106 protein-coding genes and 1 tRNA gene (2 of these 107 cut by a window edge) are annotated in these 114,684 nt (G+C 69.5%); 70 read left to right on the top strand and 37 right to left on the bottom strand.

Annotation, left to right across the window (positions count from 1 at the left end):
* Nucleotides 1–508, bottom strand: partial view of an MBL fold metallo-hydrolase gene (locus ACWGSK_RS15565; RefSeq protein WP_452456084.1) — the 5' portion only. It extends 419 nt beyond the left edge of the window; 508 of the gene's 927 nt are visible here — the first part of the coding sequence; it begins with the start codon at nt 506–508; its stop codon lies off the left edge, out of view.
* Nucleotides 509–779: 271 nt separating this feature from the next.
* Here ACWGSK_RS15565 and ACWGSK_RS15560 point away from each other — a divergent pair, with 271 nt between their 5' ends.
* Nucleotides 780–1,184 carry a single-stranded DNA-binding protein gene (locus tag ACWGSK_RS15560; RefSeq protein ID WP_358510495.1) on the top strand — a complete coding sequence of 135 codons (405 nt, stop codon included), beginning with the start codon at nt 780–782 and terminating at the stop codon, nt 1,182–1,184.
* Between the two features lie 9 nt (nt 1,185–1,193).
* Here ACWGSK_RS15560 and ACWGSK_RS15555 read toward each other — a convergent pair whose 3' ends face one another.
* The 4 genes from ACWGSK_RS15555 to ACWGSK_RS15540 all read right to left on the bottom strand — a co-directional run bounded on the left by ACWGSK_RS15555 (nt 1,194) and on the right by ACWGSK_RS15540 (nt 4,871).
* Complete coding sequence (locus tag ACWGSK_RS15555) at nt 1,194–2,201, bottom strand: HAD-IIA family hydrolase (RefSeq protein ID WP_358510498.1); 1,008 nt, start codon at nt 2,199–2,201, stop codon at nt 1,194–1,196.
* Nucleotides 2,202–2,247: 46 nt separating this feature from the next.
* Entirely contained in the window at nt 2,248–3,090 is an 843-nt protein-coding gene (locus ACWGSK_RS15550) for an aminoglycoside N(3)-acetyltransferase (RefSeq protein WP_358510501.1), read from the bottom strand.
* A gap of 117 nt (nt 3,091–3,207) precedes the next feature.
* Complete coding sequence (locus tag ACWGSK_RS15545) at nt 3,208–4,473, bottom strand: DUF1015 domain-containing protein (protein WP_358510504.1); 1,266 nt, start codon at nt 4,471–4,473, stop codon at nt 3,208–3,210.
* Nucleotides 4,474–4,520: 47 nt separating this feature from the next.
* A complete protein-coding gene (locus ACWGSK_RS15540) occupies nt 4,521–4,871 on the bottom strand; it encodes an SCP2 sterol-binding domain-containing protein (RefSeq protein ID WP_358510507.1) in 351 nt (116 codons plus the stop codon).
* A gap of 161 nt (nt 4,872–5,032) precedes the next feature.
* On the opposite strand from ACWGSK_RS15540, the gene ACWGSK_RS15535 reads away from it, so the two are divergent.
* The 13 genes from ACWGSK_RS15535 to ACWGSK_RS15475 all read left to right on the top strand — a co-directional run bounded on the left by ACWGSK_RS15535 (nt 5,033) and on the right by ACWGSK_RS15475 (nt 20,145).
* Nucleotides 5,033–5,671 carry a coiled-coil domain-containing protein gene (locus tag ACWGSK_RS15535; RefSeq protein WP_358510510.1) on the top strand — a complete coding sequence of 213 codons (639 nt, stop codon included), beginning with the start codon at nt 5,033–5,035 and terminating at the stop codon, nt 5,669–5,671.
* A gap of 42 nt (nt 5,672–5,713) precedes the next feature.
* The gene (locus ACWGSK_RS15530; protein ID WP_358510513.1) at nt 5,714–5,893 is read left to right on the top strand and encodes a hypothetical protein; all 180 of its coding nucleotides are present in this window, start codon (nt 5,714–5,716) and stop codon (nt 5,891–5,893) included.
* A 21-nt stretch (nt 5,894–5,914) separates the two neighbouring features.
* Nucleotides 5,915–6,715, top strand: a complete 801-nt coding sequence (locus ACWGSK_RS15525; protein WP_358510516.1) for a TlyA family RNA methyltransferase — start codon at nt 5,915–5,917, stop codon at nt 6,713–6,715.
* A 111-nt stretch (nt 6,716–6,826) separates the two neighbouring features.
* Complete coding sequence (locus ACWGSK_RS15520; protein WP_358510519.1) at nt 6,827–7,753, top strand: NAD kinase; 927 nt, start codon at nt 6,827–6,829, stop codon at nt 7,751–7,753.
* Between the two features lie 24 nt (nt 7,754–7,777).
* A complete protein-coding gene (recN, locus tag ACWGSK_RS15515) occupies nt 7,778–9,490 on the top strand; it encodes a DNA repair protein RecN (protein WP_358510522.1) in 1,713 nt (570 codons plus the stop codon).
* A 129-nt stretch (nt 9,491–9,619) separates the two neighbouring features.
* On the top strand, nt 9,620–10,792 hold the full coding sequence (gene steA / locus ACWGSK_RS15510; RefSeq protein WP_358510654.1) for a putative cytokinetic ring protein SteA: 1,173 nt from the start codon (nt 9,620–9,622) through the stop codon (nt 10,790–10,792).
* Nucleotides 10,789–11,766 carry a copper transporter gene (locus ACWGSK_RS15505; RefSeq protein WP_452456069.1) on the top strand — a complete coding sequence of 326 codons (978 nt, stop codon included), beginning with the start codon at nt 10,789–10,791 and terminating at the stop codon, nt 11,764–11,766. The genes steA and ACWGSK_RS15505 overlap by 4 nt, the downstream gene beginning before the upstream one ends.
* 38 nt (nt 11,767–11,804) lie before the next feature.
* Complete coding sequence (locus ACWGSK_RS15500) at nt 11,805–12,566, top strand: hypothetical protein (RefSeq protein ID WP_452456083.1); 762 nt, start codon at nt 11,805–11,807, stop codon at nt 12,564–12,566.
* On the top strand, nt 12,563–14,164 hold the full coding sequence (gene murJ, locus ACWGSK_RS15495; RefSeq protein WP_452456068.1) for a murein biosynthesis integral membrane protein MurJ: 1,602 nt from the start codon (nt 12,563–12,565) through the stop codon (nt 14,162–14,164). The genes ACWGSK_RS15500 and murJ overlap by 4 nt, the downstream gene beginning before the upstream one ends.
* A complete protein-coding gene (locus ACWGSK_RS15490; RefSeq protein ID WP_358510534.1) occupies nt 14,161–15,243 on the top strand; it encodes a glycosyltransferase family 4 protein in 1,083 nt (360 codons plus the stop codon). Before murJ ends, ACWGSK_RS15490 begins: the two co-directional genes overlap by 4 nt.
* A 310-nt stretch (nt 15,244–15,553) precedes the next feature.
* Complete coding sequence (locus tag ACWGSK_RS15485; RefSeq protein WP_358510536.1) at nt 15,554–16,573, top strand: TerC family protein; 1,020 nt, start codon at nt 15,554–15,556, stop codon at nt 16,571–16,573.
* A 227-nt stretch (nt 16,574–16,800) separates the two neighbouring features.
* Nucleotides 16,801–19,635, top strand: a complete 2,835-nt coding sequence (gene uvrA, locus ACWGSK_RS15480) for an excinuclease ABC subunit UvrA (RefSeq protein WP_358510539.1) — start codon at nt 16,801–16,803, stop codon at nt 19,633–19,635.
* A 123-nt stretch (nt 19,636–19,758) separates the two neighbouring features.
* Nucleotides 19,759–20,145 (top strand): Rieske (2Fe-2S) protein, encoded by a 387-nt coding sequence (locus tag ACWGSK_RS15475; protein ID WP_358510542.1) that lies wholly within the window; start codon nt 19,759–19,761, stop codon nt 20,143–20,145.
* A gap of 81 nt (nt 20,146–20,226) precedes the next feature.
* On the opposite strand, the gene ACWGSK_RS15470 is transcribed toward ACWGSK_RS15475, so the two are convergent.
* Complete coding sequence (locus tag ACWGSK_RS15470; protein WP_358510545.1) at nt 20,227–21,384, bottom strand: mechanosensitive ion channel family protein; 1,158 nt, start codon at nt 21,382–21,384, stop codon at nt 20,227–20,229.
* 178 nt (nt 21,385–21,562) lie between these two features.
* Between ACWGSK_RS15470 and uvrC the strand changes: the two genes are divergently transcribed.
* The 10 genes from uvrC (at nt 21,563) to ACWGSK_RS15420 (ending at nt 31,758) form a co-directional block, all read left to right on the top strand.
* Nucleotides 21,563–23,596, top strand: coding sequence for an excinuclease ABC subunit UvrC (uvrC, locus tag ACWGSK_RS15465; RefSeq protein ID WP_358510549.1), 2,034 nt, complete (start codon nt 21,563–21,565; stop codon nt 23,594–23,596).
* Nucleotides 23,593–24,477, top strand: a complete 885-nt coding sequence (gene rapZ, locus ACWGSK_RS15460; RefSeq protein ID WP_358510552.1) for an RNase adapter RapZ — start codon at nt 23,593–23,595, stop codon at nt 24,475–24,477. Before uvrC ends, rapZ begins: the two co-directional genes overlap by 4 nt.
* A gap of 177 nt (nt 24,478–24,654) precedes the next feature.
* Nucleotides 24,655–25,668 carry a gluconeogenesis factor YvcK family protein gene (locus ACWGSK_RS15455; RefSeq protein WP_358510555.1) on the top strand — a complete coding sequence of 338 codons (1,014 nt, stop codon included), beginning with the start codon at nt 24,655–24,657 and terminating at the stop codon, nt 25,666–25,668.
* Nucleotides 25,669–25,711: 43 nt separating this feature from the next.
* Nucleotides 25,712–26,131: a DUF488 domain-containing protein gene (locus tag ACWGSK_RS15450; protein ID WP_358510558.1), complete on the top strand. Its 420-nt coding sequence runs from the start codon at nt 25,712–25,714 to the stop codon at nt 26,129–26,131.
* Between the two features lie 199 nt (nt 26,132–26,330).
* Nucleotides 26,331–27,311 carry a DNA-binding protein WhiA gene (gene whiA / locus ACWGSK_RS15445; protein ID WP_067605321.1) on the top strand — a complete coding sequence of 327 codons (981 nt, stop codon included), beginning with the start codon at nt 26,331–26,333 and terminating at the stop codon, nt 27,309–27,311.
* Between the two features lie 338 nt (nt 27,312–27,649).
* Nucleotides 27,650–28,654 (top strand): type I glyceraldehyde-3-phosphate dehydrogenase, encoded by a 1,005-nt coding sequence (gene gap, locus ACWGSK_RS15440; protein ID WP_358510561.1) that lies wholly within the window; start codon nt 27,650–27,652, stop codon nt 28,652–28,654.
* Between the two features lie 122 nt (nt 28,655–28,776).
* Complete coding sequence (locus ACWGSK_RS15435; RefSeq protein WP_358510564.1) at nt 28,777–29,964, top strand: phosphoglycerate kinase; 1,188 nt, start codon at nt 28,777–28,779, stop codon at nt 29,962–29,964.
* Nucleotides 29,965–30,005: 41 nt separating this feature from the next.
* Nucleotides 30,006–30,785, top strand: a complete 780-nt coding sequence (tpiA, locus tag ACWGSK_RS15430; protein WP_358510567.1) for a triose-phosphate isomerase — start codon at nt 30,006–30,008, stop codon at nt 30,783–30,785.
* Nucleotides 30,786–31,073: 288 nt separating this feature from the next.
* Nucleotides 31,074–31,310, top strand: a complete 237-nt coding sequence (gene secG / locus ACWGSK_RS15425) for a preprotein translocase subunit SecG (protein ID WP_067605382.1) — start codon at nt 31,074–31,076, stop codon at nt 31,308–31,310.
* Nucleotides 31,311–31,386: 76 nt separating this feature from the next.
* On the top strand, nt 31,387–31,758 hold the full coding sequence (locus ACWGSK_RS15420) for an RNA polymerase-binding protein RbpA (protein ID WP_087097472.1): 372 nt from the start codon (nt 31,387–31,389) through the stop codon (nt 31,756–31,758).
* Nucleotides 31,759–32,056: 298 nt separating this feature from the next.
* Here ACWGSK_RS15420 and ACWGSK_RS15415 read toward each other — a convergent pair whose 3' ends face one another.
* Complete coding sequence (locus ACWGSK_RS15415; RefSeq protein WP_067605311.1) at nt 32,057–32,317, bottom strand: hypothetical protein; 261 nt, start codon at nt 32,315–32,317, stop codon at nt 32,057–32,059.
* Between the two features lie 143 nt (nt 32,318–32,460).
* Here ACWGSK_RS15415 and ACWGSK_RS15410 point away from each other — a divergent pair, with 143 nt between their 5' ends.
* Entirely contained in the window at nt 32,461–33,144 is a 684-nt protein-coding gene (locus tag ACWGSK_RS15410; protein ID WP_452456067.1) for a hypothetical protein, read from the top strand.
* On the opposite strand, the gene ACWGSK_RS15405 is transcribed toward ACWGSK_RS15410, so the two are convergent.
* Nucleotides 33,136–33,894 carry an IclR family transcriptional regulator gene (locus ACWGSK_RS15405; protein WP_358510573.1) on the bottom strand — a complete coding sequence of 253 codons (759 nt, stop codon included), beginning with the start codon at nt 33,892–33,894 and terminating at the stop codon, nt 33,136–33,138. The two genes, ACWGSK_RS15410 and ACWGSK_RS15405, sit on opposite strands and share 9 nt — an antisense overlap.
* Before the next feature lie 97 nt (nt 33,895–33,991).
* On the opposite strand from ACWGSK_RS15405, the gene ACWGSK_RS15400 reads away from it, so the two are divergent.
* The 7 genes from ACWGSK_RS15400 to hutI all read left to right on the top strand — a co-directional run bounded on the left by ACWGSK_RS15400 (nt 33,992) and on the right by hutI (nt 41,766).
* Nucleotides 33,992–34,246 (top strand): FitA-like ribbon-helix-helix domain-containing protein, encoded by a 255-nt coding sequence (locus ACWGSK_RS15400; protein ID WP_358510576.1) that lies wholly within the window; start codon nt 33,992–33,994, stop codon nt 34,244–34,246.
* A complete protein-coding gene (locus ACWGSK_RS15395) occupies nt 34,243–34,644 on the top strand; it encodes a type II toxin-antitoxin system VapC family toxin (protein ID WP_358510579.1) in 402 nt (133 codons plus the stop codon). Before ACWGSK_RS15400 ends, ACWGSK_RS15395 begins: the two co-directional genes overlap by 4 nt.
* 84 nt (nt 34,645–34,728) lie before the next feature.
* Nucleotides 34,729–36,276, top strand: coding sequence for a histidine ammonia-lyase (hutH, locus tag ACWGSK_RS15390; protein WP_358510582.1), 1,548 nt, complete (start codon nt 34,729–34,731; stop codon nt 36,274–36,276).
* 21 nt (nt 36,277–36,297) lie between these two features.
* Entirely contained in the window at nt 36,298–37,971 is a 1,674-nt protein-coding gene (gene hutU, locus ACWGSK_RS15385) for a urocanate hydratase (RefSeq protein ID WP_358510584.1), read from the top strand.
* Nucleotides 37,968–39,206, top strand: coding sequence for an allantoate amidohydrolase (locus ACWGSK_RS15380; protein WP_358510587.1), 1,239 nt, complete (start codon nt 37,968–37,970; stop codon nt 39,204–39,206). Before hutU ends, ACWGSK_RS15380 begins: the two co-directional genes overlap by 4 nt.
* A complete protein-coding gene (locus ACWGSK_RS15375) occupies nt 39,203–40,561 on the top strand; it encodes a formimidoylglutamate deiminase (protein ID WP_358510590.1) in 1,359 nt (452 codons plus the stop codon). The genes ACWGSK_RS15380 and ACWGSK_RS15375 overlap by 4 nt, the downstream gene beginning before the upstream one ends.
* Before the next feature lie 35 nt (nt 40,562–40,596).
* Nucleotides 40,597–41,766: an imidazolonepropionase gene (gene hutI, locus ACWGSK_RS15370; RefSeq protein WP_358510658.1), complete on the top strand. Its 1,170-nt coding sequence runs from the start codon at nt 40,597–40,599 to the stop codon at nt 41,764–41,766.
* Nucleotides 41,767–41,836: 70 nt separating this feature from the next.
* On the opposite strand, the gene ACWGSK_RS15365 is transcribed toward hutI, so the two are convergent.
* A complete protein-coding gene (locus ACWGSK_RS15365; protein WP_358510661.1) occupies nt 41,837–42,103 on the bottom strand; it encodes a hypothetical protein in 267 nt (88 codons plus the stop codon).
* Nucleotides 42,104–42,514: 411 nt separating this feature from the next.
* Here ACWGSK_RS15365 and ACWGSK_RS15360 point away from each other — a divergent pair, with 411 nt between their 5' ends.
* On the top strand, nt 42,515–42,955 hold the full coding sequence (locus ACWGSK_RS15360) for a DUF485 domain-containing protein (RefSeq protein ID WP_452456066.1): 441 nt from the start codon (nt 42,515–42,517) through the stop codon (nt 42,953–42,955).
* On the top strand, nt 42,955–44,631 hold the full coding sequence (locus tag ACWGSK_RS15355; RefSeq protein WP_358510596.1) for a solute symporter family protein: 1,677 nt from the start codon (nt 42,955–42,957) through the stop codon (nt 44,629–44,631). The genes ACWGSK_RS15360 and ACWGSK_RS15355 overlap by 1 nt, the downstream gene beginning before the upstream one ends.
* Here ACWGSK_RS15355 and ACWGSK_RS15350 read toward each other — a convergent pair.
* Entirely contained in the window at nt 44,603–45,544 is a 942-nt protein-coding gene (locus ACWGSK_RS15350; RefSeq protein WP_452456065.1) for a hypothetical protein, read from the bottom strand. The genes ACWGSK_RS15355 and ACWGSK_RS15350 overlap by 29 nt on opposite strands.
* A 137-nt stretch (nt 45,545–45,681) precedes the next feature.
* Between ACWGSK_RS15350 and cas6 the strand changes: the two genes are divergently transcribed.
* The gene (gene cas6 / locus ACWGSK_RS15345; RefSeq protein ID WP_358510602.1) at nt 45,682–46,632 is read left to right on the top strand and encodes a CRISPR system precrRNA processing endoribonuclease RAMP protein Cas6; all 951 of its coding nucleotides are present in this window, start codon (nt 45,682–45,684) and stop codon (nt 46,630–46,632) included.
* A 104-nt stretch (nt 46,633–46,736) separates the two neighbouring features.
* Here the strand turns inward: cas6 and ACWGSK_RS15340 are convergent, their stop codons facing one another.
* Nucleotides 46,737–46,919: a hypothetical protein gene (locus ACWGSK_RS15340; RefSeq protein ID WP_452456064.1), complete on the bottom strand. Its 183-nt coding sequence runs from the start codon at nt 46,917–46,919 to the stop codon at nt 46,737–46,739.
* Nucleotides 46,920–47,160: 241 nt separating this feature from the next.
* Here ACWGSK_RS15340 and ACWGSK_RS15335 point away from each other — a divergent pair, with 241 nt between their 5' ends.
* From ACWGSK_RS15335 to ACWGSK_RS15310, 6 genes are read left to right on the top strand one after another with little or no spacing between them, the layout of a single operon-like run.
* Nucleotides 47,161–48,885, top strand: a complete 1,725-nt coding sequence (locus tag ACWGSK_RS15335; protein WP_452456082.1) for a hypothetical protein — start codon at nt 47,161–47,163, stop codon at nt 48,883–48,885.
* Nucleotides 48,882–49,556: a hypothetical protein gene (locus ACWGSK_RS15330; RefSeq protein ID WP_452456063.1), complete on the top strand. Its 675-nt coding sequence runs from the start codon at nt 48,882–48,884 to the stop codon at nt 49,554–49,556. Before ACWGSK_RS15335 ends, ACWGSK_RS15330 begins: the two co-directional genes overlap by 4 nt.
* Nucleotides 49,553–51,340: a type III-B CRISPR module-associated Cmr3 family protein gene (locus ACWGSK_RS15325; RefSeq protein ID WP_358510610.1), complete on the top strand. Its 1,788-nt coding sequence runs from the start codon at nt 49,553–49,555 to the stop codon at nt 51,338–51,340. The genes ACWGSK_RS15330 and ACWGSK_RS15325 overlap by 4 nt, the downstream gene beginning before the upstream one ends.
* Nucleotides 51,337–52,914 (top strand): RAMP superfamily CRISPR-associated protein, encoded by a 1,578-nt coding sequence (locus ACWGSK_RS15320; protein ID WP_452456062.1) that lies wholly within the window; start codon nt 51,337–51,339, stop codon nt 52,912–52,914. Before ACWGSK_RS15325 ends, ACWGSK_RS15320 begins: the two co-directional genes overlap by 4 nt.
* Complete coding sequence (locus ACWGSK_RS15315) at nt 52,911–53,624, top strand: hypothetical protein (protein ID WP_358510616.1); 714 nt, start codon at nt 52,911–52,913, stop codon at nt 53,622–53,624. Before ACWGSK_RS15320 ends, ACWGSK_RS15315 begins: the two co-directional genes overlap by 4 nt.
* Nucleotides 53,624–55,810 (top strand): TIGR03986 family type III CRISPR-associated RAMP protein, encoded by a 2,187-nt coding sequence (locus ACWGSK_RS15310; protein ID WP_452456061.1) that lies wholly within the window; start codon nt 53,624–53,626, stop codon nt 55,808–55,810. Before ACWGSK_RS15315 ends, ACWGSK_RS15310 begins: the two co-directional genes overlap by 1 nt.
* 9 nt (nt 55,811–55,819) lie before the next feature.
* On the opposite strand, the gene ACWGSK_RS15305 is transcribed toward ACWGSK_RS15310, so the two are convergent.
* Nucleotides 55,820–56,977, bottom strand: a complete 1,158-nt coding sequence (locus ACWGSK_RS15305) for a hypothetical protein (RefSeq protein WP_358510622.1) — start codon at nt 56,975–56,977, stop codon at nt 55,820–55,822.
* Between the two features lie 328 nt (nt 56,978–57,305).
* Between ACWGSK_RS15305 and ACWGSK_RS15300 the strand changes: the two genes are divergently transcribed.
* The 4 genes from ACWGSK_RS15300 (at nt 57,306) to ACWGSK_RS15285 (ending at nt 63,004) form a co-directional block, all read left to right on the top strand.
* Nucleotides 57,306–57,671, top strand: coding sequence for a hypothetical protein (locus ACWGSK_RS15300; protein ID WP_358510625.1), 366 nt, complete (start codon nt 57,306–57,308; stop codon nt 57,669–57,671).
* Between the two features lie 18 nt (nt 57,672–57,689).
* Nucleotides 57,690–59,777, top strand: coding sequence for a CRISPR-associated protein (locus tag ACWGSK_RS15295; protein ID WP_358510628.1), 2,088 nt, complete (start codon nt 57,690–57,692; stop codon nt 59,775–59,777).
* A gap of 39 nt (nt 59,778–59,816) precedes the next feature.
* Nucleotides 59,817–61,334, top strand: a complete 1,518-nt coding sequence (locus ACWGSK_RS15290; RefSeq protein WP_358510631.1) for an alpha/beta hydrolase — start codon at nt 59,817–59,819, stop codon at nt 61,332–61,334.
* A gap of 152 nt (nt 61,335–61,486) precedes the next feature.
* Entirely contained in the window at nt 61,487–63,004 is a 1,518-nt protein-coding gene (locus ACWGSK_RS15285) for an alpha/beta hydrolase (RefSeq protein ID WP_452456060.1), read from the top strand.
* 123 nt (nt 63,005–63,127) lie between these two features.
* On the opposite strand, the gene ACWGSK_RS15280 is transcribed toward ACWGSK_RS15285, so the two are convergent.
* Complete coding sequence (locus ACWGSK_RS15280; protein ID WP_452456059.1) at nt 63,128–64,180, bottom strand: AraC family transcriptional regulator; 1,053 nt, start codon at nt 64,178–64,180, stop codon at nt 63,128–63,130.
* Between the two features lie 128 nt (nt 64,181–64,308).
* Here ACWGSK_RS15280 and ACWGSK_RS15275 point away from each other — a divergent pair, with 128 nt between their 5' ends.
* The 3 genes from ACWGSK_RS15275 to ACWGSK_RS15265 all read left to right on the top strand — a co-directional run bounded on the left by ACWGSK_RS15275 (nt 64,309) and on the right by ACWGSK_RS15265 (nt 66,345).
* Nucleotides 64,309–64,725 carry a DUF6069 family protein gene (locus tag ACWGSK_RS15275; RefSeq protein WP_358510640.1) on the top strand — a complete coding sequence of 139 codons (417 nt, stop codon included), beginning with the start codon at nt 64,309–64,311 and terminating at the stop codon, nt 64,723–64,725.
* Between the two features lie 172 nt (nt 64,726–64,897).
* Nucleotides 64,898–65,533 (top strand): Mur ligase family protein, encoded by a 636-nt coding sequence (locus tag ACWGSK_RS15270; RefSeq protein WP_452456058.1) that lies wholly within the window; start codon nt 64,898–64,900, stop codon nt 65,531–65,533.
* Nucleotides 65,509–66,345: a glutamate ligase domain-containing protein gene (locus tag ACWGSK_RS15265; protein WP_452456057.1), complete on the top strand. Its 837-nt coding sequence runs from the start codon at nt 65,509–65,511 to the stop codon at nt 66,343–66,345. The genes ACWGSK_RS15270 and ACWGSK_RS15265 overlap by 25 nt, the downstream gene beginning before the upstream one ends.
* 553 nt (nt 66,346–66,898) lie before the next feature.
* On the opposite strand, the gene ACWGSK_RS15260 is transcribed toward ACWGSK_RS15265, so the two are convergent.
* From ACWGSK_RS15260 to tkt, 6 genes are all read right to left on the bottom strand, one after another.
* On the bottom strand, nt 66,899–67,381 hold the full coding sequence (locus ACWGSK_RS15260; RefSeq protein ID WP_358513202.1) for an HNH endonuclease signature motif containing protein: 483 nt from the start codon (nt 67,379–67,381) through the stop codon (nt 66,899–66,901).
* A 562-nt stretch (nt 67,382–67,943) separates the two neighbouring features.
* Nucleotides 67,944–68,690: a 6-phosphogluconolactonase gene (gene pgl, locus ACWGSK_RS15255; RefSeq protein WP_358513121.1), complete on the bottom strand. Its 747-nt coding sequence runs from the start codon at nt 68,688–68,690 to the stop codon at nt 67,944–67,946.
* 1 nt (nt 68,691) lies between these two features.
* Nucleotides 68,692–69,612: a glucose-6-phosphate dehydrogenase assembly protein OpcA gene (locus ACWGSK_RS15250; protein ID WP_358513123.1), complete on the bottom strand. Its 921-nt coding sequence runs from the start codon at nt 69,610–69,612 to the stop codon at nt 68,692–68,694.
* A gap of 16 nt (nt 69,613–69,628) precedes the next feature.
* Nucleotides 69,629–71,179: a glucose-6-phosphate dehydrogenase gene (gene zwf, locus ACWGSK_RS15245; protein ID WP_358513204.1), complete on the bottom strand. Its 1,551-nt coding sequence runs from the start codon at nt 71,177–71,179 to the stop codon at nt 69,629–69,631.
* A 106-nt stretch (nt 71,180–71,285) separates the two neighbouring features.
* Nucleotides 71,286–72,392 carry a transaldolase gene (gene tal, locus ACWGSK_RS15240; RefSeq protein WP_358513125.1) on the bottom strand — a complete coding sequence of 369 codons (1,107 nt, stop codon included), beginning with the start codon at nt 72,390–72,392 and terminating at the stop codon, nt 71,286–71,288.
* A 62-nt stretch (nt 72,393–72,454) separates the two neighbouring features.
* Nucleotides 72,455–74,548, bottom strand: coding sequence for a transketolase (gene tkt / locus ACWGSK_RS15235; RefSeq protein ID WP_358513127.1), 2,094 nt, complete (start codon nt 74,546–74,548; stop codon nt 72,455–72,457).
* Nucleotides 74,549–75,087: 539 nt separating this feature from the next.
* Between tkt and ACWGSK_RS15230 the strand changes: the two genes are divergently transcribed.
* Nucleotides 75,088–76,047 carry a heme o synthase gene (locus ACWGSK_RS15230; RefSeq protein WP_452456056.1) on the top strand — a complete coding sequence of 320 codons (960 nt, stop codon included), beginning with the start codon at nt 75,088–75,090 and terminating at the stop codon, nt 76,045–76,047.
* A gap of 87 nt (nt 76,048–76,134) precedes the next feature.
* Here the strand turns inward: ACWGSK_RS15230 and ACWGSK_RS15225 are convergent, their stop codons facing one another.
* Nucleotides 76,135–76,545, bottom strand: a complete 411-nt coding sequence (locus tag ACWGSK_RS15225; protein ID WP_358513131.1) for a hypothetical protein — start codon at nt 76,543–76,545, stop codon at nt 76,135–76,137.
* 129 nt (nt 76,546–76,674) lie between these two features.
* Here ACWGSK_RS15225 and ACWGSK_RS15220 point away from each other — a divergent pair, with 129 nt between their 5' ends.
* The gene (locus tag ACWGSK_RS15220; protein WP_358513133.1) at nt 76,675–77,982 is read left to right on the top strand and encodes a PrsW family intramembrane metalloprotease; all 1,308 of its coding nucleotides are present in this window, start codon (nt 76,675–76,677) and stop codon (nt 77,980–77,982) included.
* On the opposite strand, the gene ACWGSK_RS15215 is transcribed toward ACWGSK_RS15220, so the two are convergent.
* From ACWGSK_RS15215 to ACWGSK_RS15200, 4 genes are all read right to left on the bottom strand, one after another.
* Entirely contained in the window at nt 77,897–79,039 is a 1,143-nt protein-coding gene (locus ACWGSK_RS15215) for a COX15/CtaA family protein (protein WP_358513135.1), read from the bottom strand. The genes ACWGSK_RS15220 and ACWGSK_RS15215 overlap by 86 nt on opposite strands.
* A gap of 134 nt (nt 79,040–79,173) precedes the next feature.
* A complete protein-coding gene (locus tag ACWGSK_RS15210; RefSeq protein WP_358513137.1) occupies nt 79,174–79,371 on the bottom strand; it encodes a hypothetical protein in 198 nt (65 codons plus the stop codon).
* Between the two features lie 144 nt (nt 79,372–79,515).
* Nucleotides 79,516–80,394 carry an EamA family transporter gene (locus ACWGSK_RS15205; protein WP_358513139.1) on the bottom strand — a complete coding sequence of 293 codons (879 nt, stop codon included), beginning with the start codon at nt 80,392–80,394 and terminating at the stop codon, nt 79,516–79,518.
* Between the two features lie 6 nt (nt 80,395–80,400).
* Nucleotides 80,401–80,778, bottom strand: a complete 378-nt coding sequence (locus ACWGSK_RS15200; protein WP_358513141.1) for a hypothetical protein — start codon at nt 80,776–80,778, stop codon at nt 80,401–80,403.
* A 99-nt stretch (nt 80,779–80,877) separates the two neighbouring features.
* Here ACWGSK_RS15200 and ACWGSK_RS15195 point away from each other — a divergent pair, with 99 nt between their 5' ends.
* Nucleotides 80,878–81,573 (top strand): RICIN domain-containing protein, encoded by a 696-nt coding sequence (locus ACWGSK_RS15195; protein ID WP_358513143.1) that lies wholly within the window; start codon nt 80,878–80,880, stop codon nt 81,571–81,573.
* Between the two features lie 24 nt (nt 81,574–81,597).
* On the opposite strand, the gene ACWGSK_RS15190 is transcribed toward ACWGSK_RS15195, so the two are convergent.
* The 3 genes from ACWGSK_RS15190 to ACWGSK_RS15180 are packed head-to-tail and all read right to left on the bottom strand — an operon-like array spanning nt 81,598 to nt 84,224.
* A complete protein-coding gene (locus ACWGSK_RS15190; RefSeq protein WP_358513145.1) occupies nt 81,598–82,398 on the bottom strand; it encodes an inositol monophosphatase family protein in 801 nt (266 codons plus the stop codon).
* Nucleotides 82,399–82,449: 51 nt separating this feature from the next.
* Nucleotides 82,450–83,283 carry an ABC transporter permease gene (locus tag ACWGSK_RS15185; protein ID WP_358513206.1) on the bottom strand — a complete coding sequence of 278 codons (834 nt, stop codon included), beginning with the start codon at nt 83,281–83,283 and terminating at the stop codon, nt 82,450–82,452.
* A 2-nt stretch (nt 83,284–83,285) separates the two neighbouring features.
* Entirely contained in the window at nt 83,286–84,224 is a 939-nt protein-coding gene (locus tag ACWGSK_RS15180; RefSeq protein ID WP_452456055.1) for an ABC transporter ATP-binding protein, read from the bottom strand.
* A gap of 625 nt (nt 84,225–84,849) precedes the next feature.
* On the opposite strand from ACWGSK_RS15180, the gene ACWGSK_RS15175 reads away from it, so the two are divergent.
* Genes ACWGSK_RS15175 through ACWGSK_RS15140 form a run of 8 tightly spaced genes read left to right on the top strand, consistent with a single transcriptional unit; the run spans nt 84,850 to nt 91,471 of the window.
* Complete coding sequence (locus ACWGSK_RS15175) at nt 84,850–85,614, top strand: helix-turn-helix transcriptional regulator (protein WP_358513149.1); 765 nt, start codon at nt 84,850–84,852, stop codon at nt 85,612–85,614.
* Between the two features lie 21 nt (nt 85,615–85,635).
* Entirely contained in the window at nt 85,636–87,048 is a 1,413-nt protein-coding gene (gene sufB, locus ACWGSK_RS15170) for a Fe-S cluster assembly protein SufB (protein WP_067605434.1), read from the top strand.
* 1 nt (nt 87,049) lies between these two features.
* The gene (gene sufD / locus ACWGSK_RS15165; RefSeq protein WP_358513152.1) at nt 87,050–88,210 is read left to right on the top strand and encodes a Fe-S cluster assembly protein SufD; all 1,161 of its coding nucleotides are present in this window, start codon (nt 87,050–87,052) and stop codon (nt 88,208–88,210) included.
* On the top strand, nt 88,203–88,538 hold the full coding sequence (locus ACWGSK_RS15160) for a non-heme iron oxygenase ferredoxin subunit (RefSeq protein ID WP_358513154.1): 336 nt from the start codon (nt 88,203–88,205) through the stop codon (nt 88,536–88,538). The genes sufD and ACWGSK_RS15160 overlap by 8 nt, the downstream gene beginning before the upstream one ends.
* Nucleotides 88,539–88,546: 8 nt before the next feature.
* On the top strand, nt 88,547–89,308 hold the full coding sequence (sufC, locus tag ACWGSK_RS15155; RefSeq protein ID WP_358513156.1) for a Fe-S cluster assembly ATPase SufC: 762 nt from the start codon (nt 88,547–88,549) through the stop codon (nt 89,306–89,308).
* A gap of 3 nt (nt 89,309–89,311) precedes the next feature.
* Entirely contained in the window at nt 89,312–90,595 is a 1,284-nt protein-coding gene (locus ACWGSK_RS15150; RefSeq protein ID WP_358513158.1) for a cysteine desulfurase, read from the top strand.
* A gap of 21 nt (nt 90,596–90,616) precedes the next feature.
* Nucleotides 90,617–91,093 carry a Fe-S cluster assembly sulfur transfer protein SufU gene (sufU, locus tag ACWGSK_RS15145; RefSeq protein WP_358513160.1) on the top strand — a complete coding sequence of 159 codons (477 nt, stop codon included), beginning with the start codon at nt 90,617–90,619 and terminating at the stop codon, nt 91,091–91,093.
* Nucleotides 91,094–91,471 (top strand): metal-sulfur cluster assembly factor, encoded by a 378-nt coding sequence (locus ACWGSK_RS15140; protein WP_358513162.1) that lies wholly within the window; start codon nt 91,094–91,096, stop codon nt 91,469–91,471. It begins immediately after the preceding gene.
* Nucleotides 91,472–91,544: 73 nt separating this feature from the next.
* On the opposite strand, the gene ACWGSK_RS15135 is transcribed toward ACWGSK_RS15140, so the two are convergent.
* Both ACWGSK_RS15135 and ACWGSK_RS15130 read right to left on the bottom strand, forming a co-directional pair.
* Nucleotides 91,545–92,297 (bottom strand): DUF2470 domain-containing protein, encoded by a 753-nt coding sequence (locus ACWGSK_RS15135; RefSeq protein WP_452456054.1) that lies wholly within the window; start codon nt 92,295–92,297, stop codon nt 91,545–91,547.
* Nucleotides 92,298–92,450: 153 nt separating this feature from the next.
* A complete protein-coding gene (locus tag ACWGSK_RS15130; RefSeq protein WP_452456053.1) occupies nt 92,451–94,775 on the bottom strand; it encodes a hypothetical protein in 2,325 nt (774 codons plus the stop codon).
* Between the two features lie 692 nt (nt 94,776–95,467).
* Here ACWGSK_RS15130 and ACWGSK_RS15125 point away from each other — a divergent pair.
* Nucleotides 95,468–96,409, top strand: coding sequence for an SGNH/GDSL hydrolase family protein (locus ACWGSK_RS15125; RefSeq protein ID WP_358513168.1), 942 nt, complete (start codon nt 95,468–95,470; stop codon nt 96,407–96,409).
* A gap of 67 nt (nt 96,410–96,476) precedes the next feature.
* Here ACWGSK_RS15125 and ACWGSK_RS15120 read toward each other — a convergent pair whose 3' ends face one another.
* The 5 genes from ACWGSK_RS15120 to ACWGSK_RS15100 form a co-directional block, all read right to left on the bottom strand.
* The gene (locus ACWGSK_RS15120) at nt 96,477–97,697 is read right to left on the bottom strand and encodes an EAL domain-containing protein (protein ID WP_452456081.1); all 1,221 of its coding nucleotides are present in this window, start codon (nt 97,695–97,697) and stop codon (nt 96,477–96,479) included.
* A 112-nt stretch (nt 97,698–97,809) separates the two neighbouring features.
* Nucleotides 97,810–99,048 (bottom strand): beta-ketoacyl-ACP synthase II, encoded by a 1,239-nt coding sequence (fabF, locus tag ACWGSK_RS15115; RefSeq protein WP_358513172.1) that lies wholly within the window; start codon nt 99,046–99,048, stop codon nt 97,810–97,812.
* A 126-nt stretch (nt 99,049–99,174) separates the two neighbouring features.
* Nucleotides 99,175–99,414, bottom strand: a complete 240-nt coding sequence (locus tag ACWGSK_RS15110; protein ID WP_067605459.1) for an acyl carrier protein — start codon at nt 99,412–99,414, stop codon at nt 99,175–99,177.
* A 71-nt stretch (nt 99,415–99,485) separates the two neighbouring features.
* On the bottom strand, nt 99,486–100,442 hold the full coding sequence (locus tag ACWGSK_RS15105; RefSeq protein WP_358513176.1) for a beta-ketoacyl-ACP synthase III: 957 nt from the start codon (nt 100,440–100,442) through the stop codon (nt 99,486–99,488).
* A gap of 2 nt (nt 100,443–100,444) precedes the next feature.
* Complete coding sequence (locus ACWGSK_RS15100; RefSeq protein WP_452456080.1) at nt 100,445–101,347, bottom strand: ACP S-malonyltransferase; 903 nt, start codon at nt 101,345–101,347, stop codon at nt 100,445–100,447.
* Between the two features lie 331 nt (nt 101,348–101,678).
* Here ACWGSK_RS15100 and ACWGSK_RS15095 point away from each other — a divergent pair, with 331 nt between their 5' ends.
* Together ACWGSK_RS15095 and ACWGSK_RS15090 are read left to right on the top strand one after the other, a co-directional pair.
* Nucleotides 101,679–102,923, top strand: coding sequence for a PucR family transcriptional regulator (locus ACWGSK_RS15095; RefSeq protein WP_358513180.1), 1,245 nt, complete (start codon nt 101,679–101,681; stop codon nt 102,921–102,923).
* A gap of 304 nt (nt 102,924–103,227) precedes the next feature.
* Nucleotides 103,228–104,238 (top strand): hypothetical protein, encoded by a 1,011-nt coding sequence (locus ACWGSK_RS15090; RefSeq protein WP_358513182.1) that lies wholly within the window; start codon nt 103,228–103,230, stop codon nt 104,236–104,238.
* A gap of 58 nt (nt 104,239–104,296) precedes the next feature.
* Here the strand turns inward: ACWGSK_RS15090 and ACWGSK_RS15085 are convergent, their stop codons facing one another.
* Nucleotides 104,297–105,958: an alkaline phosphatase D family protein gene (locus ACWGSK_RS15085; RefSeq protein ID WP_358513184.1), complete on the bottom strand. Its 1,662-nt coding sequence runs from the start codon at nt 105,956–105,958 to the stop codon at nt 104,297–104,299.
* A 129-nt stretch (nt 105,959–106,087) separates the two neighbouring features.
* Between ACWGSK_RS15085 and ACWGSK_RS15080 the strand changes: the two genes are divergently transcribed.
* From ACWGSK_RS15080 to ACWGSK_RS15055, 6 genes are all read left to right on the top strand, one after another.
* Nucleotides 106,088–106,498, top strand: coding sequence for a secondary thiamine-phosphate synthase enzyme YjbQ (locus ACWGSK_RS15080; protein ID WP_358513186.1), 411 nt, complete (start codon nt 106,088–106,090; stop codon nt 106,496–106,498).
* 187 nt (nt 106,499–106,685) lie between these two features.
* On the top strand, nt 106,686–107,111 hold the full coding sequence (locus ACWGSK_RS15075; protein ID WP_304070790.1) for a DUF3052 domain-containing protein: 426 nt from the start codon (nt 106,686–106,688) through the stop codon (nt 107,109–107,111).
* Between the two features lie 79 nt (nt 107,112–107,190).
* Nucleotides 107,191–107,649, top strand: a complete 459-nt coding sequence (locus tag ACWGSK_RS15070) for a peroxiredoxin (RefSeq protein WP_358513188.1) — start codon at nt 107,191–107,193, stop codon at nt 107,647–107,649.
* A 49-nt stretch (nt 107,650–107,698) separates the two neighbouring features.
* Nucleotides 107,699–107,772: transfer RNA gene (locus tag ACWGSK_RS15065), tRNA-Val, on the top strand.
* Between the two features lie 358 nt (nt 107,773–108,130).
* Nucleotides 108,131–108,895 carry a hypothetical protein gene (locus tag ACWGSK_RS15060; protein ID WP_452456052.1) on the top strand — a complete coding sequence of 255 codons (765 nt, stop codon included), beginning with the start codon at nt 108,131–108,133 and terminating at the stop codon, nt 108,893–108,895.
* A 248-nt stretch (nt 108,896–109,143) separates the two neighbouring features.
* A complete protein-coding gene (locus ACWGSK_RS15055; protein WP_452456051.1) occupies nt 109,144–112,368 on the top strand; it encodes a hypothetical protein in 3,225 nt (1,074 codons plus the stop codon).
* 13 nt (nt 112,369–112,381) lie between these two features.
* Here ACWGSK_RS15055 and ACWGSK_RS15050 read toward each other — a convergent pair whose 3' ends face one another.
* Nucleotides 112,382–112,711, bottom strand: coding sequence for a helix-turn-helix domain-containing protein (locus ACWGSK_RS15050; protein WP_452456050.1), 330 nt, complete (start codon nt 112,709–112,711; stop codon nt 112,382–112,384).
* A gap of 82 nt (nt 112,712–112,793) precedes the next feature.
* On the opposite strand from ACWGSK_RS15050, the gene ACWGSK_RS15045 reads away from it, so the two are divergent.
* A protein-coding gene (locus tag ACWGSK_RS15045; RefSeq protein ID WP_452456049.1) for an IS3 family transposase occupies nt 112,794–113,992 on the top strand; the annotation gives its coding sequence in 2 pieces (ribosomal slippage) (nt 112,794–113,049 and nt 113,049–113,992; 1,200 coding nt in all).
* A gap of 38 nt (nt 113,993–114,030) precedes the next feature.
* Here ACWGSK_RS15045 and ACWGSK_RS15040 read toward each other — a convergent pair.
* Nucleotides 114,031–114,258 carry a hypothetical protein gene (locus ACWGSK_RS15040; RefSeq protein ID WP_452456048.1) on the bottom strand — a complete coding sequence of 76 codons (228 nt, stop codon included), beginning with the start codon at nt 114,256–114,258 and terminating at the stop codon, nt 114,031–114,033.
* 357 nt (nt 114,259–114,615) lie between these two features.
* Between ACWGSK_RS15040 and ACWGSK_RS15035 the strand changes: the two genes are divergently transcribed.
* Nucleotides 114,616–114,684: the beginning of a pectate lyase family protein gene (locus ACWGSK_RS15035; protein WP_452456047.1), read on the top strand. 1,452 nt of this gene lie beyond the right edge of the window; the window shows 69 of its 1,521 coding nt (coding positions 1–69); the start codon lies at nt 114,616–114,618; the stop codon falls past the right edge of the window.

Genomic DNA, 114,684 nt, shown 5'->3' with positions numbered 1-114,684 from the left:
GCGGGTTGTACACGCCGAGGGCGTCGCCGACGTAGAGGTCGCCGGTGGCGGTGTCGACCAGACCCATGTGGTGCTTGGCGTGGCCGGGCGCGTAGTGCGATACGAGTTTGCGTCCCGCGCCGAGGTCGATCTCGCCGGTCTCGGCGACCGAACGGATTCGGGTCGCCTCGGTGGGACGCATGTGCCCGAAGAGGGTCTCCAACCGGTCGCCCCACACCATCTTGGCGCTGGCCATGAGCCGGCTGGGGTCGGCCAGGTGCCGGGCGCCGCGTTCGTGCACCACGATCTCGGCGTTGGGGAACAGTGCCGCCATGTCGCCGGTGCCGCCGGCGTGGTCCAGGTGGATGTGCGTGACCACGATGGTGGCCAGGTCGTCGGGGGACAGACCGAGTCGGATGACGGCGTCGCGCAGGACCGGGGCGGATCCGGCGGTGCCGACCTCCACGATGCAGGGCCGTTCGGTGCGGATGAGGTAGGCGGACACCACCCCCGGGTACCCGGCCAGCATCGTGTCGATGGCGTAGATCTCGTCGCCCAAGGGGATGATCCCCTCGGGCAGGTCGTCGGTGTTCACGTCTTTGTGCACGTCCGAGCACCCTTCTTCTACCGTTGCGGACCGAACCCGACTCTAGGGCACGGGGCCTGGACGGTCCTGTGTCGGGGGTCACCTGGGGCTCGGGTTATCCACAGATTCTCGAACGGTCTTTTCTCGCATCCTGCCGGCGGGGATCCTGGAATCAGTGCGCGCACCAGGTCACCCTCTACCGGGAAGGTTCCTCGTGCTCATCCGGAAACCCTCAGAAACCAAGGACACGACCAAGACCACGATCACGACCGAGGCCACGACAAAGGATCAGGGCCATCTCAACCAGGTGTTGGTGGTCGGGCGGATCACCGCCGCGCCGACCGTACGCGAACTGCCCAGCGGGGATCGGTTGGTCTCCTGGCGGATCGGGGTGGTCCGCCCCGAGGATCCGCGGCGTCCTGGGCATCGGCTGGACTCGCTGACCCTGGTCTCCTTCGAGGATTCGATGGTGGACCGGGTCCGGGAGTACCGGACGGGGGAGGTGGTCCGGGCGTCAGGGGCTCTGCGTCGTCGGATCTGGCGCGGCCCACAGGGGGTGCGCAGCATCCTGGAGGTCGAGGTGAGCACCGTCGCCATCGAACGGAGGCCCGTGGGGTGAGGCTCCTACCTACCAGCCCAGGACCCGAAGGGCGGCGGCCACCGACTCTCCGGTGGGGTCGATGGAGTCGTCGGCCCACACCGCGTCGCACAGGGCCCGCAGTCCGTCCAGCCGGTCACCGTTTCCGGACAGCTCGACCGCACCCGTGCCGGTGGTGGCGGTCCAACCACCGCACACCGACCGGTCGCCTTCTCGCCGTGGGCCGGGGTGGGTCTCGTTCATCCCCGACACGTCCCAGGACAGGTAACGGGGACGCTGATGGGGCGGGGCGGCCACCAGGTCGCGGGGTGTGACGACCCCGGACAGCACCAGCAGTCCGGCCGCGCCGTGGGTGGTGGCGCCCTCGATGTCGGTGTCCAACCGGTCGCCGACGATCAACGGGTCGGTGGCCCCGGTGCGGAGCATCCCCTCTTCGTGCAGGGGGCGCATGGGCTTGCCGGCGATCACCGGTTCCACTCCGGTGGCGTGCGCGATGACGCGTACGAAGGATCCGTTGGCGGGGGTGATGCCCCACTCGCCGGGGGCGGTGGCGTCGGCGTTGCTCGCCACGTAGTAGGCGCCGCGCGCCACCGCCAGCGCGCCCTGGTCGAGGAGTTCGCGGTTCATGGTGCGGGAGAAGCCCTGGACCACGGCCACCGTCGAGGTGTCGGCGATGGTGACGGGCCGCAGCCCCATACGACGTACCGCCTGCCGCAGCCCGGTGTCGCCGACCACGAGGACGTCCGAACCGGAGGGGAAACGCTCGGCGATCAGTCGGGCGGCGGCCTCCGCGGAGGTGACGACGTCCTCGGGGGCGGCCGGCACGCCCAGGTGGGTGAGGTGTTCGGCGATCCGAGCGGGGGTGCGTCCGGCGTTGTTGGTGACGAAGGCGACCTTGACTCCGGCGGCGCGTGCCTTGCCGATCGCCTCGGGTGCGGCGGGGACGGCTTCGGCACCGATGTAGACCACGCCGTCCAGGTCCAGGAGCATCGCGTCGTGGAGCTCGTTGAGCGGGCGGTCTGCTGCCTGGAGGGACATGGAGGTCGGCCCGTCTTTCCGTGTGGTGATGGTGGTCGCTTCCAGGCTAGGCGGCTCCGCCCCGCGGGGCCTCCCCACGGGGTGTGTGGTCCGTCGCAGCCGGGGCGCGGTGTTCGGTCAACCAGTCGGTGGCGAAGCGCACCGCCTCGGCGAGGGGGAAAAGGCGTGCGGTGGCGGCGCCCACGGTGTCGACCGTGACCGTGCCCGTTCGTTCCAGGTCCGTGCCCAGGGCGGCGAAGTCGTCGGCGTCGAAGGCGATGTCCTGGACGCTCAGCCAGGTCCGATCGCCATCGGGGGTTCGGACGGCGCAGGAGGTGTCGGCCCGGGCCGGGTTCGGTACCCGGTATTCGGCCAGATGGAAGGTGGTGCAGGTGTCGTAGCCGACACCTAATAGCAGGACGTGGGCGCCGAAGTCCGCCAACCTGGCCAGGGGCGATTCCTCGCCCAGGGCCGAGCCGAGCGGGTGGGGACGCATGAGGTGGTGGGCGTGGGGGCCCAACGCCGCGAAGGAGGTCTGCGGATGGGGGCTGCGTACCGCTCCCGGCCAGGTGCGCACCATCTCCGAGATCCGACCCATGTGGGCGCCGGGGGTGGCGAGGGGGTCGAACGCGGGTGTGTGTTCGCGGATGGTCGGCCACCAAGACTCGGGCACCGGCGGGTTCCGCCAGCCGGAGGGGTCGGTGTTGTCCGAGGTCTGGGTGGGCACCACCAGGGTCCCTCGGGGGCCGACCGCGTCCATCAGGGCCTGCACCACGGCCTGCTCGGCGCCGCACACCCACCCCAGGGAGCCGAGGGAGGAGTGCACGAGGAGGGAGTCGCCTCGGCGTACACCCAACCGGGCCAGGTCTCGGGCCAGGAGTACACGGGTCTGGGGGTGGTCGACGGGCATGTCCGTGTTCTCCTCTGCCGGGGTGGGAACACCCAGCGTGGCAGGGGGTGCGCGCCGGCGACAGAGGTTTTCTCGATGCCTTCGGCGACCGGGGCGCACCCTGGTCGCCCGTGCGGGTCAGTCCAGAACCCGCATGACCAGGCCGGTGCGGGGTTTGGGTCCGAAGGAGGTGGATTTTCGGGGGGTGAGCTCGCCGCGGTCGGCGACGGCGTAGACCTGCTCCACCCGCAGTGGGGGCACGATGATCGCGGTGCCCCGTTCGGTGCGGGCGACGGCGATCGCTTCGGCCGGGTCGTCGTGCACCATGCGCACCTGTTCCTCGGGGACGCCCCACAGGGGTAGCAGGACCCGGTGCAGGGCGGCGGTGCTCAGGTGTCGCCACTGCGCCGAGCGTTCGGGCATGGCCCGTGACAGTGCTCGGTCGGTGAAGTCGTGCACCAGGTGGGCGGTGCCGTCGGGGGCGGCCACGATCAGGGCGGGGGAGTCCACGCCGTCCAGGTGGGTGGGGCCCGCGTCGGGAAGGGGGGAGACGGTGGCGACGGCGCGGGCCTGGTCCAGTGCCCGCGCGGTGTCCAGTCCGGGCAGGACGCGGTGGATGGCACCGAGCCGGGGCGGGTGGGTGTCACTGTCCACCAGCAGCGCCAGGCCGTGCCGCCAGGCGGGATCGGTGTGTTCGTCGCGCAGGCGTCGGTAGGCGGAGTAGCGGTGGTGTCCGTCGGCGATCAGGGCCGTGCGGGGAGCCAGGTCCTGGGCGACGCGGTGGTGGACGGCCGGGTCGGTGATCGCCCACAGGCGGTGTCGGGCTCCGTCGCCGGTGCGGGTGGAGATCAGTGGTGTGCCCTGGGCGGCGGCCTCGGTGGCGGTGGAGGCGGCTCCGCCCTCGCCCCGGTAGACCAGGAAGATCGGTTCGAGGTTGGCGCGGGCGGCGCCCATCAGCAGGAAGCGGTCGAGTACGGGGGGTTCGGCCACGTCCTCGTGCGGGCGGACCGCCGGTGTCGCCTCTTGGTCCTCGGGGAGTCCGAGGGCTCCGATGAGTCCGCGTTGGAGACGGCCGTCGGGGGTGATCTGCTCGTACACGTACAGGGCCGGTTCGGGGTCCTGGGCGAGATAACCGTCGTCGATCCAGCTGCGCAGCAGGGTGGCGGCGCCGCGGTAGCGGTGGGCGGCGGCGTCCTGGCGGGACAATTCGAAGGGGAGTGTGACCCTGGCCGCGTTGTGCGGGTCGGAGCGTTGGAGTTCCCGCGCCTCTCGGGCGTCGGGGATGTCGTAGGGCGGGGCCAGGAGTCGGGAGACGTCGAAACCATCGTCGATGAAGCGGTCGACGTCGGGCGCGGCGTAGCGGAGGCCGCGGAAGGGGGCCAGGTCAAGGGATTGGCGTGGCATCTCAGAAAGGTATCGTCCCGGCGGGCGGGCCGGGGCACCGCCCGGGATCAGAGCAGACGGCGCAGGCGCAGCAGGTCGCCGAAGCTCGCGTCGATCTTCAGACGGCGACCGAACAGGGCCTTGGCGGGGTCCAGGCGTTCCTCGGACAGGGCGACGAAGTCCTCGCTCGAAACGGTCACCGTGACCTGGGGTCCGGGGCCCGGCGTGGAGCGCGGGCGGTGGGTGACGTCGGTGAGGCCGTCGACGGTCAGGCACATGTCGAAGGCGGTGTCCAGGTCGGGGACGATCACGCTCACGGTGCGTTCGCGGATGTGCCTGCGGCGCCGTTCGAGGGGTTCTCGCAGGAGGCGCTCGTTTGCCCGGGCGATGCTTTCGAGGCACGCGTCGATGCTGCTCATCGGATCATGATGCCGTATCGGCGCGGAGATCGTCCGTTCGCGTGTCACCGGGACCGTGGGAACGGTAGCGTTGGCGTCGTCCCCCGGAACGAGGCCCCTCCCTCACCCGCGCCCTCTTTTCGTTCGTTTCCTCCCGCGGTCCCATCAAGGAGCACGTCATCATGGTCGTCGACGCGGTACGCACCTACCTCGATGCCGCCAATGGCCTCACCGAACTCTCTCGTAAGGAGGCGGTGGCGGCCGCCAAGGCGTTGTTGCGGGCCGGTGGCGCCAACGGCGCACCGGTCCCTTCGGTGGACGCCGCTCAGGGTCCGCCGCCGCGAGTGGGGCAGAACATCCAGGCGTTGGCGGGTGAGCTGATCGAGACCAGTCAGGCGAACCGGGCGGCCATCGCCGATCTGGTGCGCGCCGAGGTGGGGCGTGCCCTGGAGGAGTTGGACGTGGTGCCGCGCGCCGAGCACGACCGGTTGGTGCGCAGGGTCGCGGAGTTGGAGCGTCGCCTGGGTGCCAGGTACGCCGTGGAGCGGGTGCCCGGCCGGCTGGAGCCGGTGGCCGAGGAGGAGACCTCGAAGGCGGAGCCCGCCGAGCCCGACCCCGCCCCCGAGCCCGTGGAGGGCCCCGCCGACGAGGCCGAGCCCGTGAGCGAGCCCGAGCCCGAGTCCGCTCCCACCGAGCAGCCGGCCTCTCCCAGCGCCAAGACCGGTACCGGGACCAAGACCGCCACCAAGCCCACGGCCAAGAACACCCGTGCGCGCTCCACCGCCAAACGCACCACCAAGGGCAAGAGCGCCAAGAAGTGAACGAACGATAGTGTCGGGACGTGAGCGAGGGACGGGGGTCGTATGGGCGCCGACGAGCAGGCCGAGGCTTTGGCCGAACAGACCCTTCGGGCTACCAGGGAACGGTTGGCCGGGCTGGACGAGGTGCCCACGCACGAACACGTGGCGGTCTTCGACACCCTGCAACAGGAGTTGTCCGGTGTGCTCGGTGCGCTCGGGCAGGGGTCCCAGAGCGGGCGATAATGCCCGGTACCCTAGGTGACCATGGCAAAACGTAGTCGGCTCGACGCGGAACTGGTCCGCCGCGGTCACGCACGCTCCCGCGGTCACGCGGCCGAGATGATCGAGGGCGGATTCGTTCTCGTGTCCGGGATGGCCGCCTCCAAGGCCGCCACCCAGATCGGGACCGACCAGCCCATCGTGGTGCGCACACCCTCCGAGGAACCGACCTACGTCTCCCGTGGGGCGCACAAGCTCGTCGGCGCGCTGGACGCGTTCGAGCTCTCGGTGAAGGGGCGCCGCGCCCTGGACGCCGGCGCCTCCACCGGCGGGTTCACCGACGTGCTGTTGCGAAGAGGCGTCGAACGTGTCACCGCGGTCGACGTCGGTTACGGGCAACTGGCCTGGTCGTTGCGCAGCGACGATCGGGTCGAGGTGATGGAGCGCGTCAACGTCCGCGAACTCACCCCCGAGCAGATCTCCGAGCCTCGCCCCGACCTGGTGGTGGGCGATCTGTCGTTCATCTCCCTGAAGCTGGTGTTGGGTCCGCTGCGCGGGTGCGTCGACCCGGCCGCTGATTTCGTGATGATGGTCAAACCCCAGTTCGAGGTAGGCAAGGACCGGGTGGGCGCCGGCGGTGTGGTGCGTGAGCCGGCGCTGCGGGCCGAGGCCGTGTCCGACGTGGCCGCGCACGCCCTCACCTTGGGTCTTGGGGTGGTCGACGTGGCCGCGAGCCCCCTCCCCGGCCCCTCGGGCAACGTCGAGTACTTCCTGTGGATGCGGGCCGGTGCCGACCCGTTGGACCCCGCCCGACTCGAACGGGCGATCGAGGAGGGACCGGCCTGAGGGCGTGGCCCATGGTCGTAAGTGTCCGGTAGCGTGACCCGGCCGGGTCCGGGCGAGGCATCCGGTCGGTACCAGTGCTCCCGACCGGGGAGTGAATGTAAGGGGACGGCGATGACCGGCGGACGCAGTGTTCTGCTGCTGGCCCATACCGGTAGACCCGCGGCTGTGCGCAGCGCACGGTTGGTCCACGAAAGGCTCAGCGGGGCCGGGCTGACCGTTCGCATGCTCAAGAGCGAGCTGGAGAACCTGGCGGCCGAGGGTTGTGAGTTGTCCCCGGTGGAACCGGTGGAGGGCCCCCACGCCGCCGAGGGGGTGGAACTGGTCATGGTCCTGGGCGGTGACGGCACCCTTTTGCGGGCGGCCGAGATCGCCCGCCCCGCCGGGGCGCCGCTGCTCGGGGTCAACCTCGGGCACGTCGGGTTCCTTGCCGAGGCCGAACGCGAGGACCTGGGCGCCACGGTGCGCAGTGTGGTCCGACGCGAGTACGTCGTCGAGGAGCGCATGACCCTGGACGTGGCGGTCTTCAACGGAGGCCGTGGTGACGGGGCGCCCCCGGTGCGTTCCTGGGCGCTCAACGAGGCGACCTTGGAGAAGGCCGACACCCGCCGGATGTTGGAGATGGTCCTGGAGGTGGACGGGCGCCCCCTGTCCAGCTGGGGTTGTGACGGTGTGGTGTGCGCGACCCCCACCGGTTCCACCGCGCACGCCTTCTCCGCGGGTGGTCCCGTGGTGTGGCCGGACGTGGAGGCGTTGCTGGTCGTGCCGATCAGCGCGCACGCTTTGTTCGCCCGCCCCCTGGTGGTGGGCCCGGACGCGACCGTGGCGCTGGAGGTGTTGCCGGACACCACGCCGGGCGTGCTCTGGTGTGATGGACGGCGTATGGTCGAATTGCCCGCGGGGGCACGAATCGAGATCACCCGTGCCGATACGCCTGTTCGTCTGGCCCGGCTGCATCGCGCGCCGTTCACCGACCGGTTGGTGGCCAAGTTCGGTCTGCCGGTCACCGGGTGGCGGGGACGCGCCGGTCGCGAACGTTGAACGACTATTGCAGGAGAGGGTTCGGTGCTCGAAGAAGTCCGCATCCAAGGCCTCGGTGTCATCGACGACGCCGTGTTGGAGCTGTCACCGGGTTTGACCGTGGTCACCGGTGAGACCGGCGCGGGTAAGACCATGGTCGTCACGGGGCTGGGACTGCTCTTCGGTGGGCGTGCCGATCCCCAGCGGGTCCGGCCGGGTGCCGACCGGGCGGTGGTCGAGGGTCGGTTGACGGTGCCCGAGGGCGGTCGGGTGGCCACCCGGGTGTTCGAGGCCGGTGGCGACATCGACGACGACGTACTGATCCTGAACCGGACGGTGTCGGCGGAGGGGCGTTCGCGCGCGACCATGGGCGGTCGTTCCGCGCCGGTGAGCCTGTTGGCCTACCTCGCCGATGACCTGGTGGCGGTGCACGGTCAGTCCGACCAGCAGCGTCTGCTGCGCTCGGACCGTCAGCGTTCGTCGTTGGACCGGTTCGCCGGTGACGAGTTGGCCAAGGCGATGAAGCGTTACTCGGTGGCCTATCGGCGCCACCGCGAGATCTCGGCCGAGCTGGAGGAGTTGGTGGAGCGGGCGCGTGAGCGCGCCCAGGAGGCCGACCTGCTCCGGTTCGGGGTGGAGGAGATCGCCGCCGCCGAGCCGTTGCCGGGTGAGGACGCCGAGTTGCTCGCCGAGGAGACGCGGTTGGCGCACGCCGACGGGTTGCGGGTGGCGTCCACCACCGCGCACGAGGCGCTCACCGGGGACCCTGCCGCCGCGGAGGTGCAGGCCGACGTGGTGGGGTTGTTGTCGGCGGCGCGTCAGGCGGTGGCCTCGGTCAGCGAGCACGACCCGGACCTGGCCGCGATCGGTGGCCGGTTGGACGAGGCGTCCTACATCATCACCGACGCCGCCACCGAGCTGGCGTCCTATTCGGAGTCGGTGGACGCCGATCCGGGCAGGCTGGCGGAGGTGCAGGAGCGTCGTTCCCTGCTCACCCAGCTTTCGCGCAAGTACGGCGCGACCACCGATGAGGTGTTGACCTGGGCGGAGAACGCGGCCAAGCGGCTGGCGGACCTGGACGGTGACGACGAGCGCATCGACGCGTTGCGCGCCGAGACCGAGGACCTGGCCGCCCGTATGGACGAGGCGGCCGGTGAGCTCACCGGGATCCGTGAGGTGGCGGCCGAGCGGTTCGGTACGGCGGTCACCGAGGAGCTGATCGCGCTGGCGATGCCGCACGCGCGGGTGAGCGTGCGCATCACCACCGGTGAGGAGTTCGGTTCGCACGGGCGCGATGAGGTGGAACTGCTGCTGGCCCCGCATCCGAGTTCGCCTCCGTTGCCGCTGAACAAAGGCGCTTCCGGTGGTGAGCTCTCGCGGGTGATGCTGGCCATCGAGGTGGTCTTCGCGGGCTCCGACCCGGTCCCCACGTTCGTGTTCGACGAGGTGGACGCGGGCGTGGGTGGTAAGGCGGCCGTGGAGATCGGGCGGCGCCTGGCCCGCTTGGCCCAGCGTGCCCAGGTGATCGTGGTCACGCACCTGCCTCAGGTGGCGGCGTTCGCCGACGCCCATCTGGTGGTGGAGAAGTCCACGGAGGGTCTGGTCATCGAGAGCGGTGTGGTGCTGCTGGATCGGGCCGGCCGTGTGCGTGAGCTCTCGCGGATGCTCGCGGGTCTGGAGGACTCGGAGTTGGGGCGGGCGCACGCCGAGGAGTTGCTGGGTAACGCCGACCCCGAGCGGGCCTACCCGGCGGCCTGAACGATCGGCTCGACCTTCGCCGGTGCCCGGAATCCGGGCATCGGCGGTGTTTTGTCCTGAAAACGCCGTTCGGTCGACCGTCGTGACTCCGGGTGAGCGAAGTCTGACAGTATGCCAGCGATGAAGGTACTGCGATTCCGCCGCCCACGCGTGGAAGCCCCCGCCGGGCTGGTCGCTCCCGTTCGTTCGGACCGTCGAACCAAGAACCTGACCAGGCGCCTGCGTCCCGGTGACATCGCCGTGATCGACCACGTCGACCTGGACCGGGTCAGCGCGGAAGCGCTCGTGGGTTGCGGTGTGGCCGCCGTGGTCAACGTGGCCCCCGGCATCAGTGGTCGCTACCCCAACCAAGGGCCCGAACTCCTCGTGGGCGCGGGCATCCCCCTGATCGACGACGTCGACCCCGAGGTGTTCACCCGCGTGCGCGAGGGCGAACGGCTGCGCCTGGAGGACGACACCCTGTACCGGGGCGAAGAGGTGGTGGCGCGCGGGACCCGCCAGGATCGGGCCTCGGTCGACGCCGCCATGGAACTCGCCCGCGCCGGGCTGGCCACTCAGCTGGAGGCCTTCGCCGCCAACACCATGGCCTACCTCCAACGCGAACGCGACCTGCTGTTGGACGGTATCGGCATCCCCGTGATCGGCACCGCCATGGAGGGCCGCCACGTGCTCATCGTGGTGCGCGGGTACCACTACCGGGAGGACCTCGCGGCGCTGCGCCCCTACATCCGCGAGTTCCGTCCGGTCATCGTCGGTGTGGACGGCGGCGCCGACGCGGTCATGGAGGCCGGGTACCGACCCGACATCATCGTCGGGGACTTCGACTCCGTCTCCGACCGGGCCCTGGACAGCGGCGCCGAACTCGTGGTGCACGCCTACCGTGACGGGCGCGCGCCCGGACTGCAACGCCTGCGCGACCTGGACCACAAGGCCGTGGTCTTCCCCGCCACCGGCACCAGCGAGGACGTGGCGATGATGCTCGCCGACGGCGCCGGGGCCGCCCTCATCGTGGCGGTGGGCGCCCACGCCACCCTGGAGGAGTTCCTGGACAAGGGACGAGCGGGCATGGCCAGTACCTTCCTGACCCGATTGCGGGTGGGCGGCAAGCTCGTCGACGCCAAGGGCGTGAGCCGGCTGTACCGCTCGCGCATCTCCCCGTGGGCGCTGCTGGCGATGGTGGCCGCCTGCCTGCTCACCATCGTGGTCGCCGCGTACTGCTCACCGGCCGGCCAGGTCTACCTCACCTTCCTGGCGGCGCGTTGGGACGCGTTCGCCTATTCGTCGATGGGGCTGTTCACGTGATCGACTTCCGTTACCACCTGGTGTCCATCGTCGCGGTGTTCCTGGCCCTGACGGTCGGACTCGTGCTGGGCACCACCATGCTCCAGGATCCTCTGCTGGAGTCGATGCAGTCCGAGACCGCGGACCTGCGCGGCCAGAGCGAGGACCTGCGCGTCGAACGCGACGAGGCCGAACTGCTCAACGCCGGCGCGGACCAGTTGGCGCGGGCCACCGCCGGTGAGGTGCTCACCGACCGGCTCAAGGGTGTGGAGCTGGTAGTGGTCACCGCGCCCGGGGTCGACGAGGACGTGGTGCACGGGTTGGGGGAGCGGGCCGAGGAGGCCGGCGCCGAGGTCACCGGGCGTGTGCTGATACGGGACGCGCTCCTGGCCGAGGACGGGGCCACCTTCGTCGACGAACTCGCCCTACAGGTCTCCGACGCTCCCACGGAGCTGACCGGTGGGGCCCACGACAAGGCGGGCGCGGAACTGGGGCGGGCCCTGGTGGTTCGACAGGACGATGACGAGGGCGGACACGCCGCCGCGACCCTGGCCGCCTTCGAGGAGGGCGGCCTGATCACCGTGCAGGGTTCGCCCGCGACCGCCGCACGGGCCCTGATCGTGGTGGCCCCCACCGGGCCGGCCGAGGAGGAGGCCGAGTCCGCGACCACGGCGTTGCTCGCGCTCACCGGGGCGATGAACCGCCAAGTGGGGGCGACGGTCCTGGCCGGAGGTACCGAGGCCGCGCACGAGGGCGGGGTCATCGCCCGAGCCCTGGCCGAGGACGCCTCCTACAGCACCGTGGACGTGGCGGGCCGCCCCGCCGGTGACGTGGTCGTCGCCCTGGCCCTGGCCGAGGCCCTGGACGGTGGCCGTGGTGCCTACGGCGTGGGTGAGGGAGCCTCCGGGTTCCTTCCCGAACCCCTGCCCGAAGCCAGGAGTGGGGACGCGCCCTCGGAGATCGAGGCCGACGCGGCGGCCAGGACCACGGAGTGAACGCCGTGCGCGGACTGACCGGCGCCGCCCTGGGAGGCCTGTCCGCCCACTGCGCCTACCGGTGGCTGACACGGCGCCGCGACCATCTTTGGGAGCGGGTGAACTTCCGCGGTCGTACCGTCACCCTGCAAGCGGGGACCGCGTTGGCGTCGGGGATGTGCGCGGCCATGGCCCTGACCCCCGGAACCGACCCGAGGGTGCGGGCCGCCTCGACGCTGGCCGCCGCCGGTGCCGCCGCCTTCGGCGCGTACGACGACCTGTCCGGCTCGGCCGAGACCAAGGGCCTGCGCGGCCACCTGGGTGCGCTGGCCCGAGGCCGCGTCACCACCGGAGCGGTCAAGATGGCGGGCATCGGCGCCACCGGTGTGGCCGCCGCGTCGCTGCTGCGGCGGGGCCCGGCCGACACCCTGGTCGACGGGGCCTTGATCGCGGCCGGCGCCAACCTGGTCAACCTGTTCGACCTGCGCCCCGGGCGCGCGGTGAAGTTCGCCCTGCTGGCCGCCGCCCCGGCGCTGACCACCCCGGCCGCACCGCTGGTCGGCCCGTTGGTGGGGGCCTCCATCGCCCTGCTCCCCGACGAACTGGCCGAACGTTCCATGCTCGGCGACACGGGCGCCAACGCCTTGGGCGCCGCGCTGGGGGTGGCCGCCGTGGTGCGGGCCCCGCGACCGGTCCGGCTGGCCCTGCTCGGTGGCGTGAGCGCCCTGACCCTGGCCGGTGAGGTCACCGGCTTCTCCCGGGTGATCGACCGTGTGCCGCTGTTGCGCCGCCTGGACCACTGGGGTCGGTCGCCGACATGACCCGTGGTGTGGCCACGGCGGCCGCGCTCATCGCCGTGGTCACCGTGGGGGCGAGGTCGGCGGGTTTCGGTCGTACCGTCGTCTTCTCCCAGACGGTCGGTGACACCTGTCTGGGCACCGCCTACGTCACGGCGAACCAGCTGCCGGCGGTTCTGTTCGAGATCGTCATCGGTGGGGCCCTGACCGCCATGGTGGTCCCCGTCCTGGCGGTGGCGGTCCGGCGGGACGAACATGAACAGGTGCGGCACACCGTTTCCGCGCTGGTCACCTGGGTCCTGCTGCTCTCCCTGCCGCTGGCCGCCCTGTTGGCCCTGGCCTCGGTGCCGGCGATGACGCTGATGTTGGGGACGGGCCTGGGGTGTGATGGCGCCGCGTTGATCTCCCTGGCCGCGCGCATGCTCGTGGTGTTCGCCCCGCAGGTCGTCTTCTACGGGCTGGCCGCCGTGCTCTTCGGGGTGGCGCAGGCCCATCGGCGCTTCCTCGGTCCGGCCCTGGCCCCGTTGGTCTCCAGTCTGGTGGTGGTCGCCGCCTACCTGGCCTTCGTTCCCTTGGGGGCCGGACACCGTCAGGAACCGCAAACCCTGCCCCTCGGCGCCGAACTCACGCTCTCGTTGGGGACCACGGCGGGGGTGGTGGCCCTGTTCGTCACGGCGCTGGTGTCCGCCCGGGGCCTGGGGATCCGTCTCAGGGCACGCCTGACCTTCCCGCCCGGGGTGGGGGAGCGGGTGCGGTCCCTGGCCACCGCCTCCCTGCTGCCGTTGGTGGTGATGCAGGCGTCGCTCCTGTTGGCGGTGGTGTTGGCCAACCGGGGTGGGGGAGCGGGTGCGGCGGTGCACCACAGCTACGCGTGGGCGCTGTTCACCCTGCCCTACGGGGTGATCGCGGTGCCCGTGGCCACCAGTGCCTTCACCGAACTGGCGGTGGCGCACGCCGAACACGACCGGTCCCGGTTCGCCCGCTTGCTGGCGGGTGGGGTCAGGGCCGTGGTGGTGATCACCGCCGCGGCGGGCACCGCGCTGGCCGCGGCGGCCGGTCCGCTCGCGACGGTCCTGGCCCGGGTCGATCCCCTGCCCTTGGAACGAGGGCTGCTCGCCTACGCGCCCGGGGTGGTGGGTTTCGCGCTGGTGGCGCTGCTGAGCCGGGCCCTGTACGCCTCCCACGACGGCAGGCGGGCCGCCATCGCGCAGGTCACGGGGTGGCTGGTGGTCATGGTGTGCTCTTGTGCCCTGGTGTGGGCGTTGCCGGCCGGGTGGGCGATCACGGGGTTGGGCTCCGCCACCACCGTCGGTACGGGGCTGGCCGCGGTGCTGCTGTGCGCCGCGGTGATGAGTGTGCACGGACGTGACAGTCTGGCCGGACTGTCACGTTCGTTGGCGGCGGCGGTGCCGGCCGGGGTGGTCGGCGCGGTCGCGGGTAGGGCGGTGGCCGCGGTGTCGGCGCCGACCGGGGTCTGGGCGGCCGTGGGGACGGCGCTGGTGTCGGGCGGGGCGGCGCTGGTGGTGTTCGGCGCGGTCGTGGCCCTGTTGGACCGGTCGGCGGTGCGCGTGGTGAGCGGTCGGGCCCGGAAGGTACTCGAACGCAGGAGGGGGACACGGTGAACGGCAGGATCGCGCTGGTGGTCGGGACCAGTACCGGAGGTGTGGGCCGCCATGTGCGCTCGTTGGGGGCGGGGTTGCTCAGACGCGGATACCGGGTGGCGGTGGTCGGCCCGCCCGAGGTCGAGCGGGAGTTCGGTTTCACCGAGGCCGGGATGCGGTTCTCGCCGGTGCGGATCGGCACGGGGCCCTCATGGTCCGACCCCGGGGCGGTACTGCGGTTGCGGGCCGTGCTCGGTGGTGCGGACGTGGTGCACGCGCACGGTCTGCGCGCCGGTGCCCTGTGCGCCCTGGCCGGGGCGCGTCCGCTGGTGGTGACAGCGCACAACGGGCCGCCCCGGACGGAAGGGCCGCCGGCCGCGGTCTATCCGGTGCTGGAGCGGATCGTGGCGTTGCGCGCCGACGCCGTGCTGGGGGTCTCCGGTGACCTGGTGGAGCGGTTGCGGGCGGCGGGGGCCGAGGGCGCGCGCATGGCGGTGGTGGCGGCGCCGGGGACGGGGCGGGAGCTCAAGGGCCGTGAGGAGACCCGCCGCGACCTGGCGGTTTCACCGGAGAGACCATTGCTGCTCACGGTGGCGCGTCTGGCCGAGCAGAAGGGGATCGACATGCTGCTGGACGCGGCGTCGACGCTCGCCGGCCGGACGCCCGAACCGGTGGTGGTGATCGCCGGGGACGGACCGTTGTGGGGAGAGTTGCACGACGTGGCCGCGGAGATGGACGCGGACGTGCGCATGTTGGGTCGTCGTGACGACGTGGCGGACCTGTTGGCCGCCGCCGACGTGTTCTGTCTCACCAGCCGCTGGGAGGGTCCTTCCCTGGTGATCATGGAGGCTTTGCGGGCCGGTCTGCCGGTGGTGGCCACCCGGGTGGGCGGCATTCCCGATCTGTACGCGGGCACGGTGCTGATGGTGCCGCCCGGGGACCCTAGGGCGTTCGCCGCCGCGGTCGGGCGGGTGCTCGACGATCCCGGGCTCGCCGACGACCTGCGCGCGCGTTCACGCGAGGCGGCGCGGTCGTTGCCCACGGAGGAGGACGTGTTGGAGTCGGTGTGTTCGATCTACAAGACGGTGGCCCGATGGTGAGGGCGTTCGGCAAGGGGGATATGGCTCTCCGGAATGGTCGTTACCACCGTCGGGGCGACTTCCCCCCGGGTGTGGTTCATGGCATCCTGAGGACCGGCTCGGATGGCGTACCCTTTGTTGGTGCGCTTCTTGCGCCTGCTTCACCACGTGAGGGGAGTATCCCTGTCGCGGCGGCGCCGTCATCACGGACCACAACGTTGTGTTCCCGGTTCCGTCGGTCCACACCTTTGAGGTGCGGGCGGGAGAGACCTCCGGTTAGTTTTCGTGCGCGCACAACGCTCGCGCGCACCGACCGGAGGAGAATCCGTCAGTGAACGTTCCCCTGTGGGTCTGGGCTGCCACCATCGCGGCCATGATCCTGATCCTTGCCGTGGATCTGATCATCGTCGACCGTCCCTGGAGTAAGACCAAGGGCCCGATGGAATTCGGGATGAAGCAGGCCGGCTGGTGGGCGGTCTTCTACATCGGCCTCGCCGTGGTCTTCGGTTTCGGTGTCATGTACTTCGGCGGTGGCACCGCGGGTGCCGAGTACTTCGCCGGCTTCGTCACCGAGAAAAGCCTGAGCATCGACAACCTGTTCGTCTTCTATCTGTTGTTGACGGGCTTCGCGGTGCCCAAGAAGTACCAGCACGAGGTGTTGCTGGTCGGCATCGTCATCGCGATCGTGATGCGCGGCATCTTCATCGTCCTGGGCGCCCAGGTCATCAACGCCTGGAGCGAGGTCTTCTACCTCTTCGGCGTCTTCCTCATCTACACCGGTTACAAGATCATCCGGGACCACCTCAAGGGTGACGAGGACGACAAGGACTTCACGCAGACCCCGGTGGTCCGCCTGGTCAAGCGTTTCTGGCCGGTGACGAACGACTACCACGACGCCAAGATGACCGTGAAGCTCGACGGCCGTCGTCACGTGACCCCGATGCTGCTGGTGATCGTCGCGATCGGTGTCATCGACCTGGTCTTCGCCGTCGACTCCATCCCGGCGATCTTCGGTCTGACCCAGGACGCCTACATCGTCTTCACCGCCAACGCCTTCGCCCTGATGGGTCTGCGTCAGCTGTACTTCCTCCTGGCCGGTCTCATGGACCGCCTGGCCTACATCAGCTGGGGCCTGTCGGCGATCATGGTCTTCATCGGCGTGAAGATGATCCTGCACGCGCTGCACGAGAACGGCGTGCACGTCATCGAGGTCGGTATCGGCACCTCGCTGACCGTCATCCTGGGCATCATGACCATCACCATCATCGGCAGCCTGATCAAGTCGCGCTCGGACGAGGGCAAGGACAAGCGGGCCGAGGTGGAGACGGACAGCTCCGCCGACCGGTCCTGAGGGCCCTGGAGAACTTCAAAGAACCCCAGATATTCGAACGGTTGTTCGTCTATAGTGGTGGTGGTCTGACGCCGACGCGTCATGGCCACCACCACTTCTGCTTGGTGGAAGAAACCGTCACGGGCGATCGTTAGTCTTGGCGGACGGGGGAGGTGACCCCCTCCCCACATCCCCGCCATGGCCCGGACGGGCCTGCGACCGCCGTACCGCGAAGGATGTCTCACTCGATGGTCGAACAACTGGTGGTCCGTGGAGCACGGGAGCACAACCTCAAGGACGTCTCCCTGGATCTGCCCCGCGACTCCATGATCGTGTTCACGGGCCTCTCCGGCTCGGGCAAGTCCTCACTCGCCTTCGACACGATCTTCGCCGAGGGCCAGCGCCGCTATGTCGAGTCACTGTCGGCGTACGCCCGTCAGTTCCTCGGACAGATGGACAAACCCGACGTCGATTTCATCGAGGGCCTCTCGCCCGCGGTCTCCATCGACCAGAAGTCCACCAGCCGCAACCCGCGTTCCACGGTGGGGACCATCACCGAGGTCTACGACTACCTGCGCCTGTTGTGGGCGCGCGTGGGCGTGCCGCACTGCCCAGAGTGCCACCGCGAGATCGCCCGGCAGAGCCCTCAGCAGATCGTCGATCGGGTCATGGAGATGACCGAGGGCACCCGTTTCCAGGTGCTCGCCCCGGTCGTGCGCGGCCGTAAGGGCGAGTACGTCGAACTCTTCAAGGACCTGCAGTCCAAGGGCTTCACCCGCGCCATGGTCGACGGCCGGGCGGTGCGCCTGGACGAGACGCCCAAGCTGGGACGCTACGACAAGCACGAGATCTCCGTGGTCGTGGACCGTCTCAGCGTCAAGCCCGGATCCCTGGGTCGACTCACCGACTCGGTCGAAACGGCGCTGAAGCTGGCCGGGGGCACCATCGTCCTGGACTTCGTCGACCTGGAGAACGACGACCCCGAGCGGGAGAAGGTCTTCTCCGAGCACCTGTACTGCCCCTACGACGACCTGTCCTTCGAGCAGCTCGAACCGCGTTCCTTCTCCTTCAACGCCCCCTACGGCGCCTGCCCCGACTGCTCCGGTCTGGGCACCCGCATGGAGGTCGACGGCGACCTGCTCGTGCCCGACCCGGAGAAGACGCTCGCCGACGGCGCCATCGCCCCCTGGTCGGGCGGCCCGAACGGCGGTTACTGGGAACGCATCCTCAAGGCCCTGGGCGAGGCCATCGGCTTCGACACCGACACCGCCTGGGAGCGACTGCCCCGGCAGGCCCGCAAGGCCATCCTGGAGGGGCACGACACCCAGGTCCACGTGAGCTACCGCAACCGGTACGGGCGCAGCCGCTCCTACTACACCGAGTTCGAGGGCGTGGTGCCCTGGGTGAAGCGTCGTCACTCCGAGGTGGAGAGCGACCACACCCGTGAGCGCCTCGAAGGCTACATGCGCAGCGTGCCCTGCCCCACCTGCGAGGGCACCCGGCTCAAGCCGGTGGTGCGCGCGGTGACGATCGGCGGCAGGTCCATCGCCGACGTCGCCTCGATGTCGCTGAGCGAGAGCGCCGCCTTCCTGGCCGACCTGAGGCTTTCGGACCGCGACATGGTCATCGCCGCGCAGGTGCTCAAGGAGATCAACGCCCGCCTGGGCTTCCTGCTGGACGTGGGGCTGGACTACCTCAGCCTGGCCCGCTCCTCGGGTTCGCTGTCGGGTGGTGAGGCCCAGCGCATCCGTCTGGCGACCCAGATCGGCTCCGGCCTGGTGGGTGTCCTCTACGTCCTGGACGAGCCCTCCATCGGGCTGCACCAGCGCGACAACGCCCGCCTGTTGGAGACCCTGCAGCGGCTGCGCGACATCGGCAACACCCTCATCGTGGTCGAGCACGACGAGGACACCATCCGAGCCGCCGACTGGATCGTCGACATCGGCCCCGGCGCCGGCGAGCACGGCGGGCACGTGGTGGTCTCCGGCATCGTCGACGAGCTCTACACCGCCACCGACTCGCTGACCGGCGACTACCTGTCGGGACGGCGCGTCATCGAGTTGCCCGAGAAGCGTCGTCCCCTGACCAAGGGGCACGAGTTGGTGGTGCGCGGGGCCCGGGAGAACAACCTGGAGGGCATCGACGTCACCTTTCCGCTGGGCGTGTTCACCGCCGTCACCGGGGTGTCCGGTTCGGGCAAGTCCACGCTGGTCAACGAGATCCTGTACAAGGCGTTGGCCAAGGAGCTCAACGGCGCCCGCGACGTGCCCGGGCGGCACCTGCGGGTCAACGGGATGGGCAAGGTCGACAAGGTGGTGCACGTCGACCAGAGCCCCATCGGTCGTACCCCGCGCTCCAACCCGGCCACCTATTCCGGGGTCTTCGACCACGTGCGCAAGCTGTTCGCGCAGACCACCGACGCCAAGACACGCGGCTACCAGCCGGGCCGGTTCTCCTTCAACGTCAAGGGCGGACGCTGCGAGTCCTGCTCCGGTGACGGCACGCTCAAGATCGAGATGCAGTTCCTGCCCGACGTGTACGTGCCCTGCGAGGTGTGCCACGGCGCCCGGTACAACCGGGAGACCCTGCAGGTGAAGTACAAGGGCAAGAACATCTCCGAGGTGTTGGAGATGCCGATCGCCGAGGCCCTGGAGTTCTTCGAGCCGATCAACGCGATCCGGCGCCACCTGCAGACGCTCGTGGACGTCGGCCTGGGGTACGTGCGGTTGGGGCAGCCCGCCACCACGCTCTCCGGCGGTGAGGCCCAGCGGGTCAAGCTCGCCTCCGAGCTGCAGCGCCGATCCACCGGCAAGACCGTGTACGTGCTGGACGAGCCCACCACGGGTCTGCACTTCGAGGACATCCGCAAGCTGCTGGGCGTGCTCGACAGGCTCACCGAGAGCGGCAACACCGTGATCGTCATCGAGCACAACCTCGACGTGATCAAGACCGCCGACCACGTCATCGACATGGGCCCCGAGGGCGGCTCCGGCGGTGGCCTGGTGGTCGCGCAGGGCACCCCGGAGGAGGTCGGCGCGGTCGCGGAGTCCTACACCGGACGCTTCCTCGCCAAGATGCTCTGAGGCCGTCGCCGAGCGGGGGCCGGGACGGGGCACCCCACCTGAGCTACTACAGTTCGTAGTGGACTTTCAGGCGCAGGTGAGGAGCGTTCGGTCGTGGCCGGAATGAGGACATGCGGGTGCGGGATGAGCAGGCGACGTCTGCTCGGTGCGGCGGGCGCGGCCACGGCCGTCGGTGCCGTGAGCGCCTGCGGGGAACCTCCCGAACCGCAGGAGGTGCGCCGCGGCCAGGTGATCGGCCAGACCACCGAGGTTCCCGAGGGCGGCGGAACGGTGTTCAGCCACAGCAAACTGGTGGTGACCCAGCCGGAGAAGGGTGAGTTCAAGGCCTTCGACGCCGCCTGCACCCACGGTGGTTGCACGGTCCAGGAGGTGGACGAGGAGCTGATCCGGTGCCTGTGCCACGGCAGCGAGTTCGACTACACCTCAGGCGAACCGGTGGCCGGGCCCGCCCGGGACCCCCTGGAGCCGTTCACCGTCACCATCGACGGCACCGACATCATCCTGGATTAGCGGATCTCGGATCCGACATGAGGGAGCCCCGACCGGATGTGACCGGGCGGGGCTCCCTCATGTTCGAGAGGACGCGGGGGCTCAGGCCTCTTCCGGGTCCCCCGAGCGTGCGTCGCCGTTGCTCTGGTGCACGGCGCCTGAGGCGGCGGTGGCACGGCGGAAGGCCGAGGTGGGGAACCGCGCGGCGTAGTCGGACTCTTCCTCTTCGCCGCTGGAGACGAACTCGGTGCGCTTGCGCGGCAGCGACTGCGGGTAGTGCGTGGCCAACCAGGTGACGAGGTGCTCGCGGATCTCGCAGGCGACGTTCCACTGACCGCCGGTGTCGGCGGCGGTGGCGACCACGCGGACCACGACCTCACCGGACTCGCTGATGTTCACGACCTGGCAGGACCAGCTGCGGCCGTCCCAGTTCTTGCTGGAGGTGATGAGCTTGCCGGCCTCCTCGCGGAGTTCGGCGATGGGCACCTCCCAGTCCAGGGGGAACTCGACCTTGGCGGTGATGTTGGTGCCGGACTTGGTCCAGTTCTCGAAGCTGGTCGTGGTGAAGTTGAGGACCGGGACCACCAGTCGGCGCTCGTCCCAGATCTTGATGGTGACGTTGACCAGGCTCAGTTCCTCGACCCGGCCCCATTCGCCCTCGACCACGACGACGTCGCCGATGCGCAGGGCGTCGCTGAAGGCCAGCTGGAGTCCGGCGAACAGGTTGCCCAGGGTCGACTGCGCGGCGACACCGGCGACGATACCGATGACACCGGCCGAGGCCAGGAGTCCGGCCCCCAGAGCGCGCACGGAGTCGAAGGTGAAGAGGATGGCGGCGATCGCCAGGACCACGATGATGGACGTGACGACGCGGCGCAGCAGGCGGACCTGGGTCTGGAGCCTGCGGGCGCGGCGGTCGGCGTCGCCGTTGCTGACGGACAGGCGCTGCAACACCATGTCGGTGGCGGCGTAGGCCAGGCTGAGGCCCAACGCGGTCAGCGAGCCGATCATCAGGATCCGCATCGCGTGTTCGATGGTGGAGTAGGTGCTCCAACCCACGTCGCCCACGCTGGGCAGGGCCAGGTTCGCGCCGACCACCGCGGCCGCGGTGTAGGCGGTCACGGCCGAACGCGAGACCACGTAGCGGGCCATCGGCCAGATCTTGCCCAACTTGTGGTTGAGCACCCAGTGCAGCACGAAGACGAGGGCCATGGAGACCGCGACGGCGATGCCGATCGCGATCCAGTGCGCAACGGTCACGGCGTGGACCTCCTTGTCGTCAATGTCGGGAAGTTGCTGAGTTACTCGCCCAACTTAGGGCATGTGGATACTCAATCGTGACGTTTGAGTGAACGATCATTGTGATTCGCGGAGGTAGGTGGGCCCTCGGACGTCGGGCAGGTGGCCGTCTGTCCTCGCGACCCACCAGAATGGGGGCATGGCTGCGACTCCTCACCTGCGACCGGCACCAGGATCGATCCCGACCGAACCGGGCGTCTACCGATTCAAGGACACCGCCGGCCACGTCATCTACGTGGGCAAGGCCAAGAACCTGCGGTCACGCCTGTCCTCCTACTTCCGTGACTTCGCGGGGCTGCACCCGCGCACCCAGCAGATGGTCTCCACCGCCGCCGACGTGGACTGGACCATCGTCGGTACCGAGGTCGAGGCGCTTCAGCTGGAGTACTCCTGGATCAAGCAGTACAACCCGCGCTTCAACGTCAAGTACCGCGACGACAAGAGCTACCCCTACCTGGCGGTGACCCTCAACGAGGAGTTCCCACGAGTACAGGTGATGCGCGGAGCCAAACGCAAGGGGGTGCGGTACTTCGGCCCGTACTCGCACGCCTGGGCCATCCGCGAGACCGTCGACCTGATGCTGCGGGTCTTTCCGGTGCGCACCTGCTCCGCCGGGGTGTTCCGGGGGGCGCGCAACAGCGGCCGGCCCTGCCTGCTCGGGTACATCGGCAAGTGCGTCGCCCCATGCGTGGGAAAGGCCACACCCGAGGAACACCGTGACCTGGCCGAGGACTTCTGTTCGTTCATGGCCGGGGACACCGGACGCTTCATCCGCGACCTGGAGGGCCGGATGAAGGAGGCGGCCAAGGAACAGGAGTACGAGCGGGCCGCGCGGATCCGCGACGACATCGAGGCCCTGCGCGCCGCCCTGGAGAAGCAGGCCGTGGTCCTGCCCGACTCCACCGACTGCGATGTCATCTCCATGGCCGAGGACCCGTTGGAGGCCGCGGTCCAGATCTTCCACGTGCGCGGCGGCCGGATCCGTGGTCGACGCGGGTACGTGGTCGACCGGGTCACCGACGCCGACTCCGGCGATCTCATGCAGACCTTCCTGCGTCAGATCTACGGCGGCCTGGACGGTGGGGAGGAGACCGAGGGCACGGGTACCTCGGTGCCGCGCGAGGTCCTGGTCTCCCACGAACCCGTCGACCAAGACGCCGTCGCCCGATGGCTGTCCGGACACCGCGGTTCCACGGTGGACCTTCGGGTGCCGCGACGGGGCGACAAGAAGTCCCTCATGGAGACGGTCGACAAGAACGCCAAGGAGGCACTGGCCCGGCACAAGACGCACCGTGCCGGCGACCTGAGCACGCGTTCTCGGGCCCTCAACGAGATCCAGGAGGCCCTGGACCTGACCGAGGCCCCGCTGCGCATCGAGTGCTTCGACATCTCCAACCTGCAGGGTGAACACGTGGTCGCCTCCATGGTGGTGTTCGAGGACGGGCTGGCGCGCAAGTCCGAGTACCGGCGCTTCTCGGTGCGCGGCAGCGGCGAGGGCGGGAGGGAACTGCACGACGTGGCGGCCATGTACGAGGTGGTCAAGCGTCGGTTCCGCCGTTACCTGGAGGAGAGCTCCAAGGCCGGTGAACTCGCCCGCATGGGTGAGACCGGCGACCATGGCGCCCCGCCGGACCAGGCCGAGGGCGAGCCGGTGCCCGGCAAGTTCGCCTATCCGCCCAACCTGGTGGTGGTGGACGGTGCCCGGCCCCAGGCCGAGGCGGCCCGGCGGGCCCTGGACGAACTGGGCATCGAGGACGTGGCCGTGTGCGGTCTGGCCAAGCGGCTGGAGGAGGTGTGGCTTCCCGACGACGAGGATCCGGTGATCCTTCCGCGCAACGGGGAGGGGCTCTACCTGCTCCAACGGGTGCGCGACGAGGCCCACCGGTTCGCCATCCGCTACCACCGGCAAAAGCGTGCCAAGGCGCTCACCGGCAGCAGCCTGGACGAGCTGCCCGGGCTGGGCCCGGCCCGGCGGAGCGCGCTCATCAAGGAGTTCGGCTCGGTGAAAAGATTGGCCGAGGCCGATGCCGAGGAGATCGCGGCCGTTCCCGGAATCGGTGCCAAGCTGGCAGAGGCGGTACACGCGCACCTGTCCGGTGGCCCCGCCGGACAGGGTGGGAAGGGCCCGGGGGCGACGGCAGAGCAGAGTACCGACGGGGGAGGAGACAAATGACGGTCGAACTGGGTGGGGTACTTCCACCCGAGGTGGTCGTCGTCACCGGCATGTCCGGTGCGGGACGCAGTACGGCGGCCAGGGCGCTGGAGGACCTGGACTGGTTCGTGGTGGACAACCTGCCGCCGGGGCTGTTGCCGACGATGATCGAGCTGGCGGGCCGCACCCACGGTGCGGTACCGCGGGTGGCGGTGGTGGTGGACGTGCGTTCGCTGGCCTTCACCGAGGACCTGCTGTCCACGGTCGAGGAGTTGCGCAAGCGCGACATGACCGCGCGCGTGCTGTTCCTGGAGGCCTCCGACGAGGCCCTGGTCCGTCGATTCGAGGGGGTGCGCCGGCCCCACCCCCTGCAGGCCGAGGGACGTCTGACCGACGGGATCGTCCGTGAGCGCGAGACCCTGCTCGCGATCCGGGGCGAGGCCGACCTGGTCATCGACACCTCCCAGCTCAACGTGCACCAGCTCAAGGCGAGGGTGATCGGGTTCTTCGGGGAGAGCGACGAGGCGCGCACCCGCGCCAACGTGGTCTCCTTCGGGTTCAAGCACGGTCTGCCGGTCGACGCCGACCTGGTGTTGGACTGTCGTTTCCTGCCCAACCCCCACTGGGTGCCCGAGCTCAGGCCCATGAACGGGCGTGACGAGCCGGTGCGCGACTACGTCCTCTCCCAGGACGGCGCCAAGGAGATGTTGGAGGCCTATGTCGAGGTCCTCAAGCTGACCATCGCCGGCTACCAGCGCGAGGGCAAGCACTACATGACCCTGGCCGTGGGCTGTACCGGGGGTAAGCATCGCAGCGTGGCCATGGCGGAGCAGTTCGCCGAGAGACTGCGCGGACAAGGGGTGGACGTCAACGTCGTTCACCGCGACGTCGGCCGCGAGTGACCAGGAGGATCCCGGCCCGAAACCGCGCCGACACCGTCCGGTGAACCGAATCGCCAAGAGGGGCGTCTTCACTTACATTGGCCCGATCACGGTCGGTTCCTCGGCCCCGTGCAGGGACTCGGGCACGGTGGGCCGGGGTGTCCGTTGGACCAGGGGACGAGGGGACAGGCCGAAGGCATGCCGAAGAGCACCGAGCCGGACGAACCAGATGAACCGGACGGGGAGGACGTTTCGCGTCCACCCCGGGTGGTGGCGCTGGGAGGCGGACACGGCCTGTACGCCTCGCTGTCGGCGTTGCGCAGGGTGACCACCGACGTCACCGCGATCGTGACCGTGGCCGACGACGGCGGCTCCAGCGGTCGTCTACGCGAGGAGTTGGGGGTGCTTCCGCCGGGGGACCTGCGGATGGCGCTGGCGGCCCTGTGCGGGGACGACGAGTGGGGCCACACGTGGACCCAGGTCCTGCAGCACCGCTTCCGATCCGAGGGCGACCTGCACGGTCACGCCGTCGGCAACCTGCTGATCGTGGCGTTGTGGGAGCTGCTGGGCGACTCCGTGGCGGGCCTGGACTGGGTGGGGCAACTGCTCGGTGCCCACGGCCGGGTCCTGCCGATGTCATCGGTGCCGTTGGAGATCTCCGCCGAGGTGGCGGGGCTGGACCCCGATCGACCCGACGAACTCACCACGGTGCGCGGCCAGGTGGCCTGTGCGAGCACCAACGGGCGGGTGCGTTCGGTGTCGCTGCTGCCCGAGGAACCCCCTGCCAGCACACAGGCGGTCAAGGCGGTCAGGGAGGCCGACTGGGTGGTGTTCGGCCCCGGGTCCTGGTTCACCAGCGTCCTGCCGCACCTGCTGGTCCCCGAACTGGCGAACGCCCTGGTCACCACGCGGGCCAAGCGGATGGTGGCGTTGAACCTGTCGCCGCAGAAGGGCGAGACCGACGGCTTCCGCCCGGAGACCTACCTGGAGGTGCTGCGCGAACACGCGCCCAAACTCGGGGTGGACGTGGTGCTCGCCGACATCGGGATGGTCGAGGACCCGTTCCCGCTCATGTCGGTGGTCGGTGAGCTGGGCGGCCGGCTGGAGTTGGCCGACCTGAGCCGCGGCGATGGAACGCCTCGGCACGACTCCGACAAGCTCGCCGCGGCGTTCGAACGCGTACTGACCTCCCCCGAGGAGGACGAACCTTGACGGTCCGGGTTCGTGTCGACCCTCATCGGGGAAGGGCGATCGCATGACCGACGAGCACCGTATCCACCTGGAACGTGTCTATGACGAGGTCCGCGCTCGAAAGCATTCCGAGGAGGAGCCGCCGCCCGGTGAGCGTTTCCTCGTGGATCGCGTGTGGCCGCGCGGGGTGAGCAAGGACGCCATGGCGGACGTCACCTGGCTCAAGGACGTGGCGCCCGGTTCGGACCTGCGCACCTGGTTCGGGCACGACCCGGATCGCTTCGAGGAGTTCGCCGAGCGGTACCGCACCGAACTGGAGGAGAACTCCGGGGCGCTCGAACCCCTACTGAAGGCGGCCGAGCGGGGACGGGTGACCCTGCTGTACGCGGCCAAGGACACCGAGCACAACCACGCGATCGTGCTGCGCGACCATCTGGAGACCCTCAGGGGCTCGAAGGGATCCAAGGGTTCGAGGGGCAATTGACCCCACATCGCCACGAAGGCCGACACGCCGCCTGTGACCTGGGGCGGCGGATCGACGACACGCCGTACAGGGGTCGGTACGAGGGCCCGGGTCACGTAGTCTGCGACGAGTAGGTCGCCCGGTTCCCACACCGGGCGGCGGTGGCCGGTGTGGGGTGTGAACACCGGTTTCCTGACAGCTCAAGGGGAGGATCGCGGCGATGGCGATGACCGGCGTGGTGAAGGACGAGTTGAGCCGTCTGGCGATTCTCAAGCCATGCTGCCGTAAGGCGGAAGTGTCCACCATCCTGCGCTTCACCGGAGGCCTGCATCTCGTGGGCGGCCGGATCGTGATCGAGGCGGAGTTGGACACGGGGGCGGCCGCGCGCCGGTTGCGCAAGGACATCTCGGAGGTCTTCGGGCACGAGTCCGAGGTGGTCGTGCTGTCCCCGAGCGGGTTGCGCAAGGGCAACCGGTACGTGGTGCGGGTGATCAAGGACGGCGAGTCCCTGGCCCGGCAGACCGGCTTGGTGGACAACAACGGTCGTCCGGTGCGGGGGTTGCCGCGGCACGTGGTCGCCGGTGGCGCCTGTGACTCGGAGTCGGCCTGGCGTGGAGCCTTCATCGCGCACGGCTCCCTCACCGAACCGGGCCGGTCGATGTCGCTGGAGGTCACCTGCCCCGGACCGGAGGCGGCGCTGGCCCTGGTGGGCGCGGCCCGTCGACTCAAGGTGCACGCCAAGGCCCGCGAGGTGCGCGGGGTGGACCGGGTGGTGGTCCGCGATGGCGACTCCATCGGGGCGTTGCTGACCCTGCTGGGCGCCCACCAGAGTGTGCTGGCCTGGGAGGAGCGGCGGATGCGCCGTGAGGTGCGCGCCACCGCCAACCGTCTGGCCAACTTCGACGACGCCAACCTGCGGCGCAGCGCCCGCGCGGCGGTCGCGGCGGGTGCTCGTGTGGAGCGGGCCCTGGAGATCCTGGGGGAGGACGCCCCCAAGCACCTGGTGGCCGCCGGTCAGTTGCGGTTGGCGCACAAGCAGGCCTCGCTGGAGGAACTGGGACAGCTCTCGGTGCCGCCACTGACCAAGGACGCCATCGCCGGGCGTATCCGGCGGCTGCTGGCCATGGCGGACAAGCGGGCGGGCGACCTGGGCATCGAGGGGACAGAGGCGAACCTCACCCCGGACATGATGGTGCCCTGAGGACGTAGGACCCCTCGGTTGGGTTCGTACGCCCCCGGTTTCGGAGCGCCGGAGATGTTCACCTTTGTTAACTGCGGAAACTCCCGGATAACTTCCGAAAATGGTATAGACCTCTTTGGTTCGTGGTGCCAGGATGGGTAGTGAATCCGCGAGGGTGGAAGGGTCGTCGAGCGTGGGGTCCGAGCGGTTCTCCGCCGGCGCTCCGCTAGGCTCTTTGTGAACACCTGTTATGCGTTCACGCTGTTCAACATGGTCGATCCGGGTCGTGCAGGCCTTGGATCCCCCGGACGTGAACGCCCGGGTGAAACTGCTGTGCGATGAATGAGGAGAATGGTTCCGTGACCATCCGTGTAGGCATCAACGGCTTCGGTCGTATCGGCCGCAATTTCTGGCGTGCGGTCGCCGCCGCTGGCAGCGACATCGAAATCGTCGCGGTCAACGACCTCACCGACACCAAGACGCTCGCGCACCTGCTCAAGTACGACACCGTCCTCGGCACCCTGCAGGTCGACGTCGAGGCCGGCGAGGACTTCATTCGCGTCGGCGACAAGACCGTCAAGGTCCTCGCCCAGCGCGACCCCGCCCAGCTGCCCTGGGCCGACCTGAACGTGGACGTGGTCGTGGAGTCCACCGGCATCTTCACCAAGGCCGAGGACGCGCAGAAGCACATCGACGCCGGTGCCAAGAAGGTCATCATCTCCGCCCCGGCCAAGGGCGAGGACATCACCGTCGTCATGGGCGTCAACGACGACAAGTACGACGCCGCCAACCACCACATCATCTCCAACGCCTCCTGCACCACCAACTGTGTGGCGCCCATGGCGAAGGTGCTGCTGGACAACTTCGGTTTCCAGCAGGGCTTCATGACCACGGTGCACGCGTACACCAACGACCAGGTCATCCTGGACCTGCCGCACAAGGACCTGCGTCGCGCCCGCGCCGCCGCGCAGAACATCATCCCCACCAGCACCGGTGCCGCCAAGGCCACCGCCCTGGCCATCCCGGAGTTGGCGGGCAAGCTGGACGGCATGGCCATGCGCGTGCCCGTGCCGGACGGCTCGGCCACCGACCTGGTCGTCACCGTGGACCGTGAGGTCACCAAGGACGAGGTCAACGCCGCGTTCAAGGCCGCCGCCGAGGGCCCGCTCAAGGACGTGCTCGTCTACACGGAGGACCCGATCGTCTCCTCCGACATCGTCGGCACCGCGCCCTCCTGCACCCTGGACGCCGGCATGACCATGGTCATGGGCAACCAGGTCAAGATCCTGGGCTGGTACGACAACGAGTTCGGTTACTCCAACCGCCTGGTCGACCTGACCAAGCTGGTCGGCTCCAACCTGTAACCACGGGTATCTCACGGCTCATGGCCGCGCACGCCTGACACGGCACCCCTACCGCCCGGCGCGGTAGGGGTGCCGTCGCGTGCGTGCCCCCAGACTTCACAAACTCCAACGAGGAGACCAACATGCGGACGATCGACGACCTCGACGTCTCCGGAAAGCGCGTGTTCGTCCGGGCCGACCTGAACGTGCCCCTGGACGGCGAGCGCATCGCCGACGACGGGCGCATCAGGGCCGCCCTGCCCACCATCACCAAGCTGCGCGAGCGCGGTGCCCGCGTCATCGTCGCCGCCCACCTGGGTCGACCCAAGGGCGCCCCGGACCCGAAGTTCTCGCTGCGCCCCGTCGCCGCCCGCCTGGGCGAGCTGCTCGGCACCGAGGTCGCCTTCGCCACCGACACCGCCGGTGAGTCCGCCCTCGCCACCGCCGAGGCCCTGACCGACGGTCAGGTCGCGCTGCTGGAGAACGTGCGCTTCGAGCCCGGTGAGACCAGCAAGGACGACGCCGAGCGCGGCGAGCTCGCCGACCGCTTCGCCAGGCTGGCCGACCTGTACGTGGGCGACGCCTTCGGTGCCGTGCACCGCAAGCACGCCAGCGTCTACGACCTGCCCGGCAAGCTCCCGCACGCCGTGGGCGGTCTGGTGCTGACCGAGGTCGAGGTGCTCAAGAAGCTCACCGGTGACCCGCAGCGCCCCTACGCCGTCGTCCTCGGCGGCTCCAAGGTCTCCGACAAGCTCGGTGTCATCGACAACCTCCTGGGCACCGCCGACCGTCTGCTCATCGGCGGCGGCATGGTGTTCACCTTCCTCAAGGCCAAGGGCTACGAGGTGGGCTCCAGTCTCCTGGAGGCCGACCAGCTCGACACGGTCCGCGGCTACCTTGAGCGCGCCGAGCGCGAGGGCGTGGAGATCGTCCTGCCGGTGGACGTGGTGGCCGCCGAGAAGTTCGCCGCCGACGCCCCGCACGACGACGTCGACGTCGACGCCATCCCGGCCGACCGGATGGGTCTGGACATCGGCCCCAAGAGCAGGCTCCTGTTCGCGGAGAAGCTGGCCGACACCAAGACGGTCTTCTGGAACGGCCCCATGGGCGTGTTCGAGATGGAGCCCTACGCCGGCGGCACCCGTGCCCTGGCCAAGGCGCTCATCGACTCCGACGCCTTCACCGTCGTCGGTGGTGGTGACTCGGCCGCGGCCGTGCGCGCCCTGGGCTTCGACGAGGCGGCCTTCGGTCACATCTCCACCGGGGGCGGTGCCAGTCTTGAGTACCTGGAGGGCAAGGACCTGCCCGGCATCGACGCCCTCGCCGAATAGCCTCGGCACCATCCACAAGACCTCGTAAGGAAGTGACGACGATGTCCAAGCGCCTGCCGCTCATCGCGGGCAACTGGAAGATGAACAACAACCACCTGGAGGCGATCGCGCTCGTCCAGAAGCTGTCCTTCGCCCTGAACGACAAGGACTACGACAAGGCCGAGGTCGTCGTGGTACCGCCCTTCACCGACCTGCGCAGCGTGCAGACGCTGGTGGACGGGGACAGGCTGAGCATCAAGTTCGGTGCTCAGGACATCTCCGCCCACGACAAGGGCGCCTACACCGGTGAGATCTCCGGTTCGATGCTCGCCAAGTTGGAATGCTCCTACGTGCTGGTGGGCCACTCCGAGCGTCGTGAGTACCACGCCGAGGACGACGCCCTGGTCAACGCCAAGGTCAAGGCCGCGTTCAAGAACGGCATCGTGCCGATCCTGTGCGTGGGCGAGGGCCTGGAGGTCCGCAAGGCGGGACAGCAGGTCGAGCACGTCCTGGCCCAGTTGGACGGTGCCCTGAAGGAGGTCCCCGCCGAGCAGGCCGAACGGATCGTCGTGGCCTACGAGCCGGTGTGGGCCATCGGTACCGGTGAGGTCGCCACCCCCGAGGACGCCCAGGAGGTGTGCGCGGCCATTCGCGTGCGTCTGTCCGAGCTGTACTCCGGTGAGGTCTCCGAGGCCGCGCGCATCCTCTACGGCGGTTCGGTCAAGGGCGACAACATGGCCGGCATCATGGCCAAGGACGACGTCGACGGCGGCCTGGTCGGTGGCGCCAGTTTGAAGGCGGACGAGTTCGCCAAGGTGATCCGTTTCGGAGAGAACGGCTGACCGAACGTCTTGTTTCGCCCCATCCGTCACGCTCCGATGTCCAAGCGTGACGGATGGGGTGCCCGACAGGTGCACGGTTCGGGCTAGACTTCGCTCAGGGGTTCACCGTGCCTCGCGGTTGACCCTTCCGTGTCCGCAGGGCGCGGTAAAATCTGAAAACGTCCCCGGCTCTCCTCCTTCCACGGCCCGCTCCCGGACGGCACCCTCATGTCGTCGCAGGTGATGGGTGGGGAAAGGGGGGCCGAGGTGTCCATCCCCCCGCTGCGGGGTCGAGCTACGGGTGAGCGTGTGATCCTCGGTCTGTCCATCTTCGTGATGCTTCTCAGTGTGCTGCTGGTCCTCCTCGTGCTGATGCACAAGGGCAAGGGCGGTGGCCTTTCCGACATGTTCGGCGGTGGCGTCACGTCCTCGCTCGGTGGGTCTTCGGTGGTCGAGCGCAACCTCGACCGGATGACCGTCGGCGTGGGGGTCGTGTGGATCGTGACGATCGTCGTTCTCGGCCTGCTGATCAACCGGGGGATGTAGCGCCGGTCGCGTTCCCTCGTCCACAGTCAAGCTCGCCCGAGTCAACCGGTGAGCGAGTTCGCCGAAGGAGTTTTTCGTGGGTAGTGGCAGTGCCATCCGTGGCAGCCGAGTCGGAGCCGGCCCGATGGGCGAGGCGGAGCGGGGCGAGGCCGCTCCGCGAGTGAGGGTTCCGTTCTACTGTGCGAACTTGCACGAGGTCGTTCCCAGTTTCGCCAGCGAGGCCGCGGTCCCCGATGAGTGGGATTGCCCGCGTTGCGGTTTCCCCTCGGGCAAGGACAAGGCCAACCCGCCGGCGCCGCCTCGTACCGAGCCGTACAAGACGCACCTGGCGTACGTGAAGGAGCGGCGTAGCGAGGAGGAGGGCAAACTCATCCTGGATGAGGCGCTCGCCAAGCTGCGCGCCGACCGCGCCGCGGTGGAGGCTCACATGAAAGCCTCCCAGAACTGATCTACCGGATTCTCCGGATCATCGTCGGGGCCCGCGCCGAACGCGCGGGCCCCGACATGTTTCTCAGGGGGACACGGTTTTCAGGAGGCACGGTCTCCGGGCGGTGGGGGTACATGAGAAGCGCTACGACTTTCTCATTCACGAGACCGGTGTGGCTGGTGGGAAATACGATGACCGACGCACCCCCGAAGCCCCCTTGCCTTGAGGAGATGGTGTCGATGTCCACGTGCCCCACCGGAGGAGACCACGACTGGATCCTCGGCGACGACCGTAAGTTCCAGTGCGCCAAGTGCGGGGCTCAGAGCGCCAGGCGGCTCTGAGGCGTTTCACCCGGTCGGGCCGTCCCACCCTCATCCGGCTCGTTCTTGGCCCTGGCCCTCCAGGTCACCGGCACACCCAGACTCTCGGCCACACCCTTGGCCCACCGTTCCAGCGGCGCGAAGCGGTCGGGGCCCTCCTCGGCGAGCATCGTCCACCCTCGGTAGACCACTCCGTCCTGAACCAGGACCTCACCGTCGACTTCGAGGACCGTCTCGTACTCACGTGTACCGCGTCTCATGGGCAGGACTGTAGCGGTCGCCGCCACCCGACATCAGGCATTTCACGCAATCCATACTCCAAGACGGACACCGTGCCACAAAACCTGGCACAGTAGGGTGAGTCGGCGCACAAAGCGCCCCCCGAACTTGAAAGAATGGGGACATGGCTTCCCCCGAACACTCGGAACTCCCCTCCGACACACCGGGCCTTCCCTCCGACCTGACCGGGGCCCCCGGGAGCGTGTCCCACCTACGCCGCTACGTCAGTCTGCGCGGGCCCAACGCCCGTATGTGGATGACCGCCGCCTACTTCTCCGCCGCGCTCACCCTGGGCTTCCTCGTGGTGGTGGGTTCGATGATCTGGCACGTGGCCAAGGAGGAGAGCACGGTCGGTTCGGTCTCCCTGTGGGCCTTCGCGGCGCTCATGATGTTCTTCATCGGCCCGGGCGGCAACGTGTTCCTCGTGCGAGGGCTGCCCCAGCGCATCACCCGCCAGGGCATCAGTGCCGACAGCGACGGCGTCACGGTCCTGCAGGAACGCAAGTGGTGGTTCCCCGGGGAGGGCGCCTTCATCGCCTGGCCGGAGATCCACCGCATCCGTGAGGTGCACACCGGTGGGCGCCGGATCCTGTACTTCATCGAGTTCGCGCTGGACACCCACCGCACCGAATCCGAACTGCCGAGCTGGGCCGAGAGCGCCGAGAGTCTCGATCTGGAGGCCGACCCCGACGCGGCCACGCAGTTCTACGTGCAGGTGCCCCGCGAACACAAGGAACAGATCCTGCGCATGTTCGAACGGACCGCACCACTGCCCGCCATCGTCGAACGCAGCGCGCCACTACGCTGAACGACCGTTGAGTCGACGGGTGAGCTCGTCGGCGGCGTCGCGCACCCGCGCCGCGAGCGCGCCCGGTGTCACCGGTCGGGCGCTGGGCACGGTGAGGCTGATCGCCGCCGCGGGGCGTCCGTTGTGGTCGGCCGCGGCCGCCGCCACCGACACGAATCCCTCCGTGACCTGGCCGTCCTCCAACGACCAGCCCTGCCCGCCCTCCTCGGCCAGTAGTGTGCGCAGGTCGCCGGGGGAGCTCGGTCCGCGGCCGGTGCGGTCGGTGAAGGCCGCCGCGTTCGGGTACAGGGCACGCACCTGGGCCCGTGGCAGCCGGGCCAGCATCGCCCGACCCGACGCCGTCAGGTGGGCGGGAAGTCGCACACCCACTCCGGTGATCAGCGTGGGCGCGTGCGGTGGCTGTTCCTTGAGGAGGTAGAGGGTGTCGGCCCCGTGCAGGACCCCCAGGTGGGCGGTGGCTCCGGTGGACTCGGTGAGTTGGTGCAGCAGGGGGCGGGCCAGCCGTTCGATGCCGTCGTGGCGCAGGTAGGCGGAGCCGATCTCGAACGCCGCGACCCCCAACCCCCACCGGCGTTCCTCGGGCAGGTGGGTCACGAACCCCTCCTCGGCCATGGCCTCCAACAGCTGGTAGACGCTGGACCTGGGCAGCCCGAGTCCGTTCGCGATCGCGGTGGCCGACACCGGGCCCGGGCGCGAGGCCAGGAACCGCAGGAGACGTAACGCCCGCGTGGCCGCCGGAACATGACTCATGCTCCGATCGTCCCACAGGAACATGTGGCGCCATTATGGCGCCGAACAGTGTGTGATGGGCGCCCGCGCGAGCCCTCCTGTTTGTTACTCTGGCGCCATGGCTGCCATTCAGATCAAGGACGTTCCGGACGAGGTCAGAGACATCCTGACCGTGGAGGCCAAGCGGGCGGGCAAATCACTCCAGGCCTACCTGCTCGGTGTCCTGGAAAAGGAAGCGCGTTTCGCGCGGAACCGGGAGATCGTGGAACAAACACCCCTGCCAGGGGCCGGCCTCGGCATGGACGAGATCGTGGCCGCGGTGCGCCGAGCCCGTGGAGACGGCGATCCCGAAACCGAAAGTGGAGTCGCGTGATCGTCGTCGACACCTCGGTGCTGATCGACCTGTACCTGGGGTCGCCCGGGCGCACGTCCACCATCGCTCGAAGGGTGGTCGGATCGGACGTCGAGTGGTACGCACCGAGCCATCAGTCGGTGGAGCTCCTCGGCTCACTGCGCGGATTGGTCCTGGGCAGGAAGATCTCTTCGGCCGATGCCGAGGCCGCTCGCAAGCTTTACGGGTTGCAGACCATCGTGCAGGTCGAGGTGGTCGGGTCGGTCGCGGATCGTGTCTGGGAACTGCGGCATAACCTCACCGCCTACGACGCGGCTTATGTGGCGGTGGCCGAAGCGCTGGATTGCGCGCTGGTCACCGGAGACGCTCGCTTGGCGGCCGCGCCGGGGATCGAATGCGAGGTGCGTGTGATCCGCTGACGTCAGTCCCGGGTGTCCGGGATTTCGGACGGAACTCACGTGTCAGCGCTTCCGGCGGGGCGGCGGGCGGGGTCGAATGGGGGCATGTCCACAGCAGTCTCTTCCGTCGCCGTCGGTGGCGCCCCGCTCACCCCGGCCCAGGTCCTGGCCGTCGCTCGCGACGGCGCCCACGTCTTCCTCGGTGAGGAGACCCGCAAGGCCGTCCGGCACGGCCGAGAGCGGGTCGAGTCCCTGGCCCGCGGCGAGGTTCCCGCCTACGGGGTCAGCACCGGGTTCGGCGCCCTCGCCACCCGTCACATCGCCCCCGAACTGCGGGCCCGCCTGCAACGTTCGCTGATCCGTTCGCACGCCGCGGGTGCCGGCCCGGAGGTGGAGAGCGAGGTCGTGCGCGCCCTGATGTTGCTGCGGCTGCGCACCCTGGCCTCGGGCAACACCGGTGTCCAGCCCGTCACGGTCGACACCCTCGCCGGTCTGCTCAACGCCGGGATCACCCCCGTGGTGCACGAGTACGGCAGCCTGGGCTGTTCGGGTGACCTGGCGCCGCTGTCCCACGTGGCGCTCGCGCTGATGGGGGAGGGGAAGGTCCGTGACGCCTCCGGTGGGCTCAAGGAGGCCGCCGACGCCTTGGGGGAGGCCGGGATCGCCCCCGTGGAACTGGGCGCCAAGGAGGGGCTGGCCCTGATCAACGGTACGGACGGCATGCTGGGCATGCTCGTCATGGCCTGCGTGGACCTGGAACGGTTGCTCAAGGTCGCCGACGTCACCGCGGCCATGAGCGTGGAGGCCCTGCTGGGCACGGACCGGGTCTTCGCCGCCGAACTCCAGGCGCTGCGCCCCCACCCCGGGCAGGCCGCCTCGGCCGGCAACCTGCGCGCCCTGCTCGCCGACTCCCCGGTGGTGGCCTCCCACCGAGGCCCCGACTGCAACCGGGTCCAGGACGCCTACTCGCTGCGCTGCGCGCCCCAGGTGGCAGGCGCCGCCCGCGACACCCTCTCCCACGCCCTGCTGGTGGCCGGTCGTGAACTGGACAGCGTCATCGACAACCCGGTGGTGCTCGACGACGGTCGGGTGGAGTCCAACGGCAACTTCCACGGCGCGCCCGTCGCCTACGTGCTGGACTTCCTGGCGGTGGCGGTGGCCGACGTGGCCTCCATCGCCGAACGCCGCACCGACCGCATGCTCGACGTCTCCCGCTCCCACGGTCTGCCCGCGTTCCTGGCCGACGACCCCGGCGTCGACTCGGGCCACATGATCGCCCAGTACACCCAGGCCGCCATCGTCTCCGAACTCAAGCGCCTGGCCGTGCCCGCCAGCGTCGACTCCATCCCCAGTTCCGCCATGCAGGAGGACCACGTGTCCATGGGGTGGGCGGCCGCCCGCAAGCTGCGCCGCGCCGTGGACGGGCTCACCAACGTGCTGGCCGTGGAGCTGCTCACCGCCGCACGCGCCCTGGACCTGCGCTCGCCCCTGGAACCGGGACCGGCCACCGGCGCCGTGCGGAACCTGGTGCGCGAGAAGGTCGCCGGTCCCGGACCCGACCGCTACCTGGCGCCCGAGATCGCCGCGGTGGCGGAGCTGGTCGCCGACGGCTCCGTCGTCGAGGCCGCCGAGTCCGTCACCCCGCTCGCCTGAAACCGTCTGAGGAGACCCGTCATGAGCACGCCACGCACCGTACGCGCGGCCCGCGGAACCACCCTGTCGGCCAAGGGCTGGCAGCAGGAGGCCGCCCTGCGCATGTTCCACAACAACCTCGACCCCGAAGTCGCCGAACACCCCGAGGACCTCGTGGTCTACGGCGGCACCGGTCGGGCCGCGCGCGACTGGCGCAGCTTCGACCGCATCACCGCATCCCTGCGCGACCTGGAGGGCGACGAGACCCTGCTGGTGCAGTCCGGGCGACCGGTCGGCATCATGCGCACCCACGAGTGGGCGCCGCGCGTGCTGTTGGCCAACAGCAACCTGGTGGGCGACTGGGCGAACTGGCCCGAATTCCGCCGTCTGGAGGCCGAAGGGCTGACCATGTACGGGCAGATGACCGCCGGTTCGTGGATCTACATCGGTACCCAGGGCATCCTGCAGGGCACCTACGAGACCTTCGCCGCGGTGGCCGCCAAGTTGGGTTCGAGTGAGCACGGTGGCGGCACACTGGCGGGCACCGTCACCCTCACCGCCGGACTCGGTGGAATGGGCGGCGCCCAGCCGTTGGCCGTCACCATGAACGGCGGCGTGGCGATCGTGGTCGAGTGCGACGGCAGCCGCATCGACCGACGGATCCGACACCGCTACCTGGACGTGCGCGCCGAGAACCTCGACGAGGCCCTCGACCTGGCCGAGCGTGCACGGGCGGAGCGTCGTCCGTTGTCCATCGGCGTCCTGGGCAACGCCGCCGAGGTCTTCCCCGAACTGCTCTTCCGCGGCGCCCCGATCGACATCGTCACCGACCAGACCTCCGCGCACGACCCGCTCGCCTACCTGCCGGCGGGCGTGCCCTTCGAGGATTGGAAACGTCTGGCCGCGGACAAGCCCGAGGAGTTCACCGCGCGTGCCCGTGAGTCCATGGCCGCGCACGTGGCGGCGATGGTCGGTTTCATGGACGCCGGCGCCGAGGTGTTCGACTACGGCAACTCCATCCGCGACGAGGCCCGCCAGGGCGGGTTCTCCCGCGCCTTCGACTTCCCCGGCTTCGTGCCCGCCTACATCCGACCGCTGTTCTGCGAGGGCAAGGGCCCCTTCCGCTGGGCCGCCCTGTCGGGTGACCCCGCGGACATCGCCCGCACCGACCAGGCGATCCTGGACCTGTTCCCCGACAACGAGCACTTGGCCCGATGGATCCGGATGGCCGGGGAGAGGGTCGCCTTCCAGGGGTTGCCCGCGCGCATCTGCTGGTTGGGTCAGGGTGAGCGGGCCGCCGCCGGTCGGCGCTTCAACGAACTCGTCGCCTCCGGTGAGATCTCCGCGCCATTGGCCATCGGCCGCGACCACCTGGACACCGGTTCGGTGGCCTCGCCCTACCGGGAGACCGAGGGCATGAAGGACGGTTCGGACGCCATCGCCGACTGGCCGCTGCTCAACGCCATGGTCAACACCGCCTCCGGCGCCTCCTGGGTGTCCATCCACCACGGTGGGGGCGTGGGTATGGGGCGCTCCATCCACGCAGGTCAGGTCAGTGTCGCCGACGGCACCGATCTGGCCGCGGCCAAGCTCCAGCGCGTGCTCACCAACGATCCCGCCATGGGTGTGGTCCGCCATGTCGACGCCGGTTATGAGGAGGCCGAGCGGGTCGCCGACACCCACGGCATCCGCGTGCCGATGAAGGAGGGCGAGTGAGCTTCGACCGACTCTGGGCCGAACTGGCCCCCGTCGGACGTTCCGCCGACGGCGGTGGCTACCACCGGTACACCTGGGCGGGCGCCGACACCGACGCCCGCGCCTGGTTCACCGAGGCGGCCGTCGCCCGTGGCCTCGACGTGCGCACCGACCGCAACGGCAACCTGTGGGCCTGGTGGGGCGCGCCCGGCCCGGGCGCCGTGGCCACCGGTTCCCATCTGGACTCGGTGCCCGACGGCGGCGCCTTCGATGGTCCACTCGGGGTGGTCACCGCCCTGGCCGCCGTCGACGAGTTGCGTTCACGTGGTTTCACACCGAGCCGGCCGCTGGCGATCGGTGTGTTCGTGGAGGAGGAGGGCGGCCGGTTCGGGGTGCCCTGTCTGGGCAGCCGCCTGGCCACCGGGGAGATCGACCCGGGCCGGGTCCGTGCCTTGACCGACGCCTCCGGTACCACCTGGGCCGCCGCCATGGCCGCGGCCGGGCTGGACCCGGACGGGATCGGGCCGGACCCCGACCTCATCGGCGGGTTCGACGTCTTCGTGGAACTCCACGTGGAACAGGGGCGTGCCCTGGCCGACACCGCCCATCCGGTGGGGGTGGCCGGTTCGATCTGGCCGCATGGGCGGTGGCGCATGGACTTCACCGGCCGCGCCGACCACGCGGGCACCACCCGCCTGGACGACCGGTCCGATCCCATGTTGCCCCTGGCCCACACGATCCTGGCCGCGCGGGCGTCGGCCCGAAGCCATGACGCGCGCGCCACCGTCGCCAAGACCCACGTCACCCCCAACGGCACCAACGCCATCCCCTCGTTGGTCAGTGCCTGGTTGGACGCGCGGGCGGCCGACCAGCCCACTCTGTCCGCGGTGGTGGAGGAGGTGCGCGAGGCCGCCCTCCGCGCGGCACACGACCACGGGGTCGTCTTGGCCGTGGCCGCGGAGTCCGCCACGCCCCTGGTGGAGTTCTCCCACGCCCTGCGCGATCGCCTGGCCGCCACGGTGTCCGACCGGGTCCCCGAGTCGGCGGGGCCGGTGCCGATCCTGCCCACCGGTGCCGGGCACGACGCCGGTGTGCTGTCCGCGCACGTGCCGACCGCCATGATGTACGTGCGCAACCCCACCGGGGTGTCCCACTCGCCCATGGAGTGGGCCGACCCGAAGGACTGCCACGCCGGGGTCACGGCCTTGGCCGACGTCCTCGCCGACCTGCTGGCCGAACCGGGGAGGCCCGCGTGAGCCCACGACGCCTGTGGTGCGAGCGGGCGTGGCTCGGCGGCCGTGACCCCGAGCCCGGGGTGCTCCTGACGGTCGACGCCGGTCGGTTGACCTCGGTGACCTCCGGTGTCGAACGTCCCGTCGACGCCGAACACCTGAGCGGGCTCACCCTGCCGGGTCTGGCCAACGCCCATTCGCACGCCTTCCACCGCGCGCTGCGCGGACGCACCCACTCCGACGGTGGATCCTTCTGGACCTGGCGTGAGGTGATGTACCGGGCGGCCGAACGTCTGGACCCCGATTCCTACCACCGACTGGCCCGGGCGACCTTCGCCGAGATGGCCCTGGCCGGGGTGGTGTGCGTGGGCGAGTTCCACTACCTGCACCACGGGCCCGGAGGCCGTCGCTACGCCGACCCCAACGCCATGGGGCACGCCCTGGTCGCGGCCGCCGCCGAGGCCGGGGTGCGGATTACCCTGCTCGACGTGTGCTACCTGGCCGGGGGGTTGGGGGAGGACGGTCGGCACCTACCGCTCGTGGGCCCCCAACTGCGCTTCGGTGACGGCACCGTGCGGGCCTGGGGCGAACGCGTGGCCGACCTCGCCCCCGAAGGGGACCACGCGCGGGTGGGGGTGGCCGCCCATTCGGTGCGGGCCGTCGCGTCGTCGGACCTGGCCGAGGTGGCGCGCTTCGCCACAGGCGGGGGACGGCCCCTGCACGTCCATGTCTCCGAACAGCCCGCCGAGAACACCGCGTGCCTGGCCGCGTACGGGCTCACGCCCACTCGGCTGCTGGCGGAGGCCGGTGCGCTCACCGAGCGCACGACCCTGGTGCACGCCACCCACCTGACCGACGAGGACGTCGCCACCGTCCGGGCGCACGGTTCGGCGGTGTGCCTGTGCCCCACCACCGAGCGCGACCTCGCCGACGGGTTGCCGCGCACCGGCGACCTCGTCGCCGGACCGGACCCGGTCCCGCTGAGCCTGGGCAGCGACCAGCACGCCCGAACGGACCTGTTCGAGGAGGCGCGGTCCGTGGAACTGCACGAACGTCTGCGCACCCATCGGCGCGGAACCCTGGACGCCGGGGCGTTGTTGCGCGCCGCCACCATCGACGGGCACACCGGTCTGGGTTGGGACGACGCGGGCACACTGGCCCCCGGGGCCCGGGCCGACCTGGTCAACGTCGCCCTGGACGGGGTGCGCCTGGCCGGGACCGACCCGGACCGGGCCGCCGACGCCGTGGTCTTCGCGGCCACCGCGGCCGACGTGCGCCACGTGATGGTGGACGGCGCCTGGACCGTTCGCGACGGCGTCCACACCCGACTGGGCGACACCGCCCGCGAACTCGACTCCGCGATCAAGGAGCTTCTGTGAGCACCGACGTCCCCGGCACCGTCCTGGTCGACGGCATGGCCACCCTGGTCACCAACGATCCCGCCCTGGGCAAGGGGCCGCTCGGCGAGATCCGCGACGCCGCCCTGGTCATCGAGGGCGAACGCGTCGTCTGGGCCGGCCCGAGCGCCTCGGCCCCGGCCGCCGACGTGCGAATCGACGCCGATGGTCGCTGTGTCATCCCCGGGTTCGTGGACAGCCACTCCCATGTCGTCTTCGCCGGGGACCGCAGCCGTGAGTTCGCCGCCCGGATGAGCGGCACCCCGTACTCGGCGGGCGGCATCCGCACCACGGTCGCCGCCACCCGGGCCGCCTCCGACTCCGAACTCCTGGCCGGCGCCCGTCGTCTGGTCCGTGAGGCCGCTACCCAGGGCACCACCACCCTGGAGGTCAAGTCCGGGTACGGGCTGACCGTCGAGGACGAACGTCGCTGCCTGGAGGTGGCCGGTCGCGTCACCGACGAGGTCACCTTCCTGGGCGCGCACGTGGTCGCCCCCGAGTATGCCGACGATCCGGAGGGCTACGTCGACCTGGTCACCGGCCCCATGCTGGACGCCTGCGCCCCACACGCCCGTTGGGTGGACGTGTTCTGTGAACGGGGGGCCTTCGACGAGGCGGCCTCCCGCCGGGTGCTCTCGGCCGGGATGGAACGGGGGCTGCTGCCCCGGGTGCACGGCAACCAGCTGGGGGAGGGGCCGGGGGTGCGCCTGGCGGTGGAACTGGGCGCCGCCTCGGTCGACCACTGCACCTATCTGAGCGCCGAGGACGTGGACGCGCTGGCCGAGGCCGCCCGTCGCCCCGAAGCCACCGTGGCGACCCTGTTGCCCGGGGTGGACTTCTCCACCCGCCAGCCCTATCCGAACGCCCGGGAGCTGCTCGACGCCGGAGCCCTGGTGGCGCTGGCCAGCGACTGCAACCCGGGTTCGTGCTTCACGTCGAGTCTGGCGTTCTGCGTCGCGGTGGCGGTCCGGGACATGGGGATGACCCCGGACGAGGCGGTGTGGGCGGCGACCAAGGGCGGGGCGATGGCCCTGCGCCGCACGGACGTCGGGCATCTGTCCCCCGGCGCCCGCGCCGACCTCACCCTGTTGGAGGCGCCCAACCACCTGTACCTGGCCTACCGTCCGGGTGTGCCCCAGGTGGCGGCGGTGTGGAAGGACGGCGCGCTCATCGCGGGACGTCCCTGAACGCGGACGGGGGCCGGCGGACACCGAAGCGGTGTCGGTCGGCCCCCGTTACGCTGCGGGGTGTGGCGTGCTACTCGTCGTCGGTGTCGGCGCCCTCGGCCTCGGGCTTGTCGTCCGAAGTCGGGGCGGCCTTCTTGGCGCGACGCTTCTTCACCGGACGGGAGTAGTCGACCAGCGGCTCGAAGCGGGTCTCGTGCTCCTTGAAGCACTCCTCGCAGGCGTCGACCTCGCGGACGGCGCCTTCCCAGGCGAACTGGATGACCTCAGTCGCCTCGACCTTCTCCTCGCGAACGGCGTGGGGATCGCAGTACTTGCGCGTGAAGACCTCGGTGACCACGGCGGGGATTTCCCTTCGGTTTCGCATGAACAGTGTGGACCCCTTAATCATACACATGTACGAACGACGAGACCGGGATTGATCCGGTTCGCCGTCATGGGTTCGGGGTCGCCCCGAAGCCTAGCGAAGACGGAGGGGTCTCCGCGCCGAGCGGAGGTCCGCGCGTCCTGTGTGACCTGCTTCTCCCCGTGGTGCCCTCCGGGCCGTGATCAGCCTCGCGCCATTCGTGTCAACCGATTTGTGCATTTGGGGAACACGGCGGTCCACCGCTCGTTAGGGTGATGCCCGATCGGAACGGTGTACGGCGAATCGCGCGGATCTACGCAGCGGCGGCCGAACCGTTCCAGAAGGGGACACGCCGTGGGGGAACGGCGCCCGAAAAACCGCGCAGAGATCGTTGGGGGACGAGTCGTGGTCGAGTACATGGAAGGCACGTCCAGAGGGCGTGCGGAGTCCGATGGCGGGGGTGACCGGCCCGGGGGCAGGTCCGCGAGGGCCCGTGCCCGAGCCGAGGCCGACGCGGCGCACACCTGTGAACGCGTCTCCGTCGATCCGCGTTTCGTGAAACTACGGCGACGATTCGCCCTGCAATTCACACTCCTGGTGACCACCTTCCTCGGTGGTTACATGGCCTATCTGTTCCTTTCGGCCTACGCGCGCGATTTCATGCGGGTGCAGATCTTCGATTCGATCAATGTCGCCCTTCTCCTGGGAATCGGACAGTTCTTGCTCACCTTCGTCCTGGCCTGGGTGTTCAGCCGAATCTCCGCCCGCGCGATCGACCCGCTGGCCGAGGAGATCCGCGACCGCGCACGGGATGAGGACCGGATCGACGGACGGGTGATGGACTGATGGGCCCACTCGACCTCGCCCACGCCTGGACCATCGGCCTGTGCGCCGTGTTCGTCCTCACCACCCTGGCCATCACCATTCGGGCCCGCAGCACCACCAAGGGCGCCGTCGACTTCTACGCCGGCGGTCGCGGCTTCTCCAGCACCCAGAACGGACTCGCCCTCACCGGCGACTACCTGTCGGCGGCGTCCTTCCTGGGCATCGCCGGGATGATCTCGTTGCAGGGCTACGACGGCTTCCTGTACTCCATCGGCTTCCTGGTCGCCTGGCTGCTGGTCCTGCCCATGGCCCAGCTGATGCGCAACACCGGGCGCTTCACCATGGCCGACCTGCCCGCCTTCCGCATGCGCAGGATGCGCGTTCGCTTGGCCTGCACCATCTCCACCGTCACGGTGTGCGTGTTCTACCTGGTGGCCCAGATGGTCGGCGCCGGAGCCCTGGTCGCGGTCCTGCTCGGTTTGCACGACGGCGGAACCTTCCTCGGGATGAGCGCCGGCCAGACCCGCACAGGCGCGATCGTCCTGGTGGGCGTGCTGATGATCATCTACGTCATGTACGGCGGAATGAAGGCCGCCACCTGGTTGCAGATCATCAAGGCGGTCGTGTTGCTGACGGCCACCGGCCTGCTCACCGTCATGGTGCTGGCCGTGTTCTCCTTCGACCCGCGCGCCCTGCTCTCCGGCGCGGCCGACGCCAGCGGTCACGGGCAGGCCTTCCTCGAACCCGGGCTCGGCTTCGGGGTGGAGGTGCCCGGTGAGTCCGCGCGGACCTTCTTCAACAAGATCGACCTGATCAGCCTGGGGTTGGCCCTGGTCCTGGGCACCGTCGCGCTGCCGCACATCCTCATCCGCTTCTACACGGTGCCCGACGGCCGCTCGGCGCGCGCCTCGGTCAACCGCACCATCGTGATGGTCGGCGTGTTCTACCTGATGACCCTGGCCTTGGGGTTCGGCGCCGCCGCCCTGGTGGGTTCGGAACGCATCATGGCCCTGGACCCCTCGGGCAACTCCGCGGTGCCGATGCTCGCCGAGGAACTGGGCCGGCTCACCGCCGGTCCGGTGGGCGCGGCCGTGCTGCTCGCGCTCATCTCCGCGGTCGCCCTGGCCACCATCCTCGCGGTCATCGCCAGCCTCACCCTGGCCTCCTCGTCCTCCATCGCGCACGACCTGTTCGGCCACATCCTCATGTGGGGGCGACCGCGCGAGTCCCAGGAGGTGAGCGTGGCCCGCTTCTCGGCCTGTCTGATCGGTGCGCTGTCCATAGCCCTGGCCGTTCAGGCCCAGGAACAGAACGTCGCGTTCCTCGTGGGGTTGGCCTTCGCGATCGCCGCCGCGGCCAACCTGCCCGTCATCGTCCTGACCATGTTCTGGCGCCGCTTCAACACCAATGGCGTGGAGTGGGGCATCTACGGCGGGCTGTCGGCCACCCTGCTGCTGATGCTGTTCTCCCCGGTGATGTCGGGCAAGACCGACCCGGTCACCGGTGAGAACCTGTCGATGCTGCCGGCCTGGATCGACATCCAGTACTTCCCCCTGGAGAACCCGGCGCTGGTCGCAGTTCCCATCGGGTTCGCCTGCGCCGTCATCGGCAGCCTGCTCTCCTCCGAACGCAACAGCGCCCGCTTCACCGAACTGCGGGTGCGCTCCCTCACCGGGTGGGGCGCCGAACGTGACTGACGGCCATCGCCTCGGCGACCTCGTCCAACAGCCCCGGTAGGGCGGGCAGGCCCCGGGCCATGTCCGCCCAGGACCGTTCCACCTCGGCCACCCACCGCTCCACCGACATCTCCTCGGAGCGGCGCATCGACCGCAGCATCGCCCAGGCCGCGACCGCCACCAGCGGTCGGGCCGGGCCGCGGCCGCGCACATCCAGGGAACCGGCCACCGACCATCGCCCGTCCGGGGCGGGGGAGGGCAGCGCCTCACCGACGGCGCGCACGAACGGATGGCCGACCTCGAACCGGACGGGGGCCGCCGCCCCCTCGACGCCCGAAAGCGCCGCGTACCAGCCGGGCAGGTCGACGTGGACGTCCACTTCCACCCGGAGCAGGGAGGAGTTCTCGCCGACCATGCTCATCGGCGCGGGGAACCTCATCCGGGCGTGGACGGACAGGGCTTGGGCGGCCCGGTCGTGCACCACGGTGCCGCTCGTCACCGAGTCCTCGAAACCGGTGACCGCGGGGTCCTCGCGCATGGCGAAGTCGACCGCGCACCGGCCCTCCGGGTCCCAGGAGGTGATGGTCAGGTCGGTGCCCATCCACCCCTCGACCTCCTCGGAGAAGTCCGGCTCGCCCCTCTCGTCCAGGACACTGAGCAGGTAGTGGGCGCCGGGGACCAGGTGCTCGCCGGAGAGCAGCCGTAGCGAGTGCTCCATGTCCGGCGCGGCATCGGTGTCCTCGTTCCTGTGGACCACCCCGAGTTCCTCGGCGCGCCGCTCCAGTCGCTCCCGTTCGGCTTCGTCGGGGACCAACAGGTGCCCTTCGGCGTCGAACCGGGCCTCGCGCAACACCCGATGCGCCCCGGCGATCGAACCGGCGACGTCCTCGCGCCTCAACGCGTCCAGGTCCAGGGTGTGGCCCAGGCGTGGCATGTCCCCTCCGCTTCGGCTGGTGGATCGGTACGGGCCCGCTCATTGTGGTCTGCCGAGGTGATGGTCGACAAGTGGGCCGGGCACTGTCCGAGAGGAGTTCCCGGTGAGCCGAGCACATGAGGAAAGGGGTGGGGGCGGTGCCCAGACGGTGGACCGTGATCCTCAAGGACCGAGCCGACGCGGCGCGTCCGATCCGTCCGGAGGACTGCCACGGGTTGCTCAACCACTGGTGGCCCCAGTCCGACCGTGAACACACCGTGGCCAAGCGTTGGGCGATGAACGGTTGGCCCCTGCCCTTGGGGAACCGTCTGCACCACTGGACCCTCACCTGGTTGGACGACGAGGATCCCGCGCCCCTGGACCCGGCCGAACTGGTCGGTGTCCCCCAACGCATCGGCGACCACCTGCTGGAGCCGCTGTCGGTCACCCGCACCTTCGACCGCACCTACGCCGAGATGCTCACCGAGGGATACGGTCGCTTCCCGGCCCGTGCGGCCGAGATCCGCGCCATGACGCCCGTGGTGACCACCACCCGCGACACCACCGGCGAACGCGTCCCGCACATCTGGCCCAATCCCCGGCGGCTCTTCGGCGCGGTCCACCGTTCCGGCGGTGGGATCGTCGGCGGCAGCGGCGCGGTGGGCGCGGTGGCCCGCTTCGCCCCATCCGCCCTGGCCGCTCCCTGGCTGGAACGCGCCCTGCTCGACCTGTCACAGTTGCGCCGCTCCCCGCTGCCCGGGGAGGAGGTGCGCCTGACCGAGCACCACCACGCCGAGAAGCGCAACGTGCTGGGTTGGCTGGGCGGGCTGCGCCTGGACTCCGCGGCCGGCGCACGTCGTTCCGTCGACACCTTGGCCACCCTGTTGGAACTGATCGAACTCACCGGGGTCGGCAAGTACACCGCCCAGGGGTTCGGCGCCATCCGGGTCGACGGCGTCACCGGCGGCCGCCCCGCCGTGGAGGTCCCGGCCCCTCGGGACGGCCACGGCACGCACCCGGTCCGTCGTGCCCGGCCGCGTCACGTGGGAGGCACCCGAGCCCACGCGGTGGCCGAAGCCGAGGAGTTCGGCGGCGCCCTGTTCGATTGACCCCCGAACCGCCGGTTCCCGCCCGAGGACGGAGGGCGGGGGCCGGTGCCCAGTGGTCGGCTCCCACCCGGTGGACGGGGTGGGAGCCGACCCTTTCGCACCCCTCAAGTCCGCCGTGTGTGTGGGGCCGGAGCGTGCTCGGCCCCTTGTGCCCGCAGGGTGCGGGCCAGATCGCGCAAGTGCGGAACCAGGTTCTGCGGGGTCAGGAGGGGACCGGAGAGCTTGGTCGCGGAGGGACGTTCCCGTTCGGACAGTCCGAGTGGTTCGTGTGGGTGCGGGCTCGGCATCGGCGGCCTTTCTCGAAGGTGGGGAGGTGCATGTGCGCCGGGCGGAGACGGTGGGGCATCGACGCGTCCTCCAAGGACGTCTCTCGGACAGTGCGTCGATCACCGGTGACCGGATGGGGCCGGCGGGGTGACGCCGCGGTGTGACTCCTGGTATCCGTGGTGAGGTCGGCGTCGCCGTCCGAGAGGAATCCCCGAAGGACGCGTCGACGTCGTGACATCCACGTATAAGGAGTCCGCCACGGTGCCCCCTGCCCCCGCCCACCGCGAGCCACCGGCCGATCCCCCCGCCCGCGGGGTCCTGGTCGGTGTGGACCTGCGGGGCATTCAGGCCTACGTCTACAGCGGGCGCCGGATCCTGGACGCGGTCGGGCGGGCCGCGCTGGTCGCCGAACTCACCGACACCTCCGACGCCCGTCACGGGGTGGCCGACCTGGTACCCGAGGATTGCCTGACCCTGCGCGACGCCGGGGGCGCCCTCACCGTGGTGCTGCCGGACGTGGACACCGCCCGTACCTTCACCTCCCGCTACACGAGAAGGCTCCGTGACCGCGCCGGGGAGCTCACCCCGGTCGTGGCGTTCGTGCCCTACGGGCCGGGGACGCCCGAGCCCGACCTGGACTCCGCCCTGGCCGCGCTGCCGGTACGCCTGCGCCTGGCCCGCCGCCACATGTCGGCTCTGCACGCCCCCGCGCACGGGTACGGGATCACCGCGGTGTGCTCGGTGAGCGGGGCCCCGGCGGAGTCGGTGGACAGCAGCCGTTCGGACCACACCCGGGCGCACGAACGGGTGTCCGCCGACGTGGCCAGGGCTCGCGGCATCGGTCGCCGTTGGCACCGGGCGCACGGCGACGCCTGGCTGGCGGACGCGGTCACCGCCACCGGCTCCCCGGAGTTGGCGCTGCCCATGGAGGTGGACCGGCTCGGCCGCGACCACGGAGGGGTGAGCCGGGTCGCCGTGATGCACCTGGACGTCAACGGGCTGGGCGCGATCCTGGGCGAGTACCGGGAACTGGTGGGCGACCCCGATCGGCCCGGATCCGGTGCCCTCGCCCAGCGGGGGTTGTCCACCCGCATCGCGGGGCTCACCAAGGGGTTGGCCCGGGCGATGGTGCGGGCGGTGACCGCGATGGTCCACGCCGCCCCGGGGGAGGCGCCGCACGTTCCGGGAACGGGGACGGGCGGTCCCATCACCCTCGACCACGAACCCGGGGGCCCGGTGCGGTTGCCGGTACGACCGATCGTGGTCGCCGGCGACGACCTCACGGTCCTGTGCGACGCCCGCCTGGCCCTGGCCCTGGTGCGCTACGCCCTGGACTGGTTGGACACCGACCCCGAACTGATCCAGGACGCCGACGACCCGAGGGTGGCCCTGCACCGGGACCTGGCCGCCGCCTACGGCACCGGTGGCCGTCGGGTGCCGGGCGGCGGGCACACCACCTTCGTGCCCACGATCGGTGTCGGTGTCGCGATGCAGCCGGTGGGCGCGCCCCTGTCCTTGGGCTATGACCTGTGCGAGGCGATGTGCCGGGTGGCCAAGGCGCATCGAGTGGCCCGCGCCGAACACGATCCAGTGGCCGCGGAGGACCACACCGTCGCCTGGACGACCCGCTTCGACGGGGTCGAACGGGTCCTGCGCCGGATGGAGGCCGCACAGGAGGCCACCCCGCCGCGCACCGCCCGGCCGATGAGCGGCGCCGACTTCACCCGCTTCCTCGATCGTTACCTCGGCGGAGGCGACGGCGATGGCGGCCCGCTCGTGGACGGCGACACCCGCGGACGCGGCTGGCTGGTGTCCTCCCTGGTCCCCCTGTTGGAGTCGGGGGTCGATCCCGCCCCCGAACTGGCCCGTCGGGCCCGAGTGACCGGAAGTCCCGTCGTCCTGCCCCGGGGATGGAGCACCGGTGAGCTGTTGGACGCCGTCGACGTGATGGACCTGTACCTGGAGCCGGAGGGTGGGCGCTCGTGAGCACACCGGATCGGATCGTGGTGCGGCTGGTCTCCCCGGCCCTGTTCGTCGGTGCCAGCGCCGACGGCACGGGTGCCGACACCGATGTGGTCACCGACGGGCACGGCCTGCCGCACCTGCCTCGACACCGGTTGGCGGCGCGGCTTCGGCAAGGGGCGCTGGACGCGCTCACCGTCGCCCCCGAGTTGGATGAGGTGGTGGACCGGGTCTTCGGCAAGGGGCGCTCGAACGGTCGGGATCGAATCCTGAGAGTGGGCCACGCGGTCACCGGCGGCCCCGTGCGCGCAGCGGTCGCCCACGCCCTGGCGGGCCGCGCCGAACCCTTGCGCTCCACCCTGCGGCGCGCCGTCACCGGTGCCTACACCACCCTGGAGTCGGGGGTGGAGATCGGCCCCGACGGCGCCCCCGAGGCGGGGCGGCTGCGCACCAACCGGGTCCTGCTCCCGGGACTGACCCTGGTCTCCGCCCTGACCTGGTCCATGCCCGCGGGAACGGACGAGTGGCGCTGTTTGGCCATGGCGTGCCTGGCCACCGACCAGATCGGACTCAAGGCCACCCGGGGGCGCGGCCGGGTCGACGTGCGACTGTCCACGCCGGGCGACCCCGATCCGCACGCCACCACCCTGCGGCTGGCCGGGGCGCCGGGCCGTGGAGAGGGGCCTGGGCCATGAGCCACACGGTCGTGGCCTACCTGCCGCTGCGGTACGTCCTCACCGACTCGGTCACCGTGCGCACCTCCTTCGACCCGTTGCGCACCGACCCGGTGCTGAGCGGGCGGGCCCAACGGGGCATGCTCGCCGCCGCGCTGGCCCGCGCCGGTCTGCACGAGGAACTCACCGCGTGGGTGGCGCGCGGCGAACACGTGCACTTCTCGCCCGCCCACCCGCGACTCGAACAGCACGCGCGTCCCGGGGTGCAGGTGGTCGCCCACCCGCCTCCCGCGTACCTGTACACCCCGGGCAAGGACGGCGACACCCTGGTGGACTCCTTCGCCGGGGGCACCGACGACCCGAGCCTGCCCTACAAGACCGTGCGCGACCCCCTCACCCCGGACCGGTCGCTGCGCGCGACCGTACGCACCACCGCCGAGCGCTACCTGGGTCGACCACGGACCGCGGAGACCGGACCGGGGCGGCCGTTCTTCACCACGAGCCTGGACCCCGGCCAGGTCTTCGAGGCCAGGTGGCGGCTGAGCGGGCCCGACCACGCGTTCCTACGCGCGCTGGCCGAACGGATCCTGCGGGTACTGGAGTCGGCTCGCGGAGCGCTCACCCTGGGCGCGGGGGGCACCCGCGCGCACGGCGGGGTGGAGGTGGGACCGGTGGACCCCGAGCGCCCCCTGTCCCCGGACCGGGTGGCGTGGCCCCGAGCGGATCGCTCCAGGGACGCCGGGCAGGAGGTCGACCTGCTGTTGCTCTCGCCCGCGATGGTGGTGGGCGCCCAAGGGCAGCACCGCCCGCACGCCTTGGTACCGGCCGTGCGCGAACTCTGGGAGCGGCGTCTGCCGGGTCTTCGGCCCGAGGTGGTGGCCGCGCACGTCGAACCCGTGCTCGTGGGCGCCTACCACCGCGGCTACCGGGGGCCGATGACCGAGCGCCGGGCGGCCGCCGCGGGTTCGGTGGTGCGACTGCGACCGATCACGGAACTGAGCACCGCCCAGGTCCGCGACCTGGAGGCGCACCCGCTGGGAGAACGGGCGGTGGACGGGTACGGCCAGTTCGTTCTCCTGGACCCTCCGCGCGCCCCCGAACCGCTCGTGCCGCCCTCGACACCGATACCCGCCCGCCGACCGGGGACCGTGACCCTGACCGACGGCAGGGCCCTGCCCGAACCCGGAGTGCCGGACCCGGCGGCCGACCCGCAACTGGCCGTCCTGTACGACGCGTTGCTGTGGAACGCCGCCGCGCAGCCGGTCCGCGACCACGCCCGCGATCTGGCCCGCGCCTCCGCGGCCACCCTCGCCCCGCTCACCCCCAGCCTGCTGGGTCGGCTGCGCGAAGTGGTCGCCCACCCGCACCGCACCCCCGACGAGGCGCTGACCGTCCTGCACACCACCCTGACCGGGGATCCCGGGCAGGGGGCGCACAAGGTACTGCGCGAACGTGCGGTGCGCGCCCTGGAAAGGGCCCGCCTGAGGGGCTCGGGTCGGGGTGGACGGATCACCGTCCACCGTTGGCTGAGCGAGCTGGCCGCAGGTGAGAGAGCCGTGTCGTGGTGGCGGTCCCACCGCCCCGGCGACGCGCCGGACTCGGCCTACCCCCGCGCGCTGGCCGCCGTGGACCTGGCTCGCCCCGACGGCCTGCCCGACCTGGCGCGGGACAGTGGGCTCTCACCCCGGGCCGAGGCCTGGGAACGCCAGGCCGCGCCGCGGCTCTGCCTGCTGCTGGTCTCCTCCTGGATGGCGGAGGCGGCACGGGTGCTGCGCACGGCCCCGGACGGAGGTGGGACACGGTGAACCGTCTGGTGTGGGAGTTCACCACCCGCCTGCTCCTGCTCGGTGACGCCCACGTGGGCGCGGCCCGGGCCACCCCCCGGCACGCCGCCGAGAGCGACGTGGACCTGCCCCTGGACCGCGCCCCGTACAGCGGCCTGCCTCGGCTGCGCGCCACCACTCTGGCCGGACTGCTCCGTCACGAGCTGCTGGCCCGAACCGATCGGACGGCCGTGACCTCGCTGTTCGGCATCGACGACGGTAGCTCGGGCTTCGGGGCGGGAGAGGCGGCCCCCGTGCCCAGTGCCCTGGACCTCGACGACGCCCACGCCGTCCTGCCCGACGACACCTCCGTGTCCGTACGGGTGGGCACCCGTGTCGACCCGACCACCGGCACCGTGCACCCGGGGCGCATGTGGCAGTGGGAGGTCCTGCCCGCGGGCACCGAGTTCACCTGCCACCTGCGCCTGTGGGTTCCCGATCCCGCCGTCGAGGCGCGCCTGCTCACCCTGTTGGTCCTGGCCACCCGGGGTCTGACGGGGGAGGGGCCCGGTATCCGGATCGGTGGCCGCACCGGGCGCGGGTACGGCCCGGTCCGCGCCACCCACTGGGCGGCCCGCAGGCACGACCTCACCGACCCGGGCGGGTGGTTCGACTTCCACGCGCGCACGTGGGACGAACGGGCGGGCCAAGGCGCCGAGGCCCTCACCGACCCCCCGCGCGATCTGCCCGAACTCCTCGACACCAGGCTGCGCGAGAACGGCCGCGAGGCGGTCGCGGCGCACGTGGGCGCCCGATCGGCCCGTCCCGACCCGCGACACAGGGCCGAACTGCGTCTGGAACTGCGCGTGGCCGAACGCACCGACCCCCTCGCACCCGGACCGTTGCGCCCGGGGCTGCTCATGATCGGTGACGTGCCCGAGGCAGAGCGGCTCGCCGAGGTCGACCGCGCCCACCGGTGGCGGCCCACGGTCACCGACGAGGGGAAGGTGCACCGGGCGCCGGTGCTCGGCGACACGGCCTTGTTCGCCCTGTTCAAACGGATCGGCGGTCGCCTGGCCCGGGACGCCGCCGAACACCTGGGCGCGCCGGCGGACCGGTGGCGACAATGGCACGGTCACTGGTGGGGTGCCGACCCCACCGAACAGGGCGCGCCCCGGCCCTCTCGGATCCGTCTGCGCGCCACCCCCACCCTCATCGGTGGGGCGCCGCTGACCACCACGCGCATGACGGTGGACTCGCTGTTCGGCGACGCCGTGGACGGCCGTCTGTTCACCACCGACGTGCACTGTGGCGGCAGGGCCGAGGTCGTCCTGGACGTGTCCGAACCCGACGATTCCGTGCTCGGACTGCTCGCCCTGGTGGTCCGGGAACTGTCCACCGTCCCCCTCGACACCCTGGGCGCGGGAGCGGGCGGGGGCAACGGCCGGCTCACCGTCACCCACGCCCACCTGGTCACCCACGGCCGGTCGAGGGAAGGGCCGGACACCGTGGACCTGATGGCGGCGCTCGACGAACCCGAAGGCCCCGAGGGCGAGATCGTCCGCGGCCGGCTGCGCGCCCTGCACACCCGACTCGGCGAGGAGGGATCCCCGTGAACGTCCATGCCCACGAACCACCCGACCCGGTCGGGGTCGACGTCGAACGACTCGGCCCCGAACGGATCGACGCCGTCCTGGTCGACGTGTTCGACCACGGTGTGCGCTGTCGCGAGCTGGATCGGGCCCTGGACGGTTCCCCACCGGGCCCCCAATGGCTCCTGGCCGAGTTCGGCGACGGGCGGGTCACCGGTGCCTGCCCCCGGGAGCGCTGGCGGCGCTCCGACGGTGACGCCGCCGACCGATGGCGGATCCTGGAGGTCCTGGTCTTCACCGCGCACGCCCAGATCCGCCTGGGCGAGGGCGCCCGGTCCGGATGGATCGCCAGGGACGCGGTCGGGGACCTCCCCGAGTGGCTGCGCCCCCGTGATCGTTCCTTCCTGCTCCAGGGGTGGGTCGGCGCCGAACACCGGAGCGTCCTGGAGGGGGAGGTACCGATGACGGTCACCCGAGAACCCTCGGGCACCGAAGCGGTCCTGCCCGTGCCCTGGACCGACTTCTCCGGCCGACTGCGCCCCTTGTCGGAGCCGGGCCGTAGCGCCCTGGAGAGCACCGGGACCTGGTTGACCGTCCGCGAGTACTGGGCCGCCGACCCCGCCACCGGGGCGGTGGGGGTGGCCTTCCACCGGCTCACCGGGATGTGCGCCGGGACCAAACCCACCGGTCCCGAGTTCGAGGTGGGCACCGGGGACCGGGTCGAGGAACTCTGATGGTGGATCCCCGAGACCTCGCGTCCCGGCTGGCCAAGGGCGGACAAGAGCCGGGGCACCGGGCCACGGCGCCCTACGGGCTGGTCCGTCTGGCCGACGAACCGGTACCCGCCACGACCCTGCACCTCGGTCTCGACACCGACGTGCTCCTGCGGTCGCACGACCGCACCGTCCCGGGCACGCACACCGGCTGGATCGACCTGACACTGACCACGCTGACCCCCACGTTCGTCGGACAGACCCGGCGCGGCGGCGGGGTGGCCCGCTCGCTCCGACTCCCCTTTGGTGAGCGCGCGCTGCCGACCGTGCCCGGCACGACCCTGCGCGGCCTGGTCCGCAACATCGTGCGCATGCTCACCGGCGGCGAGACCGGCCCGGTCAACACCCCCATGTTGTTCTTCCGCGCCCCGGTACGCATCGACCCCGACAACACCGACAGTTCGCTGTCCACCCGGGCCCGCCACGTGATGGCCCGCCAACACGCCCACTACCGAGAACGCCGCGCCGGGCTGCGCACCGCCCAGGGGTTCATGTACCGATCGCCGGAGGACGAACGCTGGTACGTCGTGGAGCTTCCGGCGACCGCGCCGGAACCCTCGGGCGGGCGGGCCCTCAAGGTGTCCTTCGACGTGTTGCGCGAGAGCCTGGCCACCTGGGACTTCGAGGTGGAGAAGTTCCCCGACCCGCCACGCGGCGCGGGCTATGTGCCCACCGCCCACGAACAGCACGGCCGGTTGCAGTATCGCTGGGTGCACGCGGTCCACCATGGGCGGAGCGTGGTCGCCGTGGCCCCCACCGATAGGGCCGCCCGCGCCCACCCGGCGGCGGGTGCGGCCGGGGGCGGGGTGATCCGTGCGCTGCTGGTACTGACCGGCGCGGCGGCGGGGGAACGGCGCAACGCCTACCTCTTCCCCCGTCCACCGGACCTGCGCGGGGGCCGCCACCCCGTCCCGGAACCCCTGGTGGACCTGTTCGAGTCGGCCGAGCAGATCACCGGCTACCAACGGGCCGCCTTCCCCGACACCCTCTCCGCGGGCGGTGGAGACCCGGCCCGGCCACCGGTGGCGGGGACCCCGGGCGGTGGGTTGCCCCGGCAGAGCCTGGAACCGGTGTGGTTCGACGTGGACGCGTCCGGTCGGGTGGTCTCCTTCGGGCGTTCGGGCGGCTACCGCATCGCCGTGGGCGACGAGGACCCCGTACGCCGGGCCGTCCCGGCGCCCGTGCTGGGCCCCCAACACGGCGAGCCCCGTCGTTCGGACCGGGCCGGGCGCACCGTGGACGTGTGCCGCGCGATGTTCGGCGACACCGACGTGTTCGCGGGGGAGTCCGGGGCGCTCAAGGGCCGGATCGAGTTCGGCAACGCCGTCGCCGAGGACACCGACGCGGACGCCGACCTGACCGCGCTTCGGGTGCGGCTGTTGTCCCCGCAACGGGGCTGCTTCGCCAACTACCTGGTGCAGGGCCCCGACGCCGCCTCGGGGGACCGGCCCGACGTCGTCACCTGGTCGCACGAGGGGGACGTGCGTCTGGGCGGATACAAGGTCTACCTGCATCGACACCGGTCCACCGGCGGTCCGCACCCCTACGACGAACGCGCCCAGGAGGAACTCGACGTGGAGGTGGTGCCCATCGATGGGACCGCTCCACCACCGCGCGAGACCCAACGCGACATCGTGCCGCTGCGCGAAGGACTGGTGCTGCGCTCCCGCGTCACCTTCACCAACCTCACCGACGCCGAACTCGGCGCGCTGATGCGGGCGCTGCTGCTGGACAACACGGTGGACGGCGGCGACCCGACCGACCCCGAGCACGCGCACAAGGTAGGGATGGGCAAGTCGTTGGGGATGGGCAGCGTCCACCTGCGCCCCGAGTTGTACCTGGTGGACCGGGGCGCCCGCGCCGCGGACCTGTCCCTGCGTCCCGACGCCGGGGTGGCGCGCGCCGACCACGAGCGGGTCCGGTCGTTCCTGGACGCCTTCTCCGTCGCCCTGGTCGGCCACCGGCTTCCCGGACCGGCCGAGGCCGAGCGTTGGCGCGAGGTGGACCAGGCCGTCGACGTGTGTCTGGCCACCCGCTGGCGGCATCGGCTGCCCCTGGAGGAGACCGCGGTCATGTCGCTGCGCCACTTCGCCGAGTACCCGGTCCTGCCGCCGTTGGTGGACCGGTTCCGGCCGAGGGAGACCTGACCGCTTCGCTCAGCCTGATCGGTCGCCGAAGACGATGGCCTCGGTCAGGGCGTCCAACAGGTCGGCTCGCAGGTCGGGGTCGTCGTGGGCCCGGCTCCAGCGCTCGGGGACCGCGGGGCCGGTCTTCAACAGTCGGCCGAGCAGGGCTTCGAGTGTGCCCTGTGGGTCGGCTCCGAAGGCCGCCCGATGGCCGTGGGCCTCGGCGGCCAGTTCCCGGCCCAACCAGAGCAGCCAGCGGCGTTCGTGGTCGGTCAGGACCTCCCGTCTCGGTACCTCCTCGTCGTCCGGCGCCGGTTCCGGGACCGGGTTGTAGGGGGCGCTGCGCGTGCGTCCCCGGGCCTGCTGAACCAGGGTGAAGTGGGTGGGCATGAGCGCGGCCATCCGGGACAGGACGTCGGTGAGTCGACGGGCCAGGTCCTCCCCGGTGATCTCGGGCAGGAGCCCGCGCAGGAGGAGACGGCGGCGCTGGTCGGGGGTGCGCGCGGGGTCGGCGTCCCGGCCCGAGGCGAGCTCGGTCATCTTGCGCAGCAGGTAGTCGCCGGTGGCGGTGGAGACCATGGGCGGTTCGCACACGGTGCCCAGCCGGCGCCCGTGCAGGTCGGCCACGGGTACGGCGCTGCCGTCCTCGGTGAAGGAGACGGATTCGCCGGGGGAGATCTCCTCGGGCAGGTCGGCGGCCGGGTTGCCCCACCCGGCGGTGAGCACCAGCATGGCCAGGGCCTCCTGCTCGACCACGTCGGTGGCGACCCGGGACACGTCGCGGCGCTGGGCCCAGCGCCGAGGGCGTTCGGAGAAGGCGCTGCGATCCTTGCCGTTGGGCGCGGGGCTCGGGTACACCCGGCGCAGGTTCTTGTAGGAACGGTCGCGGCGCACGTCGTCCAAGGCGTCGCGCAGCCGGTGCGCGGCGCCGCGGTCCACCCCCGTGACCGTGGGCAGGGCACGGGTCATGCGCATGGCGATCACCCCGTGCGGGTCGCCGCCGTGCTCGGGGCACGGGCAGTGCTCGACGCACAGGTCGATGTAGTCCCAGAACTGCTCGGTGTGGCCGGCGCAGCCCTGAGCGGTTCCGTCTGTGGAGCAGGGGCCGCACCCCAGCGCGCGGGTGAACACGCGAAGGAAGGTGGTCGACCCGTACAACTCCCAGGCGGAGCAGTGGTGCTTGCTCACGAACTCTTCTCCCCGGATCGGTCCGGGGCCGGGACGCTCCCCCAGCCCTTCCGGGGAAACGCGTGTGAGTCGAGAGCGAGCCGATGACACTCCTGCGTCAACGGGAGGTCATACAACAAAATAGGGCTTCTACGTGAGGAAAGTCAATTGTCGACCATCTTCTCTAAAGAGACGAATCATGTTCTTTTTATGAAATCGGTCAGGAGAAAACACCCGTCTCAGAAAGAACAGGCGGGAGTGGCGGAGCGCCCGCCCGCATGTGTCCGAGAGACTGCGGTGAAGACCTTGGAACAGGCACGTCGGCGAGAGGAAACGGGAGGTCCGACGTATGAGGGTGATCAACCTGACGCCGCACGAGGTACGAGTGATCGATGCGCAGGCGCGGGTGATCCGCACCTGGAAGAGTGCGCCGCGCCCCGCTAGGGTCGAGACCGACCGGGTACCACTACGTGAGATCGACGGGATCCCCCTCCTTTCCGAGGAACGCACCCGTGCCGCCAACCTCCCCGACCCCGAGGAAGGGGTCTGGTACATCGTCTCTTCCGTGGTCGGCTCCGCCCATCCCGAGCGCTGCGACCTCCTGGTCCCCTCCGACCTGGTGCGGGACAGCAAGGGGGTGGTGACCGCCTGCCGTTCCTTCGTCATCATGTCCGAATCCGCGAGGGGCGGGGAAGTGGTGGAAACGGTCGCCTGAGGAATGAGAAAGGACAACGTGGACGAACCCTCCGCAGCCGTCGTCCTCGTGGGACAGAACCCCACCCCCGCCCTGTTGGCCTCGCTGACCCTCCCCGTCGACCACCTGTTCCTGGTCTGCAGCGACGGCACGGTGTCCGTGGCGCGACGGGTCGCAGAGGCGGTGGAGCGACTGCGCGAGAAACGCGTCGTACGCGTCCTCAGCGTCGGCCCGGACCCGCATGATCCCGAAGCGGTCACCACCCTCCTGGAGCGGGTGCGCGAGGCGCTCGCCGGACGCCCCTGGCACCTGGACTACACCGGCGGAACCAAGGTCATGAGCGTGGCGGCGGCGCTGCACCACGAACGCTCCCTCCCCTCTCGGGCGCACCTGCTGCGCCACTACCTTGACCCCCACAGCGACCCGCCCGGACGGCTCGGGGTGGACCTGGCGACCCTGGCCGCGATCCACGGAGCCCGTTGGGAGGAACGCCGCGACCCCGCGCCGGTGCGCCGCTACCTCGCCGGCGGAGAGGGCGCGCTGCGTGAGGCCTATCCACGGCTGCCCGACGGCGAACTCAACGGCGTCATGGCGGAGGGACGTGTCCTGGCCCACCTGCGCCGACTCACCGGTGGCAGGCCCGACACCGAGGTCATGGGCGCCCGTCGGGTGGTCGACCCCTACCGGTCCGGTGGCTCCATCGCCGACTTCGACGCGCTGCTGCGTCACCGCCACCGGGTCCTGTGCGTGGAGGTCAAGAGCCGCGCCGAGGACGTGATCGCCCGGGCCGGCTGGACGGTCGCCAAGTCGCGTCGGGTGTTCGGTGGGGCCACCCAGGTCCTGTTCGTCTACACCGGCCCGGTCGTGGACGACCTGCGTGAACGCATCACCGCCTACAACCCGGCACTGTCCGCCCGAAACGTGCACGTGTGGCACGCCGACGCCCTCCTCGAACGGGTGACCTCCTTCGACGCCCTGTGCAAGGCCTTCCTGCCGGCCCTGGACAGTGGACGCGGAACGGTGCCGGCCACACCCCTACCCCTGGCCCCGGCCCCCGGGCCATCCGACCACCCGGGTCCGGAACAGGGCCCACTCCTGGTCACCCCGCTGGGCGGCAGCCGCCTGGGCGCCCTGACCGCGCTGCACGCCCACCGGCCCTCCCGCGCACTGGTGCTGCCCTCCAAACAGAGCCTGCGCGCCAACGTGCGCGAGGCCGCCGCCCGCACCCTGTACGCGGTCGAGAACCCCGGTCTGCCCGCCCCCGGCGCCGACACCCTGCGCGCCGAGGGATACCGCGACCGGGTGCGCCTGGCCGCCGATCCGGTGAACGGCTTCGACCCCGAGGCGGTCGCGGCGACGGTGGGGGAGTGGATCGCCCGTGAACGCGACGGGGAGCGCCCCGTGGTCGTGGACTTCACCACCGGGACCAAGGCGATGAGCCTGGGGCTGACCAAGGCCGCCCTCAACGGCGGAGCCTGCGCCACCTACCAACTGGCCCGCGACCGGTCCGTGGTGTGCCTGCGCCATGGCCGGCACGGACTGCGCGGCCGTGCCGGGCCGGACTGGTCGTTGGTGCTCAGCGGTTACGAACCCCTGGCGTCGGAGCTGACCGAGGTGGTCGAGGGACCGGCGCTCGACGAGGTCGAGGTGGAACTGCTGGACCTGGTCGCGCGCGGTCTCTCCAAAGCGGCCTCGGGTCCCTGCCGGGTCTGGTGGGATCCCTCCCTGGCCGACGGATCGGCCTTCCTCACCGCGCGGGAGCGGCCCTCCCTGGTGTTGGCCTTCGACGATCGGGCGGTGGGTCTGGCCGCCCCCGCCTGGCGCCGGCGCAGAACCCCGGATGGGCCGCGTCGCGAGGTGAGCCCCGGCGGGTGGGCGCAGAGCGTGTTCGCCGCGACCACGCACCTGAGCGTGCGCTGCGACGTGGCCGGGACCCTGCTGGCGCTGACCCGCCCCGGCCGTGACGTGACCCGGGCCGGTGAGCTGGTGGACTGGATCGCCGAGAGCACCTCCGAAGGTGTCGGTGACCAGGGGATCCGGTTCGGCGACCCTACTCGACCGTTGGTGGTGGAGGTCGACCCGTCGGCGCCGCCGGCGTTGTTGGAGACCGACGTCGGCCTACTTTGACCGGTGCGCCATGATGGCATCCGGGAAAAGAGGGTGAACGTGCGTATTACGGGTGGTGTGGCCCTCGGGGGCATCGCGATGTTGCTGGCGGCCGGGTGTGCCCCGGCGGAGCCGCAGGACGCGGCGACGGTGAGCGTCGACTGGCAGGCGTGTCCGGAGGAGCTGGAGCGGGAGGAAGGGCTGGAGTGCGGGACCCTCGACGTCCCGCTCGACCATGCCGACCCCGACGGGGACACGTTGGAATTGGCGTTGGCGCGTCGCCCGGCCGAGGGCCCGCCCGAGGAGAGGATCGGGTCCCTGGTGGTCAACCCCGGTGGGCCCGGCGAGTCCGGGGTGGACATGCTCGACTACCCGATGTTCGACGACGACGTCCGTACCGCGTTCGACCTGGTCTCCTTTGATCCGCGAGGGGTCGGTGACAGCGGCGGCTTCGCCTGCGGCGACTGGTTCGCGATCGATGACGCCCGCCGCGCGATCCAGGAGCCCACCCGGGTGACCGACGCCGAACTCACCGACCTGGAGGACGCCGCCCGCGCCTACGCCGACACCTGCGCCGAGGAGGTGGGGGAGGACCTCCTCGCCCACATCGGCACCCTCGACGTGGTGCACGACCTCGACCTGATCCGTCGGGCGCTGGGCGACGAACACCTGTCCTACGTCGGATTCTCCTACGGCACACACATCGGTGCCCTGTACGCGGACCTCTACCCCGACTCGACCCGGGCCATGGTCCTGGACGGTGCGGTGGAGACCGAACGGCCCAACGTGGAGATCGCCCTCGACCAGGCCGAGGGCTTCCGTGACACCTGGGAGTTGTTCGTGGCCGACTGCGTGGCCGGGGGCGAATGCCCCTTCACCGGGGTGGCCGAGTCCGAGGCCGAGATGGTCGACCTGGCCGACCGGCTCGACGCCGACCCGCCCAGCACCCACGGCATGACCGTGGACGGCCCCACCCTGCTGGCGATGGTCTCCCAGGAGTTGTACTACGAGGACGCCTGGTCGGAACTGGCGAGGACCCTGGCCGCCGTGGACGTCGATCCACACGGGGCGGGCGAGCGACTCGACGCCCTCTACGACGGCACCTTCGGTCTCTACGAGGACGAGGAAGGGGACGACGAGGGGGCCGGGGCGGCAGAGGCGGACGATGAGGCCGCGCTGACCGCGATCAACTGCGCCGACCGCGACGACCCCACCGACCCCGACGTCTATCGGAGGGCCGCCCAAGAGGTCGCCGAGCACGCCCCGCTCTTCGGCCCCGACCTGGTCTGGGAACAACTGCCCTGCGCCTACTGGGTGGACACCGAGGAGACCCCCACCGGGTTCACCGCCCCCGACGCCCCGCCGCTCCTCGTGGTCGGCACCCTCGGCGACCCCGCTACCCCCTACGCGTGGGCCGAGGAACTCACCGCGCAACTCGACACCGCGGTCCTGCTCACCTACGAGGGCGCCGGACACACCGTCTACGGCTACGGTGACCCGTGCGTGGACGGCGCCGTCGACGCCTACCTCTTGGCCGGGCAGGTGCCCGAGGACGGGCTGTCCTGCCCGGGCGGGTAAAACACCTCGGGACGCACTGTTGACCCCGGTCACGGCATGTTCACCGTGCGTGTCTATTGTTTCACTCCGAGTATGGGAAGTCGAGGGTTCGGCTACTCGGAGTGAGGTCCGGTGTGCGGGTGTGGGCGAGACGGCGACTTTGGGGTGCCGGAGTGCTGGCCACGATGCTGGCGATCACCCCCGGAACACCGCTCGCCGACGTCAAGGACGGGCCCCACCCCTTCCACGGACAACACATCGACTGGGAACCCTGCCTCGACCAGGACGAACTCGCCGAGATCGGGCCGACCGAGGGTGACCCGGACTGGCAGGCCCGCCTGGAGTGCGGCAGCGTCACCGTCCCCGTCGACCACGGTGACCCCGAGGGTGAAGTCCTCGAACTGGCGCTGATCCGCCAACCCGCCCAAGGCGCGAGCCGAGGTTCGCTCGTGTTCGACTTCGGCGGCCCGGGGATCTCCGGGACCGACACCTTCCTCGCCGGCGCCCTACCACTGGGTCGCGGTGTACGGGAGAACTTCGACCTGGTCTCCTTCGACCCCCGAGGCGTGGGCGACAGCGGCGGGTTCACCTGCCGAGGCCACGCCGACCTGGACGCTCTCCTGGCCCGGATCCGAGGCATCGACCCCCACGACCTGCCCGAACGCGCCCTGGAGAAGTTGGAGAGGGTCGCGCACGCCTTCACCACCGGTTGCGTGGACGCCGTGGGCGAGGACTTCCTCTTCAACATGGGCACCGTGAACGTCGCCCGCGACCTCGACCTGGTGCGCGACGCCCTGGGTGACGAACGGCTGGACTACGTCGGCTACTCCTACGGCACCTCCATCGGGGCCCTGTACGCCGAGATGTATCCCGAACGCTCCGGCGCGCTGGTCCTGGACGGGGCGGTCTCGATCGACGACGACCTGATCACCGACACCGTCGAACAGACCGCCGGACTCCAGACCTCCTGGGAGGCGTTCGTCGCCTACTGCCTGGACAGCGCCCCGGAATGCCCGTTCACCGGAATGGACAGCGCCTCCGAGGAGTTGGCGACCCTCCTGGACGGCCTCGACACGGAGCCGTTGCGCGTCGACGGGCGTGACCTGGACCGGTACGCCCTGCTGGACCTGCTGCGCGGTTCGCTGCACACCGAACAGCTATGGCCGGGCGCCGCCCTGCTGCTCGCCGGACTGGCCGACGACGAACGCGACGGGTTCGTCACCGACTATCTGTCGAGCCTGCGCGGCGACGACGCCGACGCGCCACCCGGCGCGGACGAGGCCGCGCACATCGCCGTGCGTTGCGCCGACCACCCCCGGCCCACCGACATCGGCGACTACCTCCAAGGCGCCCGCGAGGCCGAGGCCGCCTCACCGCTCTTCGGGGGAACCGAGGTGTGGCGGATGCTGCCCTGCGCCACCTGGCCCGACGCCGAGGCGACGCCCACCGGGATCAGCGCACCGATGGCCCCGCCGATCCTGGTCGTGGGCACCCTGGGGGATCCGGCCACCCCCTATCGGTGGGCCCGGGAACTGACCGAGCAGCTCGGCTCCGCCACCCTGCTCACCTACGAGGGCGGCGGCCACACCGCCTACGGGGCCGGCCGCGCCTGTGTGGACAACGCGGTGGAGACCTACCTGCTCGGCGGTGGGCTCCCTGGTGAGGACACCACCTGCCCGAGCGTGCTCTGATCTCCCCCTCCCGGACCGGTGGATTCCTGTTCACGGGCGAGCAGGAACCCACCATCGGTTACCCGGCCTGGGTGTTCGTCCCGGTCCTGGTCGCTCTGCCGTGCGCGGCCCTGTTCACCACGCTCACCCTGAGCCATCGAACCGCTCGGACCGCGTCCCCTCCCGATAGCGGCCCGGGGACACACCGAACTCCCGCTTGAACGCGTTGGCGAACGCGAACTGCGAGGAGTACCCGACCCTCGTCGCGATCGAGCCGACCGGTGCATCCTCCTCGTTCAACAGCCGGGCCGCGGTGGTCAACCGCCACCAGGTCACGTAGGCCAGCGGCGACTGCCCCACCAGGGTGGTGAAGCGTCGGGAGAACGCGGCCCGCGACAACCCGGCGCGCTTACCCAGTTCCGCCACGGTCCAGGGGCGCGACGGGTCGCGGTGCACCGCCTGGATCGCCTCGTGCACCCCGGGGTCGCGCATGGCGCCCGCGAAACCGCACCCGGCCCTCGTACCCGACGCGCCTTCCTGATCCAGGTGGGTCCGCAGGATATAGACCACCAGTATGTCCAACAGGTGCGGGATCACCGTGTCTCCGCCCGGACGCCCCGACCCCAGTTCTCTGCCGAGCAGGCCCACCGCCAGCGGTAGCTCGGAACGTTCCCCCACCCGAGCCGGCAGGTGCACCACCGGCGGCAACTCGGCCAGGAGCGGGTGGGGACGCGTCACCCCGGCGAAGTAGGAACCACCGACCGTCACACAGGTGGGTTCGCCCAGCGCCTCGCCCACCGAAGTGACGCCGAACGGCCCCGTTCCGGGAACCAGGTCCTTGGGGCGGGCGAACCCCTCCGAACACACCAGCGTCGGCACCGTCTCGCCCGCCACGGCCTCGGCCACCCCGTCCTGCTCCCGTAGGGACTTCGCGCGGTCCAACCCCTCGACGGGCGCCTGGGGATCGCTCACCAACGCGTGCTCGGCGCCCCGGGGCAGGAAGAGGACGTCGCCGGCGCCCAACTGAAGTGGTTCGCGGCCCTCCATCAGCGCCCAGCAGGCCCCCTGCAACACCACGAGGAACTTGCCGCCGGGTACTTCCGGGAACCGCATGCCCCAGGGCGCGTACCACTCGATCCGCGCCGACCGTGGCCGACCGGTACGCATGGTCGAGATGACGTCGCTGAGTACATCCATGCCGCCAGCGTATCCAGCATGATGGCCAACATGGACGCTCGCGTATACATCGGAGCCGATCACGCATAGGAAGTCTCTTTATAGGTCCGTACGGTCATGAAGGAACCGACCCGAAGCGAGGAAGTCCCATGACCGTCACCAAGACCCGCACCGCCCGATCCACCTGGCGTCCCCGCCTCATCACCGTGGTGGCCGTGGCCGTCGTCAACGCCCTCGTGGCCCTGGCCGGGCCCCTGATCGGAGCGGACATGGTGGTCACGCCACCCGGCCAGGAACCCGCCCCGATCGACTGGCCGGCCTTCGCGATCTTCAGCGCCGGTTTCGCCGTCCTGGGCTGGGTCGCGCTGCTGCTCGTCCAACGTGTCCTGGGTGCCGACCGTGGTCGCCTGGCGTGGACCATCGTCGCGGTGCTCATCACCGTGCTGATGTTCCTGCCGCCCCTGGCCGTGGGCGCCTCGACCGCCACCGCCATCGTCCTGGAGCTGTCCCACCTGGTGGTCGCCGCCATCGTCATCCCGGTCTTCTGGCGCACCGCCGGAGACTAGTCCGCTGTCCGAATCATGAGGGCGACACCGGCCCCTCGTCCACGTTCCGTAAGGGGTCGGTGCCGATATGTGGGGCGATGAGGGCAATGGCGTATGTTTCGGACATGCCGGCTGTCGATCGCATCCGCGGTCGCGCCGCCTCCGAAGGGACCACCCCCTGCAACTGAGCGCATTGCTCAACGGCCATGCCCACCAGGTCATCCACGGGGACCCCGACATCCCCATCACCGCGGCGCCCAGCGTCGACATCGATCGAGTGGCGCCGGGTTCCCTCTACCTCGCGCTCCCAGAGCACCCCGAAGGTGGTCCGGAGGGGATCGCCACGGACCTCGTGTCCGCGCGCCACCACGGCGAACCCGGTCGGGACATGGACGTCGTCGCGGTCACCGGCACCAATGGCAAGACCTCGGTGGCGTCCATGTACGAGTCCCTGCTGCGGATCGCCGCCGGTGCCCGGGCCGGGGTCATCGGTACCTCTGGGGCCCGGACCGGCGGTGATCCCATTCCGATGCCCCGGACCCTGCTCAGCACACCAGAGGCCCCGGACCTTCAGTACCTGCTGGCCCGCATGCGGGCCCGGGGCACCCGGAGCGTCGTGCTGGAAGCGACGTCCACGGGCCTGCTCCAGCACCGAGTGGACGGCTCCCACATCGACGTCGGGATCTTCACCGACCTGACCCAGGACCACCTGGACGACCACGGCACCATGGAGAACTACCGGGACGCCAAACCACGGTTGTTCCATGGCTTGTGCCGGCAGGCCGTGATCAACGTGGGCGACCCGTGGGCGCCGCCATCCCGGCGATGATGTCGGGGGCCACGGTGTCCTACTCCGTCGAGGGACCGGCGGACTACCAGGCGACCGACCTGGTGGTCGACGCCTCGGGCGTCCGCTTCCTCCTCCGGTACGAGGGCCGCAAGTACCCGGCGGCGATCCCGACTCCGGGGCGTTTCTCGGTGTCCAACGCGCTCGCCGCACTGGCCACCTGCCACATCCAGGGACACGAGCTCTCCGGACTGGTGGCGGCGCTGGAGCGAATGCCCCGGATCCCGGGTCGCTTCGAGTACTTCGCGGCCCCGCGGGGCATCTCGGTGATCGTCGACTACGCCCACTCGCCGGACTCCCTGGACAAGGTCCTGGACACGATCCGCGACTTCGCCTCTGGCCGGGTGCTCCGAGACCACGCCGAGGAACCACGGCGACAGCGTGAATACGAGGACGAGGCCATCGCGGCCATCACCACCGTGGTCCGGGAACTGAGTTCGTTGGTCGAGGAACATGGTGGTGTGGTGGCGGGTACACCCTGGTTCTCTGGGGCAGGGGAGCCCGACGAGCAAGGGCGGCAGGCTCTCACGGAGGAAGTACCGCAGTGGTTGGTCAAGGTGCCGGTCAGAGTCGGGTCCGGTGTTGTTGCCAGGGTGCTCGTAGCCTTGGATGAGGGTGCCGAAGTACAAGCCTTCGAGGCACTGGAGGAGTTGTCGATCCACATAGCCGGTGGAGTTCAGGGGCCAAATTCAGCACGGCCGCTGCCCAGTTGTCGGCCCGGGCCCCAGAAGGTTTCTTCCCCGATGTGTCCGGGATGCGTCACATCCTGCACGAGGACGGTGTCGAGACCGTAGTGCGTCTGCGTCCCCTGGCCGGGAACGTGAAGCGGGTCTGAAGCCTTTGGTTTCGGGGCGGGGCGGGGCGGGCGGGCGTGGGGTGAGTGTGGGTCTTTTGGCGGGTGCGCTTGGGGCCGTGAGCCTTGGGGTTGTTGGGCGGGGTGGGGGTGGGTTCTCCCTCCTTCCCCGCCGCGTGATTGTTGCCGCCCGCACCGCACGCGTCAAGGCGATGTCGGGTTCTGTGGCGCTGTGGTGGGTGGCCTTGACCCGTACGGCACGGGCGGCGGTTTGGCGGCTATCGGGGAAGGGGGGAGAGTGGTTGAGGTCCCAACGGCCCTGTGGGCCTGCGGCCCACTCCGGCCGCAGCCGGCCGGATCCCTTCCCTTCCCTCTGGTGTCCTCGTGGGGCGCGTCGCCACTACGTGACGGGTGAGGTCACGAAGTACCCGCTACAGGCCAGGCACAGGGCGGGGCGCGTCCCCGCGGTAGCCGGCCCTGACGAGGCCCTTTCCCCGATGATCTTGCTCGTAGCGCCATGTTGGGCGCCCAACATGGCGCTACGAGCAAGATCATCATGGTGGAGAGACAGCACGGGGTTGATGGTGTCGGTGGGCCGGTACCCGGGGCGGGAGCCGGTACCGGGGGTGGAAGTGGTGCCGACACCCCCGATGGGAGCCACTCCGGCCCCGGAATGTGGCTCCGGGTGGGGGTCGCGGTGTTTCTGTCCTTGGGCATGGGGATATCCCCACAGGACACAGGGCCCTTGGGGTCTGACACCCAACCGGGGGTGTTCTCGTCGGGGTGGGGTTCCACCTGGCGGAAACGGGCGGTGGAAGCGGATGGTGGTGGTTAGGGGCGGTGGCTGGGGCTGGCTCCCCCTCACCATCCCCGGACCCGGCTTCTTTTCCCGCTTCTTGGTGGTTCTGGGCGTGGTGGTGTTCCCAGATCTGCCGGTTCACCTTGGCCTGTAGCCGGTGCTTGAGCCGATTGTGGGTCGAGCACAGGATCTGCATGTTGTCCGCGCTCGTGGCCCCGCCGTGGGAGAACGGGACGATGTGGTCGTACTGCGACCAGCTACGCGGCATGTCGCAGCCCTGGTGCCACTCGCAGTAGGGCTTCTTGAACCCGGCCGCTTGACGGACCGGATCGGGGGCGCACCGCTGCTTGCGCCCCACATCCAACAGAGTCCGACCCTGGGACCGGCGCAGCCAACTGTGGGGGGTCAGGTGGGCCACCATCTGATCGGGCAACACCACCCCATCCTCGGTGGTGGCCGGTTCAGTGGTGCCGTCTCCCAGGAAGGGCTTGAGGGGGACGGTGATGTTCAACGTGGCCAACGGTTGGCGGCTCAGGCTGGAGCAACCCCGGTGAGTCAGAGCGGTCTCGAAGATCCGCATCATCGCGTCATAAGCGCGCTGATGCTTCGGCATCGCCGCGTTCTCCGGCCCATACGGCTCGGTATAAGCCTGCAGAGCGGCCTGGATCAGCTCGTTGTCGGCCCCCGCCCCTACCCCCACCCCATCCGCCTCCATCCCCGAACATGACGATGCCCTGGCAGGGAACCCCGCCAGGGCATCGCTCCTTCGTGCGTTCTTTCCTACGTCTGTAGGCGCATCACTACAACTTCGAGGCGGACGCCTCGTCCAACCAGAACACCGTCTTCTCGCTGCCCTTCACGCCCGCGACAGGTGCCTCGTCCACGCTCGCACCCGACAGCCCCAGGCGCACCGCTTCGGACTTGGACTCACCCGAGGCCAGTACCCACACCTGGCGCGCCGAGTTGATCGACGACAGGGTCAGGCTCACCCGGGTCGGCGGGGGCTTGGGGGAGTCGTGGACCGCCACGGCGGCGGCCCCGTCCTCGCGCACGCCCGGCAGGCCCGGGAACAGCGAGGCGACATGCGCGTCCGGCCCGAGGCCCAACAGGCACACGTCGAAGGCGGGCACAGGCCCCTCGCCTCGCGCGGCCACCGACAGCGCGGCCGAGTAGTTGGTCGCCGCGCGCTCGACCTCGGCGAGGTCGGTCCCGTCGGAGGCCGGCATCGGGTGCACGTTGTCGGCCGGGATGTCGATGTCGTCGATCAGCGCCTCACGGGCCTGGGTCTCGTTGCGCTCGGCGTCGCCCTCGGGAAGGAAACGCTCGTCGCCCCACCACAGGTGCACGTGGGACCACTTCATAGCGCTGGCCTTGGCCTCGTCGCGAAGAGCCGCGAGGGTCTGGATGCCGACCCCACCGCCGGTCAACACGAGGTGGAAGTCGCGCTCCTCCGTCTCGGCGCTCACGATCAGCTTCGCCAACCGTGACGCCGCGCTCTGCGCCAACTGTGCGGCGTCGTTGGTGCGGACGATCTCCGGTTCGCTCATCTCAAGCTCCGCTTCCAGCGAGCATCGGCCCGAGATGGCGGGCCGCGTTCGCGTACGTTTCGTCAGGGTCCAGGCGGCGCAGTTCCTCGGCCAGCGCCGTGGCGGCACCGCGTCGGGCCAGGGCCACCCTCTGGTCGGGCTGGGAGAACCTGCTCAGGGTGGCCACACGGCCATCACGTCGGGAGATCACGATGTCCCCCTGGTCGGTGGTCAGACTCACCTCGGTCAGCCCAGGGCCGTCCGAGGCGTGGCGCTCCACCGAGATCTCCAGGCGTTCGGACAGCCAAGCCGCGAGCAAATCGGCGCTCGGATAGTCGGGTTCGGCCGTCACCTTGGCCCCGGTCACCCACCCGCAGGGCTGGTCCATGACGCTGGCCAGCAGTGAGCGCCATGGGGTGAGCCGGGTCCAGGTCAGGTCGGTGTCACCGGGACGATAGTGGGCGACCCGGTCCATCAGGTCGCGCAGCGGGTCCGGGGCGCGCAGGGCGTCGGTGATCCGACGTTGGGCGAGTCGGCCCACCGGGTCCGAGGCGGGGTCGACCGGCCCCTGTCCCGGCCACCACACCACCACGGGCGCGTCCGGTACCAAGAGCGGCGTGAGCACCGAGTCCGGGTGTTCGCCCAAGGGCCCGTACAGGCGCAACAGCACCGCCTCGCCGGGCCCCGAGGTGCCCGGTCGACGGATCTCGGCGTCGATGGTGGGTTCGGCCTTGGGGTCACGACGAACGAGCGCCACCACCCGCGAGGGGTGTTCGCGCCCGGCCTCGGTGGCGGCCCGTACGGCGTCGTAGTGGTCGGCCTCGTCGGTGACGATGACCAGGGTGAGCACCATGTTCATGGCACCGCCACCGACGCTGAGCCGTTCGGCCATGAGCGCCTCGGTGATCTCCGAGGTGGTGGTGCGCGGCAGGTAGAGCGTCATCTATTCCTCCCGACGGTCACGGACGTCGCCACTGGCGGCCGTCCCTGGCGAGCAGTTCGTGGGCGGACTCCGGACCCCAGGTGCCCGAGCCGTACTGTTCGGGCTTGCCGTTCACGGCCCAGTACTCCTCGACCGGGTCCAGGATCCGCCAGGACAGCTCCACTTCCTCTTGTCGCGGGAACAGCGGCGGGTCGCCGATGAGCACGTCCAGGATGAGTCGTTCGTAGGCTTCGGGGCTGGCCTCGGTGAAGGACTGCCCGTAGGTGAAGTCCATGCTCACGTCGCGCACCTCCATGGAGGTGCCCGGCACCTTGGAACCGAACCGCAGGGTCACGCCCTCGTCCGGTTGGATACGCAGTACCAGGGCGTTCTGTCCCAGTTCGCTGACGTCGGTGCGGGAGAACATCTGCTGCGGCGCGGCCTGGAACACCAGCGCCACCTCGGTGACACGGCGGCCCAGACGCTTGCCGGTGCGCATGTAGAACGGAACGCCCGCCCAACGGCGGGTGCCCACGTTCACCTTCAGCGCCGCGTAGGTCTCGGTCACCGAGTCGGAGGGGATGCCCTCCTCTTCGAGGTAGCCGCGCACCGCCGCGCCGCCCTGCCACCCGGCGGCGTACTGGCCCCGGGCGGTACCGGTGGCCAGGTCCTCGGGCAGGGTGACGGCGGAGAGCACCTTCTCCTTCTCCGTGCGGATCGCGTCGGCGTTGTAGGAGACCGGCTCCTCCATGGCCACGAGCGCCAGCAGTTGCAGCAGATGGTTCTGCATGACGTCGCGAGCCGCGCCGATACCGTCGTAGTAGCCGGCGCGACCGCCCACACCGATGTCCTCGGCCATCGTGATCTGCACGTGGTCGACGTAGCTGCGGTTCCACAGCGGCTCGAACAGGGTGTTGGCGAAGCGCAGCGCCAGGATGTTCTGGACCGTCTCCTTGCCCAGGTAGTGGTCGATGCGGAACACCGCCGAGGGCGGGAAGACCTCGTCCACGACCTGGTTGAGCTCTTGGGCGCTCTCCAGGTCGTGCCCGAAGGGTTTCTCGATCACCACCCGGCGCCACGGGGTGATCCCGCCCGGCCCCGAACCCTCCTCGGCCTGGGCCAGACCGGACCGCTTGAGCTGGGTGACCACGGTCGGGAACAGCTTGGGCGGCAGCGACAGGTAGAACGCGTAGTTGCCGCCGGTACCGCGCTCGTGGTCCAGTTCCGTCACGGTCCGGGCCAGCTCGTCGAAGGCCTCGTCGTCGTCCAGGTCGCCCTGCACGAATCGCACGCCCTCGCTGAGCTGGCGCCACACGTCCTCACGGAACGGCGTGCGCGCGTGTTTGCGCACGGCCTCCTGCGCCACCTGGGCGAAGTCCTGGTCCTCCCAGTCCCGGCGGGCGAAACCCACCAGACCGAAGCCCGGCGGCAACAATCCCCTGTTGGCCAGGTCGTAGATGCCCGGCAGCAGCTTCTTGCGCGCCAGGTCACCCGTGACCCCGAACAGGACCAGGACACTGGGCCCGGCGATCCGGGGAAGTCGTCGGTCCAGGGCGTTGCGGAGCGGGTTGGGTACCGCCCCCGGCATCACCGGTTCTTTCACGGTCTCTTCTCTTTCCGATGGAGAGTGGCCGGTGCTTCGGTGGTGTGCTCGCGGGCCGTTCCGGGGCCGTGCGCCGGAACGGCCCGCGGTGTCAGCCGAGCTTGTCGAGCTTGGCCGACAGCGCCTCCAGGAGGCTCTTCCAGGAATCGACGAACTTCTCGACCCCTTCCCGCTCCAGGACGGTGAACACGTCGGTCAGGCTCACTCCGGCGTCCGCGAGGGCGGCGAAGTCGTCCTGGGCCTGCTCGTAGGTGCCCAAAACGGTATTGCCGGTGATCCGACCGTGGTCGGCGGTCGCGTCCAGGGTGGCCTGCGGCATGGTGTTCACGGTGTCGCGGGCCACCAGGCCGGTGACGTAGAGGGTGTCCTCCAGCGCCGGGTCCTTGACGCCGGTGGACGCCCACAGCGGACGCTGTGGCTTGGCGCCCTGCTCGGCGAGGGCCCGCCACTCAAGCGAGGAGAACACCTCGACGTGGGCCTTGTAGGCCAGGCGGGCGTTGGCGAGCGCGGCCCTGCCGGTCAGGGCGAGCGCCTCGTCGGTGCCGATCGCCTTCAGACGCTTGTCGACCTCGCTGTCCACGCGGCTGACGAAGAAGGACGCCACCGAGTGGATCTTGGACAGGTCGTGGCCGTTGACCCGCGCCAGCTCCATGCCCTCCAGGAACGCGTCCATCACCTGCCGGTAGCGCTCAAGGGAGAAGATCAGCGTGACGTTGACGCTGATGCCCTCGCCCAGGGTCCGGGTGATGGCGGGCAGACCCGCGGCCGTGGCGGGGATCTTGACCATCAGGTTGGGCCGGTCCACCAGCCACCACAGGGCCTTGGCCTCGGCGGCGGTGCGCTCGGTGTCGTCGGCCAGACGCGGGTCCACCTCAAGGGACACACGGCCGTCCACGCCCTCGGTGGCGTCGTAGACCGGACGCAGGACGTCGGCGGCCCACCGGATGTCGTAGGCGGTGATGGAACGTACCGCCTCCTCCACCGAGACGCCCCGCAGGGCCAGCTCGTGGACCTGCTCGTCGTAGGCGTCACCCTCGGCGAGGGCCTTGTCGAAGATGGTGGGGTTGGAGGTGACGCCGACCACGTGCTTGGTCGACATCAGCTCGGTCAGATCGCCGGTCCGGAGACGTTCGCGGCTGATGTCGTCCAGCCAGACCGAAACGCCCTCCTCGGACAGGTCCCGGAGTGCGTTGCTCATGGTGTTCCTTCTTCCACTGGAACGAGGTCCGCCGCGGGGCTCGACCGCGGCGGACCCCTTGATCACTTGCCGGACTTGGCGAGGCTCTTACGAGCCGCTTCGACGACCGCCTCGGGCGTGAAGCCGAACTTCTCGTACAGGACCTCGTAGGGAGCGGAGGCACCGAAGTGCTCCAGGCTCACCGATTCGCCGGTGTCACCGACGTAGGCGCGCCAACCCATGGCGATGCCGGCCTCGATGGACACGCGGGCGCGCACCGAGGAGGGGAGCACCTGCTCGCGGTACTCCTCGTCCTGACGGTCGAACCACTCCACGCACGGCATCGAGACCACACGGGTGGGCGTGCCCGCTTCCTGGAGGGACTTGCGCGCGTCAAGCGCGATGGGCACCTCACTGCCGGTCGCGATGATGATGACCTCGGGGGTCTCGCCGTCGGCCTCGGCCAGCACGTAGCCGCCCTTGACCGCGCCCTCGGCCGACGCGTACTCCTGTCGGTCCAGGACGGGCAGGTTCTGGCGGGTCAGCGCCAGCGCGGACGGACGGTCGGCGTTCTCCATGATGGAACGCCACACGACGGCGGTCTCGTTGGCGTCGCCCGGGCGGATGACGTCCAGCCCCGGGATGGCGCGCAGCGACCACAGGTGTTCGACCGGCTGGTGGGTGGGGCCGTCCTCACCCAGTCCGATGGAGTCGTGCGTCCACACGTAGGTGATGCCCAGCTTCATCAGCGCGGCCAGGCGGACCGCCGGACGCATGTAGTCGCTGAAGACCAGGAACGTACCGCCGTAGGGGCGGGTCGGGCCGTGCAGGGCGATGCCGTTGAGGATCGAACCCATGCCGTGCTCTCGCACACCGAAGTGCAGGACGCGCCCGTACGGGTTGCCCGGGAACATCTCGCTGGCGCGCTCGAAGGGCAGGAAGGACGGCTCGCCCTTGGGCGTGGTGTTGTTGGACCCGGCCAGGTCGGCGGAGCCGCCCCACAGCTCGGGCAGCACCGGGGCCAGGGCGGAGAGCACCTCACCGCCGGCCTTGCGGGTGGCCATGCCCTTCTCGCTCGCCTCGAAGGTGGGGATGGACTTCTCCCAGCCCTCGGGAAGACGCTGGGAGACCAGGCGGTCGAACAGCTCCGCGCGCTCGCCGGCGCTCTTGTGCCAGGCCTCGAACCCGACCTTCCAGGCGTCGTGCGCCGCACGGCCGCGGTCCACGGCCTCGCGGGTGTGCTCGATGACGGAGTCCTCGACACCGAACGGCTCGTCGGGCAGGCCCAGGATCTGCTTGGTGGCGGAGATCTCGTCGGCGCCGATCGCGGCACCGTGGATGGCGCCGGTGTTCTGCTTGTTGGGCGCCGGCCACCCGATGACGGTGCGCAGGCGGATGAAGGTGGGACGCTCGGTCTCGGCCTTTCCGCGCAGGATCGCCTGGTGGAGGGCCTCGATGTCCTCGACGTATTCGCCGGTGGCGGTCCAGTCGACGTCCTCGACGTGCCAGCCGTAGGCGGCGTAGCGGGCGGCCACGTCCTCGCTGTGCGCGATGCGGGTGTCGTCCTCGATCGAGATCTTGTTGTCGTCCCAGATCATGATGAGGTTGCCCAGCTGCTGGGTCCCCGCCAGGGCGCTGGCCTCGTGGCTCACGCCTTCCTGGACGTCACCGTCGGAGCAGAACGCGTAGATGTGGTGGTCGAAGGGGCTCGCGCCCGGTCCGGCCTCGGGGCTGAACAGGCCGCGCTCGCGGCGGGCGGCCATGGCCATGCCCACGGCGTTGCCCACGCCCTGGCCCAGCGGGCCGGTGGTGGTCTCCACACCGGGGGTGTGGCTGAACTCGGGGTGGCCCGGGGTGCGGCTGCCCCACTGGCGCAGGGACTTCAGGTCCTCCAGCTCCAGGCCGTATCCGGCGAGGTAGAGCTGGATGTACAGGGTGAGGCTGGAGTGACCGATCGACAGGACGAAGCGGTCGCGGCCGGCCCACTCGGGGTCCGAGGGGTCGTGCCGCATGATCTTCTGGAACAGCAGGTAGGCGGCGGGAGCCAGGCTCATCGCGGTACCGGGGTGACCGTTACCCGACTTCTCAACCGAGTCCATGGCCAGTGCCCGGACCGTGTTCACGGCGCGGAGGTCGAGGTCCGACCACTCCAGAGTCTGCGGGGTGTGGGCGTTCACGGACTGACGTCCTCCTTCTCGGGCACCCGAACCATCCGGCGTTCGGGGCGGTGTGGGGTCGTGTGTACTTGTCGGTCGCCGGGCACCCCGGTGACGGCCCACCGGTGGGGGTGGGCCGAAGGGGTGTGGAGGGTGAGAACGGCGCTGTTTGCGAGCCTATCGTCCGTGTCGAGACGTGTCGTTGGGCGACACCTCCTCTTACCCATGGGTAACGGAAGCGTGGCACGTTGGTGGCATGGTGAGGCGTGTGCGAACCTTCCTTACACTCGCCTTACCCCCGCGGCCGCTCGTCATGGGGCGAAGGTCACCTGACGGGTGGGGCCTCGTTCCCAGGGGGTTGGTCATCGGCCCGTTCAAGGAAGTACTACAGTATGTCGTTGACGGGGTTTTCGCTGATCCTGACGGTTTGTCGGTCCGCTCGACCCCGCGTGGCGAGCAGTGTTGAAATTCCCGAAGAGTTGTCGAGGTATCCGCGTGTCTGAAACCGAGCCGGCCCCGTGGGGGACAGGAGTGCTTTCGGCCGTGGGGACGCGGTACTGATGGCGCTTACCAACCGTTCCCCTCAGGTCGGATCGTCCACCCCGGAGGTCCCCCGCAAGGCCTCCCTGGGCGAGTACGTCCGCGCCTATGTCGCGCTTTCCAAACCCCGCGTCATCGAGCTGCTGCTCATCACCACCATCCCGGTGATGTTCGTGGCCGCCGGTGGTGTGCCGCCGTTGTGGATCGCGGTGGCCACCCTGCTGTTCGGCACCATGTCGGCGGCCAGCGCCAACGCGATGAACTGCTACATCGACCGCGACATCGATCGTGAGATGCGTCGCACCCGCCGGCGTCCGGCCGCGATGGACCTGGTCACCCCCAAGGGGGCCCTGGTCTACGGGCTGATCCTGGCGGTCGGCTCCACGGTCGGGTTCCTGGCGTTCGTCAACGTGCTGTCCGCCGTGCTGTCGCTGTTCGCGATCGGGTTCTACATCTTCGTGTACTCGATGCTGCTCAAGCGGCGCACCGCGCAGAACGTGGTGTGGGGCGGCATCGCCGGCTGCATGCCCGTTCTCATCGGTTGGGCCGCGGTCACCAACAGCCTCGACTGGGCGCCGTTCGTGCTGTTCCTGGTGGTGTTCTTCTGGACACCCCCGCACACCTGGACCCTGGCCATGCGCTACCGCGAGGACTACGCGGCCGCCAAGGTACCGATGCTGCCCGTGGTCGCCAGTGACCGCCGGGTGCTGCTGGAGTCGGTGCTCTACAGCTGGGCGACCGTCATCGTCTCCCTCGCCTTCTGGCCGGTGGCCGGCACCACCTGGTTCTATGGCGCGGTCGCGCTGATCCTGGGCGCCCTGCTGGTGTTCCAGGCCCACCGACTGCTGAGCCGCTCCAAGGCGGGTGTGACCGGTGCCAAGCTCAAGACCATGGGCTTCTTCCACCTGTCCAACGCCTACCTGGCGCTGCTGTTCTCGGCCGTGACCATCGACCCGCTCCTGGCGGGCGTGCTCGGCTGAAAGCCGACCTGATAGACGACGACGGCGCCCGTTCCCAACGAGGAACGGGCGCCGTTTCCGTCGCGCGGGTCGATGGCGCGGGGCGGCTCAGGCGGATCGACGGCGCAAGATCAGCACCGCCGACCACACCACCAGGGTCACCAGCAGCAACGCCAGGGGGACGTGCGCTTGAAGGGGGCCGTAGGTGCCCAGTGCCGCCTGCGGGAAGCCCACCACGAACGCCCCCAGACTGAGCAGGAGGACCGTGCGGTCGGTCCCGGGGCCCCGGCCTCGGGAGGACCACAGCGCGCCCGCGGCGAGCAGTTGCGCGCCGGTGGTCACGTGCACCGCGAGCGCCCCGGCGTAGTGGAACGGCAGGGCGTCCAGGTTGTAGGTGATCAGTTGGCCGGCGGTGACGAACTCCCACAGGAGCACGGCCAGCGAGGACAGGACCGCCACGCGCAGCACCCACTCCCAGGCGCTGACGGGCCGGGTCCGGGCGGTGTCGTTCGGGGCCATGGTGGGACCTTTCCGGGTGGGTCGGGTGGGACTGCCATCCTGTCGTACACGGACGGCCCCTCCGAGGTGATCTCCGCAGGGTGGAGGGGGAGTCGGCGTCGCCGGTGGCAAGCGCTACGATCTGTGCTCATGCCCCGACTCGACAGCAAGGCCATTCTCCAGGGCCGCAGATCCCGTTACTCGATGACGCTCATCCTGGGCATCACCATCAGCGTGGTGTGCATGATCGGCATGCTCGGTTACCTGTGGCTCCTGGCCATGGCGGGGGGTGCGGCCGTGGGGATCGACGGGGCGGTCGGCTTCACGGTGAGCCTGGTCGCGGCCATCGTCCCGGTCACCATCCTCATCCCGCTCATCCTCCTGCTGGACCGCATCGAACCCGAACCCGGGTGGGTGCTGTTCTTCGCCTTCGTGTGGGGGGCCGGAGTGGCGGTCGTGGCGTCCTTCCTCCTCAACACCTGGGGCATCGCCTACCTCATGGTGCCGTTCTTCGGACCGGACCTGGGCGACTTCCTCGGCACCTCGCTGGTGGCCCCGGTGGTGGAGGAGAGCGCCAAGGGTCTGGTGCTGCTCATCCTGCTGTGGCGACGCCGCCACGAGATCGACGCCTTCACCGACGGCGTGGTCTACGCGGGCATGGTGGCCACCGGCTTCGCGTTCACCGAGAACATCCTGTACTTCCTCAGCGCCTTCTTCGACGGCACGCTGGTCGCCACCTTCGCCATCCGCGGGATCATCGCGCCCTTCGGCCACCCGCTCTACACCGCGATGATCGGTATCGGTGTCGCCTACGCGGCCATGCGAAGCGGAGGACCGCGCTTCCTCGCCCCCATCGCCGGCTGGGTCCTGGCGGTGCTGCTGCACGGCATGTGGAACGGCGCGACCCTCTTCGGGTGGGGCGGTCTGGGCGTGGCCTACCTGGTGCTGTTCGTGGTGCTCTTGGGCATCTTGGGCATCGCCCGCCAGGACCGGCGCGACCAGATCACCGCGATCGCCCGTTACCTGCCGCCCTACATCTCCACCGGCCTGGTGACCCCCGCCGACATCACCATGCTCGGTTCCATGCAGGGCCGACGCCAGGCCAGGGATTGGGCGGCGCGCAACGCCGGCGCCCGCGGGCGCACGGCGATGAAGGACTACCAGTTGGCCGCCACGGAGCTCGCGTTGCTGCACCAGAAGCTGGACGCGGGGGTGGCCCGCAAGGACTGGAAGGTCAACCGCGACGCGTTCCTGGCCCTGATGCACGTGGCCCGGGACACCTTCCTGGGGCGGCTACCCCAGCCGGTCACCCCGGGCTGGGCGGAGCGCCCCACGGACTCGGGTTTCATGCGACGCGCGGACTTCGCGCACGTCATCGCCCAGGCGCGGGCTCAGCAGGACTACGTTCCCCGTCATGGCCAGCCTCAGGGCCGGCCTCCGTACCCGCCTCGGTACTGATCCGCTCCTCCGCCGGGGTCAGCCGGGTGGTGGCGAAGTACAGTCGTGCGATCGCCACCCAGGTCAGCGCCGAACCGAGCACGTGCAGCACCACGAGGGTCTCGGGCAGTTCCAGGGCGTACTGGGTGTAGCCCAGGGCACCCTGGAGCAGCACGATCACCAGCAGCGCCACGCTGCTCAGACGGGCGGGCCGACCGGCGCCGCCCCGGTAGGCGAGCAGGACGGCGGCGGCGCTGCCCATCAGGGCCAGCCAGCCCAGGACCGAGTGCACGCGGGTGACCGCGGGCAGGTCCATCTCCCAACGTGGGGCGGCCGCGTCGCCGCCGTGCGGGCCGGTGCCGGTGACGACGGTTCCGGCGATGAGCAGCAGGAAGCCGACCACGACCAGGGCGATGGCCACCGTGTGCAGCATCGGGCCCACGACGACCTTGGGCGTTCCCTCGGACTCCTGGCAGCGCACGTACAACGCGACGGTGATGAAGACCATCACCATGGACAGCAGGAAGTGGGCGGCGACCGAGGCCGGGTGCAGGTCGGTCCAGACGGTGATCCCGCCGACCACGGCCTGACCCAGGACACCGATCGGGATGATGGTCGCCAGCCGGACCAGGTCACGGCGGCGCGGGGTCGACCGCAGCACGGCGATCAGGGTGATGACGCCGACAGCCAGTACCAGGAAGGTCAGGGTGCGGTTCCCGAACTCGATGGCGGCGTTGAAGGCCGCGTGCCCGGTGTCGATCGGCACGAAGCTGTCGGGGGTGCATCGGGGCCACTCCGAGCAGCCCAGCCCAGAGGAGGTCACCCGGACGGTGGCGCCGGTGACGGCGATCCCGGCGTTGACGACGATGTTCCCCAGCGCCCAAGCGCGCAGCGACCTCTGCGTGGGGGCCCAGATGCTCCTGGCGAGGAAGACGAGCGCGAGTACGCCCAAGACGGCCAGGGCGACCTGCCAGCCCCAGAGGGGGACTCCCAGCAGGACGATGTCCTCCAGCTCGTCCGCCGCGAGCGAGGTCATGGTGGGCAGGGTCGTCGTCGCGGCGACCGGGGAATCAGACATACGACAGACTGTAGTACATCGTCGTGGCAGCGCTTACACGACCCCGGAGAGCCGTGCCACCTGCATCGATGGGGCGGGATGGCATGGAAAGGGTCCCGGGGCGAGCCCCGGGACCCTGGGTCATCCGACCCGGATCAGTCGTTGTAGTTGGCGATGCACTGGTTCAGCAGGTCGAGGTTCAGGTTGATCAGGCCCAGGGTGCTCTGCTCCTTGATGCACGCCTGGTAGACCTCGGACTCGGAGTGGACGCCGGCGGTCGCGGCTCCGGCGCCCGCTCCGAGCAGACCCGCGGTGAACAGAGCGGCGATCGCACACTTGGTCATGGTTCGCATTGCTTGCCTTTCGAACGACTACAACGGCTTGGGCGCGCTGCCCACCAGCCCTGATAGCCCGTAGTGCATGCATGGAAACTCTCTGTGTCTATTTTTTGTGTCGTCTTGCTGTTCCGGAGAGGAAGCAAAGACGCGTCGACGGGGTCAGGAGCTCGAAGGAGAGGAGGTGCGGGTCGAACCGGCGCTGGCCACGATCACACAGACCACCGCCAGCCACTGCCACACGCTCAGCAGTTCACCGAGCAGGACCAACCCCACCAGGGCGGCGGCCGCCGGTTGCAGGCTCATCAGCACCCCGAACACCCGTGGCGGAATCCGACGCAGCGCGTTCAGCTCCAGCGTGTAGGGGACCACGGAGGAGAGCACGCCCACGGCCAGTCCGAACAGCAGCAGCCGCCAGTCGAGTAGCGCGGCGCCGCCCTCGGCGATCCCCGCCGGAGCCAGGACGATGACCCCCACCACACTGCCGATGGCCAGTCCGGAGGCGCCGCTGAACCGCTGACCCGTCGCCGCGCTCAGCAGGATGTAGCCGGCCCAGGCGACCGCGGCCAGTACCGCGAAGAGCACGCCCAGCGGGTCGAGCGATCCGAACTCCACGCCCAGGGCCGCCACGCCGAGCCCGGCCAAGCCGGCCCACAGAAGGTCGACGCGTCGACGTGAGCCCAGGATCGCGATGCTCAGCGGGCCCAGGTATTCGATGGTGACCGCGATGCCCAATGGAATGCGGGCGAAGGCCTGGTAGATGAGGAAGTTCATGCCGGCCAGCGCCACCCCGTAGCCGATCACCACCATCCAGTCGGTGCGGCTCCGGGCCCGCAGCACCGGACGCGCCAGGACCACCAGGACGACCGCGGAGGTGAGCAGACGCAGCCAGACCACCGCGGCGGGCGGCAACGCCTCGAAGAGGTTCTTGGCGAGACCGGCGCCGGTCTGCACGGAGACGATGCCGATCAGGATCAACCACACCGGTGGCATCGAGTCGAGTACCGCGCCGGGGGAGAGGCGGGACGTACTGGTGCTCATGATGAATCATCCTACGTTTTGCGGGGTGCGGCCCGCCGCCTCGGCCCCCTCAGCCCCCTCGACCTCGGTCGCGTCCGAGCGTTCGCGCGGACTCCAGACGAAGGCCAGCAACAGCAGCGACCACGCGATGACCACCACCGCGGGTTGCAGGAGCGTCATCACCAGACCGATCACCGTCAGGTCGCCCTCTCCGGTGAGCAACTGCACGCCGATCCACAGGAACGGCAGCGCCGCCGCGAACAGGTTCACGACCAGGGCGGTCCACGCCAACCCGGCCCGGGGCGGACGTCGCCACCACAGGAGGGCACCCCCCACCAGCACGAGGAACAGGGGCGGGCCCAGATAACGGACCACGATGAACCAGGGCACGCCGATGCTCTCCATGTCGGGAACCCTATCGGGGAGGTTCGAGACACGACCGGCATGGTGTGAAATGGTTCGGTCCGTTCCCGGATGACCCCGTCCCCGCTGGAGAGTCCCACGATGTCCCGCTCCCGACGTAGAGCCCGCACCCGCACCGCCCCCGACGGCCTGCCTCGGTGGCCGATGGTGGCCGGGGCGCTGGCCTTGCTGTTGGCGGTGGTGGTGGGTGGCTACACCGGCGGGATGTTCTTCGCCGAGACCACGTCGCAGGTCGAGGAGATGACGGTGACCTCCGGGATCCTCGTCGAACCCTCCGGAGCCCCCGAGCCCGAACCCTCAGAGGACCCCGAGCCGGAGGAGAGGACCCACCCCGCCGGTCTGGACCCGGCGGTCACCTACGCCCTGTTGAACGTGAACGGCGAACGGGCCCTGGACGTCGCGGGCGGCTCCACCGACAACGGGTCCCACGTGCACCTGTGGGACCGCCACGACGAACAGAACCAGCAGTGGAGGTTCGTCCCTGTCGAGGGCGACTTCTACGAGATCGTCGGCGTGGGAAGCGGCAAGCTGTTGGAGTTCCCCGCCGAACCCGACCCCGAGGCAGAGCCCGCGGCCACCCTGCTCACCCGCACCGGTGAGCCCAATCAGCACTGGACCGTGGTCGAGGCCGGTGACGGGGTGGTCCGCCTGGTCAATCGGGCCTCGGGCAAGGCCCTCGAAGGGCAGGGCGGCGCACCGGACAACGGCACCCTCGCCGCCCCGGCAGAGGACGGTGGCCACCCCCACCAACAATGGCGCCTGGCGCCCCTGGGCTGACCCGGACCGGCCCCGATCCCCGGATCAGGACAGCAACAGGGAGCGCACGGTCCGCCAGGTGACCTCGTCGGCGGCGTTCAACAGGCCCAACCGGTCGTCGCCGGGGTGGTAGGGGTCGCCCTCGGGACGGAGGGCGACCCCACCGGCCTCGGTGATCAGCAGGCCACCGGGGGTGTGGTCCCAGGGCAGGGTCCGGTGGTAGAGCACGAAATCCAGCTCGCCCTCGGCCAACCGGGGGTAGTCCACCCCGGCGCAGGAGGCGCCCGGACCCACCTCGGCGAACCGGTCCACGGCGGCCTCGACGCGCTCTCGCGCGCTGGGGGACAGGAACCGGGACTGCACCGCTCCGCGCATTTGCGCCGGATCGGCCGGCGCGGGCTCTCGACGCAGCCGACGCCCGTCACACCAGGCTCCCGATCCGAGTTCGGCCGTGTACACACGGTCCTGGGTCGGGCGCAGGATCCACGAGGCCACGGCCCGGCCCTCGCGGACCAACGCGGCCATCACCGCGAAGTCCTCCGAGCCGCGCACGAAGTTGCGGGTGCCGTCCAACGGGTCGACCAGCCACGCCGCCGGTTCGTCGGTCAGGGCCCGGAGCAGTTTCGGGTCGGTGGAGGCGGCCTCCTCGCCCACGACCGGAACGTCCAGGAGCTCGCGGAGCCTGCGGGTGATGGCGGCCTCGGACTCACGGTCGGCCACGGTGACGATCTCGCCGGGGGCCTTCTCGGTCACCTCGTTCCGGCCCAGGGACCGAAAGCGCGGCAGGATCGACTCCTGCGCGGCCTCGCGGAGGATCTTGGTCACGGCGTCGATGTCGATCGTCATGGCCGACAGCCTACGACCGAGCGACCCCCGCTCCGGGCCCCGGGCCCGGGGTCACTCCCAGCGGAACAGACGCGAGGCCAACAGGCCGCACACCAGGCTCCACGCGACCAGGACCAGGAAGGTGCCCGCGGCCGGCGGCGCACCGTGCGCGAGCGACTCGCGCAACCCCGAGGCGAGCGCGGTGATCGGCAGCACCGAGACCGCCTGCTCCATCGGGGCGGGGAAGTTGCTGGTGGGGAAGAGTACACCGCCCAGACCCAGCAGGAGCACGTACACCAGGTTGGCGCCGGCCAGGGTCGCCTCGGCGCGCAGGGTTCCCGCCATCAGCAACGCCAGTGAGCTGAACGCCGCGGTGGCCGACAGGACCAGGACCAGGGCGGCGAGCACACCGGTCGGGCTCAACGTGGGGTTCCAGCCCAGCAGGACCGCGACCACGCACAGGATGGTGATCTGGATGGTCTGCACGGCCAATACGGCCAGCGTCTTGGCGGCCAGCAGCCCGAACCGGGACAACGGGGTCGCGCCCAGTCGCTTGAGCACGCCGTATCGCCGTTCAAAACCGGTGCCGATGGCCAGCCCGGTGAACGAGGTGGACATGATCGCCAGGGCCAGGATGCCGGGGGTGAGGGCGTCCACCCGGGCGCCTTCGCCCACGTCCAACACGTTGACCAGGCTGAAACCGACCAGCAACAGCACGGGGATCACCATGGTGAGCAGGAACTGCTCGCCATGGCGCAGCATCACGCGCAGTTCCATCCGGGCTTGGGCGGCGACCATGCGCCACATGGGCGCGGCACCCGGCGCCGGAGTGAACAGCCCGGGATCGCCCGAGAGGGTCGGTGTGTCTGAGTCGGCGACGGTCGCGCCAAAGGTGTGCTCGGTCATCATCAGTCGCGCAGTTCCCGGCCGGTGGTTTCGAGGAAGACGTCTTCGAGGGTACGCCGTCGTACGCGCAGGTCCTCGGCGAGGACGCCGGCCGAGGCGCACCAGGCGGTCACCGTGGCGAGGAACTCCGGGCCCAGGTCATCGGGGTCGTCGGCGGTGACGGTGTGTTCGTGTCGGCCGCCCGCGAGCGTGGTGGAAACGGTCCCGCCCTCGGGCAGGGCGGCGCGCAGGGCGTCGACGTCGATGGGGGCCTCGGTGGAGAAACGCACGTCGCGGCGGCGGCCGGTGAGTTCCTCCGGTGTGCCCTCGACGACCACCGCGCCGTGGTCGATGATGACGACGTGGTCGGAGAGGCGCTCGGCCTCCTCCATGTGGTGGGTGGTGAGGATGACCGCGACGCCCGCGGTGCGCAGCGCCGACACCAGGTCCCAGGTGGCCATGCGGGCCTGGGGATCCAACCCGGCGGTGGGCTCGTCGAGGAAGACGATCTCGGGGCGACCCACGACGGCGCAGGCCAGGGACAGGCGTTGCTGCTGTCCGCCGGACAGGCGGCGGAAGGGGGTGCGGCCGGCCGAGGTCAGACCCAACCGTTCCAGGAGCAGCTCGGGATCGATGGGGCTGGCGTGGAAGGAGGCCATGAGGCGTAGCCACTCACCGGCGCGGGCACCGGTGGGCACGCCACCGGACTGGGGCATCACACCGACCCGGGGCTTGAGCTCGGCGGCGTCGCCGATCGGGTCCAGACCCAGTACGCGCACGCTCCCACCGTCCGCGCGGCGAAAACCCTCGCAGATCTCGATGGTGCTGGTCTTGCCCGCTCCGTTGGGGCCGAGCAGGGCGGTCACCGCGCCCGGACGCGCGGTGAACGAGAGGCCCGTGACGGCCTTGGTGGAGCCGTAGCGCTTCACCAGGTCGACGACTTCGAGGGCGGCTGTGTCCATGGGGCCTGAGTTTACGTGCGCTCCGTGATGGGGCCTCACCACCCCGCCCGGAGCCGGAGGGCGGGGGTACACGCGGTGTCGGAAGGGAACGATGGTGCATATTGACTTCCTCCCCACGGCTGAAGCCGGGGGATTCCGACCCGACCTGACGGCCGGGTGGTGCTACGCGCCTCGCGGCCGTAGCTGGTTCCTGCTTCACAGACCGGGCAACCCCGAGGTCTCCACAGGCTGGCACCGCATGCCCTGCGGCGAGTGTCCACTTGGTTATCGTGGACGAAAAGTAGCCTACCGGATACGGAGAGCGTCTAACCCCACGGCTGAAGCCGGGGTCTGCGCCGCTAAGAATCGATCACTCCGTTGTGCGACAACGGTGCCCGATCCATCCCATGTCGAATGAGAGTGTGACCGCATCGTGGGATCGGCGTCTTGCCATCCAAGGCGAATGGCCGAACTCGACGAACGAGGGCATCGGCTACACGGGTCGCGTCGGCGCGAAATCCCAGATTAGGCAAGCCTGACCTTCGTGACGAAGCGCATGGGGGCGGGTTTGCCTAGGTGGACTTATTTACGGCACACTGATGTTGTCTAATGACAGAGCCGGTTGTGACCGAGGGAGGGGAATCGCGTGTCCGAAGCGTCCAGCGTGCCCCGCCCCCTCAACGGGCCCGATCACGGAACCCGCGCCCGTGTCGCCCGGCTCATCTTGGAGAAGGGGCCGATCACCGCCTCCGACCTGGGAGAACGGCTCGGCTTGACCCCGGCGGCCATTCGCCGTCACCTCGACAACCTCACCAGTGAGGGCATGATCGAAGCCCGCGACGCCAGGCCCACGCCGGGCCGTCGTCGTCGTGGTCGCCCCGCCCGGGTCTTCGTCATCAACGAAGCCGGACGCGACGCCTTCGTTCACGCCTACGACGACCTCGCGTCCAACGCGCTGCGCTTCCTGGCGCAGAGCGCCGGTCCCGAGGCCATCGGGGAGTTCGCCCGCAGCCAGGTCGCCGACCTGGAACGGCGCTACAAGCCCCTGCTGGACGCCGTCCCCGCCGAACAGCGGGTCCGGCTCTTGGCCGAGGCACTTTCCAACGACGGTTACGCCGCCAGCGCGGGCCAGGCGCCCGCACCCGGTGGCGGTGACCAGCTGTGCCAACACCATTGCCCCGTCGCGCACGTGGCCGCCGAGTTCCCGCAACTCTGTGAGGCCGAGATCGAGGCCTTCGCGCGGCTGCTGGGCACACCGGTGCGCAGATTGGCCACCATCGCCCACGGCGACGGTGTGTGCACCACCCACGTCACCCCCCGAGGGGACGTGGCGGGCGGGGAAGAACACGCCCCCGCGACCACCAGCGTCCGCCGTACGGCGGACGGAGGATCGCAACACAAGGACGTCTGAGTCCAGGAGGAGTCCGCGCACATGACTTCTGTCGCGCATCCCGAGCTCGAAGGGCTCGGAACATATGAGTTCGGCTGGTCCGACTCCGACGCGGCCGGTGCCTCGGCCCGTCGTGGCCTGAACGAAGAGGTTGTTCGGGACATCTCGGCGAAGAAGGACGAGCCGGAGTGGATGACCAAGCTCCGCCTCAAGTCGCTCAAGCTCTTTGACAAGAAGCCCATGCCCGACTGGGGCGCGGACCTGTCCAGGATCGACTTCGACAACATCAAGTACTTCGTGCGGTCCACGGAGAAGCAGGCCACCTCCTGGGAGGACCTGCCCGAGGACATCAAGAACACCTACGACAGGCTGGGCATCCCCGAGGCGGAGAAGCAGCGCCTGGTCGCCGGTGTCGCGGCGCAGTACGAGTCCGAGGTCGTCTACCACCAGATCCGTGAGGACCTGGAGGAGCAGGGCGTCCTCTTCCTGGACACCGACACCGCTCTCAAGGAGCACCCGGAGATCTTCGAGGAGTACTTCGGCTCCGTCATCCCGCCCGGCGACAACAAGTTCGCCGCGCTCAACACCTCGGTGTGGAGTGGCGGGTCGTTCGTCTACGTGCCCAAGAACGTGCACGTGGAGATCCCGCTCCAGGCCTACTTCCGGATCAACACCGAGAACATGGGTCAGTTCGAGCGGACGCTGATCATCGTCGACGAGGGCGCCTACGTCCACTACGTCGAGGGTTGCACCGCGCCGATCTACAAGACGGACTCGCTGCACTCCGCGGTCGTCGAGATCATCGTCAAGAAGAACGCCCGCTGCCGTTACACGACCATTCAGAACTGGTCGAACAACGTCTTCAACCTGGTGACCAAGCGCGCCATCGCCGAAGAGGGCGCCACCATGGAGTGGGTCGACGGCAACATCGGCTCCCAGGTCACCATGAAGTACCCCGCCGTGTACCTGATGGGCGAGCACGCCAACGGCGAGACCCTGTCCATCGCCTTCGCCGGCGAGGGCCAGCACCAGGACACCGGCGCCAAGATGGTGCACTGCGCCCCCAACACCACCTCCAAGGTGGTGTCCAAGTCGGTGGCGCGCGGCGGCGGCCGCTCCTCCTACCGCGGCCTGATCCAGGTCCAGGAGGGTGCCCACCTGGCGAAGTCCTCGGTGGAGTGCGACGCGCTGCTGATCGACACGATCAGCCGTTCCGACACCTACCCCTACAACGACCTGCGCGAGGACGACACCGAGCTCGCGCACGAGGCCACCGTCTCCAAGGTCAGCGAGGACCAGCTCTTCTACCTGATGAGTCGGGGGATGGGCGAGGAAGAGGCCATGGCCATGGTCGTTCGAGGTTTCGTGGAGCCCATCGCCAGGGAGCTCCCGATGGAGTACGCGCTGGAGCTGAACCGTCTCATCGAGCTCCAGATGGAAGGATCGGTTGGTTAAGTTGACGACCACGAACACCGAACCCAAGGCGCACAGCCACGGGCTGGGACAGATCCCGGTTTCGAAGCTGGACACGCACGGTTCCCACGACGTGAACGACTTCCCCGTCCCGAACGGACGCGAGGAGGAGTGGCGCTTCACGCCGATGCGTCGTCTCAAGGGTCTGCAGGACTGGAAGGGCGAGGCCGACGGCACCGACGAGACCGTCGTCGACGCGCCCGAGGGCGTCACCGTCGAGCAGGTCGGCCGGGACGATGAGCGTCTGGGCACCGCGGGTCTTCCCGTGGACCGCGTCATCGCACAGGCCTACAGCGCCTTCGAGCAGGCCACGGTCGTGACCGTGCCGCGCTCGCTGGTGGCCGACAAGGCGATCACGATCGACCGCAAGGGTCTGGGCGGCACCGCCTTCGAGCAGCTCGTCATCGACGTGCAGCCGATGGCCGAGGCCACCGTGATCATCACCAACACCGGTACCGGTGTGCGCGCGGGCAACCTCGACGTGCACGTCGGTGAGGGCGCCAAGCTCAACCTGGTCAGCCTCCAGGACTGGGACGACGACGCGGTCGAGGTCAGCCAGCACAACGCCCGGGTGGCCAAGGACGCGAGCTTCAAGTCGGTCATCGTCACCCTGGGCGGGGACGTGGTCCGCCTGTCGCCGCGCGTGTCCTACACGGGTCGCGGCGGCAACGCCGAGCTCTACGGACTCTACTTCGCCGGTGACAAGCAGCACCACGAGCACCGTTCGCTCATCGACCACAACCTGTCGCACACCCGCTCCCGGGTGGACTACAAGGGCGCGCTCAACGGTTCCGGGGCCCACACCGTCTGGATCGGTGACGTGATCATCGGCGAGGGCACCGAGGGCACCGACTCCTACGAGCACAACCGCAACCTGCAGCTCTCCGACGACACCCGTGTGGACTCCGTTCCGAACCTGGAGATCTTCACCGGTGAGGTCCAGGGCGCGGGCCACGCCAGCGCCAGTGGGCGTCTGGACGACGTGCACCTCTTCTACCTGCGTTCGCGCGGTATCCCGGAGGATGAGGCCCGCCGCCTGATCATCCGCGGCTACTTCCTGGACATCGTCAACCGCATCGACGACGAGGAACTGCGCGAGCGGGTCATGGAGAAGGTCGAGCGAAAGCTTGCCGCACATGAGTGATCAGGGCGGTTGGACCAAGGTCGCCGAACTCGACGAGATCCCCGAGGAGGGGGTCCTGGGGATCGAGACCGACGACGAGACGCCCATCGCGCTGGTGCGCTCCGAGGGTCAGGTCTTCGCGCTGCGAGACGTGTGCTCGCACGCGGAGGTCCGCCTCTCCGAGGGTGAGGTCGAGGACGGCACCATCGAGTGCTGGCTGCACGGTTCGTGCTTCGACCTGCGTTCGGGGGCGCCGATCAACCCGCCCGCGACCCAGCCGGTCCCCACCTATGACGTGAAGATCGACGGCGACGACGTGCTCGTGTCGCTGGCTGAGAAGAATTCCTGAGGCCTGAAATGACGAAGTTCGAAATCCGCGGTCTGCGCGCCGACGTCCTCATCGGTGAGGACGAGCGTCGCGAGATCCTCAAGGGCGTTGACCTGACGATCAACTCCGGTGAGACCCACGCCATCATGGGCCCCAACGGCTCCGGTAAGTCCACCCTCGCCTACGCGATCTCCGGTCACCCGCGCTACGAGATCACCGACGGCGAGGTCCTCCTCGACGGTGAGAACGTCCTCGACATGGAGGTCGACGAGCGGGCCCGCGCCGGCGTGTTCCTGGCCATGCAGTACCCGGTCGAGGTCCCGGGCGTGTCCATGTCCAACTTCCTGCGCAGCTCGGTCACCTCCATGCGCGGCGAGGCTCCCAAGCTCCGTCAGTTCTCCAAGGAACTGCAGGGCGCCATGAAGAACCTGGCCATCGACTCCTCCTTCGCCGCCCGCGGCGTCAACGAGGGCTTCTCCGGTGGTGAGAAGAAGCGGCACGAGATCCTCCAGCTGGAGCTGCTCAAGCCGAAGGTCGCCATCCTGGACGAGACCGACTCCGGCCTGGACGTCGACGCGCTCAAGATCGTCTCCGAGGGCATCAACCGCGCCCAGGGCGAGAACGACCTGGGTGTCATGCTCATCACGCACTACACCCGCATCCTGAACTACGTGAAGCCCGACTTCGTGCACGTCTTCGCCGAGGGGCGCATCGCCGAGTCCGGCGGCCCCGAGCTGGCGCAGGTGCTGGAGTCCGAGGGCTACGAGCGTTTTGTGAAGGCGGGCGCGTAGCACATGAGTGATCGCGAGCTGGGACCGCTCGACGTCGCGGCGATCCGGGAGGACTTCCCGATCCTCTCCCGGACCGTCCGTGACGAGCGCCCGTTGGTGTACCTCGACTCCGGGGCCACCTCGCAAAAACCCCGGCAGGTACTGGACGCCGAGCGTGAGTTCTACGAACGCCACAACGCGGCGGTGCACCGGGGAGCGCACCAGCTCGCGGAGGAGGCCACCGACGCCTACGAGTCGGCCCGAGAGACCATTGCGTCGTTCATCGGAGCCGACTCCGACGAGGTGGTGTTCACCAAGAACGCCACCGAGGCGGTCAACCTCGTCGCGTACGCGATGAGCAACGCCGCCACGGCCGAGGATGACCTCCGAAGGTTCCAGGTGGGTCCGGGCGACGAGATCGTCGTCACCGAGATGGAGCACCACGCCAACCTGGTGCCCTGGCAGCAGCTGTGTCAGCGCACCGGTGCGACGCTGCGCTGGTTCTCGGTGACCGACGAGGGTCGTCTGGACCTGTCGGACCTGAACGAGTTGGTCAACGAGCGCACGAAGCTGGTGGCGTTCGCGCACCAGTCCAACGTGGTGGGCACGGTCAACCCCGTCGCCACCATCACGGCGCGGGCCCGTGAGGTCGGTGCCCTGGTGTTGCTGGACGCGTGCCAGTCGGTGCCGCACATGCCGGTCGACGTCGCGGCGTTGGACGTCGACTTCCTGGCCTTCTCCGGACACAAGATGCTCGGTCCCAACGGGATCGGCGTGCTCTGGGGGCGCCGGGAGCTCCTCGCCGCCATGCCACCGTTCATCAGCGGTGGTTCGATGATCGGCGTGGTGCACATGACGCACTCCACCTGGGCCGATCCGCCTCAGCGATTCGAGGCCGGTGTGCCGATGGCCCCGCAGGCCGTCGGTCTGGCCGCGGCCTGTGACTACCTGTCGAAGGTGGGCATGGACCGGGTCGCCGCGCACGAGCACGAACTCACCGAGTACGCGCTCAAGCTGGTCGGCGCGATCGAGGGTGTGCGGATCGTCGGTCCCACGGAAGCCGTGGACCGGGGTGGCGCGGTGTCGTTCGTGGTGGAGGACATCCACCCGCACGACCTGGGCCAGGTCCTGGACGACCGGGGGGTCGAGGTGCGGGTGGGCCACCACTGCGCCTGGCCGCTGCACCGCAAGCTCGGTATCGTCGCGACCACGCGCGCGTCCTTCTACCTCTACAACACGTTGGAGGACGTGGAAGCGCTCGCGGAGGCCATCCGGGCCGCCCAGAGGTTCTTCGGGACCAGGGCCTAGCAACGAGGATTCTGCCTGACCATGCAGCTGGACGCGATGTACCAGGAGATCATCCTGGACCACTACCGGAACCCGCACCACAAGGGGCTGCGGGATCCGCACGACGCCGAGGCGCATCACATCAACCCCACCTGTGGGGACGAGGTGACGCTCCGCGTGGCGTTGACCCCTGCCCCCGACGGCGCGGGACTGGACGAGAAGGCGACCGTCACCGACGTCTCCTATGAGGGCATGGGCTGTTCGATCAGCCAGGCCAGCACCTCGGTGCTGACCGATCTCCTCATCGGGAAGTCGGTGGCCGAGGGGATGCGTACCCTGGACGCCTTCACCGAGTTGATGCAGTCCAAGGGCAAGGGTGAACCCGACGAGGACGTGCTGGAGGACGCTGTGGCGTTCGTCGGCGTGTCCAAGTACCCGGCCCGGATCAAGTGCGCCCTGCTGGGGTGGATGGCCTGGAAGGACGCGGTGTCGCAGTCCTTCGAGAAGGAAGGCGCCTGAATGAGCGAGAACGACAGCACGACGACCGAGACCGCCGAGAAGTCCGAGACGGCTCCGCTCACCCCTGAGCAGGAGGAGCTGTTCGAGGAGATCGGCGAGGCCCTCAAGGACGTGATCGACCCCGAGCTCGGGGTGAACATCGTCGACCTGGGTCTGCTGTACGGGGTGAACGCCGACGACAAGTCGATCACTCTGGACATGACCCTGACCAGCGCGGCCTGCCCGTTGACCGACGTCATCGAGGACCAGACCAACAGCGCCCTGGACGAGTTCGAGCGTGACGTCAAGATCAATTGGGTTTGGATGCCGCCGTGGGGTCCGGACAAGATCACCGACGATGGTCGGGACCAGCTGCGCATGCTGGGATTCAACGTCTGACCTGAGCGGACGTGCGAGCGGGCCGGGACCCTTCGGGGCCCCGGCCCGTCTTCGTGTGCGGGGGGCGGTGCGCTCAGTAGCGGTCGAGGGGAAGTCGGGCCAGTTCCTGGACCTGGTGGGCGACCTCGTGTGCGGTGCGCGCCGGGCGACGGAAGGGGATGCGCACGTCGTGGTCGCCCCCGGCGCTCTCCAGACGCAGACGCAGGCCGTAGCGGTCCACGCCCAGGGGACGTGGGCGACCGTCGGGCAGCGGTACTGGGCAGTGCTGGACGACCGCTTCGAGCAGGTCGCCGTGGTCCCGCTCCAGGTGGCGTAGCCATGGGCCCTCCCAACGGTCGAAGGGGGCGGGGCTCAGGGAGGTGAACCGCGCCGGCTCCAGCAGGTGACAGCCGTCGTGGTCGGAGTACACCACCAGGTGGGGTCGCAGGACGATCATGGTGCGTCCGTGGCCCAGGTCGAGGAGACGTTCGTCGGGGTCCCCCTCCAACACGGCCAGGGCGCGGTCGCGCGCCTCCGTGGCGGACGGCAGGCTCAGGTCGCCGTTGATCCACAGCAGGGAACGGGTCCGGTCGCGCAGGTCGACGGGGGCGGTGTCGGTGAACTCGATGGTGGCTTCGAGTCCGTCGGCGTCGATCTCGCCCAATACCCGGTGCTGGTCCGGCACGAGCAGGGTGATCTCCCCGTCGGTACCGGTGTGGCAGGCGGGGCCGGTCAGGTGTAGGGAGACGTCGGAGGTCGTGACGGTGGCGGGGTTGGGGCGCGCCAGGACCGAACGGGCGCTTTCGGCGGGGGTGGGCGCCAGGGTGTGCGTGAACAGCAGGATCACCTCAGCTCTCTTAGGTAAGGCTAACCTATATCCTCTCGGGGTGTCCTGTCACGTCGGGGACGTGGTGAAAGAGCCGCGAGGACGCCGGGCACGACGAAGGCCCACGGCCGGAAGGCGTCCGGTCCGTGGGCCTCGTGCGGTCGACGGTGGGTGTCAGTGCGCGGCGAACATGCCCGAACGCAATTCCCCGGCGATGTCCTCGTCCCCGCGTAGGGACAGGACGTCGAGCAGGGCCTGCGGGGCGGCCAGCGACTCGTCGCCGTTGTCGGTGATCCTGCGGGAGAGGATCTTGAGCGCCTCGTCCGTGGCGGCCGGTGCGGTGTAGCCGATCAGGTGCAGGGCCCGAGCGTAGGGGGAGTGACCGCTCAGGTCGCTCACCGGGAGCTTGCGCGCGTCCAACCTGTCGCCGGAGACCGTGATGAAGATGCGGTCGCCGGGCTGCGCGGCCTGCCTGCGGAGCAGCGGGCGCAACGAGTCGAAGGCCGGCTGATCGCGCCAGACCAGCACCAGCAGGTCCGCTCCGGGCGCGGTCAGGCACAGCAGACGTCCGGGTTGCAGTCCCAGGTGTGTGGCGTACCCGGCGGGCACGGCCACCGGGGCGCCGTTGAGATGGTCGGCGGTGATGTCGATGCGGTGCCACCAGCGGCCGTCCGGGGCACGGAAGCAGCGGGCCGACATCGCGGGTTCGCTCGCGCCGTGACGGGTCGGCGCCGGGGGCGCCAGCGGAGGCTGAGGCTGAGGCTGCTGCCCGAGGTGCGGTGTCATCGGCGCGGGCGGTGGTGCCACCTGTGGGAACGCGCCCGAGTCGGGTCTGTATCCGTGGGTCGGGGCGGGGGCCTCCACGGGGGAGTCCGCGGCGGTCTCCGGGCGGCGCCGGATCGGCAGGCCGTTCTCGGTGGTGCCCGAACCCTCGGGGGAGTGACCGCCGGTCGGAGCCTCCATGGGCACGGAGGTGTCCACCAGGACACGGCCCTCGCGCAGGTTCACACCCGGGGTGCTCAGCAGCCAGGCGCGCAGTTCCTGCTGGCGGATACCGATCCGGCCCAGCCGGATGCCGGCCTCGGTCAGGTCGGGTGTGTCACCGAGCATCTCCCGGGTCTGCCAGCGCAGTCGGTTGGGATCGTCGGCGATGAGCCAGCCGTTGTGCATGCGGCGGTCGGTGAACAGGGTGATGATCACCCGCCACAGCGGGGTGTGCAGGGTGGGCACGTCCACCGGGTGGTCCGGGTGCGCGTTGATGAGTCGGTCGATGGTGGTCGCCGAACCCAACTGGTCGGACAGCTCGCGCAGATGCTTGGTGATGGTGGCGCCCTCGGGGGAGGAGAGCCACTGCAACAGTCGCTCCTCCACCTTGCGCTGGGCGCCGCGGATCTCGGTGACGTCCACCGCGATCTGCTCGGAGAGCACCCGGATGCTGATGGGATCGGTGGCGAAGAGCCGTTCGGCCGCCACCGTCCGCTCCAGGTCGGGCCAGGAGCGGAACATCTCCTCGACCGCGTCCACCAAGGGGTGCTGCCCCAGCGCGGGGGCCGGACGTTCCTCGGGCTGTTCGGGGCGCAGCTTGGGACGGCTGAAGCTGGGACGACGCAGGGTACGGCCCGGGCCCAGCAGGGAACTGCGGAACTGCGAACGAAGGTCGCCCACATCGTTCTGCGCCTCGGGGGGCTCGGGGGCGCCCTCGGCGGCGTCACCGGGGATCATCGCGGCCGAACTCACCATGCCGCCCAGCGGGGTCTGCGAAGGCGGCGGAGTGGGGCTGGGGGTGGGCTCCATTCCCGCGGGGACGTGGACGTCGGCGGTGTCCGGCCGGCCCTCCTCGCGCTGGGCGCGTAGGGCCCGCAGGGTGCGGATGGCCCGCGTGGCCGGGGACTGGGGCGGTGTCGAGTCGGAACCGTTCACCGAGGAGCCGGGGGCCTCGTGCGCGCCGGTGGCCGCGTCGAGGTAGTCGAGCGCGTTGCGCACGTGATCGGGCGCGGACTCGGGAAGCCAGTGCGAGATGGTGCGCACGGCCTCCAACATCAGTGCCGGGGAGGGCGTGGGCCCGCCGGGAAGTTCGCAGCACGGTTGCAGGGCACGCCAGGCGACGGTGCTGACGATGTCGAGGACACCGCACTGGGCCGGTCCCCACTCCAGGATCTCGCGGGGGGTGGCCGAGACGAGTTTCTCCCAACTGCCGGCGGTGGTCGTGACCGCTTCGCGTACGGGTTCGGAGAGTTCGGCACAGTCCACCGCTTGGCCGCGCAGACTGGGCAGGAATTCCGTCAGGGGTACGTGGTCCCACTGCTCGACCGCGAGCCGGGCCAGGCCTTGGGCCAGCCAGGGTGGGCCGGCGATGTCCAGAACGCGGGTGATGGGCAGGGAGTGCCACCAACCGTCGATCAGCCGGTCGTGTCTGAGCAGGGATGCCACGTCCGGCGACCTCGACCAGCGCAGGGCGGGTGCGAGGTCGACGAGGCAGATCGGAGAGACGGCGTTCATCCGCTGGGGACCTCGACCTCCTGGTGTCTGCTCGTGAATTGAGGAGGAACCGCACGGGCCTTCGGTTCGATGCACCACAGTACGCGCCTCGGGCCATCAGGGGGACAGGCCCTTAGAGAACGCTCCGGCCCTGCTGTGAGAGGAAACGGGGGACCGAGGGACGGGGGTGCCGTGAGCACTTGACGCGATCGTACGTGGCCAGAGAGCACAAGGGTAGTCCCGATCCGTTTCAGCGGGCTCCGGTGAGGTTTCGCCACGGTGTGTGATCGCTGTGGTACTGGAGTTCCATGACGAAACCGTGAAATGAGATGTGAATTACCTCATATATGGCATGAGGCTCTTCTCTGCCATATCGGACGTTGTTCCCAGAGTCGTGGCCGGCGGGTGGCCGTGAGCGTTCGCACGCGAACGGTGTACCGAGGTGCCCTGGACATGAGGCGTGCCGGTAGGTGTCGGCCGAACCGAATCCGACATGTGAATGTCGGACGCGGGTATGCTGGATGGGCACTGTTCTCGCTCGAAGCGCCCACTTCGGCCGGGTGGCCGCAACCGCCCCCGGGGGCCACGGTGCTCGGACAACACGGGCCGGCGGCACACCGCGCCCCACCAAGACTTCCGTTTCCGCGCACCCCGGTGCTCGGCAGGCGTGGAACGGTCGATCCGGATGATTGGTTGACGTGACAGACCTTGAGATGAATCCCCCTGCCGCCGATGCCACGGACAGACCGGAACTCATCCGGTCCTACGTGGCCATCGGTGACAGCATCACCGAGGGGATGGAAGACGACAGTGGGCCGGGCGGCACCTACCGGGGCTTCGCGGACCGTCTCGCCGAACACCTGGGCACTCTGTCCCCGGACTTCCGATACGCCAATCTCGGTGTTCGTGGTCGACGGATGCAACACATCTTCGGTGAACAACTCGACCGAGCGCTGGAGTGGAAGCCCGACCTGGTCACCGTGCTGGCGGGCGGCAACGACGTGCTGCGGCCCGGCCACGACCCGGACGAACTCGCCGAACATTTCGAGTGGGGGGTGCGTCGGCTGCGCGACGCGGGCATCCGCGTGGTGATCCTGGCCGGCCACGACACCGGGTGGATCCCGGTCCTGCGTCTGTACCGCGGACGCATCGCGGTGTTCAGCATGCACATGCGCGCGGTCGCCGAACGTACCGGCACCGAGATCATCGACCTGTGGGCGCTCAACGCCCTCAACGACTCTCGTGCCTGGAGCGACGACCGGCTGCACCCCAACGGCGCCGGTCACCAGATCGTCGCGGCCCGCGTGGCCGACCTGCTCGGGTTCCCGATGGGCCCGCCCGAATCCTGGACGGACCCGTGGTCCACCCCGCCCCAGCAGCTCCCGCGGATCCTGCGACGCCGGGAGGGTCGTCGCTGGGCGCGTCAGTACCTCGTACCGTGGCTGCGTCGCCGCGCCATGGGCCGCTCCTCCGGGGACGGTCGGATGGCCCGCCGTCCCGAACTGGAATACCTGCACGACGAGGAGACCCGGGAGCGGCTGCGCCGACAGCTGCGCGAGGTCGGCGCCGACACCCACTACAACGGCTACCCGGCCGGTGACTCGATTCCCACCAGCAGCCCGTCGGGGACCAAAGGACCCGAACCCTCCAGGTGAGCGTCCATCACCCCGGCCACCCCGCACACGTTCGGCGGGGTGGCCGTTCCGTTCCCCGGGTCGGGGTTCACCGCCGGGACAGGGACTGGATCAGGTCGCTGACGTGCACCACTCCCAGGCACTGGCCGTAGGGATTGGTCACGATGAGGTCGTCGTAGACCCGTTCGCGGTCCTGACCCGCCACACGCAACGCCGCGATCGCCGACATCCACGCCGGTACCGTCCGCGGTGACTCCGCCAGGCGTAGGGCCGGACGTTTGGCGTGCAGCGCGTGCCCGTAGCGTCCGGTCACCGACAACAGGAATCGGGTCCGGTCGATCACCCCGGTGGGTCGCTCCCGGTGGTCGATCAGGACCACGCTGTTGAGGGCGGCGTCGGCGGTGAACGCCTCCAGCACGTGCTCGCCGGTCGACTCGGAGTCGAAGTCCAGCGGGGGCACCATGAACTCGGTGACCCGGGGCCCGGTGTCGGTGTCGCCCAGGGTGGTGGCCGCGGGTTCGGGTACGGGTGTCACCTTCTCGCCCGGACGCCAACCGGGGTCGGTGAAGAACGTTCCACTGCCCAGACGCACCCCGCACTCGCGCAGCCGCACGATCTCCTCGGCCCGGGTCACCCCCGCGCCGAGGGCGTACACGCCGCTGCTGCGACCGATCCGGGACAGCCCCTCGACGATGCCGCTGTGGCGCTGGTCGGAGTCGATCCCCGCCACCAGCTTCGGGTCCAACCGGATGAGGAAGGGGAGGGCCTCCAACACCATGTCCGGTCGGGCCATCCCGGTACCGAATCCGCACCGGAACCCCACCGAACGCAACCCCGAGACCCCGGCCATCACGATGTCCCTGGGCAGGTCCACCAGGTCGGGGGTGAGCATGAGGGTGACGTCGCGCGGACGTCGACCCGCCCGCCGCAACGCGCTCTCGGCCATCGCGGGAAGGCCTCCACCATCGGCCAACGCCACCGACGGCAGCGGAAGCACCAACGGCAGCAGGCTATCGGCTCCGCCCACCGAGCGAACCAGCGCCGACAGCCACTCGGCGACGAGCGTGGCCTCGCGGCCGGATCCGTCCGGGCGACCCAGACCCTCCGGTACCGGGGCGACGACCTCCACGGCCACCACCGCGCCGGAGTCCAGGTCCACTATGGGGCGAAAAGTCGGTCCCCGGCGCTTCTTCGACCCGTGTGCGGGGGCGCCGGGGGCCGGGAGTGTGTTTTGGGAGTGCAGGGTGGACACACCACCATGGTGGCCCGCGGAGAGGGCCGATCTGAAGCCCTTTACGCGCCTGTTCAGCCGTTCTTGAGCCGGGCGGTGCCGGTTGTTCACAGTGTTCGCGCATACGACTGTGGGCGCCACCGAGAGTGACGCCCACAATATGGATGGAACGGTCGGCCGCCCGCGCGGATCAGGCGCGGCGGAAGGCCACCGCGATGTTGTGCCCGCCGAACCCGAAGGACTCGTTGATGGCGGCCACGTCACCGGTCGGCATGTCCCGCGGCTTGTCGCGGACGATGTCCACGGCCACATCGGGGTCCAGCTCGGTGATGTTGATGGTCGGGGGGATCCGACCCTCGTGCAGCGCCAGGATCGTGGCGATCGACTCCACCGCGCCGGCGCCGCCCAGCAGGTGACCGGTCATGGACTTGGTGGAGGTCACCGCGACCTGGTCGGCGGCGGAGTCGCCCAGGGCCGCGCGGATCGCGCGGGTCTCACCGACATCACCGGCAGGGGTGGACGTGGCGTGCGCGTTGACGTGCACGATGTCGCTCGGCTTCAGGTCGGCGTCGGTCAGCGCCTGGGTGATGGCGCGGGCCTGCCCGGCGCCCTCGGGGTCGGGCATGACGATGTCGTGGGCGTCGTCGGTGTAGCCCACACCGGAGGCGTGCGCGTACACCTTCGCGCCGCGCTTGGCGGCGTGCTCGGCGGACTCCAGCACGAGGATGCCGGCGCCCTCGCCCATGACGAAGCCGTCTCGCTGGGCGTCCCAGGGGCGGGAGGCGCCCTGCGGGTCGTCGTTGCGGGTGGACAATGCGCGCATGGAGGCGAAGGAGGCGATGTTCAGCGGGTGGATGGCCGCCTCGGTCCCGCCCGCGATGACGATGTCGGCCCGCCCGGCACGGATCATGTCGACCGCGTTGGCGATGGCCTCTGCGCTGGAGGCGCAGGCGCTGACCGGGGCGTGGGCGCCGGCGCGCGCGGTGAACTCCAGGGCGACGGCCGCCGCGGGGCTGTTGGGCATGAGCATGGGCACGGTGAACGGGGAGACCCGCTTCCAGCCCTTCTCCCGGAAGGTGTCGTACTGCTCCAGGATGGTGAGGATGCCACCGATCCCGCTGGAGACGACCACACCCAGACGCAGGGGGTCGACCTCGGGCGCGCCGGCGTGGTCCCAGGCCTCCTGGGCGGCGATGAGCGCGAACTGCTGGGTGCGGTCCAGACGCCGCAGCCGGGGCCGCGGCAGCTTCTCGGAGGGCTCCTGCGCGATCTGCCCGGCGAAGTGCACCGGGAGCTTGTCGTGCCACTCCTCCGGCAGAGCGCTGATGCCGGAGCGGCCATCGAGGAGCGCGGACCATGTGGTCGCTACGTCACCCCCCAGGGGGGTGGTGGCGCCGAGGCCGGTGACGACGACATCGGTCTTAGGCATGATCCGATCGCCCTTCTCGTGGGTCGTTCCCGGCCGGGGCCGAGAGGCGTTGCGGATGAGGTCTGGTGTGCCCCCGGGTGAGGGCGGGGCCGCCGGGACGGGGTGTGTTCCGGCGGCCCGATGAGGCTACTTCTGGATGAAGTTCACGACGTCCTGGACCGTCTTGAGGTCCTTGAGCTGGTCGTCGGGGATCTCGACGCCGAACTTGTCCTGGGCGGCGACGGCGATCTCCACCATGGACAGCGAGTCGATGTCCAGGTCGTCCACGAAGTTCTTCTCGGGCGTGACCTCGGAGGGCTCGGTGCCGACGATCTCCTCGATGATCTCGCCGAGGCCGGCCAGGATCTCCTGCTCGCTGAGAGCCATGTCTTGTTTCTCCTTGTTCGACGTTCGATGTCGGGGAACGGCCCCGCGTACGCAAAGGTGGGTCCGTTCCCTCAGGGGATACGGATCACCTGAGCGGCGTAGACCAGACCCGCTCCGAAACCGAGGGTGAGCACGATGCTCCCCGACGGCAGTTCCCCCCTGCCGACCATGCGCGAGAGCGCGAGTGGGATCGACGCGGAGGAGGTGTTGCCGGCGGTGACGATATCGTGTGCCACGCGTGCCTGGGGAGCTCCCAGTTTGCGTGCGATCGACTCGACGATCCGCAGGTTGGCCTGATGGGGGACGAAGGCGGTCAGTTCGGAGGGCTCCACGCCCGCCCGCTCCAACGCCTCCAGGGCGACCTTGTACAACTCGGTGGTGGTCCACCGGAAGACGGCCTGCCCCTCCTGGTAGAGGTACTTGCCCTCACGCAGGAAGATCTTGTCGGCGCGCTCGCCGGAGGAACCCCACACCACGGGGCCGATGCCGTGCTCCTCAGAGGCCGAGACCACCGCCGCACCGGCACCGTCGGCGAAGATCACGCAGGTGGAACGGTCGTCCCAGTCCACCCAGTCGCTGAGCTTCTCCGAACCGATCACCAGCACGTTGCGGGAGCTGCCGGCCCTGACGCTGTCCGAGGCCAACCCGATCGCGTAGCAAAAGCCCGCGCAGGCGGCGTTGACGTCGAACGCGCCCGGGGCCACGACGCCGAGCCGGGCGGCGACGCTCGCCGCGGTGTTGGGGATCTGGTCCTGCACCGTGCAGGTCGCCACGATCACCAGGTCGATGTCCTCGGGGGACAGGCCGCTGGAGGCCAGGGCCTTTCCACCGGCGGCCACGGCCATGCTCAGGACGGTGTCCTCGGGGCCGGCGACCCGTCGCTCCCGGATCCCCACCCGGCTCTGGATCCACTCGTCGCTGGTCTCGACGCGTTCCGCCAGGTCGGCGTTGGTGACCACGTTGGAGGGCTGGAACTCGCCGAAGGAGCGGATCGCGGCGCCACCGGGCGTGCTCGGGACGTTGAACATGATCAGCCTTCCTGCTTGGAGTCCGCGGAAACGCCCGCGTGCTCCTTGATGAGGGTGCCGGCGCGATCGAGGTCGTCGGGGGTCTTCACCGCGAGGAGCTCGATACCGCGCAGGGCACGCTTGGCCAGCCCGGTGAGGGTACCGGCGGGGGTGAGCTCGATGAGGGCGGTCACGCCGAGGTCGGCGAGGGTCTGCGTGCAGGCGTCCCAGCGGACCGGGGAGGAGATCTGCGACACAAGACGGTCCAGGTACTCCGAGCCGCTCTCGACCACGGCGCCGTCGGCGTTGGAGAGCAGACGCACGGTGGGGTCGGACGGACTCGTCCTGGCGGCGGCCTCACGGACCCGCTCCACGGCCGGGGCCATGTGCTCGGTGTGGAAGGCTCCCGCGACCGACAGCGCACGCGTGCGGGCGCGCTGGGGCGGGTTCTCCGCGAAGGCGGCCAACTGCTCGGTGGTGCCCGCGGCCACGATCTGCCCGGAACCGTTGTCGTTGGCGGGGGTCAGCCCCGCGTCCTCGATCGCGGCCAGGACGTCCTCGCGGACACCGCCCAGGACCGCGGTCATACCGGTCTCGGTGCGGGCGGCGGCGTCGGCCATACCGCGACCGCGTGCGGCCACCAGCGTCAGCGCCTCCTTGGGCGAGAGCACGCCGGCGATCGCGGCGGCGGTGAACTCGCCGACACTGTGACCGGCGACGGCGTCCACGTAGGACGGGTCGGCGGGCAGCGGCGCCTCGGGGACCGACAACCGGCCCAGCATGGCGTTGGCGGTGGCCAGCCCCGCGGCGACCAGGAGGGGCTGGGCCACGGCGGTGTCACGGATCTCGTCCGCGTCCGCGGTGGTGCCGTAGCGCACGAGGTCGAGCCCGGCCACCTCCGACCACGAGGCGAACGTCTCGGCCATGCCGGGAAGTTCGAGCCACGGGGAGAGGAAACCGGGGACCTGGGCGCCTTGGCCGGGAGCAACGATTACAAGCACGACATCAACCTTGCCCTGTAGGAGATCGCCAGTTGGATGGGGAGGGACACGAAGTTCGCTCGAACTCGTTTGTAGGGGATCCACAAAACCGGGTCGGGGAGGTTCGCGAGAACCCGGAACCGGTGGAAGAGGTCACTGTTCTCCGACCGTACGCGCACTCTCCGAGTGCCGCACCGGCCGACTCCCGCCGAAGGGGTGACCGCCGACACGGGGGTGAGGCCGCGAACAGGTCGGTGCGGGATGCGAACCTAAGAGTGTGAACACCGAAGTCGGGCAACCCGAGGACCACCCAGAGGACGGCGCGGACACTCCGGCCGTCGTAGAACCGGACGAGATCCGTACGGAGACCGTGCGCCGCCTGGAGCGCTCCATGGGATCCCTGGGCACCGCCGCCGTGGCCCGCATGGAGGAACGGCTCGCCTGGTTCCGAAGGATGTCCGCCCAGGACCGATCCTGGATCGGGCTGGTCGCCCAGTCCGGGGTGGCCGCCTTCGTGGACTGGTTCCGCAACCCGCGACGAGGTCGCCCCGCCATCACCGTGGAGGTCTTCGGCACGGCCCCGCGCGAGCTCACCCGTTCGGTCTCCCTCCAACAGACCGTCGACATGATCCGGGTGGTCATCGAGGTGGTGGAGGGCGAGGTCGACGACCTGGCGGCCCCCGGCGGCGCACAACAACTACGCGAGGCGATCCTGCGTTACACGCGGGAGGTCGCGTTCAGCTCCGCGAAGGTCTACGCCCGAGCGGCCGAGGCCCGAGGTGCCTGGGACGCGCGCCTGGAGGCGCTCATCGTCGATGCCCTGCTGCACGGGGACCGCGAGGACGGACTGCAGACCTGGGGTTCGGCCCTGGGCTGGTCGCACACCCCGGTGATCGCGATCGTCGGCGACCTGGGTGACCGGGACGGTGGCAAGGCCATGGACGACCTGCGGGCCGCCGCTCGACGGCTGGGCCATGACGTGCTCGCCGGGCTGCAGGGGAGCCGCGTGGTCGTCGTCGTGGGCGTGGGCGATCGCTACCCGCCAGAGGACCTGCCCGCCGCGGGCGCCGAACCCCTGGCCGGGCTCTTCGGCCCCGGCCCGGTGGTGGTCGGTCCCGCCGTCCCCGATCTACGCTCGGCCGGAACGTCGGTGCGCGCCGCCGTCCAGGGGCTGCGCGCGGCGGTGGCCTGGCCCGACGCGCCCCGGCCGGTGCTCTCCGACGACCTGCTGCCCGAACGCGCCCTCGAAGGAGACACCGAAGCGCGCCGCCAGTTGGTGGAGGAGGTGTACCTGCCCTTGCAGGGAGCCGGTTCCCCACTGTTGGACACGCTCTCGGTATACCTGGAGCACGCGTCCTCACTGGAGGCCACCGCGCGCATGCTCTTCGTACACCCGAACACGGTGCGCTACCGCCTCAGCCGCATCGCCGAACTCACCGGACACATTCCATCGGACGGTCGAGGCTCCTTCGTCCTGCGTGTGGCGGTGGCCCTCGGAAGGTTGTCCGAAACCCGACCCTGACGCCTCCTACGACCGGAATCAGCCAAGGCCGAGACAGCGGTGGAGATCCGGCGTAACCTGATCGTTGCCTGGCAAATCGTTCCTCTTATGGAAGTTTCACCAGCGTCGGGTATGTCTGTTACTGACCGTGTGCGCCCGGGGACCACGCGAAAGAGATAGATTTGATACGGGCAGGTTGTGGGTCGAACCGAGAGGCGATGAAAACCCTCGGGCGAGGTTCCCCGCACCGCTCCGTCACGACGTTCTTGGGGGGTCCAACGCAGTGGTCGAGCGACCGAGGAAGAGGTTTCGGGTACTACGCCCGGTGATCGATTTCGTTCTGCAGCCGACACAAGAAGGCGAGCTTCGCAGACGGGTCCTGTTCTGGGTCCCGGCTCCGCTCCCTCTCCTGGGGCTGGTCTACCTCGTGGTGGGAGGTACCTTCTCCGCCGCCGGGTGGACGATCCTCCTGGCCGCGAGCGTGGGCGTGGCCTCGCTGTTGCTGGCCGCCGTCGTGCAGCCCACACCGTTGCCGGAGGGACTGGCTCCGCCGGTCTCGGCGCGGCGGTCCCTGCACCGGTTCCGTCAGTTCACCCAGCTCAGGCTGGCCCTGGCGCTGACCCCGATGGTCATCGGCGCGTGCGCGGCGATCATCGGCGGTGGCATGTACCCGCTGTTCGCCGCGCTGGCCCTGGCCTGGCCGCAGCTATTGCTGGCCATGCCCACCTTCTTCACCATCACGCGGGCGCGTCGTGCCATGGAGGCCTGGGGCACCACCGCCTACCTGTGGCACGCCCTGTCGCGTCCGGCCAAGGTGACCTGGCCCATCGCCACACCCCTGGCCCGTTCCTTCCGCGCCTGGCGCACCGAACGCGCCCGTCGCCTGGCCCAGCAGAAGATCCAGGACCAGGAGCAGGACAAGGCCTGGAAGAACGCCGTGGCGACCGAGCGGGCCAACCCGACCGAGCCGACCACGCCCGTCGTCGAGGACGACAAGGCCAAGCCCGAGGCCGGCACGCTACAGCGCACGCGCAAGCTGCGGGCGCTTCCGGAGGAGGACGCGGACAACGAGCCCACGGCCCTCATCCCGCACCTGGAGCGGGGCCGGGACGAGTCCGCCGAGGACGAGACCGCCGACGAACGGGCGAAGAAGGACGGGGACGACACCCCGGCCGAATCGACCGAGAACGACGTGACGGCGTCCTCCTCGGGCCCGGGTGCCACGGTGGGCCGGGCCGCCCGGCAGATCCTGGACCAGGGCGGTGCCCTCGGCCTGAGCGTGCGCAACCGCCGCCGTGGTCACGCCGGCCGCCGCCCGCCCTCGCACAAGCCCTGATGTCGCCTGTGGTGGTGTCCCGGTCCCGGGGCACCACCACACGTGTGTTCGGCCCCGGTCACAACTCCACCGAACGACGGACCTCGGGCAGAGCGGTGTCACCGCCCCGCGGGCAGTCGTACCAACGCGCCCACGCCTCACGGCCGTCGAAGTCCACCTCGCCGATGGTGTTGCCGAAGTAGGGCTTCTCGGCCAACCGCCACCGCAGCGGACCACGCCGGACCCCGGACAGCCCGCTCATGACCACGCCGGCCAGGTGGAAGGGCGCGCTCGCCGACAGGGCGGCCGCCCGGCGGAAGTTGACCGGCAACTGGTTGCACAGGGCGGAGGAGACCAACTGGGTCACCCGGGAGGTCGTCCTCCCCGAACGGGCGTGCGCCCGCGCCAGGTAGGAGAAGTGCACGTCCCCGCTGAGCAGGAGCACCGTGGCCGGGGCCGGGCCGCGCTCCCCGCGGGCCACCTCCAGCACCGCCTCGGCCAACCGGTGGAAGGAGTACTGGAAGGCGCCCCAGTGCTCCAGGTCCAGGGCCTGACGCAGCTTCTCCGCCGGCCCTCGCATGGCCGACCCCCACGCGCCGCCGCACACGGCCTCGTTCCAGGCCTCCAGATGGTGCACGGCGGGTGGTAGGAGCACGGGCACGGTGGAGGCCACCACGACGTGTTCCGGGCCGCCGGTGAGGTTCTCGTCCAACCAGGCGTGGCCCTGCGGGCCGAGGATCGACCGGGAGCCGTCCGAGGGGTCGCCCTCACCCAGCGCGCGGCCACAACGGGTGTCGGTCACCAACACCCGTACGTCGCCGATGTCGTGCCGGTGGCTCCACCGATAGGAGGAGGGTTCGGCGTGCGCGCGCCAGGCGAAGGAGTCGATCGCGTCGGCGGCGTCCTCCTCGCGCTCGGCGTGGTCCCTCAACTCGGCCAACAGGGGGTCCTTGGCCCTGGCCTCCGGGGAGAGATTACCCACGTGCTGATACACCCAGTAGGCGCCCAGCCCGCTCGTCACCCGAGTCCGCCACCACGGTCGCTCGTCCATGGATCGACGCCAGGCCGCGGAGGTGTTCCAGTCGTCGCGGATGTCGTGGTCGTCGAAGACCATCAGGGTGGGCACGGTCGACAACAGCCACCGCACCTGTGGATCCGACCAGGCCAGCCGATACAGCTCGGCGTACTCGTCGTAGCGCACCACCTCGTCGTCGGGGGCGTCGTCGGTGTCGTCTTCGCGCGCCCGTCGCAGGTAGGCGCGCATCGGCTCCTGGAGCTCGTCCGCGTACACCTGGTCCCCGATGAGCAACAGCACCAGGTTGCCCTCCACCGGCTCGGTGGCCAGACGCCGGGCGGTGGCGCGCAACAGGTCCGGGCCGTAGCGCACCAGCCCCTCGGGGGTATCGCCGGTGGGGGTGCGGCACGATCCATAGAGCAACCGGGTCCGCGCCGATCCGTCCAGGGTGCGTACGACGCTGGGCGGCATCGGGCTTTCGGGTTCGGGCCAGACCCGATCCTCATCGAGGAAGACCTCGTAGGACAGGGCGGCGCCCGAGGGCAGACCCTCGATTTCGCACACGGCGTAGTGGTGACCGTGGACCGTGAAGGTCCGTGCGGTGGAGACCAGACCGTTCTCCAACCGGACCCGCACGTCACAGGGGCCGTCGGTCTCCACCCACACCGTCGCCGTGGAGGTTCCCGCGTGCCGCAGCTGCGGTCCCAGACGTAACGAGACAGTCACCCTTGTCCCTTCTTTCGTTCATGTCCGTGCACGTTGACGACGAGTATGGCCCCTACGGGAGGGTCGCGTCATCCACAGGTTCACGGCGGATGGTTGCACCCGAGCCCGGGCTGCGCGAAGGTGGGCGCTATGCGGACACAGATCCTTGAGCTGCACACCGGTGGCTCGGAGAGCATCACCGACATCACAGGGCGGTGTGGAGACTTCGTCGCCGAGACCGGGGGCGACGGATTGCTCAACGTCTTCGTCCCGCACGCGACGGCGGGCGTGGCGATCATCGAACTGGGCGCGGGGTCCGACGACGACCTGCTCGCGTCCTTGGCCGACCTGCTTCCGGCGGACGACCGTTGGCGCCACAAGCACGGCACCGAGGGACACGGGCGATCGCACGTCATGCCTGCTTACGTCGCTCCTCAGACCACCGTCCCGGTGGTCGGGGGCAGACTCGAACTGGGTACTTGGCAGTCCATCGCCGTCGTCGACCTGAATGTGGACAACCCCGACCGCAAGGTCCGGCTGTCCTACCTCAACGCCGATTAGACGGCGCGGAGGGGCCCGAAGTGTGGCGTGATCGCCGGCGCGTTGACGCCAGAAGGCACTACCGTGTGAACTAGACCATCAGCGATGGTTACGGACCCACGCGACGGGCGGCGAAAAGCCCGACATCGTTATGACGACTGCTTCGGCAGGCGAGATTGATAAAAACCATCTGTGGAGGAGAACTTTCGTGAGCGCGACCGCGGGCCAGGCACAGAGCGAACGCGGCTTGGCTGACCGACTCGGATTCAAGCCGGGTCAGGTGGTGCAGGAATTCGGCTTCGACGACGATGTCGACGAGGGACTGCGCGCTTCCATCGCCGAACTCACCGGCGAGGCGCTGGTCGACGAGGACTACGACGGCGATGTCGACGCCGCACTTCTGTGGTGGCGGTCCGACGAGGAAGACGACCTCACCGACGCCCTGATGGACACGGTGACCACCATCGCCGACGGCGGGACCATCCTGGTCCTGACCCCGAAGGCGGGACGTGAACTGCACGTGTCCCCCAACGACGTCGCCGAGGCGGCCAACACCTCGGGGCTGTCCCAGACCAGTGCGGTCAGCATCGGTGAGGAGTGGTCGGGCACCCGCCTGGTCGTCCCCAAGCGGTAACGGGCCAAGACGTGGCAGGGCGCCCGCCGAGTGGCGGGCGCCGGCACCGACCTGCGCGCCGACCCGAACGAATGTGAACATGAGACACATCACCGAGGGCGACACCGCCCCCGCGTTCACCCTTCAAGACCAGTACGGCCAGGACACCACCCTGCCGTGGGGCGGACCCGCGCTGCTGGTCTTCTACCCGTTGGCCTTCTCCGGCGTCTGCTCGGGCGAACTCGCCGACCTGAAGGAGCACCACGCCGAGTTCGAGGAGCTCGGCGTCACCGTGCTGGCGGTCTCGGTGGACTCCACCTTCGCCCTGCGCACCTGGTCGGACCGGGAGGACTTCCCGTTCGCGCTGCTGTCGGACTTTTGGCCGCACGGTGCCACCGCCGAGGCCTACGGGGTGTTCGACCCCGAACGAGGAGTCGCCCGCCGAGGTACCTTCCTCATCGACTCCGAGGGTGCCGTCGTCTGGTCGGTTCTCACCCCGACCTGGCAGGCCAGGGACGTGACCGAGTACCTTGCGCGGGCTCGGTCCCTGAACGGATAAACCGGGCGCATCCGGCTCCGTGAAGCGGTATGATCACTCGCGAAGCAGCGGGCGCGTAGCTCAGTTGGTTAGAGCAATTGCCTTACAAGCAATAGGCCAGGGGTTCGAGTCCCTTCGCGCCCACTCCACTCCGGAACGACCTTGCTCGGCGGCCTTCGGCCGCCTCGCCGGGTCGTTTCGTCGTTTCCCCGGGGGGCGACCCCCGAGGCACCCCCTGCGGCCGGGCCCGGCGGGTGTCGGATCCATAGGCGGGATCTTCTCTGACATCGTGTGCAGCTGTGACGCCGGGATCTGGAGGCCTTCGGTCGCCTCACAGTGCCGTTATGTTGCTTCCCTGGAGAAATCCCCGGGGCCTGGTGTCCGGCTTCGCCGCGCGTCGTGTAGGCGGGGTCAGGTCAGTACTGCCGTCGCGGTGTGTGAGACTCCAGCGATCACGAATTGAGATTGAAGTAGTGTCGGCGATGCGACGTATGCTCTCCACATGTTCTTCGAGCTCGATGAGAACGGGCGGACGCGCCCAATGAGTCCCGATGCGCTTCGCGCACTCGCGAAAGCTGCGTTCAAGGAGGATCCAGAGAACCTTGCGGCCGAGTACCTTGACTGGCATATGGGCAGCCGGATCGAATGGCTCAGATTCGTCTCTAGGTTCTCTGCGGCTGTCTTCGCATATCGAGCGACGCAGCAAGTCTCCGCCGAGCGGGTGGAGGCGGCCCAGAAGGAACTCCGGGAGCGCGATGGCTGGTCTCAGGAGTGGGCCGGCGAGCTGGAGACGGTGGTCACAGAACGGCTCGGTTTCCTCGAAGACTCGGTCCGGATCGCGGCCTCTGCTGCGATTCTCGCCGCTACCGCTGCGGTCGAACTACTCATCGCGGAACTTACTGACGATCCAGACGGCTCAGGGGGCGGGTTGGCGCTTCGGCTCGGCAAGTTGCTGGAAGCCTTCGAACACGACTCCGCTACTGCTGAGGAGCTTCAAGCGATCAGTGGTCGAGTGAGAGCGCTCAGAAACTCGCTTGCCCATCGCCTCGACGGCTCCGATTGGGCGAGCACACAGGATCGCCCCGACCTCACGGGGGAAGGCATCGAGCGGGCATTCCGGGACGTGGGTCGGCTCGCGACCGGTATCTGCGCAATCGTTGAACCCCGTAAGCATGATCGCATCCTCGGTCTATTCAGCGGGGTCCGGCTCAGAGAGCAGGATGAAGGCGCTGGTGAAGAACCACAGGCTCCAGAAGCTGGGGAGTGATACCGCATAGTAGGGCGATTTTGAATGCCCACTTGCTTCAGAGGGCCTAGCTGTAGCCAGCTACATGTACTTCACAAGCGAGCTCATGCCGTCTGATGGCTTAGATGTAGCTCATCCACGAAGACCTGGGGTTTCGGGATAGGTGACATCTTGCCATCAGTTTGCCTTCGATCTCGCGCTTGTACTCATGCCGGGCTGTGAGATTCCAACGACGTTGACTTCTTTTATTCCAAACCAAGGTGGGAGACATGGCAGGTGGGTCTGGCGGGGTAGCGGCGGCGTTCGGGTTCCGCTATCAGTACCTTATTACGGTTGAGGAGCTTCTGGATCTCTTCGAGCATGCGCCTACATCGGACTGGCGTGTCGGTGTGGACCTGTACGGCCAGGACTCGGCTGACATCCTCGTCTACCCTCATTCCTTCGGGTCACCGTCGCGGGCTGTGCAGGTCAAGGCGTCGATGACGTCTTCTGTCACGAAGATGGATCTACCGACGGCGAAACGGTGCCTCGACGCGCTGGCCACCGAGCATTCTGGGGCGGCTGACCTGGTGCTGCTGACCAATCGGACACTTGGTGCGCACGCGGTGGAATACGCGGTGCAGCTGCGGAAACAGCGGACGAAGAGATCCCGCCGCAGGTCCATCGATGTGCGGCAAGAGGACGTGCACGACATCGTGTCGCGATTGCTCGACCGCATTGCGCGGATCCGGGCTCGTGGAAAGGGTGGGCTAGGTCAGCATTTGCATTACATTTTGCTCGCTCAGCTCATCGATCTCGTATTAGCACGTGGCTCGCAGACCGCAGAGCAGATCATCGATTACCGCCAGGTCGCGGACATCCTAGGCGAGTCGGCGGCGGTGCTTGCCGATGTGAGTGGGGCGCGTTCCTGGGGGCGAGCGTACGGGATGCCTCTGGGAGCGTACGTCCCGCGGCCGGCGGTTGTGGACTTCCTCGCGGAGCACCTGACCGAGGATGCTCTTTACGGAGGCACCCCGGGCGTGGCCGTACTGTCGGGGTTGTCGGGATCGGGTAAGTCGGCTGCAGTCGCATCTTGGGCATCTGCCCGTCGGGAGCACTATGCCGTCACTGTCTGGGTCGACGCAACGTCTGGCCAGGCTCTCGCTGAGCAGACCCCGGAACTCTTGGAATGGCTCGGGGCGGGCGAGGTGCCTAGCGACGACCCCGCGCAGATTTTCTGCGATGTGCTGGCGGAGCTGCCCGTTCCCTGGTTGCTCATCCTTGATGGTGCGCTTGATAGTGCAGAGTTGAGCGCGTGGATACCAGCATCCGGTTATGGCCATGTTGTCATCACCACCAGTCGCGGTGACTGGCCGATTGACATCGCACCGCAGAGGGCGGTCAAGGGCATGGAAGATGCGGATGCGATCGCGCTGATCCGGCAGCGGCTGCCCGCGCCGCAGGAAGCGGGAGGCGACGACGAGACTGCTCTGCGATTCGCCACCAGGCTAGGTCGGTGGCCACTGGCTATCGACCTAGCCTGTGCCTGGGTGCGCGGTCTCGGTGGTGACCATACACGTTTGCAGGAGTTCGTGGCGCGGCTCGACCGGCTGGACCTCCTGAAAGATGAGGCGCAATTGGGCAGCTACCCGAGAAACGTCTCAGGTGTGATCCGTGCACTGTGGGAAGGGCTCTCACCGGAGAGTCGTGCGGTGCTCGGCATCGTCATTATCAGTGGCGGTGCCCATGTCCCGCTCCTCGTGATCGACCGCTGGGCTGCTTCCTTGCGGACAGGCGGTGGTCTGGATATCGACCCAGGTGCGGTGCTGGACGAGCTAGCCGGGGCAGCGCTGATGACACGGCGCCTGCGGAGCGATGCGGGTAACATAAGCGGTATCGATGAGGCCCTCTATGTGCACGAGGGAATTCAGGCGATACTCTCAAAGGCCATCGCAACCGAGATCGGGCTTTTCTATCCATGGATGGAGACTTATGCCGACATCGTGAACGAACTTTTGAACGGTGCGAGACTTGTCGAGGCATCCGCCCTTCTTTCCGCCGCTGAAAAGCTCTTGATCTTCTTGATGACGGCACGTGCAGCAGAGGACACTGGCGATCAAGCACTGCAGATGATGAGAGTCATAGCGGCCACGATGATGCACAACCTCGGCACGCTCGCCACTCTAACAGGCCTATTGGACGTGGCATCAACGTGGCTGCGTCTCGCGGTCAACACACGCGAGGAGCTGGTTTCAGATCAGCAGCGCACGCCTGTTTTCGTAGCCACTCAGATCCAAACACTCGCAGCCCTGGCGCAAGTCGTTTTCCGGCAGAGTCACTTTGACGAGATCAAACCGATCGTTGAAGAGTCACTGCGACAGTTGAACGGCAGGTCGGTCGATGAGCTTGAAAATACAGGATTCCCGGTTTTGCCCTCACTGCGTGTCCTGGGTGAGGTGACACATTTCATGCCGGAAGATTCTACGCATTTGCGTGAGCAGATTGACGAGGCTTTGCAAGGGCATGAGCTGATTGGGTCTGAAGAGTCAACTCTGCAGCGGCGGCTTCTGAACTTTAACTCAGTCAACGAACGGGTGCACGTATACGCGATTACCGAACAGTGGACACGTGCCGTGGACAGCGTTCTCACCGGGGCGAACCAGGCTGTGAGCTCGGGCATGCTCGTACGTGATGCTGTCACAGCGGTCCTCAATACTGGTTTGGCGCTGATGCACTCGAGGCTCGTGCGCCCGCATTCGGCGCCGGCGGCCAGTTGGGCAGCTGCGATCAACCGTCTTGTGGAATGGGGAGAGGGGAACATCGATTCCTTTGACCCGTTGCAGTACCAGCAGCTGTCGATCCTCGTTCCGTGCGCTGAGCAAGACGTGTCGAAGCTGCGTGCGGTGCTCGACGAGATCCGCCGTGCCGGGATCGAGTCGCCTCAGTTGAAGGAGTGGGTCGACTTTGGTGAGGTCTCGCTCAAGGTGTTCACAGCACAGCAGCGGTTCGAGGGATTGCTGGGCGGCGAGGATGTCCCTGAAGGCGTGCGCCTGATTCGAACCATCGATGGCGGTGGCGAGGTCCGGTGGTGGCCGGTGATGATGGACGACGAACCTCTTCTCGCCTTCGTCACCGTGAGTGCGTCGATGTACGTCGGCGGGGAAGTGTCCGACCCGATGCGTGATGCCCTGATCGCTGCCGGGTTTCCTGGTGAATTGAACAAGGATGGTTGTCCACGGTTTGCAGTGCGGTGGAGAGTTATCGTCGATCAGGAAACCATTGTTTTGCAGGGTTCGCAGGGGGAGTGTTATTTAGAAGTAACCGTTGACCGGGACGATCCTCACATCAAAGAATGGTGGGCGTCTGTTAACCGTGCTAGGGTTCTGCGCGTTGTTTATCGGGACGCGGCTGATCTTACGGTTCGCGATATTCTTGCTACTAAGGAACAGGCTCTAATAAGGATATTGAGGTCGAAGCGTGGAAGGTCATGGTGGAGGCCTTGGAAGCGCGCTTGAGGTGGTGGTCAGATCAAGGTTGAGCGTCGTGGTTGGTGCGGGCCGTGTGATGCGCTTTTTCACCTACACCCTGCACAAATTGAAGTGCAGGGCCAAGCGTGAGCGCAGCATGTGTATCTTTCGTGTTGTCGTGGGCCTGTTCAGAGTGGACCGTTGAGTAGCGGGGCTTGACACCACGTTCCAGCAGTCGACTCCGTACCGTCCGGCTATCCACCCCGAAGTGCTGCCCGATCCGTGTCAGGGACCAACCTTGCTCGTAAAGCTGCATGGCTTGGGCGATCTCTTCCTCGCTCAAGCCGCGCTTGCGGATCTGGATGCCCTGGCGCTTGAGGATAGCGCTCACCGTTTGCCGGTTTGATCTTGCTTCGGTTCGGTAGACAGATGTCCACTTTCGGATAGTTTGCTACTGAATGAGGAGATTCAAGATGCCTAGGACCCGACCGGCCTACCCGCAGGAGTACCGCGAGCAAATCCTGTCGCTGGCTCGTATCGGACGCAGCGCCGAACAACTTGCGGCCGAGTTCGAACCCTCCGAGCAGACCATCCGCAACTGGATCCGCCAGGAACGTATCGACACCGGCAAACAACCCGGCATGACCAGCGATGACAAGTCCGAACTGGCCCGGTTGCGGCGGGAGAACGCTCAGCTGCGCGAGGAACGCGAGATCCTGCGTAAGGCCACGGCTTTCTTCGTCCGGGAGACCAGCAGGTGATCCACCGGCTGATCGACGAAGAAAAGGCGCACCACTCCGTCTCCCGTATGACCCGGCTGCTCGGTGTGTCGCGGCAGGGCTACTACCAGCACGTGCACCGATCCGAACGCGGCCTTGGGCCACGCGAGCGCTCCGACCAAGAACTGACTCAGCGGATCCGCTACCACCACGAGCAGTCCCGCGGCACCTACGGAGCCCCCCGGATCCAGGCCGACCTGGCCGAACTCGATGGGCTGCGGGCGGGCCGCAACCGCATCAACCGGCTCATGCGGCGCGAAGGTCTGGTGGGGGTGCACCGCCGCACCGGCCGCAAAAGCCTGACCGTCCAAGACCGGATGACCACCACACCCCCGGATCTGGTGGGCCGTGACTTCACCGCCCCGGCCCCGAACCTGAAATGGACGGCCGATATCACCTACGTGCCCACCGACCAGGGGTGGCTCTACCTCGCGGTGGTCATGGACCTGTTCTCTCGAAAGATCGTGGGTTGGGCGATGGCCGCTCATATGCGTGCCGAGCTGGTCTGTGACGCGTTGACCATGGCGATCGGTGCCCGACGTCCGGAGGCGGGCCTGGTCCATCATTCGGACAAGGGCTCTCAGTACACGAGTTTGGCGTTCGGTCGGCGGTGCGAGGAGGCCGGGGTCAGCCCTTCGACCGGGCGGACCGGGTCGTGTTTCGACAACGCCGTCACCGAGAGCTTCTTCGCGTCATTGGAGACCGAGCTGATCGACCGCACCCGCTTCCTCACCCGGATGGAGGCGCAGCGGGAGGTGTTCTCCTATATCGAGGGGTTCTACAATCCGTGGCGTCGGCATTCGGCGAATGGTCGGCTCAGCCCGGTCGAGTATGAACGTCGCCACACTGAGCGGGCCCGGAATGACTCCGCTGAACTGGCTGAAACCGCGTAAAACCCCAGTTCACAGGTGTCCACCGAACCGAAGCAACTTCAGTTGATGCCAAAGCGCTCGCCCAGCTTGTAGACGTTCGTGCCTGTCTTGTAGGCGGCGATCAGCTCGTCAACCTCGTGGGACTTGAGGCGTTTCGCGGTGCCCGGCTTCTTCGTCGGCTTCTTGCGCTGGGGGAGGGGCGCTGTCGGTGCGGGTAGCTCGCGCAGGAGTGCTTCGAGCTTGGCGGCGAGTTGCGCCGGGTTGTAGTTGGTCTGCCCAGGGTCCACTCCACTCTGAGACGACCCTGCTCGCGCGTGAACGCGCTCGCAGGGTCGTTTCGTCATTCCTGCCGGGGGAGATCCCCGAGCCCCCAGGAGACCTCCTCCGTCGCGGCGCGTCGTCGATGAGAGAGCCCAAGCGGTTGCAGGCTTCAGAGTGATCGATTCCGGAATCTGGTCGGATGCCCATGAAGTCGCAGTACACGGGCGTGATGGGAGGCCTGGGGATTCAGACTTCTTACAAACGGTTGCATTAACCCCCCTTGACACGGAAAGCGCTTTCTTTACTCTCGGGTGTAGAGCAGGTCAATGCTCATGCTCTACTACGAAGGGTGAGCAGTGAGACGATCAATCAAGAGTCGACTCGTGACGACGCTGGCCGTCGCGGCCGCCGCGGTCACGGTGGCGGCCGGTCTGGCCCTGCCGATGACCTCG

The organism is Nocardiopsis sp. NPDC055551 (assembly GCF_053619415.1).
The sequence above is the reverse complement of the archived record's forward strand: the minus strand, read 5'-3'. Positions and strand labels throughout refer to the sequence as shown.

Bases quoted from the DNA above. Each gene is read 5' to 3' on its own strand.
- ACWGSK_RS15310 (WP_452456061.1), top strand. From the start codon at position 53,624: ATGGTGGATCCCCGAGACCTCGCGTCCCGGCTGGCCAAGGGCGGACAA.
- whiA (WP_067605321.1), top strand. From the start codon at position 26,331: ATGGCGATGACCGGCGTGGTGAAGGACGAGTTGAGCCGTCTGGCGATT.
- ACWGSK_RS15280 (WP_452456059.1), bottom strand. From the start codon at position 64,180: ATGGATGTACTCAGCGACGTCATCTCGACCATGCGTACCGGTCGGCCA.
- ACWGSK_RS15400 (WP_358510576.1), top strand. From the start codon at position 33,992: ATGGCTGCCATTCAGATCAAGGACGTTCCGGACGAGGTCAGAGACATC.
- ACWGSK_RS15355 (WP_358510596.1), top strand. From the start codon at position 42,955: ATGGGCCCACTCGACCTCGCCCACGCCTGGACCATCGGCCTGTGCGCC.
- ACWGSK_RS15275 (WP_358510640.1), top strand. From the start codon at position 64,309: ATGACCGTCACCAAGACCCGCACCGCCCGATCCACCTGGCGTCCCCGC.
- ACWGSK_RS15205 (WP_358513139.1), bottom strand. From the start codon at position 80,394: ATGAGCACCAGTACGTCCCGCCTCTCCCCCGGCGCGGTACTCGACTCG.
- ACWGSK_RS15325 (WP_358510610.1), top strand. From the start codon at position 49,553: ATGAGCCACACGGTCGTGGCCTACCTGCCGCTGCGGTACGTCCTCACC.
- ACWGSK_RS15405 (WP_358510573.1), bottom strand. From the start codon at position 33,894: ATGAGTCATGTTCCGGCGGCCACGCGGGCGTTACGTCTCCTGCGGTTC.
- pgl (WP_358513121.1), bottom strand. From the start codon at position 68,690: ATGAGCGAACCGGAGATCGTCCGCACCAACGACGCCGCACAGTTGGCG.
- ACWGSK_RS15160 (WP_358513154.1), top strand. From the start codon at position 88,203: ATGAGTGATCAGGGCGGTTGGACCAAGGTCGCCGAACTCGACGAGATC.
- ACWGSK_RS15545 (WP_358510504.1), bottom strand. From the start codon at position 4,473: ATGCCACGCCAATCCCTTGACCTGGCCCCCTTCCGCGGCCTCCGCTAC.
- ACWGSK_RS15555 (WP_358510498.1), bottom strand. From the start codon at position 2,201: ATGTCCCTCCAGGCAGCAGACCGCCCGCTCAACGAGCTCCACGACGCG.
- ACWGSK_RS15415 (WP_067605311.1), bottom strand. From the start codon at position 32,317: ATGAGACGCGGTACACGTGAGTACGAGACGGTCCTCGAAGTCGACGGT.
- ACWGSK_RS15105 (WP_358513176.1), bottom strand. From the start codon at position 100,442: ATGTTCAACGTCCCGAGCACGCCCGGTGGCGCCGCGATCCGCTCCTTC.
- fabF (WP_358513172.1), bottom strand. From the start codon at position 99,048: ATGCCTAAGACCGATGTCGTCGTCACCGGCCTCGGCGCCACCACCCCC.
- sufU (WP_358513160.1), top strand. From the start codon at position 90,617: ATGCAGCTGGACGCGATGTACCAGGAGATCATCCTGGACCACTACCGG.
- ACWGSK_RS15340 (WP_452456064.1), bottom strand. From the start codon at position 46,919: ATGCCGAGCCCGCACCCACACGAACCACTCGGACTGTCCGAACGGGAA.
- ACWGSK_RS15225 (WP_358513131.1), bottom strand. From the start codon at position 76,545: ATGGCCCCGAACGACACCGCCCGGACCCGGCCCGTCAGCGCCTGGGAG.
- sufB (WP_067605434.1), top strand. From the start codon at position 85,636: ATGACTTCTGTCGCGCATCCCGAGCTCGAAGGGCTCGGAACATATGAG.
- uvrA (WP_358510539.1), top strand. From the start codon at position 16,801: ATGGTCGAACAACTGGTGGTCCGTGGAGCACGGGAGCACAACCTCAAG.
- ACWGSK_RS15435 (WP_358510564.1), top strand. From the start codon at position 28,777: ATGCGGACGATCGACGACCTCGACGTCTCCGGAAAGCGCGTGTTCGTC.
- ACWGSK_RS15540 (WP_358510507.1), bottom strand. From the start codon at position 4,871: ATGAGCAGCATCGACGCGTGCCTCGAAAGCATCGCCCGGGCAAACGAG.
- ACWGSK_RS15475 (WP_358510542.1), top strand. From the start codon at position 19,759: ATGAGCAGGCGACGTCTGCTCGGTGCGGCGGGCGCGGCCACGGCCGTC.
- tpiA (WP_358510567.1), top strand. From the start codon at position 30,006: ATGTCCAAGCGCCTGCCGCTCATCGCGGGCAACTGGAAGATGAACAAC.
- ACWGSK_RS15550 (WP_358510501.1), bottom strand. From the start codon at position 3,090: ATGCCCGTCGACCACCCCCAGACCCGTGTACTCCTGGCCCGAGACCTG.
- ACWGSK_RS15450 (WP_358510558.1), top strand. From the start codon at position 25,712: ATGACCGACGAGCACCGTATCCACCTGGAACGTGTCTATGACGAGGTC.
- ACWGSK_RS15525 (WP_358510516.1), top strand. From the start codon at position 5,915: ATGGCAAAACGTAGTCGGCTCGACGCGGAACTGGTCCGCCGCGGTCAC.
- ACWGSK_RS15110 (WP_067605459.1), bottom strand. From the start codon at position 99,414: ATGGCTCTCAGCGAGCAGGAGATCCTGGCCGGCCTCGGCGAGATCATC.
- ACWGSK_RS15100 (WP_452456080.1), bottom strand. From the start codon at position 101,347: ATGGCCGAGACGTTCGCCTCGTGGTCGGAGGTGGCCGGGCTCGACCTC.
- ACWGSK_RS15180 (WP_452456055.1), bottom strand. From the start codon at position 84,224: ATGGACACAGCCGCCCTCGAAGTCGTCGACCTGGTGAAGCGCTACGGC.
- ACWGSK_RS15535 (WP_358510510.1), top strand. From the start codon at position 5,033: ATGGTCGTCGACGCGGTACGCACCTACCTCGATGCCGCCAATGGCCTC.
- ACWGSK_RS15190 (WP_358513145.1), bottom strand. From the start codon at position 82,398: ATGACGATCGACATCGACGCCGTGACCAAGATCCTCCGCGAGGCCGCG.
- ACWGSK_RS15070 (WP_358513188.1), top strand. From the start codon at position 107,191: ATGAGACACATCACCGAGGGCGACACCGCCCCCGCGTTCACCCTTCAA.
- ACWGSK_RS15140 (WP_358513162.1), top strand. From the start codon at position 91,094: ATGAGCGAGAACGACAGCACGACGACCGAGACCGCCGAGAAGTCCGAG.
- zwf (WP_358513204.1), bottom strand. From the start codon at position 71,179: ATGCCGGGGGCGGTACCCAACCCGCTCCGCAACGCCCTGGACCGACGA.
- ACWGSK_RS15215 (WP_358513135.1), bottom strand. From the start codon at position 79,039: ATGTCTGATTCCCCGGTCGCCGCGACGACGACCCTGCCCACCATGACC.
- hutH (WP_358510582.1), top strand. From the start codon at position 34,729: ATGTCCACAGCAGTCTCTTCCGTCGCCGTCGGTGGCGCCCCGCTCACC.
- ACWGSK_RS15200 (WP_358513141.1), bottom strand. From the start codon at position 80,778: ATGGAGAGCATCGGCGTGCCCTGGTTCATCGTGGTCCGTTATCTGGGC.
- ACWGSK_RS15130 (WP_452456053.1), bottom strand. From the start codon at position 94,775: ATGAACGCCGTCTCTCCGATCTGCCTCGTCGACCTCGCACCCGCCCTG.
- ACWGSK_RS15150 (WP_358513158.1), top strand. From the start codon at position 89,312: ATGAGTGATCGCGAGCTGGGACCGCTCGACGTCGCGGCGATCCGGGAG.
- hutU (WP_358510584.1), top strand. From the start codon at position 36,298: ATGAGCACGCCACGCACCGTACGCGCGGCCCGCGGAACCACCCTGTCG.
- tal (WP_358513125.1), bottom strand. From the start codon at position 72,392: ATGAGCAACGCACTCCGGGACCTGTCCGAGGAGGGCGTTTCGGTCTGG.
- hutI (WP_358510658.1), top strand. From the start codon at position 40,597: ATGGCCACCCTGGTCACCAACGATCCCGCCCTGGGCAAGGGGCCGCTC.
- ACWGSK_RS15060 (WP_452456052.1), top strand. From the start codon at position 108,131: ATGTTCTTCGAGCTCGATGAGAACGGGCGGACGCGCCCAATGAGTCCC.
- ACWGSK_RS15080 (WP_358513186.1), top strand. From the start codon at position 106,088: ATGCGGACACAGATCCTTGAGCTGCACACCGGTGGCTCGGAGAGCATC.
- ACWGSK_RS15125 (WP_358513168.1), top strand. From the start codon at position 95,468: ATGAATCCCCCTGCCGCCGATGCCACGGACAGACCGGAACTCATCCGG.
- uvrC (WP_358510549.1), top strand. From the start codon at position 21,563: ATGGCTGCGACTCCTCACCTGCGACCGGCACCAGGATCGATCCCGACC.
- ACWGSK_RS15250 (WP_358513123.1), bottom strand. From the start codon at position 69,612: ATGACGCTCTACCTGCCGCGCACCACCACCTCGGAGATCACCGAGGCG.
- ACWGSK_RS15055 (WP_452456051.1), top strand. From the start codon at position 109,144: ATGGCAGGTGGGTCTGGCGGGGTAGCGGCGGCGTTCGGGTTCCGCTAT.
- ACWGSK_RS15530 (WP_358510513.1), top strand. From the start codon at position 5,714: ATGGGCGCCGACGAGCAGGCCGAGGCTTTGGCCGAACAGACCCTTCGG.
- sufC (WP_358513156.1), top strand. From the start codon at position 88,547: ATGACGAAGTTCGAAATCCGCGGTCTGCGCGCCGACGTCCTCATCGGT.
- ACWGSK_RS15410 (WP_452456067.1), top strand. From the start codon at position 32,461: ATGGCTTCCCCCGAACACTCGGAACTCCCCTCCGACACACCGGGCCTT.
- ACWGSK_RS15210 (WP_358513137.1), bottom strand. From the start codon at position 79,371: ATGCGAACCATGACCAAGTGTGCGATCGCCGCTCTGTTCACCGCGGGT.
- ACWGSK_RS15185 (WP_358513206.1), bottom strand. From the start codon at position 83,283: ATGACCGAGCACACCTTTGGCGCGACCGTCGCCGACTCAGACACACCG.
- rapZ (WP_358510552.1), top strand. From the start codon at position 23,593: ATGACGGTCGAACTGGGTGGGGTACTTCCACCCGAGGTGGTCGTCGTC.
- ACWGSK_RS15220 (WP_358513133.1), top strand. From the start codon at position 76,675: ATGCCCCGACTCGACAGCAAGGCCATTCTCCAGGGCCGCAGATCCCGT.
- ACWGSK_RS15455 (WP_358510555.1), top strand. From the start codon at position 24,655: ATGCCGAAGAGCACCGAGCCGGACGAACCAGATGAACCGGACGGGGAG.
- murJ (WP_452456068.1), top strand. From the start codon at position 12,563: ATGACCCGTGGTGTGGCCACGGCGGCCGCGCTCATCGCCGTGGTCACC.
- ACWGSK_RS15350 (WP_452456065.1), bottom strand. From the start codon at position 45,544: ATGCCACGCCTGGGCCACACCCTGGACCTGGACGCGTTGAGGCGCGAG.
- ACWGSK_RS15195 (WP_358513143.1), top strand. From the start codon at position 80,878: ATGTCCCGCTCCCGACGTAGAGCCCGCACCCGCACCGCCCCCGACGGC.
- ACWGSK_RS15300 (WP_358510625.1), top strand. From the start codon at position 57,306: ATGAGGGTGATCAACCTGACGCCGCACGAGGTACGAGTGATCGATGCG.
- ACWGSK_RS15230 (WP_452456056.1), top strand. From the start codon at position 75,088: ATGGCGCTTACCAACCGTTCCCCTCAGGTCGGATCGTCCACCCCGGAG.
- ACWGSK_RS15520 (WP_358510519.1), top strand. From the start codon at position 6,827: ATGACCGGCGGACGCAGTGTTCTGCTGCTGGCCCATACCGGTAGACCC.